The 114135-nt window shown below is 68.9% G+C and carries 104 protein-coding genes (1 of these 104 only partly in view); 58 read left to right on the forward strand and 46 right to left on the reverse strand.

The annotated features are described in order from the left end of the window. The first annotated feature begins 377 nt into the window (after positions 1 to 377). The gene (locus H5U26_RS06030; protein ID WP_290617651.1) at positions 378 to 890 is read left to right on the forward strand and encodes a hypothetical protein; all 513 of its coding nucleotides are present in this window, start codon (positions 378 to 380) and stop codon (positions 888 to 890) included. A 295-nt stretch (positions 891 to 1185) separates the two neighbouring features. Here the strand turns inward: H5U26_RS06030 and ybaL are convergent, their stop codons facing one another. The 5 genes from ybaL to H5U26_RS06055 all read right to left on the reverse strand — a co-directional run bounded on the left by ybaL (position 1186) and on the right by H5U26_RS06055 (position 9414). Further along, a complete protein-coding gene (ybaL, locus tag H5U26_RS06035; RefSeq protein ID WP_290617653.1) occupies positions 1186 to 3012 on the reverse strand; it encodes a YbaL family putative K(+) efflux transporter in 1827 nt (608 codons plus the stop codon). A gap of 190 nt (positions 3013 to 3202) precedes the next feature. Continuing rightward, entirely contained in the window at positions 3203 to 3616 is a 414-nt protein-coding gene (gene rnk / locus H5U26_RS06040; protein WP_290617655.1) for a nucleoside diphosphate kinase regulator, read from the reverse strand. Between the two features lie 415 nt (positions 3617 to 4031). Then, complete coding sequence (locus tag H5U26_RS06045) at positions 4032 to 7001, reverse strand: EAL domain-containing protein (protein WP_290617657.1); 2970 nt, start codon at positions 6999 to 7001, stop codon at positions 4032 to 4034. Further along, a complete protein-coding gene (locus tag H5U26_RS06050) occupies positions 6998 to 7966 on the reverse strand; it encodes an ABC transporter substrate-binding protein (RefSeq protein ID WP_290617659.1) in 969 nt (322 codons plus the stop codon). Before H5U26_RS06050 ends, H5U26_RS06045 begins: the two co-directional genes overlap by 4 nt. A 308-nt stretch (positions 7967 to 8274) precedes the next feature. Further along, positions 8275 to 9414: a hypothetical protein gene (locus tag H5U26_RS06055; protein WP_290617661.1), complete on the reverse strand. Its 1140-nt coding sequence runs from the start codon at positions 9412 to 9414 to the stop codon at positions 8275 to 8277. Between the two features lie 214 nt (positions 9415 to 9628). Between H5U26_RS06055 and H5U26_RS06060 the strand changes: the two genes are divergently transcribed. Further along, entirely contained in the window at positions 9629 to 12496 is a 2868-nt protein-coding gene (locus tag H5U26_RS06060; protein WP_290617663.1) for an esterase-like activity of phytase family protein, read from the forward strand. Positions 12497 to 12631: 135 nt separating this feature from the next. Here H5U26_RS06060 and H5U26_RS06065 read toward each other — a convergent pair whose 3' ends face one another. Further along, a complete protein-coding gene (locus H5U26_RS06065) occupies positions 12632 to 16711 on the reverse strand; it encodes a DEAD/DEAH box helicase (protein ID WP_290617665.1) in 4080 nt (1359 codons plus the stop codon). Between the two features lie 154 nt (positions 16712 to 16865). On the opposite strand from H5U26_RS06065, the gene ppk2 reads away from it, so the two are divergent. The 4 genes from ppk2 to recQ all read left to right on the forward strand — a co-directional run bounded on the left by ppk2 (position 16866) and on the right by recQ (position 21300). Beyond that, positions 16866 to 17633 (forward strand): polyphosphate kinase 2, encoded by a 768-nt coding sequence (gene ppk2 / locus H5U26_RS06070; RefSeq protein WP_290617667.1) that lies wholly within the window; start codon positions 16866 to 16868, stop codon positions 17631 to 17633. A 349-nt stretch (positions 17634 to 17982) separates the two neighbouring features. Next, complete coding sequence (locus H5U26_RS06075; protein WP_290617669.1) at positions 17983 to 18366, forward strand: type II toxin-antitoxin system RelE/ParE family toxin; 384 nt, start codon at positions 17983 to 17985, stop codon at positions 18364 to 18366. Next, complete coding sequence (locus H5U26_RS06080; protein WP_290617671.1) at positions 18350 to 18652, forward strand: DNA-binding transcriptional regulator; 303 nt, start codon at positions 18350 to 18352, stop codon at positions 18650 to 18652. Before H5U26_RS06075 ends, H5U26_RS06080 begins: the two co-directional genes overlap by 17 nt. A gap of 839 nt (positions 18653 to 19491) precedes the next feature. Beyond that, on the forward strand, positions 19492 to 21300 hold the full coding sequence (gene recQ / locus H5U26_RS06085) for a DNA helicase RecQ (RefSeq protein WP_290617673.1): 1809 nt from the start codon (positions 19492 to 19494) through the stop codon (positions 21298 to 21300). Between the two features lie 23 nt (positions 21301 to 21323). On the opposite strand, the gene moaA is transcribed toward recQ, so the two are convergent. Together moaA and tsaD are read right to left on the reverse strand one after the other, a co-directional pair. Further along, positions 21324 to 22325: a GTP 3',8-cyclase MoaA gene (gene moaA / locus H5U26_RS06090; RefSeq protein ID WP_290617675.1), complete on the reverse strand. Its 1002-nt coding sequence runs from the start codon at positions 22323 to 22325 to the stop codon at positions 21324 to 21326. A 7-nt stretch (positions 22326 to 22332) separates the two neighbouring features. Further along, positions 22333 to 23367, reverse strand: coding sequence for a tRNA (adenosine(37)-N6)-threonylcarbamoyltransferase complex transferase subunit TsaD (gene tsaD / locus H5U26_RS06095; RefSeq protein WP_290617677.1), 1035 nt, complete (start codon positions 23365 to 23367; stop codon positions 22333 to 22335). A gap of 134 nt (positions 23368 to 23501) precedes the next feature. Here tsaD and rpsU point away from each other — a divergent pair, with 134 nt between their 5' ends. Genes rpsU through H5U26_RS06110 form a run of 3 tightly spaced genes read left to right on the forward strand, consistent with a single transcriptional unit; the run spans position 23502 to position 24861 of the window. Further along, the gene (rpsU, locus tag H5U26_RS06100; protein ID WP_290617679.1) at positions 23502 to 23732 is read left to right on the forward strand and encodes a 30S ribosomal protein S21; all 231 of its coding nucleotides are present in this window, start codon (positions 23502 to 23504) and stop codon (positions 23730 to 23732) included. A 5-nt stretch (positions 23733 to 23737) separates the two neighbouring features. Continuing rightward, positions 23738 to 24184, forward strand: coding sequence for a GatB/YqeY domain-containing protein (locus tag H5U26_RS06105; RefSeq protein WP_290617681.1), 447 nt, complete (start codon positions 23738 to 23740; stop codon positions 24182 to 24184). Positions 24185 to 24204: 20 nt separating this feature from the next. Next, a complete protein-coding gene (locus tag H5U26_RS06110; protein ID WP_290617683.1) occupies positions 24205 to 24861 on the forward strand; it encodes a TIGR02281 family clan AA aspartic protease in 657 nt (218 codons plus the stop codon). Positions 24862 to 24868: 7 nt separating this feature from the next. Here H5U26_RS06110 and folE2 read toward each other — a convergent pair whose 3' ends face one another. Both folE2 and H5U26_RS06120 read right to left on the reverse strand, forming a co-directional pair. Then, positions 24869 to 25684, reverse strand: coding sequence for a GTP cyclohydrolase FolE2 (gene folE2 / locus H5U26_RS06115; protein WP_290617685.1), 816 nt, complete (start codon positions 25682 to 25684; stop codon positions 24869 to 24871). A gap of 137 nt (positions 25685 to 25821) precedes the next feature. Beyond that, a complete protein-coding gene (locus H5U26_RS06120) occupies positions 25822 to 26175 on the reverse strand; it encodes a VOC family protein (RefSeq protein ID WP_290617687.1) in 354 nt (117 codons plus the stop codon). Positions 26176 to 26281: 106 nt separating this feature from the next. On the opposite strand from H5U26_RS06120, the gene H5U26_RS06125 reads away from it, so the two are divergent. Then, complete coding sequence (locus tag H5U26_RS06125; protein WP_290617689.1) at positions 26282 to 27097, forward strand: ATP-binding protein; 816 nt, start codon at positions 26282 to 26284, stop codon at positions 27095 to 27097. A gap of 30 nt (positions 27098 to 27127) precedes the next feature. On the opposite strand, the gene H5U26_RS06130 is transcribed toward H5U26_RS06125, so the two are convergent. From H5U26_RS06130 to H5U26_RS06150, 5 genes are all read right to left on the reverse strand, one after another. Beyond that, positions 27128 to 28393 (reverse strand): Rieske 2Fe-2S domain-containing protein, encoded by a 1266-nt coding sequence (locus H5U26_RS06130; RefSeq protein ID WP_290617691.1) that lies wholly within the window; start codon positions 28391 to 28393, stop codon positions 27128 to 27130. A 133-nt stretch (positions 28394 to 28526) separates the two neighbouring features. Beyond that, positions 28527 to 29354 (reverse strand): symmetrical bis(5'-nucleosyl)-tetraphosphatase, encoded by an 828-nt coding sequence (locus tag H5U26_RS06135; RefSeq protein ID WP_290617693.1) that lies wholly within the window; start codon positions 29352 to 29354, stop codon positions 28527 to 28529. A 139-nt stretch (positions 29355 to 29493) separates the two neighbouring features. Beyond that, positions 29494 to 30501 (reverse strand): VOC family protein, encoded by a 1008-nt coding sequence (locus tag H5U26_RS06140; RefSeq protein ID WP_290617695.1) that lies wholly within the window; start codon positions 30499 to 30501, stop codon positions 29494 to 29496. A 10-nt stretch (positions 30502 to 30511) separates the two neighbouring features. After that, a complete protein-coding gene (locus H5U26_RS06145) occupies positions 30512 to 31438 on the reverse strand; it encodes a VOC family protein (protein ID WP_290617698.1) in 927 nt (308 codons plus the stop codon). Between the two features lie 298 nt (positions 31439 to 31736). Next, positions 31737 to 32702 (reverse strand): dihydrodipicolinate synthase family protein, encoded by a 966-nt coding sequence (locus H5U26_RS06150; RefSeq protein ID WP_290617700.1) that lies wholly within the window; start codon positions 32700 to 32702, stop codon positions 31737 to 31739. Positions 32703 to 32883: 181 nt separating this feature from the next. Between H5U26_RS06150 and H5U26_RS06155 the strand changes: the two genes are divergently transcribed. The 3 genes from H5U26_RS06155 to H5U26_RS06165 all read left to right on the forward strand — a co-directional run bounded on the left by H5U26_RS06155 (position 32884) and on the right by H5U26_RS06165 (position 34684). Next, the gene (locus H5U26_RS06155; protein ID WP_290617702.1) at positions 32884 to 33636 is read left to right on the forward strand and encodes a TerC family protein; all 753 of its coding nucleotides are present in this window, start codon (positions 32884 to 32886) and stop codon (positions 33634 to 33636) included. Beyond that, positions 33633 to 34058, forward strand: coding sequence for a universal stress protein (locus H5U26_RS06160; RefSeq protein WP_290617703.1), 426 nt, complete (start codon positions 33633 to 33635; stop codon positions 34056 to 34058). Before H5U26_RS06155 ends, H5U26_RS06160 begins: the two co-directional genes overlap by 4 nt. Positions 34059 to 34120: 62 nt before the next feature. Continuing rightward, positions 34121 to 34684, forward strand: coding sequence for a Uma2 family endonuclease (locus H5U26_RS06165; RefSeq protein WP_290617705.1), 564 nt, complete (start codon positions 34121 to 34123; stop codon positions 34682 to 34684). An 8-nt stretch (positions 34685 to 34692) separates the two neighbouring features. On the opposite strand, the gene H5U26_RS06170 is transcribed toward H5U26_RS06165, so the two are convergent. Further along, positions 34693 to 36093 carry an FAD-binding oxidoreductase gene (locus tag H5U26_RS06170; protein WP_290617707.1) on the reverse strand — a complete coding sequence of 467 codons (1401 nt, stop codon included), beginning with the start codon at positions 36091 to 36093 and terminating at the stop codon, positions 34693 to 34695. Then, positions 36090 to 37271: a (Fe-S)-binding protein gene (locus H5U26_RS06175; protein ID WP_290617712.1), complete on the reverse strand. Its 1182-nt coding sequence runs from the start codon at positions 37269 to 37271 to the stop codon at positions 36090 to 36092. The genes H5U26_RS06170 and H5U26_RS06175 overlap by 4 nt, the downstream gene beginning before the upstream one ends. A 131-nt stretch (positions 37272 to 37402) precedes the next feature. Here H5U26_RS06175 and H5U26_RS06180 point away from each other — a divergent pair, with 131 nt between their 5' ends. Next, positions 37403 to 38722 (forward strand): UDP-glucose/GDP-mannose dehydrogenase family protein, encoded by a 1320-nt coding sequence (locus tag H5U26_RS06180; RefSeq protein WP_290617714.1) that lies wholly within the window; start codon positions 37403 to 37405, stop codon positions 38720 to 38722. 105 nt (positions 38723 to 38827) lie between these two features. Here the strand turns inward: H5U26_RS06180 and argE are convergent, their stop codons facing one another. The 3 genes from argE to H5U26_RS06195 all read right to left on the reverse strand — a co-directional run bounded on the left by argE (position 38828) and on the right by H5U26_RS06195 (position 42646). Then, positions 38828 to 39976, reverse strand: coding sequence for an acetylornithine deacetylase (gene argE / locus H5U26_RS06185; protein WP_290617716.1), 1149 nt, complete (start codon positions 39974 to 39976; stop codon positions 38828 to 38830). 1 nt (position 39977) lies between these two features. Beyond that, positions 39978 to 41222: a CoA transferase gene (locus tag H5U26_RS06190; RefSeq protein ID WP_290617719.1), complete on the reverse strand. Its 1245-nt coding sequence runs from the start codon at positions 41220 to 41222 to the stop codon at positions 39978 to 39980. Positions 41223 to 41398: 176 nt separating this feature from the next. Next, positions 41399 to 42646, reverse strand: coding sequence for a DUF1329 domain-containing protein (locus H5U26_RS06195; protein ID WP_290617721.1), 1248 nt, complete (start codon positions 42644 to 42646; stop codon positions 41399 to 41401). A gap of 551 nt (positions 42647 to 43197) precedes the next feature. Between H5U26_RS06195 and H5U26_RS06200 the strand changes: the two genes are divergently transcribed. Next, the gene (locus H5U26_RS06200) at positions 43198 to 43767 is read left to right on the forward strand and encodes a hypothetical protein (RefSeq protein WP_290617723.1); all 570 of its coding nucleotides are present in this window, start codon (positions 43198 to 43200) and stop codon (positions 43765 to 43767) included. 66 nt (positions 43768 to 43833) lie between these two features. On the opposite strand, the gene H5U26_RS06205 is transcribed toward H5U26_RS06200, so the two are convergent. Genes H5U26_RS06205 through H5U26_RS06215 form a run of 3 tightly spaced genes read right to left on the reverse strand, consistent with a single transcriptional unit; the run spans position 43834 to position 46079 of the window. After that, positions 43834 to 44445: a nucleotidyltransferase family protein gene (locus H5U26_RS06205; RefSeq protein WP_290617725.1), complete on the reverse strand. Its 612-nt coding sequence runs from the start codon at positions 44443 to 44445 to the stop codon at positions 43834 to 43836. After that, on the reverse strand, positions 44442 to 45446 hold the full coding sequence (locus H5U26_RS06210) for an XdhC family protein (RefSeq protein WP_290617727.1): 1005 nt from the start codon (positions 45444 to 45446) through the stop codon (positions 44442 to 44444). The genes H5U26_RS06205 and H5U26_RS06210 overlap by 4 nt, the downstream gene beginning before the upstream one ends. 33 nt (positions 45447 to 45479) lie before the next feature. Further along, complete coding sequence (locus H5U26_RS06215; protein WP_290617730.1) at positions 45480 to 46079, reverse strand: class I SAM-dependent methyltransferase; 600 nt, start codon at positions 46077 to 46079, stop codon at positions 45480 to 45482. 140 nt (positions 46080 to 46219) lie between these two features. On the opposite strand from H5U26_RS06215, the gene H5U26_RS06220 reads away from it, so the two are divergent. After that, entirely contained in the window at positions 46220 to 48259 is a 2040-nt protein-coding gene (locus H5U26_RS06220; RefSeq protein ID WP_290617732.1) for a carbon starvation CstA family protein, read from the forward strand. Continuing rightward, positions 48256 to 48432 (forward strand): YbdD/YjiX family protein, encoded by a 177-nt coding sequence (locus H5U26_RS06225; protein ID WP_290617734.1) that lies wholly within the window; start codon positions 48256 to 48258, stop codon positions 48430 to 48432. The genes H5U26_RS06220 and H5U26_RS06225 overlap by 4 nt, the downstream gene beginning before the upstream one ends. 20 nt (positions 48433 to 48452) lie before the next feature. Here H5U26_RS06225 and H5U26_RS06230 read toward each other — a convergent pair whose 3' ends face one another. Next, on the reverse strand, positions 48453 to 49187 hold the full coding sequence (locus H5U26_RS06230; RefSeq protein ID WP_290617736.1) for a DnaJ domain-containing protein: 735 nt from the start codon (positions 49185 to 49187) through the stop codon (positions 48453 to 48455). 214 nt (positions 49188 to 49401) lie between these two features. Between H5U26_RS06230 and H5U26_RS06235 the strand changes: the two genes are divergently transcribed. After that, positions 49402 to 50652 (forward strand): DEAD/DEAH box helicase, encoded by a 1251-nt coding sequence (locus H5U26_RS06235; protein WP_290617738.1) that lies wholly within the window; start codon positions 49402 to 49404, stop codon positions 50650 to 50652. Between the two features lie 67 nt (positions 50653 to 50719). On the opposite strand, the gene H5U26_RS06240 is transcribed toward H5U26_RS06235, so the two are convergent. After that, complete coding sequence (locus tag H5U26_RS06240; protein ID WP_068806686.1) at positions 50720 to 51235, reverse strand: aromatic-ring-hydroxylating dioxygenase subunit beta; 516 nt, start codon at positions 51233 to 51235, stop codon at positions 50720 to 50722. An 11-nt stretch (positions 51236 to 51246) separates the two neighbouring features. Beyond that, positions 51247 to 52542 (reverse strand): aromatic ring-hydroxylating dioxygenase subunit alpha, encoded by a 1296-nt coding sequence (locus H5U26_RS06245; protein WP_290617741.1) that lies wholly within the window; start codon positions 52540 to 52542, stop codon positions 51247 to 51249. A gap of 206 nt (positions 52543 to 52748) precedes the next feature. On the opposite strand from H5U26_RS06245, the gene H5U26_RS06250 reads away from it, so the two are divergent. From H5U26_RS06250 to djlA, 12 genes are all read left to right on the forward strand, one after another. Further along, positions 52749 to 53516, forward strand: a complete 768-nt coding sequence (locus H5U26_RS06250; RefSeq protein ID WP_290617743.1) for an HpcH/HpaI aldolase/citrate lyase family protein — start codon at positions 52749 to 52751, stop codon at positions 53514 to 53516. Between the two features lie 35 nt (positions 53517 to 53551). Further along, complete coding sequence (locus H5U26_RS06255; RefSeq protein ID WP_290617745.1) at positions 53552 to 54754, forward strand: 3-oxoadipyl-CoA thiolase; 1203 nt, start codon at positions 53552 to 53554, stop codon at positions 54752 to 54754. Continuing rightward, on the forward strand, positions 54754 to 55977 hold the full coding sequence (locus H5U26_RS06260) for a CaiB/BaiF CoA-transferase family protein (protein WP_290617751.1): 1224 nt from the start codon (positions 54754 to 54756) through the stop codon (positions 55975 to 55977). Before H5U26_RS06255 ends, H5U26_RS06260 begins: the two co-directional genes overlap by 1 nt. Before the next feature lie 68 nt (positions 55978 to 56045). Then, a complete protein-coding gene (can, locus tag H5U26_RS06265; RefSeq protein WP_290617753.1) occupies positions 56046 to 56669 on the forward strand; it encodes a carbonate dehydratase in 624 nt (207 codons plus the stop codon). A 3-nt stretch (positions 56670 to 56672) separates the two neighbouring features. Next, the gene (locus H5U26_RS06270; protein ID WP_290617755.1) at positions 56673 to 57350 is read left to right on the forward strand and encodes a glycerophosphodiester phosphodiesterase family protein; all 678 of its coding nucleotides are present in this window, start codon (positions 56673 to 56675) and stop codon (positions 57348 to 57350) included. A 255-nt stretch (positions 57351 to 57605) separates the two neighbouring features. After that, complete coding sequence (locus H5U26_RS06275; protein WP_290617757.1) at positions 57606 to 58145, forward strand: DUF4142 domain-containing protein; 540 nt, start codon at positions 57606 to 57608, stop codon at positions 58143 to 58145. 44 nt (positions 58146 to 58189) lie between these two features. Beyond that, a complete protein-coding gene (locus H5U26_RS06280; protein WP_290617759.1) occupies positions 58190 to 59146 on the forward strand; it encodes a diacylglycerol kinase family protein in 957 nt (318 codons plus the stop codon). Further along, positions 59137 to 59967 (forward strand): metallophosphoesterase, encoded by an 831-nt coding sequence (locus H5U26_RS06285; RefSeq protein ID WP_290617761.1) that lies wholly within the window; start codon positions 59137 to 59139, stop codon positions 59965 to 59967. The genes H5U26_RS06280 and H5U26_RS06285 overlap by 10 nt, the downstream gene beginning before the upstream one ends. Before the next feature lie 121 nt (positions 59968 to 60088). Further along, the gene (locus H5U26_RS06290; protein ID WP_290617763.1) at positions 60089 to 60856 is read left to right on the forward strand and encodes a TerC family protein; all 768 of its coding nucleotides are present in this window, start codon (positions 60089 to 60091) and stop codon (positions 60854 to 60856) included. Then, positions 60783 to 62588 (forward strand): chorismate-binding protein, encoded by a 1806-nt coding sequence (locus H5U26_RS06295; RefSeq protein WP_290617765.1) that lies wholly within the window; start codon positions 60783 to 60785, stop codon positions 62586 to 62588. Before H5U26_RS06290 ends, H5U26_RS06295 begins: the two co-directional genes overlap by 74 nt. Beyond that, positions 62585 to 63418 (forward strand): ion transporter, encoded by an 834-nt coding sequence (locus tag H5U26_RS06300; RefSeq protein WP_290617767.1) that lies wholly within the window; start codon positions 62585 to 62587, stop codon positions 63416 to 63418. Before H5U26_RS06295 ends, H5U26_RS06300 begins: the two co-directional genes overlap by 4 nt. After that, on the forward strand, positions 63418 to 64167 hold the full coding sequence (gene djlA, locus H5U26_RS06305; RefSeq protein WP_290617769.1) for a co-chaperone DjlA: 750 nt from the start codon (positions 63418 to 63420) through the stop codon (positions 64165 to 64167). The genes H5U26_RS06300 and djlA overlap by 1 nt, the downstream gene beginning before the upstream one ends. Before the next feature lie 26 nt (positions 64168 to 64193). Here djlA and meaB read toward each other — a convergent pair whose 3' ends face one another. Both meaB and scpA read right to left on the reverse strand, forming a co-directional pair. Continuing rightward, positions 64194 to 65177: a methylmalonyl Co-A mutase-associated GTPase MeaB gene (gene meaB, locus H5U26_RS06310; RefSeq protein WP_290617771.1), complete on the reverse strand. Its 984-nt coding sequence runs from the start codon at positions 65175 to 65177 to the stop codon at positions 64194 to 64196. Further along, a complete protein-coding gene (gene scpA, locus H5U26_RS06315) occupies positions 65174 to 67339 on the reverse strand; it encodes a methylmalonyl-CoA mutase (protein WP_290617773.1) in 2166 nt (721 codons plus the stop codon). The genes meaB and scpA overlap by 4 nt, the downstream gene beginning before the upstream one ends. Positions 67340 to 67826: 487 nt before the next feature. On the opposite strand from scpA, the gene pdhA reads away from it, so the two are divergent. The 5 genes from pdhA (at position 67827) to H5U26_RS06340 (ending at position 71557) form a co-directional block, all read left to right on the forward strand. Further along, entirely contained in the window at positions 67827 to 68894 is a 1068-nt protein-coding gene (gene pdhA / locus H5U26_RS06320) for a pyruvate dehydrogenase (acetyl-transferring) E1 component subunit alpha (RefSeq protein WP_290617774.1), read from the forward strand. Beyond that, positions 68887 to 69864, forward strand: coding sequence for an alpha-ketoacid dehydrogenase subunit beta (locus H5U26_RS06325; RefSeq protein WP_290617775.1), 978 nt, complete (start codon positions 68887 to 68889; stop codon positions 69862 to 69864). Before pdhA ends, H5U26_RS06325 begins: the two co-directional genes overlap by 8 nt. 4 nt (positions 69865 to 69868) lie before the next feature. Continuing rightward, positions 69869 to 70981, forward strand: coding sequence for a dihydrolipoamide acetyltransferase family protein (locus H5U26_RS06330; RefSeq protein WP_290617776.1), 1113 nt, complete (start codon positions 69869 to 69871; stop codon positions 70979 to 70981). Positions 70982 to 71054: 73 nt separating this feature from the next. Next, the gene (locus H5U26_RS06335) at positions 71055 to 71297 is read left to right on the forward strand and encodes a type II toxin-antitoxin system Phd/YefM family antitoxin (protein WP_290617779.1); all 243 of its coding nucleotides are present in this window, start codon (positions 71055 to 71057) and stop codon (positions 71295 to 71297) included. Further along, complete coding sequence (locus H5U26_RS06340; RefSeq protein ID WP_290617781.1) at positions 71294 to 71557, forward strand: Txe/YoeB family addiction module toxin; 264 nt, start codon at positions 71294 to 71296, stop codon at positions 71555 to 71557. The genes H5U26_RS06335 and H5U26_RS06340 overlap by 4 nt, the downstream gene beginning before the upstream one ends. Before the next feature lie 22 nt (positions 71558 to 71579). Here H5U26_RS06340 and H5U26_RS06345 read toward each other — a convergent pair whose 3' ends face one another. The 6 genes from H5U26_RS06345 to map all read right to left on the reverse strand — a co-directional run bounded on the left by H5U26_RS06345 (position 71580) and on the right by map (position 78651). Beyond that, positions 71580 to 72608, reverse strand: a complete 1029-nt coding sequence (locus tag H5U26_RS06345; RefSeq protein ID WP_290617783.1) for an alcohol dehydrogenase catalytic domain-containing protein — start codon at positions 72606 to 72608, stop codon at positions 71580 to 71582. 15 nt (positions 72609 to 72623) lie between these two features. Continuing rightward, positions 72624 to 72884, reverse strand: a complete 261-nt coding sequence (locus H5U26_RS06350; RefSeq protein WP_290617785.1) for a hypothetical protein — start codon at positions 72882 to 72884, stop codon at positions 72624 to 72626. 239 nt (positions 72885 to 73123) lie between these two features. Further along, a complete protein-coding gene (gene dapD, locus H5U26_RS06355; protein WP_290617787.1) occupies positions 73124 to 73945 on the reverse strand; it encodes a 2,3,4,5-tetrahydropyridine-2,6-dicarboxylate N-succinyltransferase in 822 nt (273 codons plus the stop codon). A gap of 29 nt (positions 73946 to 73974) precedes the next feature. Further along, the gene (dapC, locus tag H5U26_RS06360; protein ID WP_290617790.1) at positions 73975 to 75165 is read right to left on the reverse strand and encodes a succinyldiaminopimelate transaminase; all 1191 of its coding nucleotides are present in this window, start codon (positions 75163 to 75165) and stop codon (positions 73975 to 73977) included. 19 nt (positions 75166 to 75184) lie between these two features. Next, positions 75185 to 77884, reverse strand: a complete 2700-nt coding sequence (glnD, locus tag H5U26_RS06365) for a [protein-PII] uridylyltransferase (protein WP_290617792.1) — start codon at positions 77882 to 77884, stop codon at positions 75185 to 75187. Further along, positions 77881 to 78651 carry a type I methionyl aminopeptidase gene (map, locus tag H5U26_RS06370; RefSeq protein ID WP_290617794.1) on the reverse strand — a complete coding sequence of 257 codons (771 nt, stop codon included), beginning with the start codon at positions 78649 to 78651 and terminating at the stop codon, positions 77881 to 77883. The genes glnD and map overlap by 4 nt, the downstream gene beginning before the upstream one ends. 202 nt (positions 78652 to 78853) lie before the next feature. Here map and rpsB point away from each other — a divergent pair, with 202 nt between their 5' ends. The 20 genes from rpsB (at position 78854) to H5U26_RS06470 (ending at position 100020) form a co-directional block, all read left to right on the forward strand. Beyond that, a complete protein-coding gene (rpsB, locus tag H5U26_RS06375; protein WP_290617796.1) occupies positions 78854 to 79585 on the forward strand; it encodes a 30S ribosomal protein S2 in 732 nt (243 codons plus the stop codon). 136 nt (positions 79586 to 79721) lie between these two features. Then, positions 79722 to 80597: a translation elongation factor Ts gene (gene tsf, locus H5U26_RS06380; protein ID WP_290617798.1), complete on the forward strand. Its 876-nt coding sequence runs from the start codon at positions 79722 to 79724 to the stop codon at positions 80595 to 80597. A 6-nt stretch (positions 80598 to 80603) separates the two neighbouring features. Continuing rightward, a complete protein-coding gene (gene pyrH, locus H5U26_RS06385) occupies positions 80604 to 81347 on the forward strand; it encodes a UMP kinase (protein WP_290617800.1) in 744 nt (247 codons plus the stop codon). After that, entirely contained in the window at positions 81344 to 81901 is a 558-nt protein-coding gene (frr, locus tag H5U26_RS06390) for a ribosome recycling factor (RefSeq protein WP_290617802.1), read from the forward strand. The genes pyrH and frr overlap by 4 nt, the downstream gene beginning before the upstream one ends. Positions 81902 to 81910: 9 nt before the next feature. After that, a complete protein-coding gene (gene uppS, locus H5U26_RS06395) occupies positions 81911 to 82657 on the forward strand; it encodes a polyprenyl diphosphate synthase (RefSeq protein ID WP_290617804.1) in 747 nt (248 codons plus the stop codon). Then, positions 82650 to 83456 (forward strand): phosphatidate cytidylyltransferase, encoded by an 807-nt coding sequence (locus H5U26_RS06400; protein ID WP_290617806.1) that lies wholly within the window; start codon positions 82650 to 82652, stop codon positions 83454 to 83456. The genes uppS and H5U26_RS06400 overlap by 8 nt, the downstream gene beginning before the upstream one ends. Before the next feature lie 3 nt (positions 83457 to 83459). After that, the gene (locus tag H5U26_RS06405) at positions 83460 to 84638 is read left to right on the forward strand and encodes a 1-deoxy-D-xylulose-5-phosphate reductoisomerase (protein WP_290617808.1); all 1179 of its coding nucleotides are present in this window, start codon (positions 83460 to 83462) and stop codon (positions 84636 to 84638) included. After that, positions 84635 to 86005 carry an RIP metalloprotease RseP gene (gene rseP / locus H5U26_RS06410; protein WP_366055907.1) on the forward strand — a complete coding sequence of 457 codons (1371 nt, stop codon included), beginning with the start codon at positions 84635 to 84637 and terminating at the stop codon, positions 86003 to 86005. The genes H5U26_RS06405 and rseP overlap by 4 nt, the downstream gene beginning before the upstream one ends. 29 nt (positions 86006 to 86034) lie before the next feature. After that, a complete protein-coding gene (gene bamA / locus H5U26_RS06415) occupies positions 86035 to 88350 on the forward strand; it encodes an outer membrane protein assembly factor BamA (protein ID WP_290617812.1) in 2316 nt (771 codons plus the stop codon). Positions 88351 to 88385: 35 nt separating this feature from the next. After that, on the forward strand, positions 88386 to 88898 hold the full coding sequence (locus tag H5U26_RS06420) for an OmpH family outer membrane protein (RefSeq protein WP_290617814.1): 513 nt from the start codon (positions 88386 to 88388) through the stop codon (positions 88896 to 88898). Positions 88899 to 88905: 7 nt separating this feature from the next. After that, positions 88906 to 89922 carry a UDP-3-O-(3-hydroxymyristoyl)glucosamine N-acyltransferase gene (gene lpxD, locus H5U26_RS06425; protein WP_290617816.1) on the forward strand — a complete coding sequence of 339 codons (1017 nt, stop codon included), beginning with the start codon at positions 88906 to 88908 and terminating at the stop codon, positions 89920 to 89922. After that, on the forward strand, positions 89919 to 90374 hold the full coding sequence (gene fabZ / locus H5U26_RS06430; protein ID WP_290617818.1) for a 3-hydroxyacyl-ACP dehydratase FabZ: 456 nt from the start codon (positions 89919 to 89921) through the stop codon (positions 90372 to 90374). The genes lpxD and fabZ overlap by 4 nt, the downstream gene beginning before the upstream one ends. Continuing rightward, positions 90371 to 91141: an acyl-ACP--UDP-N-acetylglucosamine O-acyltransferase gene (lpxA, locus tag H5U26_RS06435; RefSeq protein ID WP_290617820.1), complete on the forward strand. Its 771-nt coding sequence runs from the start codon at positions 90371 to 90373 to the stop codon at positions 91139 to 91141. The genes fabZ and lpxA overlap by 4 nt, the downstream gene beginning before the upstream one ends. Before the next feature lie 19 nt (positions 91142 to 91160). Further along, entirely contained in the window at positions 91161 to 92318 is a 1158-nt protein-coding gene (gene lpxB / locus H5U26_RS06440) for a lipid-A-disaccharide synthase (RefSeq protein WP_290617822.1), read from the forward strand. Beyond that, positions 92309 to 92896 (forward strand): ribonuclease HII, encoded by a 588-nt coding sequence (gene rnhB / locus H5U26_RS06445; RefSeq protein WP_290617824.1) that lies wholly within the window; start codon positions 92309 to 92311, stop codon positions 92894 to 92896. Before lpxB ends, rnhB begins: the two co-directional genes overlap by 10 nt. Positions 92897 to 92926: 30 nt before the next feature. Continuing rightward, positions 92927 to 96478: a DNA polymerase III subunit alpha gene (gene dnaE / locus H5U26_RS06450; RefSeq protein WP_290617826.1), complete on the forward strand. Its 3552-nt coding sequence runs from the start codon at positions 92927 to 92929 to the stop codon at positions 96476 to 96478. Positions 96479 to 96493: 15 nt separating this feature from the next. Further along, on the forward strand, positions 96494 to 97453 hold the full coding sequence (locus H5U26_RS06455; RefSeq protein ID WP_290617828.1) for an acetyl-CoA carboxylase carboxyltransferase subunit alpha: 960 nt from the start codon (positions 96494 to 96496) through the stop codon (positions 97451 to 97453). Continuing rightward, positions 97450 to 98778: a tRNA lysidine(34) synthetase TilS gene (gene tilS / locus H5U26_RS06460; RefSeq protein WP_290617830.1), complete on the forward strand. Its 1329-nt coding sequence runs from the start codon at positions 97450 to 97452 to the stop codon at positions 98776 to 98778. Before H5U26_RS06455 ends, tilS begins: the two co-directional genes overlap by 4 nt. Positions 98779 to 98888: 110 nt before the next feature. Further along, positions 98889 to 99509, forward strand: coding sequence for a methyltransferase domain-containing protein (locus H5U26_RS06465; protein WP_290617832.1), 621 nt, complete (start codon positions 98889 to 98891; stop codon positions 99507 to 99509). Positions 99510 to 99621: 112 nt separating this feature from the next. Further along, a complete protein-coding gene (locus H5U26_RS06470) occupies positions 99622 to 100020 on the forward strand; it encodes an MAPEG family protein (protein WP_290617833.1) in 399 nt (132 codons plus the stop codon). A 164-nt stretch (positions 100021 to 100184) separates the two neighbouring features. Here H5U26_RS06470 and H5U26_RS06475 read toward each other — a convergent pair whose 3' ends face one another. Then, on the reverse strand, positions 100185 to 101297 hold the full coding sequence (locus H5U26_RS06475; RefSeq protein ID WP_290617834.1) for a Glu/Leu/Phe/Val dehydrogenase: 1113 nt from the start codon (positions 101295 to 101297) through the stop codon (positions 100185 to 100187). A 480-nt stretch (positions 101298 to 101777) separates the two neighbouring features. Here H5U26_RS06475 and H5U26_RS06480 point away from each other — a divergent pair, with 480 nt between their 5' ends. Both H5U26_RS06480 and H5U26_RS06485 read left to right on the forward strand, forming a co-directional pair. Beyond that, on the forward strand, positions 101778 to 102590 hold the full coding sequence (locus H5U26_RS06480; protein WP_290617836.1) for an enoyl-CoA hydratase/isomerase family protein: 813 nt from the start codon (positions 101778 to 101780) through the stop codon (positions 102588 to 102590). 288 nt (positions 102591 to 102878) lie between these two features. Then, positions 102879 to 103337, forward strand: a complete 459-nt coding sequence (locus tag H5U26_RS06485; RefSeq protein WP_290617838.1) for a hypothetical protein — start codon at positions 102879 to 102881, stop codon at positions 103335 to 103337. 1160 nt (positions 103338 to 104497) lie between these two features. Here the strand turns inward: H5U26_RS06485 and H5U26_RS06490 are convergent. From H5U26_RS06490 to H5U26_RS06500, 3 genes are all read right to left on the reverse strand, one after another. Further along, on the reverse strand, positions 104498 to 104731 hold the full coding sequence (locus H5U26_RS06490) for an addiction module protein (RefSeq protein ID WP_290617840.1): 234 nt from the start codon (positions 104729 to 104731) through the stop codon (positions 104498 to 104500). A 143-nt stretch (positions 104732 to 104874) separates the two neighbouring features. Further along, on the reverse strand, positions 104875 to 106524 hold the full coding sequence (locus H5U26_RS06495; RefSeq protein ID WP_290617842.1) for an AMP-binding protein: 1650 nt from the start codon (positions 106522 to 106524) through the stop codon (positions 104875 to 104877). 124 nt (positions 106525 to 106648) lie between these two features. Continuing rightward, positions 106649 to 107635: a dihydrodipicolinate synthase family protein gene (locus H5U26_RS06500; RefSeq protein WP_290617844.1), complete on the reverse strand. Its 987-nt coding sequence runs from the start codon at positions 107633 to 107635 to the stop codon at positions 106649 to 106651. Positions 107636 to 107768: 133 nt separating this feature from the next. Between H5U26_RS06500 and H5U26_RS06505 the strand changes: the two genes are divergently transcribed. Continuing rightward, positions 107769 to 108158, forward strand: a complete 390-nt coding sequence (locus H5U26_RS06505) for a cupin domain-containing protein (protein WP_290617846.1) — start codon at positions 107769 to 107771, stop codon at positions 108156 to 108158. A gap of 62 nt (positions 108159 to 108220) precedes the next feature. Here H5U26_RS06505 and H5U26_RS06510 read toward each other — a convergent pair whose 3' ends face one another. The 8 genes in view from H5U26_RS06510 to H5U26_RS06545 are tightly spaced (at most 50 nt apart) and all read right to left on the reverse strand, a layout consistent with a single transcriptional unit that may run on beyond the window. After that, positions 108221 to 108958, reverse strand: coding sequence for a hypothetical protein (locus H5U26_RS06510; RefSeq protein WP_290617848.1), 738 nt, complete (start codon positions 108956 to 108958; stop codon positions 108221 to 108223). After that, positions 108955 to 109767, reverse strand: a complete 813-nt coding sequence (locus tag H5U26_RS06515; RefSeq protein ID WP_290617850.1) for an FTR1 family protein — start codon at positions 109765 to 109767, stop codon at positions 108955 to 108957. The genes H5U26_RS06510 and H5U26_RS06515 overlap by 4 nt, the downstream gene beginning before the upstream one ends. Then, complete coding sequence (locus tag H5U26_RS06520; protein ID WP_366055908.1) at positions 109764 to 110069, reverse strand: cupredoxin domain-containing protein; 306 nt, start codon at positions 110067 to 110069, stop codon at positions 109764 to 109766. The genes H5U26_RS06515 and H5U26_RS06520 overlap by 4 nt, the downstream gene beginning before the upstream one ends. Positions 110070 to 110119: 50 nt before the next feature. Beyond that, complete coding sequence (locus H5U26_RS06525; RefSeq protein ID WP_290617854.1) at positions 110120 to 111448, reverse strand: ATP-binding protein; 1329 nt, start codon at positions 111446 to 111448, stop codon at positions 110120 to 110122. After that, positions 111445 to 112104 carry a response regulator gene (locus H5U26_RS06530; protein ID WP_290617856.1) on the reverse strand — a complete coding sequence of 220 codons (660 nt, stop codon included), beginning with the start codon at positions 112102 to 112104 and terminating at the stop codon, positions 111445 to 111447. Before H5U26_RS06530 ends, H5U26_RS06525 begins: the two co-directional genes overlap by 4 nt. Before the next feature lie 33 nt (positions 112105 to 112137). Then, positions 112138 to 112782 (reverse strand): tetratricopeptide repeat protein, encoded by a 645-nt coding sequence (locus H5U26_RS06535; protein ID WP_290617858.1) that lies wholly within the window; start codon positions 112780 to 112782, stop codon positions 112138 to 112140. Positions 112783 to 112798: 16 nt separating this feature from the next. Continuing rightward, positions 112799 to 113587, reverse strand: a complete 789-nt coding sequence (locus H5U26_RS06540) for an SDR family oxidoreductase (protein WP_290617860.1) — start codon at positions 113585 to 113587, stop codon at positions 112799 to 112801. Then, on the reverse strand, positions 113578 to 114135 hold the 3' portion of the coding sequence (locus tag H5U26_RS06545) for an iron-containing redox enzyme family protein (protein WP_290617862.1). The gene runs 132 nt beyond the window's last position; the window shows 558 of its 690 coding nt (coding positions 133-690); the start codon falls outside the window, past its right edge — the gene reads right to left on this strand; it ends in the stop codon at positions 113578 to 113580. Before H5U26_RS06545 ends, H5U26_RS06540 begins: the two co-directional genes overlap by 10 nt.

The raw sequence follows: 114135 nt of genomic DNA on the forward strand, positions 1-114135 counted from the left end.
GCGTACTCGAGATCGGAAAAGCTCGTTTGCATGACGTCTGCTCACCCCCGCTGCGGACCAGACCGCATTGTCTCAGGACCAAGGTCTCACGCCACCAAGACGTGGGAATAAATCAGCGTTTCCCTGGGCCATCGGTTGGGTGGCGAGGTGGTGATCCGGAAACCGGGGAGAGTCCCGTCGCTGGCCCATGTGACGAATCCGCCGGGCTTGATTGCGCTGTATGTCTGAACTGCATAAGCAGAAAGGTCCACTTTGCTCGGTAAACTGGACAACAACATGTCATCCATATCGCGTTAGCACCCATGAGGCCATCCATGTCGAAGGCTCGCCCGTCAGCACCTTCACCGCCGGCTCAGCCCACTCGAGTCGATCGCTTCTTGCGTAGGGCGAAGGACAATCGCGTCGTATCTGTCTTGGTCGTGTTGGGGATCGTCGTCGGGGCGATCGGGTCATTCGCCGATTCCGCTAGAAAACTCGCCTCTTCCGTAGCAGAGATGGTGGGCATCGTGCAAGGCCCATCGAGAACCGAATTGGCAGCTCAGGCGGAAGCGCGCCAAGCGGCTCAGGTCGTGGGGCGCTACTACTCAAGGGCTATAGGTCAGCAGGTTCTCGACTACCGATCTCCAACACGAGAGGAGCTTCGGGCCATCGAATCCGCCCTGCAGCGGATGCTCATCGCGCTTCACGCACAGAAGCAACCCGAAAAGGTCAAGCTGGCGGAGCTGGCTGTCCAAGTCGTTACCAAACTGCGGCGCGATCCCTCACGGGTGGACTATTGGCAAGTCGCCGAACTGCAGTCTCAGCGCGACGAGTTGGCAAGCATCTTTCAAGCACTTGGCGTGCCCCTTGAAGCGGTAGGAGCCCCTGCATCCGACGCAAGCACGCGATGAGGGCTAACTCCTACATCGAGCGGACATCCAAACGTCGCTTCGTGCCTTTTGGTCCACCGCTCATGTCGAATGTTGGACGGAACAAAATAAATGAGTACCCATGAACGCAGGTGAGTCCGAGCAATAAGCCCAGCGCATTGCGCCGTATCGTGTTTGAGCGACGCGGATAGGGCGAAGATTCCGGTCGCGATCCGGCGGGTTACGGCTTGGCCCAAGCCGCCCCTGCGCCAAGTGGTTTGACACTGCCGGCGTCGAGCGTAATTCCCCGACCCGCTCGCGCCTGCAAATCGCTCCGTCACTCGGCTGAGGGCTCTTCCACGCGGTGCTGACGCAGTTCCGGCGCGCGGCGCGAGGGTTCGCCCGGCCGGCGGTCGTAGACGCCGCCCTCGCCCGACACCCGCATCTCCTGCACCACCAGCTGTGTTTCGCGATCCGGAACACCCAGGCTGCGCAGGGCGTAATCCACCAGTCCGAAGGCCAGTTCGCGCTCGCCCATGATGGCCACGCCAACGCCCTGTCGCATCAGCTGGGCGACCTCGGCCTCGGTGTGGGTACGCACTGCGGTGTCGATGTCCGGGTTCAGGTTGCGCACCAGCTCGATGACACGTCGCGTCTGGTAGCCGACGGGCGTGGCGATCACGATCAGGCGCGCCTTGGCTGCGCCTGCTGCTTCCAGCACGCCGGGTAGGGTGGCGTTGCCGTGAACCGCCTGCGCGCCGCGCTCGCGTAGCGCCTCGATGCGCCGGCGATCCTGGTCGATCACCACAATCGGGATGCCCTGGCCTTGCAGCCCCCGTTCAACCACCCGGCCTACGCGGCCATAGCCAACAATGATCACGTGATCGGACGGACCTTCTTCGCCATCCGTGGGCAGCGTGGACAGCCGCTCTGCGCCGCGCCGTTCCAGACGCGCCAGCAGGCCGCCGCGCGTGCGGGTCCAGACGGAAATCCGGTGAAGCCCCCTGAACACCAGCGGATTGAGCGTAATCGACAGCAGCGCGCCGGCGAGGATCAAGTCCCGACCCTGCGGCGGCAAAAGGCCGAGTGCCACGCCCAGCCCGGCCAGGATGAACGAGAACTCGCCGATCTGCGCCAGGCTTGCCGAAACGGTAAATGCCGTCGAGCCGGGATAGCCCAGCGCCATCACAATCCCGAACGCTGCCAGCGACTTGCCAAGAACAATGACCAGCACGACGGCCAGCACGGCCAGCGGCTCGCGCAGCACAATGGTCGGGTCGAACAACATGCCCACCGACACGAAAAACAGCACGGCGAAGGCATCCTGCAGCGGCAGCGAGTCGGCCGCGGCCTGATGGCTGAAGTCGCTTTCGCTGAGCACCACGCCGGCAAAAAACGCCCCCAGCGCAAACGACACGCCGAACAGCACAGCCGAACCATAGGCAATGCCCAGCGCAGTTGCGAGCACCGACAGCGTGAACAGCTCGCGCGAGCCGGTACGCGCCACGTGCGCCAGAAGCCAGGGGATCGCCCGCGTGCCAACGACCAGCACCAGCGCCAGAAACAGCCCAAGCTTGCCCAGCGTCAGCGCCAGGACCACCCAGAGAGGATCGCCGGCGGTTGCACCGGGAACACCGCCCAACCGGCCCGCCAGTGCCGGCAGCAGCACCAGCGCCAGCACCATCGCCAAGTCTTCAACGATCAACCAGCCGACGGCGATGCGTCCGTTCGGCGAGTCGAGCACACCGTGCTCCTCCAGCGCGCGCAGCAGTACCACCGTGCTGGCGACGGACAACGCCAGGCCGAACACCAGGCCGGCACCGAAGGTCCAGCCCCACAGATGCGCCATGCCAACACCCAGCGCCGTGGCTATCGCGATCTGCCCGATCGCTCCGGGAATGGCCACCCGGCGGACGGCCAGCAGATCCTTGATCGAGAAATGCAGCCCGACCCCGAACATCAACAGGATGATGCCGATTTCTGCAAGCTCGGCAGCGAGCTTTGCGTCGGCAACGAACCCTGGCGTAAACGGCCCGACCGCGACGCCGGCCAGCAGGTAGCCGACCAGCGGCGGCAGCTTGACCTTGCTGGCAAGAAATCCACCGACAAACGCGAGCAGCAACCCCATGACGATGGTGGGGATGAGTGTGGTTTCGTGAGGCATCAATCTCCTGCTGCAATGCTGGGCGCGAGGTCCGATGATCGGGTGCGCAGCCGCTCCTTGCAGCATCGTATCTTCACTGGCACGCATGGGCCGCTGCGCCAGCACGGTGGATCGACCTTGACCACCGTGCAAGCGGCGATCGGCACCAACGCGCACAGCCACCGCCCCCCACGGCGGCAGCAGGCTGGGCTCAGCGGTGGTACTCGCCCGCCCGCTCCGGCTGGTAGACCACCTCCTCGATGCGCACCTTCAGCATGCCGCCGCCCGGGCTCGGCCACTCGATCTCGTCGCCCTGGGCAAGCCCCAGCAGCGCGCTGCCCACCGGAGCGAGGATGGAGATCTTCTCCCCGCTGGCGTCCACACCCTTCGGGTAGACCAGCGTAAGGCGGAACTCCTCGTTGGAGGAGGACACCCGGAAGCGGACCGTGGAGTTCATGGTGACCACGTCCGGCGGCAGGTCCTTCGGGTCCACGATCTGCGCGCGGTCGAGCTCGGCCTGCAGGGCCGCCTTGCCGGGGAAATCATCCGCCGGCAGGGACTCGAGCAGCCGGTCCAGGCGCTCGTAGTCCTGTTCCGTGACGATGATCTTGGGTTTGCTGTTCATGTCATTACTCCTAAATCAGGCCCGTCGGACCATCCGGCGGGCGAAGCGACAGGCCCGTCCGGCCGCACGGGTGTACAGCTGTTCGCGGCGCAGCTCGCGGTGGCGAAAGCAGGTGTTGAGGTGGTCGTTCACCAGGCCTACGAACTCCCGGTAGGCCTGGCAGATGGTGGAACCCGCGAAATTGCAGCGGGGCTTCCCCGAGGTCGTGGGCCAGCCTGCGCCGGGCGCAATAGGCGCTGCGCATTGCCCCGTATTGTGTTCGATTCGAGCGGCGTGGGTCACATGGCGACGGTTCCGATCGCGGTCCGGGGGTTATGGTTTTGCCCAACCCCGCCCTGTGCGAAATGAACAATCTGGCCGATCTGTTCGACGGCCCGCCGCAGCGGCGCTGCTGGAGCTGTTCGAGGGCTGAGGGTCAGTGGCGCGTTTGACGCAGCCGGGTGCCAGACATCTGCGGGCGGTGGACTGCGGACGCGTTCGGGTCGGCGTCGCCGTCGTGCAGGCTCATCACCAGGCCGCCGAACTGGCCGCACATGCGCTCGTGCAGCGCGTACAGTTCGGCGATGCGGCCCAGGGCCTCCTGCGAGTGGCCCTGGGTGTGCAGCCGCATGAGCTCATCGGCCAGGTCGTGCATTTGCTGGTGCAGGTCCTGGATGGCGCGAAAGGCCGGCGAGCGGTCGTACAGCTCGCGGCCCTCGCCGCCGAGCCAGGTGCCGAAGCGACCGGCGTGGGCGCTGACCGTCGGCGGCGCGGACCGCGTGCCGCGCAGCCAGGCCTCGATCGCCCGGATCCAGGCGCGGTGTTCCAGGTCGCCCATCAGCAGCGGCTGGTGGTCGCGGGCGACGCGGGTTGCCGTCTGCCAGGCCTCGGGCGGGCGCCAGCCGGCGATCCAGTCGGGTAGCTCGGCCGCCGGCATGGGCCGGGCGATGCCATAGCCTTGCCCAAACTCGCAGCCCAGCTGCAGCAGCACGGCGCCTTGGGCGACGGTTTCCACGCCTTCGGCGACGGCGGTGCGGCCGAAACCGCGCGCCAGGGTCAGCACGCACTCCAGGATCGGCAAGTTGTCGGCGTCGTCGAGCAGGTGGCGCACGAAGCTCTGGTCGATCTTGAGCGTTTCGGCCGGCAGGTGTTTCAGGTACAGCAGCGACGAGTAGCCGGTGCCGAAGTCGTCCAGCGCAAAGTTCACGCCGATGTCGGCGCACTCGCGCATCAGCCCGGCCACGTGCTCGAGGTCCGCCAGGGCGATGGTTTCCAGCACTTCGATTTCCAGCGCCCCGCGGCCGAGCGTCGGGTGGGCCTGCAGCGCCGCGCGCAGCCGGGCCAGGAAATCGGGCTGCTGCAGATGATCGGCGCTGACGTTGACGCTGATCGGCAGCTCGAGCCCGCTGTGGCGCCACAGCGCCGCCTGGCGCAGGGCGGCGTCGATGACCCATTCGCCGAGTTCGACCGCCAAGGGGTGGTTTTCGATCACCGGCAGGAACAGCTCCGGCGCCAGCAGGCCGCGCTGCGGGTGTTGCCAGCGAATCAGCGCTTCGACGCCGATCACCTGCCCGGTGCGCAGGTTGACCTTGGGCTGGTAGTGCAGCACGAACTGGCCGGCGGCCAGCGCCCGGCGGATTTCTTCCAGGTTCTCGTGCCGGCTGCGGGCCGCCTGGTCGTGGCTGGCGTCGTAGATGTGGCAGCGGTTCTTGCCGGCCAGCTTGGCCTGATACAGCGCCTGGTCGGCCTGCCGCACCAGTTGATCGGCGTCGATCGGCTGGTCCTGCGGGTAGAACGTGACGCCCAGGCTGGCGGACACGCGCAGCTCCCCGCCGGTGCTGGGCACCGGTTCGCTGGCGGCCGCCAGCAGGCGCTCGAGCAGTGGCGAGCAGTCCTGGCCGCTGCGCAGATCGGTCAGCACGGCGACGAATTCGTCGCCGCCGATGCGCGCCAGGGTATCGCCCTGGCGCAGCACGTCGCGCATGCGGTGGGCGACGGCGATCAGCAGGGCATCCCCCCGGTTGTGGCCGTGGCGGTCGTTGATCGCCTTGAAGCCGTCCAGATCGATATAGACCACCGCCACGCGTTCGTCGCGCCGCGTCGCCGCGGTCATGGCCTGCTGCAGCCGGTCGGCCAGCAGTGCGCGGTTCGGCAGGCCGGTCAGGGCATCGTGATAGGCGATGTGCTCGAGCTGGCGCTGCTGGGTTTTCAACTGCGTGATGTCGGTCAGGATGGCGACGTGGTGCGTGACCTCGCCGGCCTCGTTGCGCGCCACGTTCACGTTCAGCGTGGCCGCATAGCGCTCGCCGCAGGCGCGCTGGCCGCGCAGCTCGCCCAGCCAGGTGCCGTGCTGCAGCAGGCTTTTGCGCACGTCCTCGACGGTTTCGCCGCCCAGGTAGTCGAAGTGCAGCTGGTGCGTGTAGCGCCCGACCAGCTCGGTATCGTCGGGGTAGCCGAGGATGCGCGCGAAAGCCCGGTTGGCGGCCAAAATGCGGCTGTCCGGGCCGGTGATCAGCACGCCCTCGCCGGCGTGCGTGAACACGCTGGCGGCGATGTCCATCCAGCGCCGGGATTCGCGCTCGGCGGTGATGTGGCGCACCAGCACGGCGAAGCGCTGCGGGCCGGCGCTGGTGCCGATCAGGCCCGCCGACAGCGCGAACCAGCGCTCGCCCTGCGGCGTGGGCAGCGAAAATTCGGCGTTGTGCACCTGCCCGTGCTGGGCGGCTTCGCGCAGCGCCTGCAGTATCGTTTGCGCGGCTGCCTTGGGCAGCGCCTCGGGTATCCGTTTGCCGACCAGTTGTTCAGGCGCGATCGCGGTGGTGCGCACAGTGGGCGCCCAGCTGTCCAGGACGAGTCCGTCGGCGTCGACCTCGAAAATCGGATAGGGGGTTGCCGACAATAGAGCCCGCTGGCGGGCCAGCGCCTGCTGGAGCGCTGCTTCGCCGGCAGCCAGGCGGCGGTTGCGGGTCGCCAGCAAGGCCAGCAGGGCCGCGATGGCCATTGCGGCCACGCCGGTGATGCTCAGCATGACCCGGTGCCGGGCCGACCATTCCCGCCAGCTCAGGGTCGATGCCAGGTCGCGGGGCGGCGTGTGCAAGGTGCGGGCCAGGCTCGACACCGGCAGGTAATCGACCGGCGGGGCAAGGGTGGCTGCCAGCGCCTGCCAGTTCAGGGCGTGCAACCGGGACCACTCCAGCCCGCCCGCGCGGGCCAGAATTTCCATCAGCCGCGCCGGTGTGCGGCGAAGCGGCGCCGACAGGTACGCTGCGAGCGGGCGATGACGGGCCGCGACGACTTCGGTAGGGCGCTCGGCCCCGACGCCAACCGTGAGGCCCGGCGCCGCACGGCTGGCCCCGGTGCACAGCAGCAAGGCGATGGCGAGACGCCTAGCCGCGTGCGCGGTCACGGTCCGCGAGCCTCCTGCAGGGGCAGGTAGTCGGCACTGAACAGGCCCTCCAGCGGGTCCGGCCGGGTCAGCATGCGGCGTTCGATCATCAGCGCGTGCAGCTGTTGCACGGCAGCGTCGAAACGCGATCCGGGCGTCAGCGCATAGCGGTTGCCGGCCAGCCAGGGTTGGACGATGCCGCCCAAGGCGCGCAGCACCTCGTCGCTGGAGATGCCGTGGTAGGAGGCGATGCGGTGCGCCGCGTCCTGATGGTTCTGCCGGATGTATTCCAGCGCCCGAAAATGCGCTGCCAGCAGTTCGCGCAGCACCGTCTTGCGTCCCGCCAGCCGGTCGCTGCGAACCGCTAGCACGTCGAAGATGGTTTCTGGCATCTGCCGGCTGTCGAACAGCTGCACAGCCCCTTCGCGCAGCAACTGCGCTGCGGTCGGCTCGTAAGTCACCACGGCATCGACCTGGGCGCTGCGCCAGGCCGCCAGTTGCGCGGGTGGACTCAGTTCCACCAGCGTGACCGACTCGGCGGTCAGCCCGGCCCTTTGCAGCACTTCGCGCAAGACCAGACTGCCTACGGCGGTCGGTTCATAGGCGACGCGCCGGCCGGCCAGGTCGGCCAGGCGGCTTATCGGCGGGCGCGCCAGCAGCACATCCGCCCCGGCCGAGCTGTCGAACACCAGCACCACCGTCAGTGGCACTCCCTGGGCACGGACCTGCAGAACCTCATCCAGAGTCAAGGCTGCCGCATCGATGGTGCCGGCCCGCAGGGCGGACAGGGAATTGCCGGCGCTGGTCTGCTCGCTCAGGCTGACGGCAGGCGGCAGCCAGCCGAAATCGCGCGCCAGGCGCAACGACTCGTAGCCGACCCAGGAGTGCGTGCCGACGCGCAGCGGCTGTCCAGGGTTACAGGCGGCCAGGCACAGCGACAGGCCGAGCAGGGCGAGGGCGCGCGTGAACAGGGGGAGTATTCGCATCGAGGTCTGTGTTCTTGATCCGGACCTTTGTCGGCGTGTTGGCGCACGACTTGAGCCGGGTTCGGTGGGCTGTCCCGAAGCGTTGACGCACCGGCGGGGGCAAACATACCCGGCCGGCGCGCAGCCCGCGGGCGCAATAAGCGCAGCGCATTGCGCCGTTATTGTGCGTGAGCGGCACGGACATGCCGAAGGTTCCAATCGCGATCCGGCGGGTTATGGCTTCGCCCGCCCCGCCCTATGCGATCTGTCGAGCAGCCGCGCCGCCGTGTGCTGCCGGTGTGCACACGGCGGGGCCAGGTCGCGCTTCGTTACGCCTCGCGGATCACCATCTGCTCCATCAGCGCGCGGATTTCGTCTGGAATGCGCACCTCGGTCAGGTCGAGCTTGCCGTGGATCAGATCGGCGTGGAAGCACTTGCTGACCGGCGGCAGCCCGCTGGCGATCTGGCGCCATTGCGTACCCTCGTCCTCGGTCAGCCAGACCTCGCCGTCGGTGTTGCCGATGAACACCCGGCAGGCGTCGCCGACCGCTTCGAGGCACATGGCCTCGACCGAGGGCTTGAACTCGTCCGGCAGGCCGCCGCGCGCGTATTGCCAGCTGTCGCCGCCGTCGCTGGAGCGGGCGATGCTGACGTTGGCGCTGCCCTTGACCCAGGTGTCCGGCGTGGCGAAGGCGCCGCTGACGAACATCGTCTCCGGCCGCCGCGGGTGGTAGACCAGCGGGTCCGCGTAGCCGATTTTCTTCGTCTGCTCCTTCATCTCGAACCAGGTCTTGCCGCCGTCGTCACTGCGGTTGAAGAAAAAGCCGTTGGCCAGGAACAGCCGCCCCGGCCGGGTCGGGTGCAGCAGCACACGGTGGGCGTCGTTGGGCATGCCGGCGGTGTGTTCGGTCCAGGTCTTGCCGGCATCCGGGCTGCTGTACAGGCCGCCCTGTTCCACGCACACGTAGATCAGGTCCGCGTCCTGCGGATGGATGGCGATCTGCTTGATGTGTGCGATGAACGGCGGCGCCGGGAACATCCAGCCCTCGCGGCCGGTGGTGTGGTCAAGCCCGGTCAGGCGCTGCCAGGACTGGCCGAAGTCCCGGCTCTCGAACAGTGCCGCCGGTTCCGTGCCGGCATACAGACGTACCGAGCCATCCGGGCGGCGCACGCTGGCCATGCTGAACACGTTGCTGTGTTCCAGGCCCTGGCTGGCGGGTTGCCAGTGGCGCCCGTCGGGGCTCACGAACACGCCGGCGTCGTGGGTGCCGGCGTAGTAATTGCCGCTGACCGGCTCGCCGATCAGGGCGCACACGTGGTGGTCGGCAAGACCCCGGCCGGCCTCGCGCCAGACGGCGGCGGTTTCTTCGAGCTCGACAACGCCGCCCTGGGTGCCGACCAGCAGGCGTCCGGCGGCGGTGGGCGAGTCGTAAACGGCGCTGCCGCCGGGGGAAAGGCATGGGTACATGGTGTCGCTCCTCTTGGTCGTGGTCTGTGCTGCATCGATCCGTCGTTCGGTGCCGGCTAGCTTAATCCAGTGTCGGCGTGGGCAACCGCCACGTTGCACTGTGCGCCGGAGGCGCTGCGCCCGGCCGGTGTCACGTGGGTGAAATATTCCCTTTTTAGGGTGCGCAGCCCCTGCGCGATGGTGCGTGCGGCTGAGCCCTGCCGGAGTGATGAGCGTGAAAATTCGAAAGCGGTCCGTTTTTGGCATCTGCATGCCCTTGTTGGTCGCCGCCGCGGGGGCGCAGGCGCTGTCGCTGGAGCCGCTCGGTCGCTATGACACTGGCCTGATTCAGGCCGGCCAGGGCACTGCCGGTGAGACCGCTGCGCTGCGCGGCGATCGACTGTACGTGACCAACGCCGATGACGTGTCGCTGGACATCGTGGACGTGTCGAACCCGACCCAGCCGCAGCTGCAGCGTCGGGTGTCACTGGCCGCGTACGGCGGCAGCGTCACCAGCGTCGCCGTGTCGTCCAGGAACCTGATCGCCGTGGCAGTCACGGCGGCCAAGAAAACCGATCCGGGCAGCGTGGTGTTCCTGACCCCGGCCGGGCAGGTGATCCGCACCGCTACCGTCGGCGCACTGCCGGACATGGTGACGTTCACGCCGGACGGCGACCGGTTGCTGGTGGCCAACGAAGGCGAGCCGGACTGCTACGGCGCCGGCTGCACCGACCCCGAGGGCACGGTGAGCATCGTCCGCGTGGTGCCGATGCTGCCGCGGCTGCCGGTGCAAACGGTGGGCTTCAGCGGCGTTGCCATGCCCGACGGCGTGCGCATTTTCGGCCCCGGCGCGACGCCGGCGCAGGATGTTGAGCCCGAATACATCACCGTTGATCCGACCGGCGCCAGGGCCTTCGTGACCCTGCAGGAGAACAACGCCATTGCCGAGATCGACATCCGCACCGCCCAGGTCACGCGCGTTCGTGCGCTGGGCTACAAGGACCTTGACGGGGCCCCGGTAACGTCGACCTTCGAGGTGACCGGCCTGCCGGGCATCGGCGCGACCGCTGCCGGCCAGGCACTGACGCTGGGCGGCTTCTCGGGCTTGTTCTACGAGGGCCAGACCGACGACGGCAAGCTCAAGTTCGTCACCCACACCGACCGTGGCCCCAACGGCGAGCCGACCGGCTCCCTGCGCCCGTTCCTGCTGCCCGATTTCAGCCCGCGCATCGTGCGCCTGGAGCTGGACCGGACTACCGGGCAGGTGGCGCTCACCGGGCAGGTGGCGCTGCGCCTGCCGGACGGTAGCGCGCTCACCGGCCTGCCCAACACGGCCATTGCCGGCGCCAATGCCAATTCGCCCTACAACGACGAAGTGCCGGTCGACCTGCGCGGCAACGTGCTGCCGAGGCAGGCGCTGGGCGCCGATCTGGAAGGCATCGCGGTTGATGCCAATGGCCACTTCTGGATGGCCGACGAGTACCGCCCGGCGATCTACCACTTCGATCCGACGGGTCTGCTGATCGAACGCCTGGTGCCGATCGGCACCGCCGCGGCGGCCGGCGCGCCGGCCGGCAGCTTCGGCACCGAGGTGCTGCCCGCAGTGCTCGCCCAGCGGCGCCAGAACCGCGGCTTCGAAGCCATTGCCCTGCAGGACGGCAAGGTCTACGCCTTCGTGCAGAGCCCGCTGCGCAATCCGACCACGCTTGCCAACAGCGCGCTTAATGCCATGCGCAACATCCGCGTGGTGGAGTTTGATCCGGCCACGCAGGCGACGCGCCAGTTCCTGTATGTCATGGACAACCCGGCGCCGTTGAACGCCGACGACAGCATCGCCGACAAGATTGGCGATGCTGCGGCCATGCCCGGCGGCGGCTTCCTGGTGGTGGAACGCGACGATGATGCGGCGCCGGCCGACCAGGTGGCGCAGATCACCAAGAAGATCTACGCCTTCAACCTGACCGGCGCCACCGACATCACCGCCAAGGACGTGCTCTACGGCGGCAAGTCCCTGGACCAGATGAGCAGCAGCGAGCTGGCCGCAGTGGGCGTGACGCCGCTGGCCAAGGTGCTGCACGTGGATCTGGCCAGCGCCGGCTACGACAAGGTGCAGAAGGTCGAAGGGCTGGCGTACATCGACGCCAACACCCTGGCGGTCATCAACGACAACGATTTCGGCGTGGCCGGTATCAACATCGACAACGCGACCGGCACCTTTACGTTGTTGCCCGGTTACCAGCCGGAGCCGGTGCTGCTGGGCATCGTCAGCACCTCCGGTCTGGACGCGTCCGACCGCGACAATGTGGTCAACATCCGCAACTGGCCGGTGTACGGCATGTACCAGCCGGATGCCGTCGCCAGTTTCATGGCCGGCCGCCGGACTTACCTGATCACCGCCAACGAGGGCGATGCCCGCGACTACGACGGCTTCGCCGAAGAAGAGCGCGCCCGCAGCGTGCGCAGCAGCTATCCGGCGGCCATCCAGCCGGTGCTGAACGACAACCTGCAGCTTGGGCGGCTGACGGTCACCAGCGCGCCGCCGGGTGGCGACTATTCGCGGCCCTACGTGTTCGGCACGCGTTCGTTTTCCATCTGGGATGCCGCCACCGGGGATCAGGTGTGGGATTCCGGCGCCGAGATCGAAGCGCGCACCGCGGCCGCTTTCCCCGGCAACTTCAACAGCAACAACGACGCGAACACCTTCGACGATCGCTCCGACAACAAGGGGCCGGAGCCGGAAGGCGTGGCGGTGGGCACCGTGGCCGGCCGCAGCTATGCCTTCGTGGGCCTGGAGCGCATCGGCGGCGTGATGGTCTACGACGTTACCGACCCGGCGGCGCCGGACTTCGTGGATTACGTGAACCCGCGCAGCTTCGAGGGCGACGCGGTCGGCCCGGACAGCGGGCCGGAAGTGGTGCGCTTCATCGAGGCCAAGGACAGCCCCAACCACCGGCCGATGCTGGTCGTTGCCAACGAGATCACTGGTAGCGTGAGTCTGTGGCGGGTGACGCCAGCGGCCCGCAGCCCATGCAACCGTATCGGCGGCGGACCGGTGGTCCGGGCCTGGTGCCGGGCGGCGGCGCTGTGGGGCGATCGGCAGTAAGCGGTCGCCGGCCTATGACGCAGAAATCGCAGAAATCGTAGCCTGGATGCAGCGCAGCGGAATCCGGGACCCTCATCACTCCCCGAAGGAAATCCCGGATTCCGCTGCGCTCCATCCGGGCTACACGCTGCCTGCTCAGGCTGGCAGCGCTTCGGCCTCCGTGCCACCGGCGGGTGTGCTGATCCGCGCGCTGCGCAGCATGGCCAGTGCTTCCGGCGCCGCGTACTGCTCGCCGGCAAAGCGCTCCACGAAGCGGCCGCCGCGCAGCTCGCCGCGCGCCTCCAGCCGGCGGTAAACGTACAGCAGTTCGCGCCACGGTGGCGCGCAGTTCTCGGCCTCCAGCGCGGCGCGAAACACGATGCCGTGGCGTGCCAGCAGGGTGTGCGCGACGTGCTCGATGGCCGCGTCGCGGGTCCTGGGGTCGGCATCGGCGAGCGTCGGCAGCAGCGACCAGCGCCCGGCGGCGCCCACGCCGGCCACGCGCGCCCGCGGGCTGCGATAGCGGCGCGGTGCGAAGCTCGGCCGCTGGCTGGCCGGGGCGATCAGCGTGCGCAGGCCCGAGAAACTGTCCGACGTGACCATGCCGAGCGCCACCAGTTCGGCCAGAGCCGATTCCACCTGCGTGCGCAGCAGGCCGGTGGCGGCGACCAGTTCGGCAAAAAACGAGGCGCCCAATTCCGTCAGGGCGTCGCGCACCCGGCCGGCCGGCGAGGACAGTTCGGCCGCCACCGGCGGCGTCGGTGCCAGCACGCGCCAGAACGCCAGGTGCTCGCGCGGTACCAGCACGATCGGCGTGCTGCGCACCGGCGTCACGGCGCGCGGCCGGTCGCGGGACAGGCGTGGCGGCAGCAGACGCAGCCAGGCCACGCGGCCCTCGGCGCACAGCTGATCCAGCCAGAACGGCAGATAACCGGCCATGCGCGCCGGCAGGATCTGGCCCTCCCAGGCCGCCGCCGGATGCGACAGACCCTCCAGCTGCTCGATGACGGCGTACAGCGCCTCCGGGCCCTCGACCGGTTCGTCGAGGCCCTGCCAGCGGCGCAGGAAGCGCGCGTAATCGGCTTCGCTGACGGGCGCGATCTCGCGTCGGCGGCGATCCAGGCTGTAGCGGTGGATGCGCGCCAGAAGACCCCGCTCGCACCATTCCTCGTCGCGAGTGCCCGGCGTGTAGCGGCCGCGCAGGACGAAGCCTTCGCCTTCCAGCGCCAGCAGCGCCGCTTCGATGCACGTCAGCGGCAGGCCGAGCGGCGCCGCAAGCTGCGGCGAGGTCACCGGCCCCAGGCCCTCGAGCCGGCCGCGCAGCAGCTCGCGCAGGGCATCTTCGGCAGCTGGCGGCGGGCCGTCGGCAATGGCGGCGACAGGCGGATTGGCCACGGCATCGGGCAATACAGCGCGCACTTCCCCCAGGCGTTCGGCGGCCACCCACAGGGCGCCATCCAGGCAGGTGGCCCGCCCGTCCAGAGCCAGCGCGGCCAGTCCATCCGCCCAGCCGATCTCGCGCGCCGCCTCGGCAGTGGTCACGAAGCCCAGCAACAGCAGCGCATCGTGCAGCTCATCGGCATCGCGCGCCTGCGGCCAGGCTTCGGCGCGTACCCGGTCGATGGCCTCCTGCCGCAGCACGCCCAGCGAGGCGGCGCTCGCCAGGTCGGTCGGCGCCGGACGCACGGCCAGCGTGCGGCGCTCCTCGGCCGGCACATCGTCCAGAAACGCGTACGGTCGGGCGTTGAGGATTTCTTCGGCCAGCGGCGAGGGGGCGGTCAGGTCGCGCGTCAGGATCCGGATGGCGCCGCTTTCGATGCCGGCCAGCACGGCCAGGAAGCCGTTCACGTCCATGGACTCGGTCAGGCAGTCGGCGATCGCCTGGCGCACCAGCGGGTGGTCCGGCACGCTGCGCTCGGCGTGCAGGTTCTCGGCGCAGGCGATCTGGTCCGGGAACACCGCCGCGACCAGATCCTGGGCGTCGCTCCGCTGCCACTGCGGCGGCGTGCGCCGGCCGGCGCGCTGGCGCAGGATGGCCAGCGCGGCAGTCGCCACCCAGCGCCAGCGGGCCTCGAACAGCGGCGCCGCGATCACGGCCTGGATCAGCACCTCGCGGGCGCTGGCGCTGTGCAGGTAGCCGGCCGGCTCGTGCAGCGGAAAGCTGTGTACGGACCCGAGCGAGATGACGATGCTGTCCTCCAACGCCGCCGCCTGCAGCTCGAAGTTGAAACGCCGGCAAAACCGCTTGCGCAGCGCCAGACCCCAGGCCTTGTTGACGCGCGATCCGAACGGGGCGTGGATGACCAGATGCTGGTCGCCGGTCTCGTCGAAGAAGCGCTCGAAGATCACCATCTCCTGCGTCGGCAGCGCGCCCAGCGCCGCTCGGGCGGCGGCCAGATACTCGATCAACTGGCGCGCCGCGGTGGGCGGCACCGGCAGCTGCGCTTCGAGCCGGGCCTGCGCCAGCGGCATGCCGCCTTCGTCCAGCCAGGCCGAGATGTCCGCCCGCAGGCGCGACACGGCGCTCGACAGCTCCAGCGTGCGGCCGGGCGCCTCGCCGAACCAGAACGGGATGTTCGGCGGCTGGCCGTGGGCGTCCTCGACGAACAGGCGCCCGGTCTCGACCTTCAGGATGCGGTAGGAGGTGTTGCCGAGCTGGAAGATGTCGCCGGGCAGGCTCTCGAAGGCGAAGTCCTCGTTCACGCTGCCGATGCGAAGCGCCTCGGGCGTCAGCAGCACGTCGCAGTCGAACTGGTCCGGAATCACGCCGCCGGAGGTCACCGCCGCCAGCGCGGCGCCGCGCCGGGCGCGCAACCGGCCGTGCACGCCATCGCGATGCAGCCAGGCGCCGCGCCGGCCGCGGCGGGTGGTGTAGCCCTCGGCCAGCATTTTCACGACGGCGGTGAAATCGGCCCGATCGAGCTGCCGGTAGGGCGCGGCGGCGCGAAACGCATCGAACAGCGCCTGCTCGTCCCACTCGCGGGCCGACACCTCGGCCACGATCTGCTGCGCCAGCACGTCGAGCGGCGCCTGCGGCATGACGATGGCGTCGAGCTCACCGCGCCGCACCGCATCCAGCAGCGCCGCGCATTCCACAAGATCGTCCCGCGAGAGCGGAAACAGCCGCCCCTTGGGCAGGCCGCCGACGGCGTGGCCGGAGCGCCCCACGCGCTGCAAAAAGGTGGCGATGGACTTCGGCGAGCCGAGCTGGCAGACCAGATCCACGTCGCCGATGTCGATGCCCAGCTCCAGCGAGGCGGTGCACACCAGCGCCTTGAGCTGGCCGGCCTTCAGGCGCTGCTCGGCATCCAGCCGGTGGCGGCGGGCCAGGCTGCCGTGGTGGGCGGTGACGAACTCCTCGCCCAGGCGCTCGGCCAAGTGCCGCGCCGCCCGCTCGGCCAGGCGGCGGGTGTTGACGAACACCAGCGTGGTGCGGTGTTCGGCCACCAGGGCCGCCAGGCGGTCGTAGACCTCGGTCCAGACTTCATTCGCCATCACTGCGGTGAGTGGCGAGTCCGTGACCTCGATGGCCATATCCCGCTCGCGACCGTGGCCGGTGTCGATCACGGTACAGGCGCCGCCGTCGCCGACCAGGTAATCCGCAATCCGCCCGATCGGCTTTTGCGTGGCGGACAGGCCGACGCGCTGCGGCGGTTGATCCGTCAGCGCCGACAGGCGTTCGAGCGACAGCATCAGGTGCGCGCCGCGCTTGTTCGCCGCCAGCGCGTGAATCTCGTCCACGATCACCGTGCGCACGCCGCCCAGCATGGCGCGGCCGGATTTGGACGTCAGCAGGATGTACAGCGACTCGGGCGTGGTGACCAGGATGTGCGGCACCTGCCGGCGCTGGCGCACCCGCTCGGCCTGCGGCGTGTCGCCCGTGCGCACGCCCGTGCGGATGGGCACATCCGACAGGCCGTGCAGCAAAAGCTGGTCACGAATGCCGGCTAGCGGCGCTTCCAGATTGCGCTGGATGTCCGCCGACAGCGCTCGCAGCGGCGAGACATAGAGCACCTGCACCGCGTCCGGCAGCGGCCCGGCAAGGCCTGCGCGGACCAGATCGTCGATGGCGGTCAGAAACGCCGCCAGCGTCTTGCCGCTGCCGGTGGGCGCCGCCAGCAGCGTGTGTTGTCCGCTGCGGATGGCCGGCCAGGCGCCAAGCTGCGCCGCTGTGGGCGCGGAAAACGCCTGGCCGAACCAGGCGGCGACGGCAGGATGAAAATCGGCCAGGGGCATGCTGCGCACTATGCCGCAGGGATGCCGGCAGGGACAGGGCGGCCGGCGTCGGCCACAGTCGCAATGCACGGCGCCAGTGGCGGGCGAATGGGGCGTGGTACGTTCTGGCCGACCGCCCCTGAGGGCGCCTTCTCGGGACCAGGAGCCACGCCGCATGAAGCGCGATGCCTACGAACGCCACCTCGAACCGATGCTGCTGGAGCTGAACAACCTGGCCCGCTGGCTGGCAACCACCGGCAAGCGCATCGTGGTGCTGCTCGAAGGTCGCGACACCGCCGGCAAGGGCGGCACCATCGCCGCCATCACCGGCAAGCTGAACCCGCGCCAGGTGCGCGTGGTGGCGTTGCCCAAGCCGGACCCGCGCGAGCGCACGCAGTGGTATTTCCAGCGCTACATCGCGCACCTGCCGGCGGCCGGCGAACTGGTGCTGTTCGATCGCAGTTGGTACAACCGGGCCGGGGTGGAGAAGGTGATGGGCTTCTGCTCGCCCGAGGAATACGAAACCTTCCTGCGCGAGACGCCCTATTTCGAGCGCTCACTGGTCGACAGCGGCATCCTGCTGCTGAAGTACTGGCTGGCCGTGGACCAGGCCGAGCAGGAAACCCGCTTCGCGGAACGCGCCAACGACCCGCTCAAACGCTGGAAGCTGTCGCCGATCGACCTGGTGGCACGAGAAAAATACCGCGACTACGGCAAGGCGCGGGACGCCATGTTCGAGGCCACGCACCGGCCCTTCGCGCCATGGGTGGTGGTCGACTACAACGACCAGCGCACCGGCCGGCTGACGCTGATCCGCCACCTGCTCGACCACGTGCCCGACTACCGGCTGCCCGACGAGCCGATGCAGCTGCCGCCGCTGAAAGAAAAGCCGGCAAAAGAGCGCTTTCGCGGGCCGGTCAAGCCGATCAAGCCTGCGTTCTGAGTGAGCCGGCCGGTTGGCCGGTGGCGCGTCACGGTTTCCAACGGGAGCGCTGAATAAATCCATCCTGGATTTCTCAGCGCCCGCCTCCCTGCGCTGCGGGAAACGCTGAATACTTCAGCGTTTCCCAAGGCACAAGCGCTCGCCGCCGCGGTAACGCTGGGCTTGGATACAGCTTGCTGTAGCAGGTTTTCCGTAGAGCCAATACTTTCGATCATATGCCGGTGCGCGACGCAAACCGCCCCGGTCATCCCAGCCTTTGGAACCAAATCGGCACGGCGAGCTTGCCCGCCCGTGCATCGCGCGGGGCCTGGAAAAGTGTGCCCGTTTCGGGTATGGTTTGGAGGTCAAGATGACGCGCATCCTCAAGCGAAAGGATTTTGCGCGGTGGCAGGCGGGCGAAAGACTGTCCGATGCCGCCTTGTGCAAAGCGGTTCAGGAGATGGAAAGCGGTCTGATTGACGCGGACTTGGGCGGCTTTCTCTGCAAGAAGCGGGTTGCCCGACCCGGTGGCGGCAAGAGCGGCGGCTACCGCACGCTGCTGTCGGCCCGGATCGGTAGCCGCTACGTGTTCCTGCACGGGTTCCCCAAGAGCGACAAGGCGAACATCACGCAGGACGAGAAGAAGGCGCTGCAATTCGCCGGCAAGGTGTTCCTGGAACTGTCCGCCGAGGCTTTGGCGAAGGCGTTGCAGTCGGGCGTGTTATTGGAGGTGCATTGTGAGCAAGATCATTGAATCCCTGCGTGGCGACCTGGCTGCGCTCCACGAAGCGGGAGCGATCAGCAAGGTGACGATGCGCGAGTTCGACGCCATCTGCCCGCCGCCGGTGCGGGAGTTCAGCGCTGCCGACATCAAACGCCTGCGCGAACGGTTGAATTTCAGCCAGCCAGTGTTCGCACTCCATCTGCACACTACCGCTTCGACCGTGCGAAAGTGGGAGCAAGGCGAAACCCATCCCACCGGGCCTGCGCTCAAGCTGCTCAACGTCATCGCCGACAAGGGGTTGCAGGCAATTATTTGATCACGGCAAACAGTTCAGCGATTCCTCCCATTGCGCGCTTCACTTGCGTGGGATCTGCGCCAACGCAGCGGCCGTTGCCTGTCCAGCCGTCTCTCCCTGACTTCATCACCTTGTCCGCGATTGTAGCCCGCGGCCGTGTGCCATCGGGGCACGCCGGGCCGTGTCCTCGCTGCGCTGCGGGCCGCAGCACCCGGCGCTTTCCTCCTTGACGGCTTCCGTCCGCGCTCCTGACCGGTGCGGGCGATGAACTCAGGAAAGACGCTGCCAACGAGGCCGGCCCAGGTCTCCGCGCCAACCCCACCGGAAAGCCGAAAGGCGGCGGCTCGAATTTTGTCCATGTTCTTCGCTTGACGAACATGAATAGGCCGCTCCTGCGTGAACAGGGGCGGCTCCGGATTGGTGCCCGAGGCCGGAATCGAACCGGCATGACCGTGAGGTCGAGGGATTTTCTTACCACTTCGACTTTCGCCGCCAGCGCAGGCGCTGTTCGTGGTCTGGAGCACGCCTTCACCATGGCCTAGCGGCCGCAGGTGCCCGCCGTCTGCTCTCTACACCTTCCCAGCCGGACGGCTCGGGCTTGGCTCGGCGTTGGCTCGGATGCCGGAGCATCCAGGGCGTTCGCCGACTTTGACGGGCTTCACCTCTGGGGTTTCCCCCGGAGGGCTCAAATTGTTCAAGTCCCTTGTGTCTACCGATTTCACCACTCGGGCGGCCGGTGCTGGCGCGGGCATGGTAACGCGGCGGCGCGCATCGGGGTCGCCTTTCAGGGCCGCGGCTGGGTACCTGGCGCGCTTGGTGTTCGCCGATCTGCGCCGGGTCGCCGCATAATTGCTGGCACCATGTCCACCGCTCTCGAAATCCTCGGCACGGTCTTCGGCTATCACGCCTTCCGTGGTCAGCAGGCGGCCATCATCGACCGCGTGGTGGCCGGGGGCGATGCGCTGGTCATCATGCCGACCGGCGGCGGCAAGTCGCTGTGCTATCAGGTACCGGCGCTGGTGCGGCCCGGTGTCGGCGTGGTGGTGTCGCCGCTGATCGCGCTGATGGACGATCAGGTGGCGGCGCTGCGCGAGCTGGGCGTGGCCGCGGCGGCGCTGCACTCGGGGCTGCCGCCGGGCGAGGCGGCGCAGGCGGAGCGGGATCTGGCCGCCGGTCGACTGGACCTGGTCTACATGGCGCCCGAGAGGCTGCTCGGCGAGCGCACGCTGGAGCTGCTGCAGGCCGCTCGTCCGGCGCTGATTGCGATTGATGAGGCGCACTGCGTGTCGCAGTGGGGGCACGATTTCCGGCCCGAATACCTCGGCCTTGGCGCGCTGGGTGCGCGCTTTCCCGGCGTGCCGCGGTTGGCGCTGACGGCCACCGCCGACGGCCCGACGCAGCGCGACATCGTCCAGCGGCTCGGATTGCAGGATGCGGCGGTATTCACCGCCAGTTTCGACCGGCCGAACATCCGATATCACATCCAGCACGGCGAGCAGATGCGGGACCGGCTGCTGGATTTCCTGGACAGCCGCCACCGCACCGATACCGGCATCGTCTACTGCCCGACCCGGCGCCGGGTGGAGGAAACCGCCGCCTGGCTGCAGAAACACGGGCGCCAGGCGCTGGCCTATCACGCCGGCATGCCGGCCGAGCAGCGGGCCGCCAACCAGCGTCGTTTTCTGCGCGAGGACGGGTTGGTGATGGTGGCCACGGTGGCCTTCGGCATGGGTATCGACAAGCCGGACGTGCGCTTCGTGGCGCATTTGGGGTTGCCGAAAAACATCGAAAGCTATTACCAGGAAACCGGCCGCGCCGGCCGCGACGGATTGCCGGCCAACGCCTGGATGGGCTATGGCCTGTCGGACGTGGTGGGCATCCGCCAGCTGCTGGCCGGCGCCGATGTGCCCGACGAGCGTCGCCGCGTCGAACTGGCCAAGTTCGAGGCCCTGCTGGGCTTGGCCGAGATTACCGACTGCCGGCGCCAGGCGCTGCTGGCCTATTTCGGCGAACGGATGGCCGAGCCCTGCGGCAACTGCGACAACTGCCTGGCCCCGCCGGCGACCTTCGATGCCACGGTGGCGGCGCAGCTGGCCCTGTCGTGCATCTACCGCACCGGGCAGCGGTTCGGGGTTGGGTATCTGATCGACGTGCTGCGCGGCGGGGACGATCCGCGCATTGCCAGCCTGGGCCACGACCGGCTGGCGGTGTACGGGCGCGGCAAGGAGCGACCGGCGACGCAGTGGCGGGCCATTTATCGGCAACTGGTGGCGCGCGGTTACGCGAGCGTGGACATCGACGGTCACGGCGGTCTGCGTCTGACCGAGCAGGCGCGCCCGCTGCTGCGGGGCGAGCAGGCGCTGCGTCTGCGCGAGGAGGCGACCGCCGCCGAGCGACGCCGCCAGAAGCGCGCCGGCGGCGGCCAGTCGGCGGTGCCGGCGGCCGATCAGGCGCTGTTCGAGGCGCTGCGGGCCGAGCGGCGGCGCCTGGCGGCCGAGCACGGCGTGCCGGCCTACGTGATCTTTCACGATGCGACGCTGGCGCAGATGGCGGCCGAGCGGCCGCAGACGCTCGGCGAACTGGCGCAGATCGGCGGCGTCGGCGCGGCCAAGCTGGAGCGTTACGGAGCGGACTTTCTGGCCGTGCTGCGCACGGCCGGGGAGGTTTAGCGGTCGGTCGGAAACCTGACCGCTCAGCCGCCGGTCATCGACATGAAGCGGATGACTTTTTCCGGCTTCTCGCGGAATTCGTGCCGCTCGGGCTTGAGACCAATGGCGGCGCGGATGGCTGTTTCCAGCTCCGCGTCGCTGGCACCGGCGCGCAGCATGGGCCGCAGTTCGTAGCGGTTGTCCTGGCCCAGGCACAGGTAAAGCGTGCCGTCGGCGGCCAGGCGCACGCGGTTGCAGGTTTCGCAAAAGTGCTGGGAGATGGGCGTGATGAAGCCGATGGTGGTTTTCGAGCCGGCCACGCGGTAGTAACGCGCCGGGCCGCCGCCGGGCAGGATGTCCGGGATCAGATCGAAACGCTCGGCGAGTCGCTCGCGCACGGATTGCAGGCTCAGGTACTGGCCGCCGGCGTTGCGACCGGTGTCGCCCATGGGCATGGTTTCGATCAGGCGCAGGGTGAAATCGCGCTCGGCACAGAACGCGACCATGTCCTCGATTTCGTCGTCGTTGACGCCGCCCATGGCGACCATGTTGATCTTGACCGGAGCCAGCCCCGCGGCGTGGGCGGCGTCCAGGCCGCGCAGCACCTTGTGCAGCTTGCCGCCGCCGGTGATCTCGGCGAACCGCTCGGGACGCAGCGAATCCAGGCTGACGTTGACGCGCCGCACGCCGGCCGTCTTGAGCGCGACCGCGTATTTGTCCAGCCGCACGGCGTTGGTGGACAGCGACAGATCGGCCAGGCCGGGCAGGGCGGACAGGCGCGCGGCCAGGTTCGGCAAATCGCGGCGCACCAGCGGCTCGCCGCCGGTCAGGCGAATGCGCTGCACGCCAAGGCGCACGAAGGCCGCCACCACGCGCTCGATTTCGCCAAAGGTGAGCCAGTCGTCCGGCTCGTGAAAGCCGTCGAAGCCCTTGGGCATGCAGTAGCTGCAGCGCAGGTCACAGCGGTCGGTGACCGACACGCGCACGTACTCGATGCGCCGCTGGAAAGGATCGGTCAGGGTGGGCGTGGGGGGGTGGCTGATCATCGCCGGACTATAGCAAGGCGGGCGCTTGGCTGGCCGCCGTCAGCTCCGCCAGCGGCCAACGGGCACGGGCGCCGCAGTCCGGTCCGGCCTGTTCGCCGGCCTGCAGGCGCAGGCAGCCGGCAAAGGCCACCATGGCGCCGTTGTCGGTGCACAGCTCGGGCGGCGGGTAGTGAACGGCAAAGCCGTCGCTGGCTGCGGCGCTGTCCAGAGCCGTGCGCAGGTGGCGATTGGCACTGACGCCACCGGCCACCACCAGCGCGCGCAGGCCGGTCTGCGTCAGCGCGCGCCGGCACTTGATCAGCAGCGTGTCGACCACGGCGTCCTCGAAGGCGCGGGCGATGTCGGCGCGGTGCTGCGGCTGCGGGTGCGCCTCGATCAGCAGGCGCACCTGGGTTTTCAGGCCGCTGAAGCTGAAATCGAGGCCGGGTTTGGCGGTCATCGGTCGCGGCAGGGTGAAGCGGTCGCTTCGACCATCCTGCGCCAGCGCGGCCAGCGCCGGCCCGCCGGGGTAGGGCAGACCGAGCAGCTTGGCGGTCTTGTCGAAAGCCTCGCCGGCGGCATCGTCTACCGACTCGCCCAGAATCGTGTATGCGCCCAGGCCGTCCACCTGTGCCAGCAGCGTATGGCCGCCCGACACCAGCAGCGCCAGGAACGGAAAGCGCGGCCGGCTGGCGGGATCCAGCAGCGGCGAGAGCAGGTGCGCTTCCATGTGATGTACGCCGACCGCCGGTATGCCGAGCGCGAAGGCCAGGCTGCGGCCGATGCTGCTGCCGACCAGCAGCGCGCCGATCAGGCCAGGGCCGGCGGTGTAGGCGATGCCGTCCAGCTGCGACAGGTCGGTGCCGGTCTCGGTCAGCAGCTGGCGCAGCAGCGGCACGGTGCGGCGCAGGTGATCGCGCGAGGCCAGCTCCGGCACCACGCCGCCGTGCGGTGCGTGCAGGCCGACTTGGCTGTGCAGCGTGTGGCCGAGCAGGCCGCGGTCGCTGTGGTACAGGCCAAGGCCGGTTTCGTCGCAGGAAGTTTCGAGGCCAAGGACCAGCATGGAAGGCGCAATCAGGATCGGCGGGCGGGGCGACTTTCGCCACAGGTGCAAGTGCAGCTAGAATCTAGCACTTTTCTTCATCCCGGCTTTGTGGGTTTTGTCCCGCGCCGGCTCCAGGTTTCAGAGGTCTTTGCATGCCGGTCGTTCAACTGCGCGAAAACGAACCCTTCGACGTTGCCCTGCGCCGCTTCAAGCGCACCTGCGAGAAAGCGGGGGTTTTGTCCGAATCGCGACGGCGCGAGTTCTACGAAAAGCCAACCCAGGAACGCAAGCGCAAGGCCGCCGCAGCGGTCAAGCGGCACCAGAAGAAAGTCTCCCGCGGCGGTCGCAGCGTGCGCCGCGTGCGCGGTGCGCGCCTGTCCTGAGCGCCGTGTCGCTCAAGCAGCGCCTTGACGAAGCCGTCAAGGCGGCCATGCGGGCCCGTGACCGGGACCGCCTCGGCACGCTGCGACTGATCACCGCCGCCATCAAGCAGCGCGAAGTCGACGAGCGCATCGTGCTCGACGACGCGCAGGTGCTGGCGGTGCTCGACAAGATGGTCAAGCAGCGGCGCGAGTCGATCGCACAGTTCGATGCCGCCGGGCGGACCGATCTTTCAGACAAGGAACGATTCGAGCTGGGCATCCTGCAGGAGTTCCTGCCGGCCGCGCTGACACCCGCCGAAATCGACCACTTGATTGCCGATGCCATCACCGCCAGCGGCGCGCAAGGCGCCCGCGACATGGGTGCCGTGATGGCGCTGCTGCGCCCGCAGGTGCAGGGCCGTGCCGACATGGCGGACGTCAGCCGGCGCGTGAAGGCGCGCCTCGGCGGCTGATTCGGCGCCAATTACCGGTCATGAAGCGTTTCATGCGCCGGATTTTTGCTCCCCTGGTAATCCTTGGCGCGGCCCTGTGCGGTAGCGCCGCGGCTGCGCCGCTGATCGAACTGCAGGCCGTGCTTGGACAAACTGCGGTGTTGCAGGTGGACGGCGCGCGGCGCACGTTGCGGGTCGGACAGACCAGTCCCGAAGGTGTGCGCCTGCTGGCGCTCGGCGCTGCCAGCGCGCGGCTGCAGGTGGACGGTCAAACGCACGAAGTCCCGCTCGGTGGGCGCGCCGGTGGGGCCTTGCCGACCGCGCAGACCGCAGCGGTGCGCATAGCCCGCGGTGACGGCGGCATGTTCCTCACCACGGGCACCATCAACGGCCAGTCGGTCGACTTCCTGGTCGATACCGGCGCGACGACCGTGGCCATGAACGATGCCACGGCGCGTGGTCTCGGTATCGACTACCGGGCCGGCAGCCGGGGATTGGTGGAAACGGCCAGCGGCATCACCGAAGCCTACGCGGTCACGCTGCGCGAGGTGGGTGTCGGCGCCATCCGGCTGCCGAATGTGCAGGCGGTGGTGATCCGCGGCGCCCAGCCGAGCCGTGCGCTGCTGGGCATGTCGTTCCTGTCGCGCACGCAGATCGAGCACGCGCAGGACGCGCTGGTGCTGCGCCGCAAGTATTGATCGAGGCTCAGCCCGCGCGGGCCGGCTTTTCGATCAGCGCGTAGGCCGAGTGGTTGTGGATGGACTCGAAGTTCTCCGCCTCCACCACGTAGCCGGCCAGGCGCTCGTCGTTGTTGAGCGCACCGGCGATGTCGCGCACCAGATCCTCGACGAACTTCGGGTTGTCGTAGGCATGTTCGGTGACGTACTTCTCGTCCGGGCGCTTTAGCAGTCCGTACAGTTCGCTGGACGCCTGCGCCTCCACCAACTCGATCAGTTCTTCGATCCACACCGGCGTGCGCAGGTGGGCAGTCAGCGTCACGTGCGTGCGCTGGTTGTGGGCGCCGTAGTCGGAAATCTTCTTCGAGCACGGGCACAGGCTGGTGACCGGGATCACCAACCTGGCGGTCAGGCGCTCGGCCTGGCCGTGCACGATTTCGCCGATGTAGCTGACCTGGTAGTCCATCAAGCTGGTCACGCCGGTGACCGGCGCCGCCTTGTTGACGAAAAACGGAAAGCTCATCTCGATGTGGCCGGCGCGGGCCTCCAGGCGCTCGCACATTTCGCGCAGCATCTGGCGGAATGTGCCGAGCGAGATTTCCTGCTCGTGGCCGTTCAGGATCTCGATGAAACGGGACATGTGCGTGCCTTTGAAGTTGTGCGGCAGGTGCACGTACATGTTGAAGTTGGCCACCGTGTGCTGTTCGGTGCCGCTGCGGGCGAGGATGCGCACCGGGTGGCGGATGCCCTTGATGCCGACGCGGTCGATGTCCAGCCGGCGCGTGTCGGGCGATCCCTGGACGTCGGCGATCTGCGGCACGGCCGGTTCGGATGGCGTGTTCATGCGATGGTTCCTGGCGCCCTGGCACGGCGGGCGGTGGGGGAGGGGCAGGGCCGGTGAGCGTCGGCGGCGACGCTGCGCGAGCCGGTCGCCGATTGTACCGAGCGGCGGCGACGGCGCCAGTCGGGCGGGTCTCGCGGTCAGTTTCGGGCGAAGAACTGCACCACGTTGCCGGCCGGATCGCGGCAGGTAAAGAAGCTGCCGTGGCCGCCCATGCCGATGGTCTCGCTCACCGCGATGCCTTGTGCGGCAAGCTGCGTGCGCGTGGCGGTCAGGTCATCGACCTGCAGCACCACCGTGGCGTTGTGGCCCGGGTCCACCTGGCCCGGCGCCGGGGTGGCCAGCGCCAGCTGCGTGCCGCCGACCTCGAACTGCGTCCACTTGTCGCCGTCCTGGAATTTGATCGCCAGGCCCAGGGTGTCGCGATAAAAGGCCAGCGCGGCGTCCATGTCGGGCACCACGTAATAGACGTTGGTCACTTTGCTGATGGCCATGGCGCGTCTCCTGATTTGGCTGTTGGCGTGGGCGGAATTGTCCCACGCAGGCCGCCGCCGGGCGCTGTGGGACAATCGCGGCCCGCCATCAGCTCCCGACGTCGCCATGAATCCTGCCCTCAAACCCTCGCGCAGTCTGCTTGCCGCCGCCGCCGATGCGATCCGCGAGTTCGACCTGATCCGCGACGGCGACCGCATCCTGGTCGGCGTGTCCGGTGGCAAGGACAGCCTGTCCCTGCTGCACGTGCTGCTGTACCTGCAGCAGCGCGCGCCGGTGCGCTTCACGATCGGCGCCGCCAACATCGACCCGCAGATGCCCGGTTACGACCCGAGCCCGCTGGCCGGCTACGCGGAAAGTCTTGGCGTGTCCTACCACCAGGCCAGTTACAGCCTGGCGCGGGCGGCCAAGGGCTCGTTCGAGGGCCGCACGCTGTGCGCGTTCTGCTCGCGCATGCGTCGGGGCAAGCTGTACGGCCTGGCGCGCGAGCACGGCTACAACACGCTGGCGCTGGCGCACCACCTGGACGACGTGGCCGAGACCTTCCTGATGAATGCCTTTTTCGGCGGCAAGCTGCGCGCCATGCCGGCCGTGTACACCAACGATGACGGCGACCTGCGGGTGATCCGCCCGCTGGTCTATGCCCGCGAGCGGCAAACGGCCGCCTTCGCCGACAGCGCCCCGCTGCCGGTGATCCCGGACAACTGCCCGACCTGCGATTCCGCGACCCGCCAGCGCCAGCAGATGAAGGCGCTGCTCGGCGAGCTGGAAGCGCAGCATCCGCGGCTGTATTCGGTGCTGCGCACCACGCTCGCGCCCTTGCTGCGCGCAGATGCGACCGGCGGCCTGCCAGTGCCGGATGCGGTGCAGGTGCTCGCGGACCTGCGGCTGCGAGAACCGGTCGAGGTGCTGGCGACCGACTGAGCTCGCGGCCGGCCGGCGCCAACCCCGGCGTCACATATCCATCAACCGCCGATAGCCGTTCCAGAAGCCGCGCACCGGGTCTTCGCTGGCCATGAAGGTGGTGTCCGGCGCCACCGTCTTGCCGCCCATCTCGATGATGGCTTCGGCGCCGCCGTCCCTGGCGATGCCCTGCTGCACGATCTCGATGGCCAGGCCGTCCTCCATCGACACCAGTCCGGCCGGGCCGATCAGGTTGATCTGCTTAAGGCGCATGTCGGTCAGCTCCTGGTCTTCGTCGGCATAGCCGAAGAAGGTGTAGTGCACGGTCACGCCGTCCGGCCCGTGCGGCTCGAACTGGCGGATGTTCAGGACGTTGGCGATCTGCTGCAGCATCATGATCGGGAACACGTCGATGATGACCAGGTTGATGCCATCGTCCCATTCCATCCGGCCCTTGAGCAGGTTGCCGTCTTCCAGCTTGTAGGTGCCTTCCTGGTAGGTGTGGGCGGCCTCCTGCATGCCCTGCCGGCGGGCCGCCTCGTCTTCCTTGCCGACGTAGGTGTAGAAGCAGGTCTGCAGGCCGTCTTCGGTGACGTGCAGCTGGCCCTTCTGGCTGGCCCGGAACAGGCCGAAGGTGGCGAAGAACAGGTGCAGCAGGCTGGCGTGGTAGCCGTCGCGCGGGTTCTCGGCGTACAGCTTCCAGTTGCCGCGCATGTGCTGGTGCTGGTGGCCCAGGATCTTGATCGGTCGGTGGAAGATGCGGCGCATGAACCTGGCGACGTGCGGACCCAGGTAGTCCTCGATCGGCGGTGTGTCGTCGCTGAAGCTCACGAACAGCACGCCGCAGAAGTTCGCCACCCGCAGCTTTTTGGGCCGGATGGCGTCCATGTCGAAATCGGCCGGCATGCCGCCCTGGCCGCCGATGCCACGGGCGAACGGCACGGCGGTCAGGCGGCCGGTCAGATCGTAGGCCCACTGGTGGTAGACGCAGTAGAAGCTGTCGGTGTTGCCCTGCTTGTCGAGGCAAATCTTGGCGTTGCGGTGCGCGCAGCGGTTCAGCCAGGCGTGGATGCTGCCGTCGGTGTCGCGGCTGACGATGACCGGCGTGTCGGCGATCTGCACCGTCTTGTAGTCGCCGGGCTTGGGGAGCTCCGCCTCCAGGCCGACGAAGTTCCACACCGGCCCGCGGAAGATGCGTTCCTGCTCGAGGGCGTAGATGTCCGGGTCCACGAACACCCGGCCGGGTACGCGGGTGACGCTGTCCTGTTGGCCGGGCCAGGCGATGGCGGCGACGGGTGGGCGCTGGATGGCGTTCATGATGGTTCTCCTCCTTGGCGGTCATTTGGCTGCGCGGGCGCATTCGGCCCGGGGGCGGGCCTCCCACACTCTATGAGATTGATTCTATGTGGAAGCGGCGCCCGCGCCGCGAACGGTGGCTCGTGTCGCCATGTTAATCGCCGCCCGCCGGGCCGCGGGCGCTGCAATCCACGCTCACCCAGCGCCGTTCTTCCAGGCACAGGGCGCTCAGTTGGCGGCCCCAGACGCAGCCGGTGTCGAGCGCGTACACGTCGTGGCCATCGACCATGCCGATGCTGGACCAGTGCCCGAACACGATCGGTGTGCCGGCGCTGGCCCGGCCGGGCAGGGCGAACCACGGCAGGTAGCCATCCGGCTGCGTGCCGGGCGGACCCTTGGCGCGCATGTCGTAGGTGCCGTCGGGTCGGCAAAAGCGCACCCGGGTCAGGTAATCGGTGATCACCCGCAGGCGCCGCCAGCCGCGCAGGGCGTCGTCCCAGCGGTGCGGCGTGTCGCCGTACATGTGCGCGAAATAGCCGTCGGCGTCACCCGCCAGCGCGGCCTGCACCTCGGCGGCGCGCGCCTTGGCGGTGGCCAGATCCCAGCTCGGCGCCAGCGCCGCGTGGACCATCGCCATGTTCAGCGCCGGGTCGTGGTGAAACAGCGGCCGGCCGTGCAACCAGTCGAGCAAGGCCTGCCGATCCGGCGCCGCCAGCACCGCATCCAGCGTGTCGCCGCGCTTGGTGCGCCCATGCCCGGCGGCGACCGCCAGCAAGTGCAGATCGTGATTGCCCAGCAGCGTGATCGCGCCGTCGCCGAGCGAGCGCACGAAGCGCAAGGTGTCGAGCGACTTCGGGCCGCGGTTGACCAGATCGCCGACCAGCCACAACCGGTCGCGGTCGGGTCGAAAGTCGATGGCGCGCAGCAGCGCCGTGAGTTCATCGAAGCAGCCCTGAAGGTCGCCGATTGCCCAGGTGGCCATGACGCGTCGCGGTTGAGGAATGGCGGCTAGGAAAATAACCGCTTTGCCGCGTTTCGTGCACTGCTTGGGGGTGCGGCGCCGCCTGGCGCCGGCGCATGGGCCTTGTCGAGCGTCAGCGAGCGGCCGCTGACGGGGCGGATCAGCGCGGTGCGGGTTGTCCCACGCAATCGGCCGACGCGCGGCCGGTGCCAGCCAGCGACGGGGCCAGAAAATCCTCCTGCACGTCCCGGTCGTACCAGGACAGGGCCTTGCCGAGCTCGGCCTCGTCCCAGATCACCGGCTGAAACTGGCTGTGCACTTCGGTGACGCGGCCGCCGGCGCACAGCTCCAGGCGCACGCCGAACGGATCGCGGCAGTGCAGGGAAAAGGTCTTGCCGTAGGACTGGCGCGTCGGGCCGTAGCGGTCGATGTCCACGCCGCCTTCGCGCAGGTACATGCCGGTCACCAGGATGTCGTTGGGGTCTTCCTTGGTGAAGGCGATGTGATGCAGCGCGCCGGCCGGGCCCGGAAACAGCGCCAGTTCCTGGCCGCCGACTTCCTTGGACATCCGAAACAGCAGCGCCGACAGCAGGCGGCCGTCGGCGGCGTCGATGCGTTCCGACACCACGAAACCGAGCACACGGGTCAGAAAGTCCACCGCCGCCTGTGGGTCGGGCGCCGTGAAGCCGACGTGGTTCAGAAAAAACGGCGCCGGTGTGCCGCGCAGCGGCCGTGGCGTGACCCAGTCCGGCGAGTCGTAGCCGGTGACGTAGCCCGGCTGCGCCATGTCGGCATACAGGCGCAGTCGCGGTCCGCCGGGGATGGCAAAGGCGATGCTGGCGCCCAGGCTCTCGAGTTCGGCTGCGGCGGCGCTGCGCTGCACGGCAACGCCGGCCTGCTCGACCAGGCCTGCCAGGCGCGTGAGATCGGCATCGTCCCGCACCTGAAAGCCGATTTCGAGCAGCCGGTTGTCGGCGCTTTCCTCCAGCACCAGCGAGTAGGCGAACGGCTCGTGCCAGCAGCGCAGGTACAGCCGTCCCGGCCCGCGGCGCGATTCGAGCAGGCCGAACTGCTCGCAATAGAACTCGCGTGCGCGCAGCAGGCGCGGGTCGGCCAGCGCCAGGCGCACGTAGCCGAGACGGTGAATGCCTTGGTGTTTCAGGGCCATGGCGCGTGCCTCAGGTCACTTCCGCGAAAAAGCTCTCCGGCACCACGCTTTCGTAATAGAAGGCGCCGCGCGGAAACTCCTGCGCCTGCCAGACGATGGGCGGGATCAGGCCCGGCACGCCTCCGGCCTGGTAGGCGCCGTTGTAGACCTCGTTGCGGTTGCCGGCCGGGTCGAAGAAATAGATGGTCGTCACGCCGGATACGCCGTGGCGGGTGGGGCCGTATTCCATCAACGTGGTGCCGGCCTCCTTCATGATGTCGACGGCGTCGATGACGTCGCTGCGGCTTTCCAGGCCGAAGGCGATGTGGTGCAGGTGGCCGTTCGGGCCGGGGGCGATGGCCAGGTCGTGCATGGTGTGGCCGCAGGTCGTGAAGGCCGCGATCACGCTGCCGTCCGGGGCCACCACCTGCTCGGACAGGTTGAAATCGAGCACCTCGATCAGGAACTGCGCCGTGGCGGCCGGCCGCTCACCGGCCAGCAGCAGGTGATCCAGATGCGTCACCCGCGCGCCCGGCTTGCCGTGTGGCGGCACCGGGTTGGGATTGCGCATGCCGGTGGCGTAGCCGATCTTGTCCAGGTGATGCAGCAGGCGCATTTCCTGGCCCGAGGGCAACGTGAAGGCGATCGCCGCGCCGGCTCCCAGCACCTCACCGGCCGGCACATCGCGCACCGCAATGCCGCGCGCCCGCACGGCCGCCTGCGCCTCGGCGAGGTCTTCCACCTCGCCCACCTTGAAGGCCACATGATCGATGCCGGCGTGCAGCGCCTCGGTCAGGATCAGGCAGTGGTGATCCTGGTTGTCGGCCGCCTGAAGATAAACACGGCCATGCGCATCGCGACCGGTCTCGCGCAGGCCGACCACCTCGACGTAATGGCGTCGGGCCGCATCCAGATCCGTCACGTACAGGCTGATATAGCCGATGCGGCTGACCGCCATGGGGATTCTCCTGCCGGGCTGATTTTTCGGTGACCGCCCGGTGGGCAGTCAAAGAAGCACGGCAGGCATAGTGCAGGGGCAGCGCGGCGCAGGCTTGCCGCGGGTCAAGATCGCGTCACGTGGCCGGCTGGCACGGTCCGCGGGTGAGAATGGCGCAAGTGCGCTGGCGGATGGCCAATTGCCGATTCGCCAGGGCGTGGGACCGAAACGCCGACCGGATTCCAGCCATGCGGACGATCCGCAGCCGGGCCAGGAACGACGAAGGCGCCGGGGTCAAGGCCCCGGCGCCGTGCCGATTTCAGACCAAGCCCAGCGCCTCGATGCGTCCGACCAGCCGTTCCCGATCGGCCGGCGGCAGGTGCTGCACCGGCGGTTTCATCGGGCCAGCCTTCAGGCCCAGCGTCTCACACCAGATCTTGATCACCGACATCAGCGAGGCATACGACGCGGTGCGGATCAGCGGGTTCATGAACTCGTCCTCGTACAGATGCCAGATCGGGCGCAGGCTTTTCCACTCCGTGTAGGCGCCCTCCCAGTCGCCGGCGCGCGCCTTGTCCACGTACGAGCGCAGCACCGAGCGCTTGCGGCCGTAGATGATGTAAGAGAACTCGGCAAACAGCACCTGGCCACCCTCGCGCAGGTCGTCGAGGTAAAAGTGCTCGGTCGGATCCGAAACGATGAAATCGTCGCGCAGCTCGCGCCGCAGCAGTAGCGATTCGGCCCGGTTCAGGTTGCCCTGCTTGGTGCAGACCACGGTGTCGATGTCGACCAGACGCTTTAGCAGTTCGAGGCCCATCACCTTGCCCGACACCGGCGTGCGGTACAGGCAGATGGCCAGATCGCTGCGGTCGGTGACGTACTTGAAGAAGTTGTAGATCTCGTCGTCGCCGCGTAGCTGGGTCATCGGGTTCATCAGCTCGGCGCCCGAGAAGCCGAGCTTCTCGACGTGCCTGAGCTTGTCCACGCAGACCTCGGCGCAGGGGTCGAGGATGATGGTCCACAGGTCCGTGCGGCCCTTGACCGCGTCGGCGGTGATCTCGTGCAGGCGATACCACCACTCCGGGCGCATGTTCCAGGTTTCGTTGGCAAAGCCGCCGACGACCAGGCCGTTGACGCCCCAGTCGATGTAGGCCTCGATGTTCTCGCGGATGCCGGCTTCGTCGAGCTGGAAATCCTGGGTCAGCGGGGTGATCGGCGCGGCATAGAAGTCGCGCACGCGGGCCTTGGCCCAGGATTTCGCTTCGCGGCGGGTAAATTCGGGCATGTCGGTCTCCTCCTGGTTTTTGGAAGCTTTGCAGCGGGCCGGTCCACAGGGCTCGGGCCTCCGGACGCGGCGACCTGCTCAGGCGTGGCTCTGTGCGAGCCCCACGGCTTGAGCGGGAAGTCCCACGATACTCCGCTGGTGCGCCGGTTAGAATGCGCGGCCTTCCCCAACGGCCCTGCCCATGCACGACCTACCCTCCGGTGCCGCGTTCTGGATCGCCCTGCTGCAGATCATCGGTATCGATATCGTGCTGTCGGGCGACAACGCGGTGGTGATCGCGCTGGCTTCGCGCGGCCTGCCGCCGGCGCAGCGCCGTCGGGCGGTGCTGCTGGGCACGGGCGCCGCCATCGCCATGCGCGTCGTGTTGGCACTGGTGGCCGCGGCCTTGATGAGCTACCCGGGCCTGAAGCTGGCCGGCGGGGCCTTGCTGCTGTGGATCGGCATCAGCCTGCTGCGCCCACAGGGTGGCGAGGGCGGCCACGACGGTCCCACCAGCACGACGCTGGCCGGCGCCGTACGCACCATTCTGGTCGCCGACGTTGCCATGAGCCTCGACAATGTCGTCGGCATTGCCGCCGCCGCCAAGGGCAGCGCCGTGCTGCTGATCCTGGGCCTGGCGATCAGCATCCCGCTGATCGTCTTCAGCAGTGCCGTGCTGCTGCGGCTGATGGACCGTTTCCCGGTCATCATCGTCATCGGCGCTGCCCTGCTTGGCTATGTGGCGGCCGAGATGATGGTCACCGACAGCCTGATACGCGACTGGCTGACGGCCACCGTGCCGTATGTGCACCGGGTGGCGCCGGTGCTGGGCGCCTTGCTGGTGGTGATCGTTGGCAAATGGCTGGCGGCGCGCCTGCCGGCGCCCGCGCACGAGGTACCACTCGCCGAGCCGGCCGGTGAACCGGTCGCCACACACAAGGAGCGCGAGCAATGAAAATCCTGCTGCCCGTCGATGGCTCCGAACACGCCCTGCGAGCCGCCCGCCACGTGGCGGCCATGGGCGAATATCTGGCCGGGCCGCCGACCGTGCTGCTGCTGAACGTGCAGCCGCCGGTGGCGTCCGGGCTGGTGCGGCGTTTTCTGAGTCAGGAAGCGCTGGACGGCTACTACCGCGACGAAGCCCGTAACGCGCTGGAGCCGGTCGAGGCGGTTCTGGCGGCAAGCGGCGTGAGGGCCGAATCGCACGTGGTGGTGGGCGACATTGCTGCCACCATCGCCGAGTTCGCCGCCAGCCACGGCTGCGATCAGATCGTGATGGGCACGCGCGGCCTGGGCGGGGTCAAGGGTGCCCTGTTGGGCTCGGTGGCCAGTGAGGTACTGCACCTCGCCGACCGGCCGGTGTTGCTGGTCAAGTAGCAGATTGACCCGGCACCGCTGGTCTGCCTACGCTTGCGGCGCAGTCTTCGGGTAGCCGCGCCATGCCTGTTTCCTTGCCGCCAGTTCGCCACCGTCACAGCGTCAGCGAGTTCCTGCGCATGGCGCAGGCCGGCGTATTGGCCGAAGACGATCGGGTCGAGTTGATCGACGGAGACCTGATCGATATGAGGCCCATCGGTAGCCGCCATGCTGGCGCGGTTTCTCGTCTGACGAGCTTGTTTGGCGCAGGGGTGGGTGCGGAGGCGATCGTTTCCGTGCAAAACCCGGTTCAGCTCGACCGCTACTCGCAGCCCCAGCCGGACCTTGCCCTGCTGCGACCGCGTGCGGATTTCTATGCGGAAAGTCACCCGCAGCCGGCCGACGTGTTGCTGATCGTGGAGGTGGCCGAGGCCAGCCTCGACTACGACCGCGACGTCAAGGTGCCGCTCTATGCTCGCCACGGCGTTGCCGAGGTGTGGCTGCTTGACGTGGCGGGGCGCTGCCTGACGGTGTATCGCTCACCGGGGCCGGACGGCTACGGCCAGCAGCGGTGCGTCCAGAATGCGGAGTCGATCTCGCCGGTCCTGCTGCCGACGGTGGTGGTTGATCTCGCCGGGCTGTTGTAGGCGCGACCCTATCGGCCGCCCAGCCCCAGATTGCCGGGGGCCAGCACGCCGGCCGGGTCGAGCGCGGCCTTGATGCGCGTGAGCGTGCGGTGGTATTCGGTCAGCTTGCTGACCTGATCGGCCCACAGCTTGCCGCTCTTGTAAGGCACGCAGCCGACCGCCATCAGGTCACCGGTGCAGCCGGCCACCACCTGCCGCACGTCCGGCCACTGGCGCTGCTCGTCGTAAAAGGTCAGCACTGCGCCATGCAGGCCGCGCCGGCACAGCACGGTGGCGCTGGCCCAGGTGAACTGCGGGTGTTGCTCGCGCCAGGCCTGCGCCTGATCCAGGAAGGCCGGCAGGGTTTCCGTCGCGAACGATGCCATGACCATCGCGCAGCGCGACGTGGCGAAGTAGCCGGCGTAGGAGTACCAGTACAGCTCGTCCCGGCGCAGATCGCGAAAGTACACCTCGTCGAAGCGCGGTTGCGGCCGGCCGCCGTAGTGGCTGGCCAGCGTTTCGATGCGTGCGCGGTCGCGCCGGACGGCGTCGGCATCACCGCCGTAGTCCAGGCCCAGCACGAAACGCGGCAATGAGGCCGGATCGAGTGCCGGATCGGCGCCCAACAAGCGTCCACGCACCGCTGCCGCATCGTAGCCGGCGCCGTACCAGACGTTATCCAGCAGCGCCTTGCGCTGCAGTTCGCCCACGAAAGCGGCCGCGCTCGGGTAGTCGGCAAAGCCCAGACACGCCGTTTCGCGGTGCGCCGGCAGCGGGTGCAGCCACAGGGCGATCTTGGTGATGACGCCCAGCGTGCCGTCGGCGCCAATGAAAAGACCCGTCAAATCGGGTCCGATGGCATAGCGCTGAAAAAACCCGGCGCCGTGCGCGGCGGCGCTGCCGGTGCGCATGAAGCTGCCATCGGCGAGCGCCACCTCGAGGCCCGCTACCTGATCGCCCATGCTCTGGAAGCGCGGCGAGCCGGTGCCCAGCGCATGCGCGCTGACCGCGCCGCCGACGGTGGCGGCGGCGCCGGTGGACGGCACGATGCCGATGGTCTGGCCGAACGGTTCCAGCGCCGCCAGCAGCGCGCCGAAGGTGACGCCCGGTTCCAACACCACCACACCCTTGACGGTGTCGATGTCCAGAATCCGCCCCAGGCCGGACAGGTCCAGCACCAGCCCGCCGGCGTGCGGGTTGACGCCGCCGGCGTACATGGAGCCGGCGCCGCGGCTGTACACCGGCACGCCCAGGCGGCTGGCGGCCGCCAGCACGCGTCCGACGGTGGGCGCATCCGGCGGTCGCACCACCAAATCCGGCCGGCCGGGGATGACGATGGAGCTGTCGCGGCTATAGGCCAGCGTGTCGACTGGCTCCTGCCACGCCAGGCCTGGCGGCAGCAGGGCAGTGATCTGGTCCTGCCAGCTCATGCGTCGGGCCCGGCGACGGCGAAGTGGGCGGCGATGAACTCGCAGATGCCGTACACCGGCAGCCGCGCGCCGGCACTGCCGGCCAGGTGTCCGGCGCACAAGGGATTGGCGCTGATGAGTGCTTCGGCGCCCAAGTGGTCGGCGCTGGCGATGCATGCGCCGGCCATGCGCTGGGCCGACGCCGGCTGTAGTTGCGCCATACCACCGGCGGCGCCGCAGCAGATGGCAAACCAGGGCGCCGCGGCCGGCTGCGTGATCTGGCAGCCGAGCACGGCCAACACCTCCCGCAGCAGGCGCGGGGCGTCCACATCGCCCAGGCCGTGGTGGGGTTTGGACAGGTGGCAGCTGTCCTGAACCGCGACCACGACGGGTGGCGGTGCGTCAGCGCGTGGCGCGACTGCCAGGCGGCCATCGTGCAGGGCCGCGTGCAGCAGTTGCAGCACGGACTCGGCCGGGCGGTCACGGGCGCGCAGCTGCGCGAGGCATTCGCCGCCCAGCATGGCCAGCACCGGCCCAGCCGGCACGCCGGCGGCCAGTGCTTCGCCCTGGTGATCCGCCTCGTGCACAAAGCCGAGCGCCGCCAGTGGCGCGCCACAGCAGGTTTCCCGTTGCGGCCAGCCGACGTCGAAGCCGATCACCGACAGCAGCTGCGCCGCCGCGCGCGCCTCGGCCGGATGGCGATGACTGGCCGCGCAGCCGGGCAACAGCCACAGCGTCGGCTGCGGATGTGGTGCAAGGCCAAGGCACCAGTCGGCGCCCTGGGCGGCCGGTGCGCCCCAGGGGTTTTGCCGCGCCAGCACGTCATCGCGCAGCTGCTGCGCGGCAGGCGGGGCAAGGCCGCGCTCGGCCAATTCCGCCCGCAATGCCTTGACCACCGCCGTCGGTGGCATGTCGATCGGGCACACGGCCTCGCAGTTGCCGCAGGTGGTGCAGGCGTAGGCGCGTTCGGCAACTGCGTGCAAGTCCAGCGCTTCGCCTTCCAGCAGCGCGCGGGCGGTGGCCAGATAGCCCTTGCCGGAATAGGACGCGGCTGGCGAGTGGCTGCGCAGGGTGGCGCATACGCCGTCGATGTCACGCTGCGGCCACACGGCCGATACACAGTAATTGCAGGTGGCGCAGTGATACAGCGCCCGCTCGTAGCGCCGCAGGCGAGCGAATGCGGTATCGGCGGTGGTCATGGCGGCTCCTGCCTGCGGGAGCGCTAATTTACCGCGGCCCGATGCCCCGGCGGTTGACTCCGCGGCGTACAGCGCGCATGCGATCATGCGCCCCGGCCCAGTGGCGGCCTGGCAAGGGAGATCTGGAACGCATGAATGTAGTGATGATTGGAACCGGCTACGTGGGCCTCGTATCGGGCGCGTGTTTTGCGGACTTCGGCGCCGACGTGGTGTGTGTCGATATCGATCCGGGCAAGATCGAGCGCCTGCGGCGGGGCGAGATTCCGATCTACGAACCGGGCCTGGACGAGCTGGTGGCCCGCAACGCCGACGCCGGGCGGCTGAGCTTCACCACCGACCTGGCGTCCGCGGTGCGCGAGGCCGATCTGGTGTTCATCGCCGTCGGGACGCCGAGCCGCCACGGCGACGGCCACGCGGACCTCAGCTACGTCTACGCCGCCGCACGCCAGGTGGCCGAGCATTTGACCGGCTACACGGTGATCGTGGACAAGTCCACGGTGCCGGTGGGCACTGCCCGTCAGGTCGGGCGCATCGTGCGCGAGGTCAACCCGCAGGCCGACTTCGACGTCGCCTCGAACCCGGAATTCCTGCGCGAGGGCGCCGCCATCGGCGACTTCATGCGCCCGGATCGGGTCGTGCTGGGCGTGGAGAGCCCGCGCGCCGAGGCGCTGCTGCGCGAGCTGTACCGGCCGCTGAACCTGATCGAGACGCCGATCGTGGTGACCGGTCTTGAGACTGCCGAACTGATCAAGTACGCCGCCAATGCGTTCCTGGCCACCAAGATCAGCTTCATCAACGAGCTGGCGCAGCTGTGCGAGCACTCCGGCGCGGACGTGCACGACGTGGCGCGCGGCATTGGCCTGGACGGTCGCATCGGGCGCAAGTTCCTGCATCCGGGGCCGGGGTATGGCGGCTCGTGCTTTCCCAAGGACACGCTGGCGCTGATCCGCATTGCGCAGGAAGCCGGCGCGCCGCTGCGCATCGTCGAGGCGGTGGTCGAGGTCAACGCCGCCCAGAAGGCGCGCATGGTGCTCAAGATTCGCCAGGCGCTGGGTGGCAGCGAGGCCGGCAAGACCATCGCCGTGCTCGGCCTGACCTTCAAGCCGAACACCGACGACATGCGCGAGGCGCCGGCGCTGGCCATCCTGCCGCCGTTGCTGGATCGCGGTGCCCACATCCGCGCCCACGATCCGAAGGGCATGGCCGAAGCGCGCAGCCTGCTGCCGGCGGCGGTCGAGTACTGCGATGATCCCTACAGCACCCTGGACGGTGCCGACGCGCTGGTGCTGCTGACCGAGTGGAACGAATACCGCGGCCTGGACCTGGACGAGGTCCAGGCGCGCATGACCGGGCGCGTGGTGGTGGATTTGCGCAATGTCTACGATCCGGCCCACATGACGGCGCGTGGCTTCGACTACCACTGCATCGGGCGGGTCGATCACGCCGCCTGAGGGACCGCTGTGGTATGCGGCGGCTCGCGCAGCGCAGGGGCGCGGGCGCTGAGAAATCCTGGAGGGATTTGACCAGTGCTTCTCATCAGGCGCGGCGGCGACCGTTCAAGTGCACAGGCGGGCGATTGCCCGCCGCAGCATGCGGACCGTCGGAGCCAGCCGGTCCAGCGCCAGGTATTCGTCCGGCTGGTGCGCCTGGGCGATGTCGCCGGGACCCAGGATGACCGTCTCGCTACCGAGCGCGTCGTAGTACGGGCCTTCGGTGCCGAAGGCCGCGGCGCCGGCAACGGCACCGCTCAGTTGCTCCGCAAGGCGCACGATGTGCGCGTCGGCCGCCGTGGCCAGCGGCGGCAGGCCGTCGAAGATGGCCTCGAATTCCACTGCAAGCCCGCGCGACTCGGCCACGGCCTGCACCCGCGCCCGCAGTTCAGCGCGCAGGTCGGGGATGGTCATGCCCGGCAGCGGGCGAAAATCCAGCGTCAGCTCGCACTCGCCGCAGATGCGATTCGGGTTGTCGCCGCCGTGGATGTGGCCGAGGTTCAGGGTGGGCACCGGCACGCTGAAGGCCGGATCGTGATGGCGGGCTTGCAGTTCGTCGCGCCAGGCGAGCAGGGTGCCGATCACCGCGTGCATGCCTTCGAGTGCGCTGTTGCCCAGCGCCGGATCGCTGCTGTGGCCGGCGCGGCCGACCAGGCGGATGCGCTCGTCGAAGATGCCCTTGTGCTGGCGAATGGGTTTAAGACCCGTCGGTTCGCCGATGATGCAGTGCAGACCCAGGCGCCGCCCGGCGGCGGCGAGGCTGCGCGCGCCCAGCATGCCGCTCTCTTCGTCGGCGGTGGCCAGCAGCACCAGGGGACGCTTGAGATCGCCGGCGCGCAGATCGCGCACGGCTTCGATGGCAAGTGCCAGAAACGCCTTCATGTCGGCGGTGCCGAGGCCGTACAGGCGCTCGTCGGCTTCGCGCAGGGTGAAGGGGTCGCGCTGCCACAGCGCCGGATCGCAGGGCACGGTGTCGGTGTGCCCGGCCAGGATCAGGCCGTCGTCGCCCTGGCCCAGCGTCGCGATCAGGTTGGCCTTGGCCGGGTCGGTGTGCAGGTCCTGGATTTCGATGTGAAAGCCGAGATCCTCGAGCCAGCCGGCGAGCAGGTCGATGACCGCCCGGTTGCCGTGGTTCAGGTCGGCCTCGAAGCTGCTGACCGATGGCGTGGCCACCAGCTGGGCGATCAGGTCCAGCAGCTTCGGCGGCATGGGCATGTCAGATGATCTTGTTGGCCTTCAGCTGGGCCAATTCCGCCTCGGTCAGGCCCAGTTCGACACCGAGTACTTCGCCGTTGTGCTCGCCCAGCAGCGGCGCTGCCCGACGCACGCCGCCGGGCGTGCGCGAGTGCTTGGTGGCGACGCCGTAGTGGGTGATGGGGCCGTGCACGGCGTGCTCGGCTTTCACGATCATGTCGCGGGCGTGGTAGTGGGGGAACTCGACGATGTCGCCGAAGTCCATGACCCGCGCGGCGACCAGATCGGCGGCCTCCAGCGTGGCCTCGGCCTGGTCGGCGGTCTGCGTGGCCACCCAGGCGGCGACTTCAAGATCGATGAACTCGGCATTGGCGACGCGGGCGTTCCAGTCCGCGCAGCGCGGGTCGCTGGCCAGTTCCGGCTGGCCCATGACGCCGCACAGCGCCTGCCATTGCTTGTCGAACGGCGCGAACAGACACAGCCAGTGGCCGTCCGAGGTCTTGTACGTGTTCATGGGCGCGCCACCGCCGATGGCGTTGCCCGAGCGCTGCCAGATGGTGTCGCATTCGGCCGCCGCCATGATGCCGTAGGAGGTGGCATACAGCTGCGAGTCGGTCAGGCAGGCGTCGACCCACTGGCCCTCGCCGGTGCGCTCGCGATGATGCAGCGCTGCCAGCGTGCCGATGGCCGCCTGCCAGCCGGCCATGTCGTCGGCGATCACGGTGCCGGCGCGCAACGGCCGGCCGTCGGGCTCGCCGGTCACGCTCATCAGGCCGCCCATGGCCTGCCCGACCGGGTCGAAGCCGCGCTTGTGCGACAGCGGGCCGTACTGGCCAAAGCCGGAGATCGAGGTGTAGATGATGTCCGGCTTCACGGCGCGGATGGCCTGGTAGCCCAGCCCCCAGGCGTCCATGGTGCCGGGCGAGAAGTTCTCGATCAGGATGTCGGCCCGGGCCGCCAGGCGGCGGAACAGTTCCTGGCCTTCGGGTTTTCGAAAATCCAGCGTCACGCAGCGCTTGCCGCGGTTCAGGCTGTTGTAGACCACGGACGATTCGCCGTCGCGCTGGCCCTTGATGAAGGGCGGCACGAAGCGGTTCGGATCACCGCTGCCGGGTAGTTCGCACTTGATGGATTCGGCACCGAGGTCCGACAGGATCATGCCGCACACCGGACCGGAGGCGTAGTTGGTGGCCTCGAGCACCCGCAGGCCGGTCAGCGGGCCCTGGGTGTCGGGGCGGGCGTTGGCGAAGAACTCGGCCTTGTCCACTCGCTCTCCTCATTGTTGATGTGGTGAGCGCGAACCTTAGCACTGGCGACGGGCGGCCGGCAGTCGCCGCCGTCGGGCATAAAAAAACGCCCACAGGCTGGTCGGCCTGTGGGCGCTCGCAAGAACCTTATGGGTCCGCTGCGTTCGAGGGTGCGCTGGCCGCGCCAGCGCTGCGATCAGTTGATCAGGCGCGGAATGGCGTCCGGCGTGAAGTCCGCCGACTTGGCGTCTTCGAAGTTGTGCCGGCCCTTTGGGTCGGCAAACACGATCGTGGCGTGCAGGCGCTGCAGGTCATAGACCGGCACGTACGACACGGTTTGCGCCATGGAGCCGTCATCGCGCTTGGTCGGCCGGTAGTTGCAGTTCTCGATGCGCCACAGCTCGTTCTTCTTGTCGTAGAACTCCTGCCAGTGCAGCATCGGCGCGTGCAGTTCGGCATCGTAGTACTGCACCTTGCGACTGAGCAGGTGGCCCGGGCCAGGCTTGCCTTCGACCATGTAGACCTCACGCGGCTCCCAGTCGTCCAGGATGTTCCAGTACGGGGCCTTGGTGGCGTCGATCATCGGGAAGCGCTGGTCGCCAGCGGCGGGCACCTCTATCTTGGAATGGGCCGAGCCCAGGATCCAGCGCTTGCCCAGCAGCTTCCATTCCTGGTACCAGGACGGGTCCAGGCTCATGCCGAAGGACTCGTCGTTCAGCAGGTCGGTGGAGGACAGCGGATCGGACCAGGCATTGCTGGACAGACGCCGCACGCGGCGCACGCTGCGCACGTAGGCGTACACGTCCGGCAGGCGGGCGTCGGTGTACTGAATGGTCAGCACGCCCAGGCCGCGCGAGTCGTTGGGGTATTTGTTGAGCACCACCTCGTACTTGGCGATCTCACCCTTGGGATCCTTCAGCGCCGGGTTCAGGGCGCCGTCGGCCAGGTAGCGGGCGAAACGCCAGTGCTGTTCGCGCTCGAAGCCCTTCTGCCCGTTGATCAGCGCGAAGTACATGGGGTTGTAGTCCACCACGTCGGCGTACCAGGGGCCGCGCATGAAGTTGTAGGCCAGCTTGATGCCGTCGGCCGGGTTGTTGGCGTCGATGGTGGCAAACGGCATGCCGGTGACGAAGTTCTGCAGGCGCTTCTTGTCGTCCAGGCTGGCCTTGCCGGCGTTTTCCTTGGTGGCGGCGACCAGACGGGGATCGACCTGTATCTGCTGGCTCGACTGCAGGCGCATCTGCAGGCCAAGCTCGCGGATCATCTTTTCCTGCGTCGGCAGGATCAGGTCGGCCAGGGGCTTTCCTTCGAAGGTCTGCGCCTTGAGCTGGTCGATGTTGGCGGCGTTGAGCACGGTGCCTGGGGCAATGTCCTGCGCCTGCGCGCCGGATACCAGCCCGAGCAGCGCCAGAGCGCCCAAGGTTTGAGTGGGTTTCGTGAACATGGTCTTCCTTGTCCTGTGGAGTGATGCCGACGGGTGCTGCCGGCGGTAGACGGAACGAACGGACGGGGTGACGGATGTGATGGCAGACCTCCAGTTGCGTTTGCCCAAGGGCACAGGCACAGCGCGCGCCACCGGACCGTGGGGCTGCGTTGGGCATGACACCTGGATCAAGATGGGGTGAGGCAGGCACGCGGCTGACCGAACGGTCACCTGCGAGCCATTAGGATACCGCGGACCGGCGGCCCGCCCAAGCGCTTGCGTTCGGACCTGCAATCCCTTCGCACGGCGGAGTTACCCGCCTGACAGCCCGGTGCAAGCCGGTGCAAGACTGCAAGTCATGCCCTGTGGCGGGGCATGGGGTGAGGCGCGGACAAGGGCTGACGGCATTCTGGCGGCCCGGTGCCACTGTAATTAGGCTGTCGTAAACGGCGTAGATAGTGCAATTTCTTTGATATGGGCCGCTCGCGCCAATGGCAATCAGGAAGTTGGCACAAAAAGTGTTTGGTACTACGTAAGCGCTACTGCAACAAGGTGCTTGGGTGGATCGTTCCATGACCGTCACGGATGGCGGTTTCGACGGGTTTTATGAGGATATGCGCATGAACATCAAGTCACTTGCTCTTGGAGCAGCCCTGGGGCTTGGCGCGGCAGGGGCCGCCCATGCCGCAACTTTCACGGCTTTTGACTTGCAGCCGACATCTACCGTTAGTTTGTTTTCGCCCGAGACTTTCAGCCTTGAATACGACACGACCGGGTGGGCATCGATAGACAGCGCCACGTTGTACCTGACGCTCGGCGATGATCGCGATCGTTTGCCGGAAGCGGCAGTCAGCTACGTCTCTGGAAACGGGTCGGCTTCGGTTTTCCTGACCACGCCTATTTCTACGTTCACCGGGTACAGCCTGGGTTCGGTGTTGGACTTGGTCGCCTTGGGTGGGACCAGCCTGACAGGTACTGTGTTCGGCGTAGGCGATTTCCTCTATGGCGGCGCGACGTTGGTTCTTGAATACACGCCGGAATTCACGCCGATCCCGGAAGCCTCCGAGCTGTGGATGCTGGCCGCCGGTCTGCTGGCGGTCGGCGGCATCGCCGTCAAGCGCAGGTCCCTCGGGCAAGTTTGAGCGGTGACCGCCGATCCCCGCTCTGAGGCGCGTCAGGGCGGAGGGTCGTGTCCGCATTCCGTGGCGTCAGGGTGTTTGCGACGGTCCGCCATGTTGCTTTCCTGGCTGGCGCTGTGACATCTGTTCAAGGTCTGTGACCGTGTCAACGTCGGTGACCACGCCGGCATCGTCGATGGGAATTTCCAGCACGGCATTGACGCTGCTGCGCAGAATGTCGCGCGCGCCGCGGTCCTGAGTCAGTTCCCGAAGCCGCGGCACGAAGCGGGCGGCAAAGCCCACCGGGTGGCCGCGCCGACCCTGATGGCAGGGCACGGCGATGGCGGCACCGTCAGCGAGCGCGGCGATGATGCGCTCGATCGTGTGCGGGGCGACGGCCGGCATGTCGCCCAGCGCTACCAATACATCGCAATCCAGAGGCACCTGCCGGGCGCCGCAGGCCAGGCTGTGGCCCATGCCGGCCGTAGCCTGATCGCAGACCACCACGTGAGCTCCGGCCTGCGCGAGCACGACGGCAAGGTCCTCGTCGCCAGGGCGCACCACCGCAATGATTTCGGTCACGGCCGGGCGCAGGGCTGACACGGCGTGCAGGACCAGCGGCCTGCCGTGCAGTGGCGCCAGCAGCTTGTTGCCACCGAAGCGCGAGCCGGCACCCGCGGCCAGCAGGATGCCTATCGTCACGCGGCGCCGACGGCCTTGCGGCTGGCGCGGTCGACCAGTCGGGCCTGCGCGCCGGCCAGCGCGCCGTTGCGGGCGCCGATCAGCTCGGCCGCGATGGCGACTGCGATCTCCATCGGCGCGTGCGAGCCGATCGGCAGGCCGATGGGCGCGTGCAGGCGGGCAATGGCCGCCTCCGGCAGGTCCAGTTGCCGCAGGCGTTCGAGGCGTTTTTCCGTGGTCCGCTGCGAGCCGAGCGCGCCGACGTAGAAGGCCGGCGATTCGAGCGCCTGCATCAGCGCCAGGTCGTCCACGCGCGGGTCGTGCGTGAGGGTGATGACGGCCGAGCGTTCGTCGGTGACGCGGGTGCGGATTACCTCGTCCGGCATGCCGCTGAGCAGTTCCGTGCCCGGCACGTCCCAGGCGGCGGCGTAGTCCGAGCGCGGATCGCAGACCACGACGTGGTAGTCGAGCGCCTGTGCGAGCTGGGCGATGCAGCGCGACAGTTCGGCGGCGCCGATGATGATCAGCTGCCACTGCGGCCCGAACACCTTGCGCAGCAGGTCGTCCCGCAGGGTGCAGGCGGCGGTGTGCGGGCCGGCCGGCAACAGGCGGCTGGCGCCGTTGGCAAGATTCAGTTCGCGGGTGATGGCGCGGCGCTGTTCGAGCGCCGCAAGGACCTCGGCCAGATCGCCGGCCTGCGTTATCGGCTCGCATACCAGCTCCAGCGTGCCGCCACAGGGCAGGCCGAAGCGCTCGCCTTCCTCGCGACTGAGGCCGTAGATCAGCCGTTCGGGACCGCTGCGGGCAACCTGTCCGCCGCGCAGCTTGGCGACCAGGTCGTCCTCCACGCAGCCGCCGGACACCGAGCCCATCAGCTGGCCGGCGGCGCCGACTGCCAGCAGCGAGCCCACCGGCCGTGGCGACGAACCCCAGGTGTGCGTGACGGTGACCAGATGCGTCCGCGCGCCGGCGCGGACCCAGTCCAGCAGGGCGCGGATGACGTTCAGATCGCTGCTGTCCATGCCTGTTGGTTGCGGTTCAGGGGTGCCGGGTGGTCATTTTACGTCGCTGCCGGCCGGTAGCCTTCGCGCCACGGCACGGGCCAGAGCGAAGCGGCTATCGGCTTGCGCGCCGGGAAACAGGCCTTCCTGGTAATGCACGATGTCGAGTTGCCACAGCAGGTGCCGCAGCTCGCCGGGGCGCAGGCGAAAGTGTGGCGAGGCTGGCCCGGCCACCGGCTGCGGCCAGCGCAGGTGCTGCTCGAACAGCAGCCAGCCGCTGGGTTTCAGGGCGTCCGTGAACTGCGCGACCAGATCCCGGTTCACGAAGTGGATGTTCACGATCAGGTCGTAATGGGCCTCGGGCAGGCGCCAGTCGGCCAGGTCGGCGCAGCGCCAGTCGACCGTTACGCCGCGTCGCCGTGCTTCCTCGCCGGCGCGGGCGAGCGCGGTGGGTGCAATGTCGATCGCCTCGACGTCGAAACCGGCCTCGGCCAGCGCGATGGCCGTGGCGCCCAGGCCGCAGGCGACGTCGAGTGCCCGCCCGCGCGGCAGGCGCGCCAGCCAGTCCATCACAAACGACGACGGCGTGGATGCGTAGGCGGCGTCGCCAGTCCGGTAACGGGCTTCCCAGCGGTCGGTATCGGACTGGCTCATGGCAGGCATCCGGGCGGCGTGTGCCAAGCATAGTGCACGCGGTCCGAGTGCCGTCGCCGCGGCGTTTTCTGGCGTCCAGCAGTTAGCATTGGCGTTCGGACGCCTCTCGGCGAACCGCTACTGATGCGAGGGGGATGTGCATGAAATCGTTGGCCAGGGCTGCGTTCTGGATTGCCGCAATCGCCCTGGGCGCAGCGGCGTTCGGTGGTATCGCGACGGCCCGCGGCGAACCGATTAATGCCTGGTGGCTGATCGCTGCCGCGGTGTGCGTGTATGCCATTGGCTATCGTGTCTACGGCGCCTGGGTGGCGACGCGGGTGCTGCTGGTGGATGGCCGGCCGACGCCGGCGGTGCGCATCGATGACGGCCGCGACTTCGTACCCACCAACCGCTGGGTGGTGTTTGGGCATCACTTCGCCGCCATCGCCGGTCCCGGCCCGCTGGTCGGGCCGACGCTGGCGGCGCAGTTCGGTTACCTGCCGGGCACGCTGTGGATATTGATCGGCGCCGTGCTCGGCGGCTGCATCCAGGACATGGTGATCCTGTTCTGCTCGACCCGCCGCGATGGGCGCAGCCTCGGCCAGATGGCGCGCGACGAGCTGGGCCCGGTCGGCGGCGGCGCGGCGCTGGTCGGCACGCTGATGATCCTGGTGATCCTGATCTCGGTGCTCGGCCTGGTGATCGTGAACGCCATGAAGCACAGCCCCTGGGCCACGGCGACGGTGGCGGCCACCATTCCGATCGCGGTGCTGGTCGGCGTCTACATGCGCAGCATCCGCCCCGGCCGGGTGCTGGAGGGCAGCGCCATCGGCGTCGCGCTATTGCTGCTGGCGGTGTGGGGCGGCGGCTGGGTGGATCACCACCCGCTGCTGCGGACCTGGTTCGATCACGGGCCGCTGCCGATCGCCTACGCCATCATGGTCTACGGCTTCCTGGCGGCGGTGCTGCCGGTGTGGCTGTTGCTGGCGCCGCGCGATTACCTGTCGACCTTCATGAAGCTGGGCACGGTGGCGCTGCTGGCGGTGGCCATCATCTGGCTCAATCCGGTGCTGCACATGCCGGCGCTGACGCAGTTCGTGGACGGCAGCGGGCCGATCTTTGCCGGCAAGGTGTTCCCGTTCGTGTTCATCACCATCGCCTGCGGGGCGATTTCCGGCTTCCACGCCCTGGTCAGCTCCGGCACCACGCCCAAGCTGCTCACCGACGAGCGCGACATCCACATGATCGGCTACGGCAGCATGCTGCTGGAGTCCTTCGTGGCGCTGATGGCGCTGATCGCTGCCTGTGTGCTGGAGCCGGGGGTGTTCTTTGCCATCAACACCGCGCCCGGCGTGGTGGGGGAGGGGGCGCAGGCGGTGGCCACCATCTCGTCCTGGGGTTTTCCGGTGGCACTCGACCAGATGCAGGCCCTGGCCCGCGAGATGGGCGAGGCGACGCTGTTTGGCCGCACCGGCGGCGCGCCGTCGCTGGCGGTGGGCATGGCCAGCATTTTCGGCAGCGCCTTCGGGCAGGGGCTGCTGGCGGTCTGGTACCACTTCGCCATCATGTTCGAGGCGATCTTCATCCTGACCACGCTCGACGCCGGCACGCGCGTCGGGCGCTTCATGTTGCAGGACTTTCTGGGCAACTTCGTGCCGGCCCTGGGGCGTACCAGCTGGTATCCGTCGGTGCTGCTGTGCAGCGCCCTGGTGGTCGGCGCCTGGGGGTATTTTCTGTACATCGGCGTCATAGATCCGGCCGGCGGGGTCAACATTCTGTGGCCGCTGTTTGGCATTTCGAACCAGATCCTGGCCGCCATCGCCCTGTGCGTGGGCACCGCCATCCTGGTCAAGACCGGGCGCGAGCGCTATTTCTGGGTCACCGGCCTGCCGCTGGCCTGGCTGACGGCGGTCACCAGCACCGCCGCCTGGCACAAGGTGATGAGCGACGACCCGCGGCTGGGCTTTTTTGCCGGTGCGAACGACCTTGCCATGAAGCTCGCCGGCGGCCTGCTGCCGCCCGAGAAGGCTGCCGTGGCGCCGCAGCTGATCTTCAACCAGCGCCTGGACGGCTGGCTGACCGTGCTGTTCGTGGCCCTGCTGTGGCTGATCCTGGCCGATACGGGCCGGGTGTGCCTGCGCCATCTGCGCCGGTCGCGACAGGCGGCGTCGGCGGCAATGCCGGCACGGGGACAGGCATGAAGGCGCTGCGTGCTTTTTGGGCCTGGTTGCGGGCGGTGTCAGGCGACGATGCCTATGAGCGTTACCTGGCCCATCACGCGGCGGCGCATCCGGACCGCACGCCGCTTGGGCGGCGGGAGTTTTTCAGTCAGCGGCAGGCTGCGGCCTGGGCCAAGGTCAAGCGCTGCTGTTAGGAAGCCCGGTCGAGTTGAGTTCAGGCGCGGGTGGAGATCAGGCTGCCGACCGGCGCCGTCAGGGCCAGCGTCAGGAATTCCAGCCGCAGCAACCAGCCGCCGCGTGCCGCGGCCGGCTCGCTGCCCACAACGCGCGCCAGGGCGTCGAACAGGGGGGTCTTGAGTGCCAGTACGGTGTCGGAGGGCAGAGTTTCGCCGGTCGTCAGCTGCGCGCCGGCGGGCGAGAAATCCCGCAGTTGCGCCGGCCGTGGCGCGGTGGCGCCATGCAGGAAGTATTCGACCTGGGCCGCTACCGGCAGCCGCTCGAAGGCACGCCGCGTCGCGCTGAGTCGTCGCGCCGTGGGCGGCGGTGACAGCGGGCTGGCGCAGGCGCCGCAGCGTGGGGCGGGGCTGTTTGTCGCCGTGGCCGGATTTCGGGCGGCACAGAAGGGGCAGATGCCGGCGTTTTGATGGCGCCGGTCCGGTGCTGCGGGGCGCTCGGCCGGGACCGCGGGTGCCAGTCCTGACGGTTCCGGGCGCGTCGCGCGCCCATGACCGCGACCGAGCTGCGCGTCGTACTCGGCGCGCCGCGCCGGGTCCGATAGAACGGCATAGGCCCGGTTGATCAGCGCCGCCATGGCACCGTCGCCGCCCAGGTCCGGATGCAGGCGCAGTTTTTGCATTAGCGTGCGGTAGGCGGTGCGGATGACGGCCTCGTGCGCGTCCGGTTGCACCTGCAGGATGCGGTAATAGTTGCGTCGGTTGCTTCGCTGCATCGCAGGCGGCTTCGCGGTCTGATCGGGCGTTGCTAGGGTCCGGGCGTGCGGGTGTCCGAAGCATACAGCCTCCGATGCAGTACACTGCGCGCCATCGCTTGGCGCACTTCGGTCCGCGCCCTGTCTGCTGAAGCCCACTTTCGGGCCCGTCAATCCCCGCTTTGCCTGGACCGTCCGCAGGCTCGCCCTGCGCAGGCCCACATCAGGAATCCGTATGCCTTTTTCGACTCTCGGCCTGCGCGCCGAGCTGTGCCGTGCCGTGTCCGCGCAGGGCTATGACGCCCCGACACCCATTCAACAGCAAGCCATCCCGGTCATTCTGGCCGGCAAGGACGTGCTGGCCGCCGCCCAGACCGGCACCGGCAAGACCGCCGGTTTTTCGCTGCCGATGTTGCAGCGCCTGGCCGCCAGCGAGCAGCCGGCGCGGCCCAAATCGGTCCGTGCGCTGGTACTGACACCGACCCGTGAGCTGGCGGCCCAGGTTGGGCAGAACGTCAAGGATTACGGCAGCGGGCTGCGCCTGCGCAGCGCCGTGATTTTCGGCGGCGTTGGCATCAACCCGCAGACCAATGCCCTGGCGCGCGGTCTTGACGTGCTGGTGGCCACGCCCGGTCGCCTGCTGGATCACCTGCAGCAGGGCAACTGCGTTCTGGACCGGGTCGAAATCCTGGTACTGGACGAGGCCGACCGCATGCTGGACATGGGCTTCATCCGCGACATTCGGCGGATTCTTGCCCTGCTGCCGAAGCAGCGGCAGACGCTGTTGTTCTCGGCCACGTTCTCGAGCGACATCCGTTCGCTGGCGTCGCAGTTCCTGCACCAGCCGGTGGAAATCGACGTCTCGCCGCGCAACTCGACCGTCAGCCAGATCACGCAGGTGGCCTACGCCGTCGACAAGGGCCGCAAGCGCGAGCTGCTGTCCTGGCTTGTCGGCAGCAACAACTGGCAGCAGGTGCTGGTGTTTGCCCGCACCAAGCACGGCGCCAACCGCCTGGCCGAGCAGCTCGATTCGGACGGCCTTAAAAGCGCCGCCATTCACGGCAACAAGAGCCAGGGTGCCCGCACGCGGGCGCTGGAAGGCTTCAAGAACGGCGATGTGCGCGTGCTGGTGGCAACCGACATCGCCGCCCGCGGCATCGACATCGACCAGCTGCCGCTGGTGGTGAACCACGACCTGCCGGACGTGCCGCACGATTACGTGCACCGCATCGGCCGTACCGGCCGGGCCGGGCGCGATGGCCAGGCTATCTCGCTGGTGGCGCCGGACGAAATCGGCCTGTTGCGCAGCATCGAGCGGCTGGTCAATCAGCGCATCTCGCCGCAGGTGCTGCCCGGCTACGAGCCCTCGCCGCACGCGGCGCGGGCCGAGCCCGACGCCCGGCCTCCGCAGCGCGGTCGGCCGCCGCAAGGCGCCGGGCGCCGTCCGGGCCCTTCGCGCAGCGCCCCGCGCGGCGGGCGCGGCTGAGCGGTATTCAACCGGGACTGACATGGGCGGTCGTCACGCGACCGCCCATGTCAGCAACCGTCCCTTTCTACAGATACACGTTCAAATTCTTCGACAGCAGTACGCTCTGGTCGAGCAGGATGGTGCGCCGGGCAATCCGCAGTTCACCCTCGATCGTGCGCAGCAGGTCCTCGCGCTGGCCGACCAGCCAGGCTTCCTCACGCTCCAGGCGGTGCCGGTAGACGATGAAGTTCGACAGCGCGCGGATTTCGTTGCCGCTGGCGGGGAAGACTTCGACGTTGGTGATCAGGTGCCGGTAGCGGGTGCGCGGGTTCTCGGACCAGGCGGTACCGGTGTCCAGGCGCGAGGCACGCATGCGCAGGGACTCCAGCGTCTCCTTGTAAAAGTTCATGCGCTGCGGGTCGGGCGCCGTCTCGTCGCGGCGAAAGCGCGTCTCGCGGGTCGGCATCCAGTAGTGCAGGTCCTCGGTCAGCAGGCCGAACCAGCGTTCGTAGTCTTCCTGGTCCAGGTAGCGCGCCTCGGCGGCGTACAGGCGGTTCACGGCGAACCACAGGGCCTGGTCGTTGGAACTGTCGATGCTCATGGCGGGCCTCCTCAGCGCACGCGCGGGATGTCCCGCCACGATTGACCGGTCATGAAATCCAGCCAGCGCTGGTAGAAGGCGAGCTGGTTCACGTCGCTGTACATCGGGCGGCTGATGTTGCCCGGCAGGTCCGGGTCATCGCGGCGGCTGGTGCCCACGCGCAGGCCGTAGTGCAGGCGCTGGCGGCGGGTGACCACGCCCTCGTTGGCGCGGGTGGCGTTCTCCCAGTTCTCGCCGTCGTCCATCTCGAATACGCCGCTGGGCGAGAAGGTTTCCATGCAGGCGTCGCGCATGGCATTGCGGACCTCGTCCGGCATGTCGCGGTTGACGATGGTCCAGGCGCGCAGCTCGATGCGGCGCGGGCCCTTGGGGTGCCACACGCGCATGGTGCCGATGCCCGGCAGGTAGGAGAAATTCGGGAACACCGAGGCCGACACCACCGAGCCGAACAGGCGCGTGGCGCGCAGCTCGCCCAGGCGGCGCGCCATCTGGGCACGCTTTTGCTGGTAGTAGGCCATGATCACCGGCCGGCGCAGGCTCATGATGCCCAGCGTGCCCAGGCCGTCGGTGCCGCCTTCCCAGCCGTGGCCGTTGGCGTTGGCGTGAAACGAGTCCTGCTCCACCGGCATGAACTCCGGCACCGGTTTGCCGTAGGTCATGGCCTTGGCGCCGGAGTCGTGCGTCCAGGAGGCGTGCAGGGAATCGCCGATGAAGTTCTCGACGCCGAATTTCCAGTTGGCCTGAAAGTCGTTGCGCACGCAGCCGCCGATGAACTCGGTGCCCTCGTCGGTCTGGTCGAGCACGATGTCCAGGTACCAGCGGTAGTCGCCCAGGTAGTCCTCCAGCGACGGCGCGTCGGCGTCGAAGCAGGCGAACACCAGGCCCTTGTAGGTTTCCACGCGAGCGTTTTGCAGGCCCCACTGGGACTTGTCGATCCAGCCGGCGTAGTGGGCTTCCTCGTGCTGGCCCAGCAACGCGCCGTCGGTGCCGAACGACCAGCCGTGGTAGTTGCAGGTGAACTGGCGCGCGTTGCCGCCGTCGGCAAAGCAGATGCGGTTGCCGCGGTGGGTGCAGGAGTTGGTGAACACGCGGATGCGCCCGTCCGTGTGGCGGGCCACGATGACGCTGTCCTGGCCCATGTAGGTGGTCAGGAAATCGCCCGGCCGGGGCAGCTCGCTTTCGTGAGCCACAAACAGCCAGGCGCGGGCGAACACGCGCTCCAGTTCCTGCTCGTAGATGGCCTGGTCCCAGAAAATCCGCCGGTCGACCCAGCCCTCGCGGGTGTTGATCAGGCCAGTCACGTCCATGTGCCGCTCCTCGTGTGCGCTGCGTGTCGGGCGCTAGCCTAGGCGGAGCGCGGGTAGAGGTCAAACGATCGTTAGGGAAGGTGTGGCGGGCACGGCCGCCATTCGTTTGTGACAATGCACTTCTGGAGTCACTGCACGAGAGCGTCGCCCATGTCATCCCGTCCGCCCGAGGCTGTTAGTCCGTCAGCAACCGCCCGCGCCTGGCCATGAACGTCTCCGAAAATACCTTCAAGCGGGCGCTCGCCGCCGGCCGCCGCCAGCTTGGCGCCTTCCTGGCGCTGGGTGATGCGCACGCCGCGGAGTTGATGGCCAGCGCCGGTTTCGACTGGCTGCTGATCGACTGCGAGCACGGACCAAACGACCTGCCCTCGGTGCTGGCGCAGCTGCAGGCGCTGGCCGGTTATGCGGTGCAGGCGGTGCTGCGCCCGGCCGACCACGACGCGGCGCGCATCAAGCAGTACCTGGACCTTGGCGTGCAGAGCCTGCTGGCGCCGATGGTGGACAGCGCCGCGCAGGCGCAGGCGCTGGTGGCGGCCATGCGCTACCCGCCGCGCGGCATCCGCGGCGTGGGCGCCGGCATGGCGCGGGCGGCGCGCTGGGGTGGCGTCGCCGGCTATTACGCGCAGGCGGAAGCCGAGCTGTGCCTGGCGGTGCAGGTCGAGACCCTGGCCGGGCTCGACAATCTGGATGCCATTGCGGCAGTCGAGGGCGTGGACGGCGTATTCCTGGGGCCGGCGGATCTGGCCGCGGCGCTGGGGCATCTGGGCGAGCCGATGCACGCCGACGTGCGCGCGGTCGTCCAGCAGGCCCTGCCGCGCATCCGCGCCGCCGGCAAGGCGGCCGGCGTGTACTGCGCCGATCCGGACGTCGCGGCCGGCTATGCCGCGCTGGGCGCGAGCTTCTTCCTGGTCGCCGCGGACGCGATTTTGTTGCGCACGGCCGCGGCGGCGGCGCTGGGGCGGTTCGCGTCCTGAAATCGTTTTGCCTTTCATCTGACACGGGTTCGGTCATGCTCGACGCTTATATCTACGGCGGCCTGCGCTCGCCCTTTGGCCGCCACGGCGGCGCGCTGGCCAGGCTGCGGCCGGATGATCTGGCGGCGCAGGTGACGCGCGCGGTGGTGGACCGTTATGGACTGGCCGGTTCGCAGGTCGAGGATGTGCTGCTCGGCTGCACCTGCCAGGCCGGCGAGGATGCTCGCAATGTGGCCCGGCACGTGGTGCTGTTGTCCGGGCTGGGCGAAGCTGTGCCGGGGCAGACGGTCAATCGCCTGTGCGCGTCCGGCCTGGCGGCGGTGTTGGACGCAGCCCGCGCCATCAGCTGCGGCGAGGGCGAGCTGTATCTGGCCGGTGGCGTGGAGAGCATGAGCCGGGCGCCGTTCGTGGTCGGCAAGGCCGAGCAGGCCTTCAGCCGCGACTTCAGGGTGTTCGATTCGGCCATCGGCGCGCGCTTTCCCAATCCCCTGATCGGTGCCCAGTTCGGCGAGGACACGATGGCGCAGACGGCCGACAACGTGGCCCGCGAGTACGGCATCGGCCGCGAGGACAGCGACGCCTACGCGGCGCGCTCGCAGGCCCGTTACGCGCGGGCATTGGCCGAAGGCTTCTTTGCTGGCGAGATCACGCCGGTCGAAGTCTCCGGCGCCGGCAAGGCGCTGGCGAGCGTCGTGAGTGCAGACGAGCACCCGCGCCCGCAAAGCACCGCCGAGTCGCTGGCCAAGCTGCGGCCGCTCGAGGCCGGCGGCGTCACCACCGCCGGTAACGCGTCCGGCATCAACGACGGCGCGGCGGTGCTGCTGGTCGGCAGCCGGGCGCTGGGCGAGCGGCTGGGCATCGCGCCGCTGGCGCGCATCCTGGCCGGCGCCGCGGTGGGCGTGGCGCCGCGCCTGATGGGCATCGGCCCGGCGCTGGCCATCCCCAAGGCGGCGGCGCGGGCCGGCGTGCGGCTGGCCGACCTCGATGTCATCGAGATCAACGAGGCCTTCGCGGCGCAGGTGCTCGGCTGCCTGAAGCTGCTCGACCTGCCGTTCGACGAGGCGCGCGTGAATCCCAACGGCGGCGCCATCGCCATCGGCCACCCGCTGGGCGCCTCCGGCGCGCGGCTGGCGCTGACCGCGGCGCGCCAGCTGGTCGCCGGCGGCGGACGCTACGCGGCAGTGAGCCTGTGCATCGGCGTCGGGCAGGGCCTGGCCGTGATCCTGGAGCGCGCCTGATGGCCGGTCCGTTAAAAGGCCTGCGCGTGCTTGACCTGTCGCGGGTGCTGGCCGGGCCGTGGTGCAGCCAGATGCTGGCCGACATGGGCGCCGAGGTGATCAAGATCGAGCGTCCCGGCCGCGGCGACGACACCCGCTCCTGGGGACCGCCGTACGTGAAGGATCGCGACGGCCGGGACACGCCCGACGCGGCCTATTTCTTTGCCACCAACCGCGGCAAGAAATCGGTGACGGTGGACTTCACCCGGCCCGAGGGGCAGGCGCTGATCCGCGAACTGGCCGCCGTCAGCGACGTGCTGCTGGAGAACCTGAAGGTGGGCGACCTGGCCCGCTACGGTCTGGCTTATGAGGACCTATCCGCGGTCAACCCGCGCCTGGTGTACTGCTCGATCACCGGCTTCGGGCAGACCGGCCCGCTGGCCAGCCGTCCGGGCTACGACTTCATCATCCAGGCCATGGGCGGGCTGATGAGCGTCACCGGCGAGCGCGACGATCGCCCCGGCGGCGGGCCGCAAAAGCTCGGCATCGCCTACGCCGACCTGGCCACCGGCATGCACGCGGCCATCGCCGTGCTGGCGGCGCTGGTGCAGCGCGGCGTCAGCGGCCGCGGCCAGTATATCGACCTGGCGCTGCTGGATGTGCAGGTGGCCAGCATGGCCGTGATGGCCATGAATTACTTCATCGGCGGCCAGGTGCCGGGCCGCCATGGCAACGCCCACGCCAACATCGTGCCCTATGAGGTATTCCAGGCCGCCGACGGACCGCTGGTGCTGGCGGTCGGTAATGACGCGCAGTTCCGGCGCCTGTGCGAAGTGGCCGGCGTGCCGCAGCTGGGCGACGATGCGCGCTTCGCGAGCAACGCCGGCCGGGTGCGCAATCGGGTGGAACTGATCGCCCTGCTGCAGGAAATCATCGCCACTCGCCCGGCGCTGGCCTGGGAAGAAGCCCTGTGCGCCGTGGATGTGCCGGCCGGGCGCATCAACGACATGGCGCAGGTGTTCGAGCTGCCGCAGGTCAGGGCACGCGGCCTGCGCATCGAGCTGCCGCACCCGCTGGCCGGCCAGGTGCCGCTGGTCGGCAGTCCGTTTCATTTCTCGGACACGCCGGTGAGCTATCACCTGCCGCCGCCGCGCCTTGGCGAACACACCGACGAGGTGCTCGCCGGCCTGCTCGGCCGCAGCGCGGACGACATCGCGGCGCTGCGCGCCGCAGGGGTGCTGTGACACCGGCATAATCCTTGCCCGTCCGGGTCTTGCCCGGACGGCCCGATCACCCTCCATGCGACTCCCCCATGTCCGACCTGAACAAACTCATCGAGTCCAACCGCGCCTGGGCGGCGCGGGTCAAGGCCAGCGATCCCGACTTCTTCACCCGCCTGCTGGGCCAGCAGCGCCCGCATTACCTGTGGATCGGCTGCTCGGACAGCCGCGTGCCGGCCAACCAGATCGTCGGCCTGCTGCCGGGCGAGATCTTCGTGCACCGCAACGTCGGCAACCTGGTGCACCAGACCGACCTGAACTTCCTAGCCGTGCTGCAGTACGCCGTCGAGGTGCTGCGCGTCGATCACGTGATCGTGTGCGGGCATTACGGCTGCGGCGCCGTGCAGTCGGTGCTGGACGGCCAGCCGCTGGGCCTGATCGACAACTGGTTGCGCAACATCGAAACCGTCTACCGGCAACACCGGGACATCGACGCCCTGCCGGCCGACCAGCGTCTGAATGCGCTGTGCGAGCACAACGTGCGCGCCCAGGTACGGGCGGTGTGCGACAGCACCGTGATGCGCGGCGCCTGGGCGGCTGGCCAGGAAGTGACCGTGCATGGCTGGATTTACGGCATCGCCGACGGCCTGGTGAATGACCTTGGCGTCAGCTGCGCCTCGCCGGCCGACCGCGCCCGCCTGGATACGACCGACTGAAAGGTGCTGCGCATCGCCCATCGCGGCGCCAGTAGCGAGGCGCCGGAGAACACCCTGGCCGCCATCCGCCGCGCCATCGAACTCGGTGCGCCGTGGGTGGAGGTGGACGTGCAGGCCTGCGCCGACGGCCTGGTGGTGATCCACGACGAAACCCTGGAGCGCACCACCAACGGTCACGGGCCGGTGGCCGATCAGCCGCTGGCCGCGCTGCGGGCGCTCGATGCCGGCCACGGCGAGCGCATCCCGCTGCCACGCGAAGTGCTGGACCTGTGCCGCGGGCGCTGCGGCGTGAATCTGGAATTGAAAGGGCCGGGCGTGGCGCCGCTGCTGCTACCGCTGCTGCGCGAGGCGCTGGCCGGCGGCTGGTCGAGCCGCGACCTGCTGGCCTCTTCGTTCGACTGGACCCAGCTGGCGACACTGCGCACCACTTTGCCGCAGCTGCCGCTCGGCGTCCTTACCGAGCAGGTGAATGAGCAAGCCTGCTCGGTGGCGCGCGCCGTGCAGGCCAGTGTCATCGGCTGCGCGCTGGAATACGCCGACGCGGCGGCGGTGGCCGCGGCGCACGATGCCGGCTGCGCGCTGTGGGTCTACACCGTCAACCACCCGCAGGATCTGGCCCGCCTTGCAGCACTCGGCGTCGATGCCGTGTTTTCAGACTCTCCCGCCGCTGCGCAGCTGTAGCGACACGATGGATTGATCGGCACTTGCCCAGACAAAAGCGGCGCCAGTCCATTTTGGGCCGGCGCAGTCCCCGGCTGGGCGCGATCCGTCGAGGCGCCAATCGCTGCGCGCAGGCCCTTCCGCCGCGTTCAGTCATTCGCCAGCCCACCCGGCCGATGCCGGCTCCGCCATTCGGCCATCATTCAGCCGCAGCGCGAACTCCCCCCGCGGCGCTGGGGTCGAACAGGCCAGCACGGCAAGCAAAAGGAGAATAGCATGCGAGTCCTTACCCCCCTGTGTCTGGCCGCCGGCATGGCTCTTTTCAGCCCCGGTGCAGCGGTGTTGGCCGCCGAGGACGCCGCCACGCAGCCGCACGCCGCGGCGGCCCAATTGGTCGACGCGGATTTCGCGGCCGATACGGCCGCCGGCGGCGTTGCGGAAATCGAAATGGCCAGGCTGGCCAAGGAAAAGTCGACCAACGAGGCGGTGACGGCCTTCGCGGATCAGATGATCGCCGACCACGGCGCCGCGAATGCGCAGCTCAAGCAGGTGGCCGCAAAACTCGGCTGGGCCCTGCCGACGGACATGGGTCCGCAGCACCGCGAAACCTACGCCAACCTCAAAAAACTGTCCGGTGATCGGTTCGAGGCCGCCTACCGCTTGGCGATGGTCAGCGATCACAGCAAGACGGTGGCCGCCTTTGAGCAGCAGGCCGAGTACGGCAAGACGCCCGAACTGAAAGCCTTCGCGGAAACGTTGCTGCCGAAGCTCCAGCACCACCTCGAAATGGCGCAGGCACTGCCGGGCGGCGATTGAGCAGCGCGGCCCCGGCCCCGCCCGCCACGCGGACGGCGCCCGGCGTGACCGAGCAGATGATTCCGGGCGGCGGCTTCTATTTCGTCGTCAATGCCGGCTCGGGATCGCAGCAGAGCGACGACACGCAACGGGTCATCCGCGAGGTGCTCGAATCGGCCGGGCACCGCTGCAAGTTCTTCGAGGCCGGCAGCGGTGCCGATTTGCCGGGGCTGGCGGCGCGCGCGCTGCACGAGGCGCAGCAGAACGACGGCATCATCGCCGCGGCCGGTGGCGACGGCACGCTGAACGCCGTCGTGCAGGTGGCGCTTGGCGGCGGTCGACCGTTCGCCATGGTGCCGCGGGGCACATTCAACTACTTCGGCCGCACGCACGGCATTCCGCAGGACCTGCGGGCGGCCGCCGAGGCGCTGCTCGACGCCCGTGTGACGCCGGTGCAGGTCGGGCTGGTCAATGATCGGGTGTTCCTGGTCAACGCCAGCCTTGGCCTGTATCCGCGTTTGCTGGAAGACCGCGAAGCGTTCAAGCAGCGCTTTGGCCGCAGCCGTTTCGTCGCCTTCTGTTCGGCGCTGGCGAGTCTGCGGCGGCACTGGCAGCCGATGCCGATCGAGGTCGAGATCAACGGCGAGCGGCAGGTCCTGTCCACGCAGTCGCTGTTCGTCGGCAACAATGCCTTGCAGTTGCAGCAGGTGGGTGTCCCGGAGGCGGACGCCATCGGCCATGCGCTGGCGGTGCTGATGTTGCGCCCGGTCAGCACGGCGGGGCTGCTCGGCCTGCTGGTGCGGGGCGCGTTCTCGCGGCTGGGCGACGCGGACAGCGTGATCAATTTTTCGACCCGCGAGCTGACCGTGCGACCGCTGGTCGCCGGCAGGCGCTTCAAGGTGGCGGTGGATGGCGAGATCACGTATTTGACCGCGCCGCTCGTGTTTCGGGTGGCGCCGCAACCGCTGGCGCTGCTGGTGCCGCGCGACCGCGCTTCGCCGGCGGGTGCGGCGTGCGACTGATCCTGCACCTTTCGGACACCCATTTTGGTACCGAGCGCCCGGCGGTGGTGGCGGCGCTGACGCGCCTCGCTCAGCGCGAACGACCGGACATCGCCGTGCTGTCGGGGGATGTCACCCAGCGTGCGCGGCGGACGCAGTTCGCTGCCGCGCGGCGGTTCGTGCAATCGCTTGAGGTGCCGGTGGTGATCACGCTGCCGGGCAATCACGACATTCCGCTCGACAACGTGTTCGCGCGCCTGGGGAGGCCGTACGCCCGCTATCTGGAGGCCTTCGACGGCCCCCTCAGCCGCGTCCATTGCGGACCGGGCGAGTTCATCGTGGCGCTCAACAGCACGCGCTGGTACCGACACATCCACGGCACCGTGTCACGCCGCCAGCTGCAATGGAGCTGCGATGAACTGCGCGCCGCGCCGCCCGGGCTGCTGAAGCTGGTGGTGACGCATCACCCGGTGTACGTGCCGCGCCCCAGCGAGGAGCACAACCTGCTGCGTGGCCATCGCGAGGCGCTGGCCCAGTGGGCGGCGGCCGGCGCGGACCTGATTCTGGGCGGGCATATTCATCTGCCATCGATTACGCCGCTGGCGGAGGCGCGCGCGCTGAGCCGGTCGGTTTGGTCGGTGCAGGCCGGCACGGCGGTGTCCTCCCGCGTGCGCTGGGAGGCGCCCAACTCCGTCAACCTGCTGCGCTACGACCCGCTGGTCGCGCCCGGTGAATGCTGCGCCGAACGGTGGAACTTCAGCGCGGCGAGCGACGAATTCGAGCTGGCCGAAGCGGTGCACATGCTGCTCGCCGGGCGCGCAGCGTCGGCCACCGCGCGGTGACCGGCCGATGCCGCGTGGCCAGCGCCCGCGAGCAGCGATAATGCGCCCAACGGCTCCATCCGCAGCCGGCTGAGGCGGCAACGCTCGGATCGCTTCGTTCACACCTCTTCAAGGAGACCCCATGGCGTTCTTCGACTGGATGGCCAACCCCGAGGCCTGGCTGGCGCTCGGCGCCCTGACCGCAATCGAGATCGTGCTGGGCATCGACAACGTGATTTTCCTGTCCATCCTGGTGGCCAAGCTGCCGAAGGCGCAGCAGGCCAAGGCGCGCCAGATCGGCCTTGGCCTGGCCATGGGCATGCGCATCCTGCTGCTGCTGTCGCTGTCCTGGCTGCTGGGCTTCACCCAGCCGCTGTTCGCGCTGCTTGGCTATGAGATTTCCGGGCGCGACCTGATCCTGATCGCCGGCGGCCTGTTCCTGCTCGCCAAGAGCACGCTGGAAATCCACTCCGGTCTGGAAGGCGAGGAAGGCGGTGCCTCGGCACGCGCAGTGGCCTCGTTTGCGGCCGTGATCGTGCAGGTGGTGTTGCTGGACATCGTGTTCTCGATCGACTCGGTGCTGACCGCGGTCGGCATGGCCAACGACATTCCGGTGATGGTGCTGGCGATCGTGATCTCGGTCGGCATCATGCTGGTGGCCGCCAGCGCCATCCATGAGTTCATCGAACGCCACCCGACCATCAAGATGCTGGCGCTGAGCTTCCTGGTGCTGGTCGGCGTGGCGCTGATCGGCGAGGGCCTGGACATGCATATCCCACGTGGCTACATCTACTTCGCGATGGCCTTCTCGGTCGGCGTGGAAATGCTGAACATCCGTGTGCGCCGCCGCGCCGCGGCGCCGGTGCAGCTGCGCCGGGCCTACGTGGAGGACCAGCCGCCTGACCGTTGAGGCGCCGTCCGGGCCGCTGCTGCGGGGTGTCGACGGCCGCTGGCTGCGCTTCTGCGAGCCGGCCGGCGAGGTCACGGCGGGGACACTCGGCGAGGTATTGCCGGCGCTGGCGCGGGTCGAGGGCGCGCTCGCCGCGGGCCTGTACGCGGTCGGCATGCTCGCCTACGAGGCGGCGCCGGCCTTCGATCCGGCACTGGTGGTGCGTGCGGACGGGGAATTTCCGCTGCTGTGGTTCGGCTTCTACCGCGCCGTGCGGGACTTCGACTGGCCGCTCATCGTCCCACCGCCGGCCGCGCGCTGGCGGGCCGAACTGGCGCAGCCGGATTATCTGGACGCGGTGGCGGACATCCGCCGCGCGCTGGGCAAGGGCGACTGCTATCAGGTGAACTTCACCCAGCGTCTGCGGGCCGCCTGGCATGGCGACCCGTGGGCCTGGTTCGCGAACGCGGCGCGCTGGGCCACGCACGGGGCCTACCTGGATCTGGGGCGCTACGTGGTGGCCAGTGCCTCGCCGGAGCTGCTGTTCGCCCGCACCGGTGAGCTGATCGAATGCCGGCCGATGAAGGGCACCGCCCGGCGCGGCCGCACGCTGGCCGAGGACCGGCGCTTGGCCCGCGCCCTGCGCCACTCGCCCAAGGAGCGGGCCGAGAACCTGATGATCACCGACATGGCGCGCAACGACCTTGGCCGCATTGCTCTGCCCGGCAGCGTCGACGTGCCGCGGCTGTTCGAGGTGCAGCGCCACCCCGGTGTGTGGCAGATGATCAGCCGCGTGCAGGCACGAAGCCGGGCCAGCCTCAGCGACACGCTGCGCGCGTTGTTCCCGGCCGCGTCGGTGACCGGCGCGCCCAAGGTGCAGGCCATGCGCCAGATCGCCGCCCGCGAGTGTTCGCCGCGTGGCATTTATTGCGGCAGCATCGGTTACGCGGCGCCGGACGGCACGGCCAGCTTCAACGTCGCCATCCGCACGCTGCTGGTCGATCGCCACACCGGCCAGGCCCGGTTCGGCACCGGCAGCGGCATCGTGTGGGATTCCGATCCCGTGGCCGAGGCGCGCGAGTGTCGCCTCAAGGCACGCGCCCTGCGCCGGCCGCCGCTGGCTTTCGGATTGATCGAAACACTGCGCTGGACGCCGGCCGAGGGCTATTTTCTGCTGGAAGAGCACCTGCGCCGGCTGCATGACTCCGCCGTCTGGGCCGGCATCTGGCTGCCGTCCGGCGCGGCGCAGGCGGCGCTGCAAACGGCGGCGGCGGGGTTCCCGCAGACACCGCAACGGGTGCGGCTGGAGCTGGGCGCCGACGGCGAGCTGTGCGTCGAGGCCACGCCGCTGGCCTGGCCCGGTCGCCGGCTGTGGACGCTGGCGCTGGCGGCAGCGCCGGTCGATGCGGCCGATCCGCTGCTGTTCCACAAGACCACCCGGCGTGAAATTTACGACCAGGCACGCGCGCAGCAGCCGGCGGCCGACGATGTACTGCTGTGGAACCGGCGCGGCGAACTGACCGAGACCACCATCGCCAACATTGCGTTTCTGCGCGGCGGCGTCTGGTACACGCCGCCGCTGCGCTGCGGCCTGCTGCCCGGCACCCTGCGCGCTGCGCTGCTGCGTCAGGGCAGAATCCGCGAGGGCGTGCTGCGGCGGGACGAGCTGGCGGCGACGCCGGCGCTGGCCGTGTTCAACTCGGTGCGTGGCTGGCTCGCCGCGCGGCTGATGGATGCCACGGAGGCGGCGTGACACGGACTCTGAGCGACTGGCGCGCCGCCGCCTACCGCGTCGTCTTCGAGGCCGACACCCCGGCCGGCAAGCGCTTCGACGTGCTGCTGCTGTGGACCATCCTGGTCAGCGTGGCGCTGGTGATGCTCGACAGCGTGGCGTCCATCCACGCCCGTTACGGCGCCTGGCTGTACCGTGCGGAGTGGATTCTGACCGCGCTGTTCAGCGCCGAATACCTGGCGCGGCTGGCCAGCGCGCCGCGGCCGTGGCGGTACGCGCGCAGCTTTTTCGGCGTGGTCGATCTGCTGGCCATCGTGCCGACCTACCTGAGCCTGTTCTTCGCCGGCAGCCAGATGCTGCTGGTGATACGGGCGCTGCGCATGCTGCGCGTGTTCCGGGTGCTCAAGCTGGGCCGCTACGTGCGCGAGGCGGCGGTGTTGCAGCAGGCGCTGCGCGCCAGTCGGCCCAAGATTGCGGTGTTCCTATACACGGTGCTCACGCTGGTAATGCTCATCGGTACGCTGATGTACGTCATCGAGGGGCCCGAGCGCGGCTTCACCAGCATCCCGACCAGCATCTACTGGGCCATCGTCACCCTGACCACGGTCGGCTACGGCGACATCTCGCCGGTCACGCCGGCTGGACGGCTGCTAGCCAGTATGGCGATGATCCTCGGCTACGGCATCATTGCCGTACCGACCGGCATCGTCACCGTGGAGATGGCCCGCGCCCGCGACAGTGGTTCGGTCTCCACCCGCACTTGCCGCGACTGCACCCGCGAAGGACACGACCTGGACGCCATGCACTGCAAGTTTTGCGGCGCCGCACTGCCGCCGCTGGAGCCGTTCTGATGGCTTTCTGGGGCAAGCTGATCGGCGGCGTGGCCGGGCTGGCGGTGGGCGGCCCGCTGGGCGCCATGCTGGGCGTCGCCGCCGGGCACACGATGGACCAGGCCCGTGCCCGCGAGCTGCCGCAAGCGCGCCGGCGCCTGCGCCTGGATGCGCTGATCGACAGCGGCTTCGCGCTGATGGGCCACATCGCCAAGGCCGACGGCCGCGTCAGCGAGGCCGAGATCGCCGCCGCCGAGGCCTGGATGCAGCGCCTGGGCCTGAATGCCACGCAGCGCCAGCGGGCCATGGCGCGTTTCGAGGCCGGCAAACGGGCGGATTTTTCGGTCGCCCGCGGTATTGGCGAGTTTCGCGCCCAGGCGGGCGCCGATACCCGCCTGTTGCGCACCTTGCTGCAGATGCAGGTGTCGGTCGCCACGGCCGATGGGCGCCTGTCGGCCGCCTCGCGCCAGGCGCTGGCGGGCGTGCTGTCGCGTCTGGGCCTGCCGGCAGCGCTGCTGGATGCCATGCTCGGCCCGTCCGGCGCGGCCGGCGGCGGACGGCGGGCGGCGCCGTCCGCGCCGCGCATCGAACAGGACTATGCGGTGCTCGGCGTGCCGGCGAGTGCCGACCAGGCGGCCATCAAGAGCGCCTATCGGCGCCTGATGAGCCGCCATCACCCGGACCGGGCCGGCGACGATCCGGGCGCCACCGCCCGCGCCCAGGCCATCAATGACGCCTACCGGCGCATTCGCGAGGCGCGCGGCTTCTGAAGCCCCGCGCCCCGGGTCAACCCGGGTCAATCGGCCGGACGATAAAGGCGCATCAGCTGCCGGCAGGCGGCGGCGGGCGTCAGGCGGCCGGCGATGACGGCCTGCGTCACCTCGTCCATGGCCGCCGCCACGGCCGGATGGCCGCGAAAGCCCTGCTGCAGCGCATCGCCGATCAGGGTCCACAGCCAGCTGAGCGCCTGATGGGCGCGCTTGTCGGCCAGCTCGCCGCTGCCCGACAGCGCGGCGTGAAAGCGCATCACGGTTTCCCAGACCTGGGCAATGCCTTCCTGGCGCAGCGCGCTGCACGCGAGCACCGGCACCGACCAGTTGGGCGAGGCCGGCCGCAGCAGGTGCAGCGCCACTTCGAACTGGCTCTTGGCCAGCGCCGCCGCCTGCGGGTTGATGTCGGCCTTGTTGATGACGACCAGGTCGGCCAGCTCGACCACGCCTTTCTTGAGCGCCTGCAGCTCGTCGCCGGCATTGGGCAGTTGCAGCAGCAGGAAACAATCCACCATGCCGGCGACGGCGGTTTCCGACTGGCCGACGCCGACGGTCTCCACGACCACCACGTCGTAGCCGGCCGCCTCGCACAGCAGCAGGCTCTCGCGGGTGCGGCTGGCGACGCCGCCCAGGTTCCCGCCGGCAGGGGAGGGGCGGATGAAGGCGGCCGGCTCGCGCGACAGCAGCTCCATGCGCGTCTTGTCGCCCAGAATCGAGCCGCCCGTGCGCTGGCTGGACGGGTCCACCGCCAGCACGGCGAGGCGATGGCCGCGGCCGGTCAGGTGCAGGCCGAGCGCCTCGATGAAGGTCGATTTGCCGACGCCCGGCACGCCGCTGATGCCAAGGCGCACCGCCTTGCCGGTGTGTGGCGCGAGCGTCGTCAGCAGGGTCTCGGCGACCGGGCGGTCCTGCGCACGGGTCGATTCGACCAGCGTGATGGCCTGCGCCAGGGCGCGCCGCTCGCCGGCCAGCAGCGCTTGCGCCAGCGCGGCCGGGTCGAGGCGGCTCAAGAGCCGGCGTGCGCCGGGCGGGCGGCGCGGATGGCGCTCAGCACCTCGCGCGCGGCCTGCGGGATCACCGTGCCGGGGCCAAAGATGCCGGCCACGCCAGCGGCGCGCAGGAAGTCGTAATCCTGCGGCGGGATGACGCCGCCGACCACCACCAGGATGTCGTCGGCGCCCTCGGCCTTGAGCGCCTGGATGATCTGCGGCACCAGCGTCTTGTGGCCGGCGGCCAGGCTCGATATGCCGACCACGTGCACGTCGTTTTCCACCGCCTGGCGCGCGGCTTCTTCCGGGGTCTGGAACAGCGGGCCGATGTCGACGTCGAAGCCCAGGTCCGCGAACGCGGTGGCGATGACCTTGGCACCACGGTCGTGGCCGTCCTGGCCGAGCTTGGCGATCAGGATGCGTGGCCGGCGGCCGTAGTCGCGCTCGAAGGCCTCGATGTCGGCGCGCAGCTCGTCCCAGTCGCTGTCGCCGGCATAGGCGGCGCCGTACACGCCGGACACCGACTGCGACTGCGCGCGATGGCGGCCGTAGATCTTTTCGAGCGCGTCGCTGATCTCGCCCACCGTGGCGCGGGCGCGCGTGGCGGTGACGGCCAGCTCGAGCAGGTTGCCGCTGCCGCTGCGGGCGGCTTCGGTCAGCGCCGCCAGCGCCTGGCGCACGGCGTTCTCGTCGCGCGCGGCGCGCAGCGCTTTCAGGCGGGCGATCTGCCCCTCGCGGACCTTGGCGTTGTCCACTTCCAGCGTGTCGACGGCGTCCTGCGTGCTCAGGCGGTACTTGTTGACGCCGACGATGGTGTCCGCGCCGCGGTCGATGCGCGCCTGCTTGGCAGCCGAGCATTCCTCGATGCGCAGCTTGGGCATGCCGGTTTCGATGGCCTTGGTCATGCCGCCGAGCGCCTCGACTTCCTCGATGATCCTCCAGGCTTCGTCGGCCATGTCCTGGGTGAGCTTTTCCATCAGGTAGGAGCCGCCCCAGGGGTCGATCACGCGGGTGATGTGGGTTTCTTCCTGGATCACCAGCTGCGTGTTGCGGGCGATGCGTGCCGAGAACTCGGTCGGCAGGGCGATGGCTTCGTCCAGCGCGTTGGTGTGCAGGCTCTGCGTGCCGCCGAACACTGCAGCCATCGCCTCGATGGTGGTGCGGATGACGTTGTTGTACGGATCCTGCTCGGTCAGCGACCAGCCGGAGGTCTGGCAGTGCGTGCGCAGCATCAGCGAGCGCGGGTCCGTGGCGCCGAACTCCTTCATGATCCGCCACCACAGCAGGCGCGCCGCGCGCAGCTTGGCGATCTCCAGATAGAAGTTCATGCCGATGGCAAAGAAGAACGACAGCCGCGGCGCGAAGGCATCGATATCCAACCCGCTGGCCTGGGCGGCGCGCACGTACTCCATGCCGTCGGCCAGCGTGAAGGCGAGCTCCAGCGCCTGCGTGGCCCCGGCTTCCTGGATGTGATAGCCGGAGATGGAGATGGAGTTGAACTTCGGCATGTGCCGGGCGGTGTAGGCGATGATGTCGCCGACGATGCGCATCGACGGTTCCGGCGGGTAGATGTAGGTATTGCGGACCATGAACTCCTTGAGGATGTCGTTCTGGATGGTCCCGGACAGCTGGTCCTGGCTGACGCCCTGTTCCTCGGCTGCCACGATGTAGCCGGCCAGCACTGGCAGCACCGCGCCGTTCATGGTCATCGACACGCTGACCTGGTCCAGCGGGATGCCGTCGAAGAGGATTTTCATGTCCTCGACCGAGTCGATCGCCACCCCGGCCTTGCCGACGTCGCCGACCACCCGCGGGTGGTCGGAGTCGTAGCCGCGGTGGGTGGCCAGGTCGAAGGCCACCGACACGCCCTGGGCGCCGGCCGCCAGCGCCTTGCGGTAGAAGGCGTTCGATTCCTCGGCGGTCGAGAATCCGGCGTACTGGCGGATGGTCCACGGCCGCCCGGCGTACATGGTCGGCTGCGGGCCGCGCACGAACGGCTCGAAGCCCGGCAGCGTGTCGGCAAATTCCAGCCCCGCCAGGTCCGCCGCCGTGTACAGCGGCTTGACCGCCAGGCCGTCCGGCGTGTGCCAGGTGAGGGACTCCAGCGGCTTGCCGCGCAGGCTCTTTTCGGCGGCTGCCTGCCACTGCTGCAGGCTCACGGGCGGGAACTTCGGGTAGGGCATGGCGATCCTTGGATTGACCGACAACGGCGCGGGATGGTCATTCTAACGGCTGGCCCTGCGGCGCACGGCCACCGGCCGCGACCCTCGACAGCGGTTGTTCGTCGACCGGGCCGGCCCACGGCGCGTTCAAGGTCCAAAGTTGGTGCGACGGGGTGCCGGCTGTCCTCATTCCGGTGCGTGCCGGCCCTGGTTCTTGTCGGGCCACTGGGTCGCGGGCCAGTGGAATGGCGCTTTTCAGCTGTTGGCACGCCGCCTGCTATACCTAACCTGGCGGGGGCCGGGAACTCTTCCCCTCCTCCTCCTGATGGTGACTGGCACACACCATCCCGGCCCCCGCCCTTTTTCTGCCTGCCTCCCTCCCCACGTCACGTGCGCGGCATCGCTCCCAGTAAAGCAACGCGCGTTCTTCGCGTATTGCGACACGCCCCCTGCCTTGCCGCCGACACGCGCAGGCATTACAACTCCGGGACCGTCACCGGAGGCAAGCGTGAAAACCACCGTCGCCCGATTCAGCGTCGCCTACCACCAACTCATCGACGAACACGGCCAGGCAGTCGGCCGGCCGCCACGCATCAGCCCCACGACGCTGCGCCGGCTGTACGGCCAGATGGTGCGTACGCGCCGTTTCGACGAGCGCGCGGTGCGCCTGCAGCGCACCGGCCAGCTGGGCACCTATGCCTCCAGCCTGGGGCACGAGGCACTGCACGTCGGGCTGGCGGACGCCATGCGGGCCGAGGATGTGCTGCTGCCGACCTACCGTGAGGCCGGCGCGCTGCTGGTGCGCGGCGTGCCGATGGAGCAACTGCTGCGCTACTGGGGCGGCGACGAGCGCGGCAGCGACTTTGCCGGGCCGCGGCGGGACTTTCCCTACTGCGTGCCGATCGCCACCCAGTGCACGCACGCCGCCGGGGTCGCCAGCGCCATGCGTCTGCGCCGGGAAAAACGCGTCGCCGTGTGCTGTCTGGGCGATGGCGCCAGTTCCAAGGGCGATTTCTACGAGGCGCTGAACCTGGCCGGCGTGTGGCGTCTGCCGCTGGTATTCGTGGTCAGCAACAACCAGTGGGCCATATCGGTGCCCCTGTCCAAACAGACCGCCTGCGCCACGCTGGCGCAAAAGTCCATCGCCGGCGGCGTGCCGGGCGTGCAGGTGGACGGCAATGATTTGCTGGCGGTGCGTCAGGTGATGAGCCGGGCACTGAGCCGGGCGCGGCGCGGCGAGGGGCCGACCCTGATCGAGGCCCTGACCTACCGCCTGGGCGATCACACCACCTCCGATGATGCCCGCCGCTACCGCCCCGAAGCCGAGGTCAGCGCGGCCTGGAAGCGCGATCCGCTGCCGCGGCTGCGCCAGTACATGGCAGGGCAGGGCCTGTGGAGCACGGCTGACGAGGAAGCCTTGCTCGCCGACTGCGACGCGCAGGTCGAGCGCGCCGTAGCGGCCTATCTGGCAACCCCGCTGCCCACGCCGACCGACATGTTCGATCATCTCTACGCGCAGCTGCCGCCCAGTCTGGCCGGGCAGCGTGCCGAAGTGGCCGGGGCCGCCCATGGCTGAGCAATCCACCCTGGTCGAGGCGGTCAATCTGGCGTTGGCGCGGGCCCTGGCCGACGACCCGACGGTGGTGGTTCTGGGCGAGGACGTGGGTGTCAACGGCGGCGTGTTTCGCGCCACCGTGGGCCTGCAGGAGCGCTTTGGCGAGCGTGTCATGGACACGCCGCTGGCCGAGAACCTGATCGCCGGCGTGGCTGTGGGCATGGCCGCCGAGGGCCTGCGCCCGGTGGCGGAAATCCAGTTCTCGGGCTTCATCTACCCGGCCATCGACCAGCTGGTGAGCCACGCCAGCCGCCTGCGCAACCGCACCCGTGGCCGGCTGACCTGCCCCATGGTGCTGCGCGCGCCGTGCGGCGGCGGCATCCACGCGCCGGAGCATCATTCCGAGAGCAACGAGGCCATGCTGGCGCAGGTGCCGGGTCTGCGGGTGGTGATCCCATCGTCGCCGGCGCGCGCCTACGGCCTGCTGCTGGCCGCCATCCGCGACCCCGATCCGGTGGTGTTCCTGGAGCCGGCGCGCATTTACCGCGCGATCAAGGAAACCGTGGTCGATCATGGCGAGGCGCTGCCGCTGGATGTCTGCTTCGTGCTGCGCGAAGGCACCGACCTGAGCCTGGTCAGCTGGGGCGCCAGCGTGCTCGATTGCCTGGCGGTGGCCGATACCCTGGCCGCGGAGGGCGTCAGCGCCGAGGTCATCGACGTCGCCACCCTGAACCGGCTCGATGCCGACACGCTGCTGGCGTCTGTGGCCAGGACCGGACGCTGCGTGATCGTGCACGAGGCGCCGTTCAGCGGCGGCTTTGGCGCGGAAATCGCGGCGCTGCTGGCCGGGCCGGGACTGATGTCGCTGCTGGCGCCGGTCGAGCGCGTCACCGGCTACGACACGGTGATGCCGCTGGCGCGCCTGGAACACGCCTACATTCCCGGGCCGGCGCGCATCCTGGCGGCCGCCCATCGCGTGCTGGAGCACTGAACCGATGAACGAACCGGCCAAGATATTCACCCTGCCGGATCTGGGCGAAGGCCTGGCCGAGGCGGAACTGCTGTCCTGGCACGTCGGCCTGGGCGATCACGTGGTCGAGGGCCAGCCGCTGGCCTCGGTCGAGACCGACAAGGCGGTGGTCGAGGTGCCCTCGCCGCGGGCCGGCGAGATCGCCCGCCTGTGCGCGCAGGTCGGCGAGCGGGTCAAGGTGGGCGCGCCGCTGGTCGAGTTCGTGGGCGGGGCGAGCACCGACAGCGGCACGGTGGTGGGCGAGGTGGCCGTCGGCAGCGCCGTGCTGCACGAGGCGCCGCAGTCAGTCGGCCGATCCGGTGCCGGCCTGCGCGCCACCCCCGCCGTTCGGGCCATCGCCAAGCGCCTGGGCGTGGACCTGGGCTCGGTCACGCCAAGCGGCCCCAACGACACCATCACCAAGGCCGATGTCGAGCGCGTGGCGCGTATCTACGCCGAAACCGGGCCGCTGGAAGCGCTCAGCGGCACACGCCGGGCGATGGCCGTCAACATGGCCAAGACGCAGGCGGAAGTCGCCACCGCGGCGCTGTTCGACGATGCCGACATCCACGCCTGGCCGGCCGGCAGCGATCCCATGACGCGCCTGCTGCGGGCGCTGGCCGCCGGCTGCCGGGCCGAGCCGGCGCTGAACGCCTGGTTCGACAGCGAGGACATGGGCCGGCGCCTGCTGAAGAAAATCGACGTCGGCATCGCCGTCGACAGTCCGGAGGGTCTGTTCGTGCCGGTACTGCGCGACGTGGGCGGCCAGTCGGCCGGGGAACTGCGCGCCGGGGTCGATGCCCTCATGGCTGCCGTGCGCACGCGCAGCCTGAAACCGGAGCAACTGCGCGGCGCCAGCATCATGCTCAGCAACTTCGGCCCGCTCGGCGGCCGCTACGCGGTGCCGCTGCTGGTGCCGCCGGTGGTGGCCATCCTGGGCGCCGGCCGGGCGTGCGACCAGGTGCTGGCGGTGGACGGCCAACCGGCCGTGCGCCGGGTGCTGCCGCTGTCGCTCAGTTTCGACCACCGGGTGGTCACCGGCGGCGAGGCGGCGCGGTTTCTGATGGCTGTCAAGGCGGACCTGGAACGGGCGGATTAGTCTTGCCGCAGCCTTGCCATAACGTACGAATATGCGTACGCTTTGGTTCTTTAATGACCTCAGGTGCATTGCAATGTCCACTCTCACCGCAAGCGAAGCACGCGCCGGTCTTTACCGGCTCATCGATCAGGCCGCGGAGTCGCACCAACCGGTTGTCATCGCCGGCAAGCGCAACAGCGCGGTCCTGGTTGCGGCCGAGGATTGGGAGGCTATTCAGGAAACGCTGTATCTGCTGTCCGTGCCGGGCATGCGCGAGTCCATCAAGGAAGGCATGGCCGAGCCCGTCGACGCCTGCGCCAAGGAGCTGGATTGGTGACATGGCGGCTGGTCTATACCCGGCAAGCCCAGAAAGATGCCCGCAAGCTGGCCGCGTCCGGTCTCAGGGAAAAAGCGCAGGCACTGCTCAACGTCATCCAGAAAGATCCCTTCCAGAACCCGCCGCCCTACGAGAAACCGGTCGGTGATCTTGCGGGGACTTATTCGCGTCGCATCAATATCCAGCATCGCCTTGTATACCAGGTGCTCGAATCCGAGCAGGTCGTGAAGGTGCTGCGCTTATGGACGCACTACGAATAACCGGCCCGCCTGCGTTGTAAAACTACCCGGCCACCTGCAGCACCTTGGCCCCGGCGTGGCGGCCGAACTTGATATCCGCCAGCGCCCGGTTGGCGTCTGCCAGCGCATAGACCCGCAGCCTGGGCCGGATGCCGGCCTGCGCGGCCAGTGCCAGGCACTCGCGCACGTCGGCGCGGGTGACGTTGGCCACCGACTGCACGGATTTTTCCAGCCACAGCTCGCCGGCGTAGTCGATGCCGGCCATGACCGCGGCGTCGGTGCCTTCCTTGCGAATGGCATTCACCACCAGCCGCCCGCCCGGGCGCAGGTTGCGCAGCGCCGCCCGCAGCGGCGCCCAGGCCGGCGTGGTATCGATGATGGCGTGCAGCAACGTTGGCGATTGCGCATCGGCCGCACCGGCCCAGGTGGCGCCAAGGTCCAGCGCCAGCGCCCGTTGCGCCGCATTGTGGGTGAACACATGGATCGGCGAGCGCGCAAAGCGCGCCCGCGCCATCTGCAGCACCAGATGCCCGCTGGCACCGAAGCCGGTCAGGCCCAGCGCCTGGCCGTCTTCGAGCCGGCACAACGACAGGGCGCGATACCCGACCGCCCCGGCGCACAGCAGTGGGGCGGCCTCGAGGTCGCCGAGCGCATCCGGCAGCGGATGCACGAAACCGGCCGGCGCGGTCATGAACTGCGCATAGCCGCCGTGGGCGTCGCGCCCGGTGGCAACGAACTGCGCGCACAGGTTCTCGCGCCCTTCGCGGCAGTGCTCGCAGCGGCCGCAGGCGCTGAAAATCCACGCCACGCCGACCCGCTCACCCACGCGCAAATCGCTGCCGGCGGGCGCGCTGATCACCCGCCCGACCACCTGATGGCCCGGCACGATGGGCAGGCGCGGCGGCGGCGTGCGGCCCTCGATTTCGTCCAGCTCCGTGTGGCACACGCCGCAACAGGACACCTCGATCAGCGCCTCGCCGGCGGCCGGCTCGGGCAGCGGCAGCTCGCGCGCCTCCAGGGCCGCGCCGTCGTCGGCCACTTCGCCGAGCCGACTCAGCAGCATGGCCTGCATGGTGCCGGTGCCGACTTACAGCGTCTTGCGCAGGCGCTCGTAGCCGCGGGCGATTTCCTCGCCGACGAGCTTGGCCGCCGCGAGCACTTCGCGGCCGCTGTCGCCGGTGATGACGGCGGCCTCGGCGGCCTTTTCGCGCACCTGCTCAAGTTTTTTTTCGAGCTGGGCCCACTCGTCCTGCGCCTCCAGCCGGGCGAGGTGCGCCTTGACGATCAGTTCGTCGCGCTGCGTGGCCAGCTGGTCCAGCAGTTTCTTGAGTTCCTCGTTCGCAGTCATGATGACCTCCGCCCCGGATCGTCGGGGCACTGTGCAGTGGCAGGGCAGGGTCCATTAGGCGGTCGTGCGCAGTCGGCTGCCCTGATCGGCCTCAAGCAGGGGACTCGCGCCGCGCCACCGGCCGCGCGGGTCGCAGGCCTGAGCGCAGCCAGGGCGGAACTGGGAACACGCTGCCCAAATCCCTGTGGGAGGGGCGCCGCGCCGCGAATCCGCCCGAAGTGCGCCGGGCGGGCCCGTTCTCACACGCCGCGCAGCAACTCGTTGATGCCGACCTTGGCGCGGGTTTGCAGGTCCACCTGCTTGACGATGACGGCGCAGTACAGGCTGTGGCTACCGTCGGCGGCCGGCAGGTTGCCGGGCACTACCACCGCCCCGGCCGGCACGCGGCCGTAGGTGATCTGGCCGGTTTCGCGGTTGTAGATCTTGGTGCTCTGACCGATGAACACGCCCATCGACAGCACCGCGCCGCGCTCCACCACCACGCCTTCGACCACTTCCGAACGGGCGCCGATGAAGCAGTCGTCCTCGATGATGGTCGGCGCCGCCTGCAGCGGTTCGAGCACGCCGCCGATGCCCACGCCACCGGAAAGGTGCACGTTCCTGCCGATCTGCGCGCAGGAGCCGACCGTGGCCCAGGTGTCGACCATGCTGCCGCTGTCCACGTAGGCGCCGATGTTGACGTAGCTTGGCATCAGCACCACGCCGGGGGCGATGTAGGCGCCGCGGCGCACGGTGGCCGGCGGCACCACGCGGGCGCCCTGGGCGGCGAAGTCGGTGGCCCCGAAATCCGCGAACTTGGTCGGCACCTTGTCGAAAAAGCGCCCGTAGCCGCCGTCCATGACGGCGTTGTCGGCAATCCGGAACGACAGCAGCACGGCCTTTTTCAGCCACTCGTTGACGCGCCAGCCGCCGGCGGTCGGCTCGGCCACGCGCGCCGTGCCGGCATCCAGCAGCGCCAGGGCCTGCTCCACCGCGTCGCGCACGGTGGCGGTGACGTTGGCCGGGGTGATTTCGGCGCGCGCCTCGAAGGCGGCTTCGAGGGTGTCGATCAGGTCCTGCATGGGGTTTCCGTTGCGTCGGGTTGGGGGAGTCAGTCGTTCAGCGCGGCCGCCAGACGCGTTATGGCCTGCGCACAGGCGGCCTCGTCGGCCACCAGCGCCAGGCGCACGTGTCCGGCACCGGGATTCATGCCGCCGTCGGCGCGGGCCAGATAGCTGCCCGGCAGCACGCGCAGGTGATGGTCCGCATACAGGCGGCGGGTGAAGGCCGGATCGTCACCGCCCGGCACCGGCAGCCACAGGCAGAAGCCGCCCTGCGGCAACGTGACCCGGCCACCGAGCATCGGCACCGCGGCGGCCAGCTTGCGCCGGTAGATGGCGCGACTGGCCGCCACGTGCGCCTCGTCGCGCCAGGCGGCGGCACTGGCCGCCTGCACATGTTCCGGCAGCGCGCAGCCGTGGTAGGTGCGGTACAGCAGGAAGCGCTCGATCAGCCGTGCGTCGCCGGCCACGAAACCGGAGCGCAGCCCCGGTACGCTGGAGCGCTTGGACAGGCTCTGGAACACCAGGCAGCGTTCGAAGCCGTCCAGGCCCAGCGCCCGGCAGGCGGCCAGGATGCCCGCCGGCGGGGCTGCGTCGTCGGGATAGATTTCCGAATAGCACTCGTCGGACGCGATGACGAAGTCATGCCGCTGCGCCAGCTCGACCAGGGCTTTGAGCTGATCCAGCGTCAGCACGCGCCCGGTCGGGTTGTGCGGCGAACAGATGTACAGCAGCTGCACGTCGCGCCAGACAGCCGCCGGCACGGCGCCGAAATCCGGCTGATAGTCGGCCGCGGCGGCGCAGGGGATATACAGCGGCCGGGCGCCGGCAAGCAGCGCCGCGCCCTCGTATATCTGATAGAACGGATTGGGCATCGCCACCCGCGCGCCGGGTGCGCGGTCGATCAGGCACTGGGCGATGGCAAACAGCGCCTCGCGCGTGCCGCTCGCCGGCAGCACCTGACGGGCCGGATCGACGGCGCCTTCGGGCAGGCCGTGACGGCGCACCAGCCAGTCGGCGATGGCGGCACGCAGCTCGTCCGAGCCGGCCGTCTTCGGGTACCGGCCCAGGCCATCCAGGTTGTCGATCAGCGCGTTTCGCACCAGCGCCGGCGGCGCGTGGCGTGGCTCGCCGATGGACAGGTCGATCAGCGGCAGGCCACCGCCGTGCCGGACATCGGCCAGCAGGCCGCGCAGGCGTTCGAACGGGTACGGCTGCAGGTCGGCGAAACCGGGGTTCATGGCGGCACCCGAAGCCCGTTCAGGCCGGCGTGGCCGGTTCGCCGTCCAGGCGTCGCGCCAGTTGCTCGCGCAGCTGATCCAGGCGCGCCGCGTCGGTGACGGCATGCCCCGTGGCGTCGGTGACGAAAAAGGCGTCCTCGGCGCGCTCGCCGTAGGTGTTGACACGGGCGTTCTGCAGCACCAGTTCGCACTCGGCAAAGGCTTGCGCCACCTGTGACAGCAGGCCGGGGCGGTCCTTGGTGATCAGCTCGACGACCGTGCGGTCGCGCCCAAGGTCGGTGGCAAACGACACCTCGGTGGCCACCCGGAACGCCTTGTGCTGGCGGCTGACGCGCCGGCCGCCCGAACGCAGCGACAGTGGGTCTTCGAGCAGGGCCTCGCGCAGGGCGGCCCGGATGTCGCGGCGCCGGGACGGGTCGGACACCGGCTCGCCGTTCAGATCCGACACCAGGAAGGTGTCCAGCGCGTAGCCGTCACGGCTGGTGTAGATGCGCGCATCGACGATGTCCAGCCCGAGCCGGTCCAGGGTCGATGTGATGGCCGCGAACAGGAACTTGCGATCGCGCGTGTAGACCATCACGCCGGTGCTGCCGCGGTCCGGGAAGTCGCGCGTGGCCACCGCCGTCGGTTGCTCGCCGCGGCCGCGCAGGATGTGCTTGGCATGCCAGGCGATCTCCTCGGCCGTGAAGCGCAGGAAGTAGTCGTCGTCCAGGCGATCCCAGAAGCGCTCGCACTGTTGCGGGTCCACCTGCTCGGCCGGCAGCAGCGCCGCGGCCTGAGCGCGGACTTCTGCCGCCTGCTCGTGGGCGTCGATGGGGCTGCCGAAGCCCCGCCGCAGGGCGCGCCGGGTGGCCAGGTACAGCGTCGACAGCAGCGAGCCTTTCCAGGAATTCCATACCGTCGGTCCGGTGCCGCGCATGTCGGCCACCGTCAGCAGGTACAGGTAGTCCAGGTGCACCTGGTCGCCGACGGTGGCGGCGAAGGCACGGATCACCTCCGGGTCGCCGATGTCCTGCCGCTGCGAGACCTTGCTCATCAGCAGATGGTGGCGGACCAGCCAGGTCACCAGGCGGCTGTCAAGTTCGGACAGCCGGTGCAGGCGGCAGAACGCGTAGGCCTCGTGACCGCCCAGCTCCGAATGATCCCCGCCGCGACCCTTGGCGATGTCGTGAAACAGGGCTGCCAGGTACAGCAGCTCCGGTTTCGGGATGTTCTGGAATACCTCGTAACCGAGCTCCAGGGCACCGATTTTCTCGTCCGGGAAGGCATAGCTGCGCGTGTTGCGCAGCACGAACAGGCTGTGTTCGTCGACCGTGTAGACGTGAAACAGGTCATGCTGCATCTGCCCCACCACGCGCCCGAAGGCCGGGATGTAGCGGGCCAGCACGCCGTAGCGGTGCATGCGCTGCAGCTCGTGGCCGATGCCGTGCGGCTGGCGGATGATTTCCATGAACAGGCTGGTGCAGCGGATGTCGGCCCGAAACGCATCGTCGATCAGGTACAGGTGCCTGCGGATCAGGCGCACGGTGCCGGCGCGCACGCCGCGCACGTGTTTGCGGTGCTGCTGCAGCAGCAGGAAGATCTCCAGCAGCGCGAACGGGTAGCGTCGAAACACCCGCTCGTCCCGCGCCTCGATGAAGTCCTTGCGAATCTGGAAACGGCTGCTGAGCGGCACCGCGCGGTCGCTGCGCCGGGAGAGCAGGATTTCCTCCTCGAAGTGCGCCAGCAGCATTTCGTTCAGCCGCGACAGGCCCTTGACCGTGCGGTAGTAGCGCTTCATGAACTGCTCGACGGCCAGGGTCTCATCGCCGTCCTGGTAGCCGAAACGCTGCGCCAGCTCGCGCTGCTGGTCGAACAGCAGGTGATCGTGCTTGCGGCCGGCCAGCAGGTGCAGGCCGTTTCGGACCTGCGACAGGAACTCCTGGCCCTCGACCAGCAATTGGTACTCGTCCGGCTCCAGAAAGCCGTGATCGACCAGCTCGTGCAGGGTGCGGGCGCCGAAGTGGCGCTTGGCCACCCAGCCGATGGTGTGGATGTCGCGCAGGCCGCCGGGGCTTTCCTTGACGTTCGGTTCGAGCTTGTAGGCGGTGGCGTCGAACTTGTCGTAACGGGCCTGCTGCTCGGCCAGCTTGGCGGCGAAGAACTTGCGCGTCGGCCACATCTGGCCGGGACCGGTGCGCCGGCCAAGCTGCTCGAACAGGGCCGCGTCGCCGGCCAGCAGGCGCGCCTCGATCAGGGTGGTGGCGATGGTCACGTCGCGCCGGCCCTCGTCCACGCACTGACGGACGCTGCGCACGCTGGCGCCGATGTCCAGGCCCGTGTCGTACAGGAAGGTGACGAAGCGGGCAATGGCGTCCGACGCGCGGCTGATGTCGCCGGCCCGCCCTGCCAGGACCAGGATGTCGACGTCGGAGCAGGCGTGCAGCTCGCCGCGGCCGTAGCCGCCTACCGCCACCAGCGCCAGGCGCTGGGCGCCCGGCACATCGGCCATCTGCGCCGCCCAGATGCGCCGCAGCAGCAGGTCCACGAAGGCGGTGCGCGCCTGCACGATGGGCGTGCCGGCCGGCTGCCGGTCGTAGTGGGCGCGCAGGCGGTCGGTGAACTGCTGGCGCAGCTGCCGGCAGGTGGCGGCGGTGACGCCCAGCTCGTCAAGTGCGCGCCCGATTTCTTCCGCATCGAACAGCGGCGCCGGGGTCGATGCGGACGGCGGCGCGTTCACGGCGGCGTCTCGCCCTCGCGCAGGGTCAGCACCTCGACGCCGGTGTCGGTCACCAGCACCATGTGTTCCCACTGCGCCGACAGGCTGTGGTCCTTGGTCACCACCGTCCAGCCGTCGGCCAGCAGCTTCACGTGCCGCTTGCCGGCGTTCAGCATCGGCTCGATGGTGAACACCATGCCCGGTTCCAGCACCAGGCCGGTGCCCGGAATGCCGTAGTGCAGCACCTGCGGCTCCTCGTGGAACTGGCGCCCGATGCCGTGCCCGCAGTACTCGCGCACGATCGAGTAATTGCGCGCCTCGGCGTGGCTCTGGATGGCGTGGCCCAGGTCGCCCAGGCGCATGCCCGGCCGGACCATGCCGATGCCGACCCACAGCGCCTCATAGCTGGTCTCGCACAGGCGGCGCGCCTGGATGGTCGGCTCGCCGACGTAGAACATGGCGCTGGTGTCGCCGTGGTAGTCGTCCTTGATCACGGTGACGTCGATGTTGACGATGTCGCCGCGCTTGAGCGGCTTGTCGTTCGGAATGCCGTGACACACGACGTGGTTGACCGAGGTGCAGATCGACTTCGGGAAGCCGTGGTAACCCAGCGGCGCCGAGCGGCCGCCCAGCACCTGCGTCGTGTATTGCTCGCAGATGTCGTTCAGCGTATCGGTGCTGACGCCGGGGCGCACGTGCTCGCCGATCATGCCGAGCAGCTGCGCGGCCAGGCGGCCGGCCACGCGCAGGGCTTCGATTTCTTGAGGAGTTTTGATGGAAACGGTCATGGGCATCGGCGAGCGTCGCCGGCAGGGGCGGCGGCGGGGTAAAGGTTTTGAAATGTAGCAGCCGGCGCGCACGCCGGTAAACCGGCCGATTGTGGCCTGCGGCGATCGGTGCTATAAATCGCGCCCCTGACTTCGGGCACCCGCCCGACGATTGCCCGTTGTATCGCGGCCCTCACCCAAGACTTGCGGAGCGTTTTTGCTTATGGCTGGAGTTTCCATGCGCGACCTACTGGACGCGGGCGTCCATTTCGGTCATCAGACCCGCTACTGGTCGCCGGCCATGGCTCCTTATATCTATGGTGCCCGCCAGAACATCCACATCATCAACCTGGAGCGCAGCCTGCCCATGCTGCGCGATGCGATGAACGTGCTGGGCAAGATCGCCGCCCGCGGCGGCACGGTGCTGTTCGTGGGCACCAAGCGCCAGGCCCGCAAGCTGGTCGAACAGCATGCCACCGCCTGCGGCATGCCGTATATCAGCTACCGCTGGCTGGGCGGCATGCTGACCAACTACCGCACCGTGCGCAAGTCGGTGGACCGCCTGATCGATCTGGAAACCCGCCTCGAGCTGGGCAAGACCGGCGACCTGAGCAAGCGCGAAATCCAGTTGCTGCACCGCGAGCGCGAGAAGCTGGTGCGCAGCGTCGGCGGCATCCGCACCCTGAAGGGCATGCCCGACGCGCTGTTCGTGATCGACACCGGCTACGAGCACATCGCCGTCGAGGAAGCCAACCGCCTGGGCATCCCGGTGATTGCGGTGGTCGACACCAACAACCGCCCGGAAAAGATCGACTACGTCATTCCCGGCAACGACGACTCGATCCGCGCCATCGACCTGTATCTGGGCCAGGCCGCGGAAGCGATTCGCAACGGTCGCGCCGCCCTGGCGGCGGGCGGCAGCGACGAGTTCATCGAAGTCGTCGAGGTCGGCTAGGCGGGCGTGGCTGCGCGGCGCCGCCGCCGACCACGCACGTGTTTTTTCATTCACAAAGAGGGGTTCGACCCCTCTTTTTTTGCTCGGGCACCCCGTTGGTCAAGACCGGTGGCGCCCTGACCTGGAGGCATCTCAAATGAACATATCGGCAGCACTGGTCAAGGAAATGCGCGAGCGCACCGGCCTTGGCATGATGGAATGCAAGAAGGCGCTGACCGAGGCCGGGGGCGACATCGAGGTCGCCATCGACCTGATGCGCAAGGCCGGCGCCGCGCGTGCCGACAAGAAGGCTGGGCGCATCGCAGCCGATGGCGCCATCATCCTGTCGGCCAGCGCCGACGGGCGCAGCGTGGCCCTCACCGAGGTCAACTCGGAAACCGACTTCGTGGCCAAGGACGCCGGCTTCCTGGCCTTTGCGCAGGCAGTTGGCGATCTAGTGCTGAGCCAGGCGCCAGCCGACGTGGAACAGCTGTCGGCTCTGACGCTGGGCGACGGCACGGTCGAGGAAGCCCGCCAGCAGCTGGTGGCCAAGATCGGCGAGAACATTCGCGTGCGCCGTTTCGTGCGCCGCCAGACGACCTCCGGCGTGATCGGCAGCTACCTGCACGGCTCGCGCATTGGCGTGTTGGTCGAACTCGAGGGCGGCGATCTGGCCCTGGCGCGGGACATCGCGATGCACGTCGCCGCCAGCCGGCCGCTGTGCGTGTCCAGCGAACAGATTCCGGCGGATGTGATCGCCCGCGAGAAGGAAATCTACGACGCCCAGGCGGCCGAATCCGGCAAGCCGGAAGACATCCGCGCCAGGATGGTCGAGGGCCGGCTGCGCAAGTACGCGGCCGAGGTCACTCTGCTCGGCCAGCCCTTCGTCAAGGACCCGGACACCACCGTCGAGCAATTGCTGAAAAAGGCGAACGCGCGGGTGATCGGCTTCGACCGGCTGGAAGTCGGCGAGGGCATCGAGAAGCAGGCCGACGACTTCGTCGCCGAAGTGATGAAGCAAGCCCGCGGCTGAAGCTCCATGGCCGGTTCGCCGCCCAAGTACAAACGCATCCTGCTGAAGCTCAGCGGCGAGGCGCTGGCCGGCGGCAAGCCGCACGGCTTCGATCGGCCGGCCATGCAGGCGGTGGCCGACGAACTGGCGCCGGTGCTGGCGGCCGGCGTGCAGGTCGGTCTGGTGGTCGGCGGCGGCAACCTGTTTCGCGGGCTGCCGGCGGCAGCCGACGGGGGTGACCGGGCCACCGCCGATTACATCGGCATGCTGGCCACGGTGATGAATGCGCTGGCGCTGCACGAGGTACTGGAACGCGCTGGCCTGGCGGCCCGCGTCATGTCCGCGCTGCCGGTTACCGGCGTCGCCGAGCCGTTCGTGCGGGTCAAGGCACTGGCGCATCTGAAGGCCGGCAAGGTGGTGCTGTTCGGCGGCGGTATAGGCAATCCGTATTTCACCACCGACACGGCCGCCTGCCTGCGCGCCATCGACATCGGCGCCCAGCTGTTGCTCAAGGCCACCAAGGTCGACGGCGTCTACGACGTCGATCCGCTGCGCAACGCCACCGCACGACGTTACGAGCAGCTTGACTATGATGAAGTGCTGGCGCGGCACCTGGGCGTTATGGACGCGACCGCGGTGGCATTGGCGCGCGAGCACGCCCTGCCGGTGCGGGTGTTCGACATGAACAGTCGCGGCGCGCTGCTGCGTATCGTGCACGGAGAGCCGGTCGGCACCCTCATGGCGCCGGCCGCGGACGGGAGACAGACATGATCGATGACGTGCTCAAGGACGCCGAACAGCGCATGGCCAAGAGCGTCCACGGGCTGCATGAGGAACTGAAGAAAATCCGCGCCGGCCGCGCCCACCCGGGCCTGCTGGACCAGGTGCATGTCAATTACTACGGTGTGGACACGCCGCTGCGCCAGCTGGCCAACGTCAGCGCCGAGGACGCACGCACGCTGCTGGTGGCGCCGTTCGACAAGGCCGCCGTGGCGGCCATCGACAAGGCCATTCGCGAATCCGACCTGGGGCTCAATCCGGCCACTGCCGGCATGGTCATTCGCGTGCCGCTGCCGGCGCTGACCGAGCAGCGGCGCAAGGATCTGATCCGCGTGGTGCGCGGCGAGGGCGAAGCCTGCCGGGTGGCCATTCGCAACGTGCGCCGCGACGCCAACGGCTCGCTCAAGGAGCTGGAGAAGGAAAAGCTGATCTCGGTCGACGACGAAGCCCGTGGCCAGGCCGAGATACAGAAGCTCACCGACCGTTTCGTGGCCGAGGTCGAAGCCCTTCTGGCGGCCAAGGAAGCCGACCTGCTGGACGTCTGACCGGGCGCCATGACGACGCCCGAGGCCAGCTACCCGCGGCACCTTGCCATCATCATGGATGGCAACGGCCGCTGGGCGCGTCAGCGTCACCTGCCGCGGGTGGCCGGCCACCGGGTCGGCGCCCGCGTGGTGCGGCGCATCGTCGAGGAGTGCGCCCGGCGCAACATCGGCTACCTGACCGTGTTCGCTTTCAGCAGTGAGAACTGGCGGCGTCCGCCGGATGAGGTATCGCTGCTGATGGAGCTGTTCCTGCGCGCCCTGCGCGACGAGAAAATGCGGCTGCTGGAAAACGACATCCGGCTGTCGGTAATCGGCGATCGCAGCGCCCTGCCGGCACGCCTGCAGACGGCGATCGCGCAGGTCGAGGCCGCCACGGCCCACTGCCAGGGCCTGCACCTGACCGTGGCCACCAATTACGGTGGGCGCTGGGACATCGTGCAGGCGGCGCGATCGGTGGCGGCCGCAGCGGTCGCGGGCGAACTGGACCCCGCCGACCTGGATGAAGACAGCTTCGCGGCCCGACTGGCCCTGGGCAGCGCGCCACCGGTCGACCTGCTGATCCGCACCGGCGGCGAGCTGCGCATCAGCAATTTCCTGCTCTGGCAGCTGGCCTATGCGGAGCTGTATTTCACCGACACCCTGTGGCCAGATTTCGACGCCGCCGCGCTGGACCAGGCGCTGGCCTGGTTTGCCGGCCGCGAGCGGCGTTTCGGGCGCACCGGCGAGCAACTGCGCCTCGGCGGTGCCGGTGCCTAAAACGCGTATCCTGACGGCCATCGTCCTGCTGGGTCTGGCGCTGCTGCTGCTGTGGCGCGGCACGCTGCCGTGGGTGCTGGGGGTGTTCGCGGCGATCGCCCTGCGCGCCGCCTGGGAATGGGCGGGCCTGTGTTCGGGCCTGAGCGGTGCGCGGCGCTGGCTGCTGCTGGCGACGCTCGGCGCCTGCCTGGCTGGGTCGTACGCGCTGCCGGCTTCGTGGACCGCCGTGGCGCTCGCCGCCGCACTCGCGTGGTGGGCGTTGGGGCTGCGGCTGGTGCTGTGCTACCCGGTCCTGCCGGACTGGATTGACCGGCCGCTGGCGCAGGCCGCCATCATCCTGCTGGCGCTGGCGCCCGCCTGGCTGGCGCTGGCCCGTCTGGCGGATGGGCAGCGCCCCTTGCTGCTGCTGTGCCTGGCGCTGGTGTGGGCAGCCGACAGCGGCGCTTATCTGGTCGGTCGCCGCTTCGGCAAGCGCAAGCTGTGTCCGCAGGTCAGCCCGGGCAAGACCGTGGAGGGACTGCTCGGCGGCCTGGTCGGCGCGGTACTGGTCGGGCTGGTCGCGGGACTTGCCTTGGGGCTGGACGGCCTGCGCCTGGCGGCACTGGTCGGGCTCGTCACCGCCTGCGCGGCCGTATCGGTGGTGGGCGATCTTGCGGAAAGCCTGTTCAAGCGCCGCGCCGGGGTCAAGGACAGCAGTCATCTGCTGCCCGGTCACGGCGGCGTGCTGGACCGCATCGACGCCCTGATCGCCGCGGCGCCCCTGTTTGCGCTGACCGCGCCGCTGCTGGTGCGGGGCTAGGCGATGCGCGGCGTTGCCCTGCTCGGGGCCACCGGCTCGATCGGCGACAGTACGCTGTCGGTGCTCGCGCTGCACCCGGACCGGTACCGCCTGCAGGTGGTCGCGGCGCGGCGCAACGTGCCGCGCATGCTCGAAATCTGTCGGCAGTTCAGGCCCCCGCTGGCGGTGCTGACCGAGCCTGCCGCGGCGGCGGAACTTCGCGCAGCCTTGGGTGCCGGGCAGGCCACTCAGGTGCTGGCCGGCCACGAGGTGCTGGAGCAGGTAGTGCGCGCACCGGAAGTCGATGTCGTCGTCGCCGGTATCGTCGGCGCGGCGGGCCTTGCATCGTCCTTGGCCGCTGCGCAGGCTGGCAAGACGCTGCTGCTTGCGAACAAGGAGGCGCTGGTCATGGCCGGCGCGCTGTTCATGGATGCGGTGCGCCAAGGCGGCGCCACGCTGATTCCCATCGACAGCGAAACCAACGCCATGTTCCAGTGCCTGCCGGCGTATCGCTGTGGCGAACCGGCGGCCGAGCGCGGCGTGCGCCGCCTGCTGCTGACCGCCTCCGGCGGGCCGTTTCTGCGTACCGCGGCGGCCGACATGGCGCGTGCCACGCCCGACCAGGCCTGCGCCCACCCGCGCTGGGTGATGGGGCGCAAGATTTCGGTCGACTCCGCCACGCTCATGAACAAGGGGCTCGAGGTGATCGAAAGCGCCTGGCTGTTCGGCCTGCCTGGCAACGCCATCGAGGTGGTGGTGCATCCGCAAAGCGTGGTGCATTCGCTGGTCGAGTACTGCGACGGGTCGCTGCTGGCGCAGCTGGCAAGCCCCGACATGCGGGTACCGATCGCCCACGCGCTGGCCTGGCCGCAGCGTCAGGCCTCCGGCGCCGCGGCGCTGAACCTGTTCGATGTGGCGCGGCTGGATTTCGAGCTGCCGGACCGGGCGCGTTTTCCCTGCCTCGATCTGGCGTATCGGGCGCTGCGCGACGGTGGCACTGCGGGAGCCATTCTGAACGCTGCCAACGAGATTGCGGTCCAAGCGTTCCTTGACGGCCGGCTGGCCTTTGGCAGCATTGCCGAGGTCGTGGGCGCCAGCCTGGATGCGGTGCCCGCCGTCCCGGCCGAGAGTCTGGAAACCGTTCTGGCCGCCGACGCCGCGGCACGGCGGATTGCCATGTCACAGGTGCAATCGCGATGCTGAATCTGCTGTGGTCGGTGGGTGCGTTTCTGGTCGCCATCGGCGTGCTGGTCAGCGTGCACGAATACGGGCATTTCTGGGCCGCGCGCCGGGTCGGCGTCAGGGTGCTGCGGTTCTCGATCGGCTTCGGGCGCCCGCTGTGGCGGCGCACGGACCGTCACGGCACGGAATTCGTGATCGCCGCCCTGCCGCTGGGCGGCTACGTCAAGATGCTGGATGAAACCGAGGCGCCGGTGCAGCCCGCGCAGCTCGACCAGGCCTTCAACCGCAAGCCGGTGCTGGCCCGCATGGCGGTGGTGGCGGCCGGGCCGCTGGCCAACCTGCTGCTGGCATGGCTGCTGTACTGGGCCATGTTCATGGTCGGCACCTACGGCCAGCGACCGGTGGTGGGGCAGGTCTTGCCGGGCACGCCGGCTGCCGGCGCCGGCTTTCAGGCGGGCGATGAACTGCGCGCCGTCGATGGCCGGTCGGTGCGCACCTGGGAAGACGCGGTGCTGGCCTTGCTGCCGGCGGCTATCGACGGCCGGCAGGTGACCGTGCAGGTGCGGCCTGCCGACGCACCCGGCAGCGATCAGGCGCGGGTGCTGGATTTGTCGGGCCTCGATTACCGGGCCGAGAACCCGGACGTCATGCGCCACCTGGGCCTCGCCTGGCGCGGGCCACGGGTCGACGCTCGGGTCGGCGAGGTGATCGCCGGCGGTGTCGCGGCGCAGGCCGGCATCCGGGTCGGCGATGTCTTGCTGGCAGTCAACGGCAAGCCGCTTGCCGACTGGGACGACTGGGTACAGACGGTGCGCGCCAGCCCGCAGCAGCCCCTGCGCCTGCGCCTGCAGCGCGAGGGCACCGAACTCGAGCTGACCCTGACGCCACAGGCCATCGACGAGGCGGGCACGCGTATCGGGCGCGTGGGCCTTGCGCCACAGCCGGTGAGCGCGCAGTTCGACGACTACTACCTGCGCCAGCGCTATGGGCCGCTGGCCAGCGCCGGTGAGGCGCTCGGCAAGCTGCGCGACATGACGGTGCTGACCGGCGAGGTCATCGGGCGCATGCTCACGGGCAGCGCGTCGAGCCGCAACATCAGCGGACCGCTGTCGATCGCCGAGTTTGCCGGCCAAAGCGCACGCCTGGGTGTGGCCCAGTTCCTGTCCTTCCTGGGCCTGGTCAGCCTGTCGCTGGGACTGCTGAATCTGCTGCCGGTGCCGGTTCTGGACGGGGGGCACTTGCTGTACTATTCCGCCGAATTGGTGCGTGGGCGGCCATTGCCGGAGCGGGTCCGGGCGGCCGGCCAGCAGATCGGCCTGGTGGCCCTGCTGGCGCTCACCGTGCTGGCCTTCTATAACGACATCACGCGGCTCCTGTTTCGATCCTGACTGCGGGCTGCGGCCTGCCCGGTGACGCCTTGTTTTCCGATTCCCTGCGCATCCTTTCCCGCAGCCTGCTGGCCATCATGCTGTGCCTGCAGGTGCTCCAGACATCGGCGCAGGCAGCAGCGGAAGATGCGTTTACCGTTCGCGACATCCGGCTGAACGGCCTGCAGCGCATCTCGCCCGGCGCGGTGCTGATCGCGCTGCCGCTGCGCGTCGGTGACCGTTTCGACCCGCAGCGCTCCAGCGCCATCATCCGGGCGTTGTTCCAGACCGAGTTCTTCAGCGACGTCAAGCTCGACCGCGACGGCGACGTGCTGGTCATCGACGTGGTGGAGCGGCCGTCGATCGCCGAGCTGAACATCACCGGCAACAAGGACATCAAGACCGAGGATCTGCAAAAGGGCCTGCGCGAGGCTGGCCTGGCCACCGGGCGGGTGTTCGTGCCCTCGGCGCTGGACCAGTTGCGTCAGGAACTGCAGCGCCAGTACTACGCCAACGGCAAGTACGGCATGAAGGTGGATACCAAAGTCACCGATCTGCCGCGCAACCGGGTGCGCATCGACATCACCATCGCCGAGGGCGATGTGGCGCGCATTCGTCAGATCAACATCGTCGGCAACCGGGTGTTCGACGACGAAACCCTGCGCGGCGCGTTCAAGCTGTCGACGCCCAACCTGCTCAGCTTCATCACCGGCAACGACAAGTACTCGCGTCAGAAACTGGCCGGCGACCTGGAAAGCCTGCACGCCTGGTATCTGGATCGTGGTTATCTGGATTTCGACATCAAATCGACGCAGGTCGCCATCACTCCCGACAAGCGCGAGATCTACATCACCATCAACGTGAGCGAAGGCCAGCAGTACAGCGTCGACGAGGTCAAGCTGTCCGGCAACCTGGTGGTCGAGCCCGAAGAGCTGGTCAAGCTGGTCAAGCTGCGCCCGGGCGACACCTTCTCGCGCAAGAAAATGACCGAGACCAGCGACGCCATCTCCGAGCGCCTGGGCGAGGCCGGCTACGCGTTTGCCAACGTCAATGCCGCGCCGGAAATCGACAAGCAAAAGGCCACCGCCAAGCTGACCTTCTTCGTCGACCCGGGCAAGCGTGCCTACGTGCGGCGCATCAGCTTCTCCGGCAACGAGAAGACCGCCGACGAGGTGATGCGCAGGGAAATGCGCCAGCTGGAAGCCGCCACCTTCTCCTCGGCGGCCGTGGAACGCTCGCGGGTGCGCCTGGAGCGGCTCGGCTTTTTCGAGGACGTGACGGTCGAGACGCCGGCCGTGCCGGGTAGCCCGGACCAGGTGGACGTCAACTTCACGGTCAAGGAGCGCCCGTCCGGCAGCATCTCGGCGGGTGTCGGCTTTGGCCAGGGCAGCGGCCTGCTGCTGAACGCCGCGGTGACGCAGAACAACTTCCTGGGCACCGGCGACAGCGTCAGCGTCAATTTCAGCAACAGCGACTATTCCCGCGTCTACAGCGTTTCCCACACCAATCCGTATGCCACGGTGGACGGCGTCAGCCGCACGGTCAGCGCCTTCGTGCGCTCCACCGATGCCGCCGACGCCAATCTGTCCGAGTACGACACCAGCTCCGTCGGCGGCAACTGGGGCTACAACGTGCCCCTGTCGGAATTCGATTCCTTCGGCTTCGGCGTGGGGGCCGAGCAGACCAGCATCGACCCGGGCTTCTACACGCCCCGGGAAATCCTCGACTTCATCAACGACAACGGCGACAGCTACAACATCTTCAGGGTCAACCTGAGCCTGGCCCACGACACCCGCAACCGCGCCATCTTTCCGGACCGTGGCGCGCTGCGCCGGCTGTCGGGCGAGGTGGCGGTGCCGGTCGGCGACCTGCAGTTCTACAAGCTCAACTTCACCGAGCAGCACTATTTCCCGTTCAGCGACACGGTCAGCCTGCTGCTCAGCGGTACGCTGGGCTACGGGGACGGCTACGGGGACACGAGCGAGCTGCCGTTTTTCGAGAACTTTTACGCCGGTGGCTTTCGCACCCTGCGCGGCTTCAAGGACAACACGCTCGGCCCGCGTGACGAGTACGACGACCCGCTCGGCGGCGACCGCTTGATCCTGGGTCGCAGCGAGCTGTTCTTCCCGGTGCCGTTCATGGACCAGCAGAGCAAGAATTTCCGCATGTCGGTGTTCGGCGATGCCGGCAATGTGTTCGCGCCAGGCGATCCGCTCAAGGTGGGCGAGCTGCGCTACTCGGCCGGCGTCGCGGCGGTGTGGATCTCACCCTTCGGAGCCATCTCGGTGGCCATCGCCCAGCCTTTCAACGATGGTCCGGACGACGAGACGCAACGCTTCCAGTTCAGCCTGGGCGCCGGATTCTAGATTTTTTGTTCACGCTCACACGGAGAAGTCTGACGATGACACGGATGCAGGGATGGATGCTGGGGCTGCTGGGCAGCCTGCTGTTGACGCCGGCGCTGGCGGCGGACCTGAAAGTCGGTTACGTCAATGCGTCGGCCCTGTTGCAGGCCTCGCCGCAGGCCGAGGTGGTGCAGAAGAAACTGCGTGACGAATTCACGCCGCGCCGCCAGCAGCTCGAATCGCGCGCCAAGCGTCTGGAACAGCAGGAGCAGGACCTGTCCAAGAACGGTCTGATGCTCAGCGAGGACCAGCGCAAGGCCAAGGAGCGGGAGATCATCGACGGCCGGCGCGAGCTCAAGCATGCCCAGGACGAGTTCCAGGACGACCTGCGCATCCGCCAGTCGGAGGAAGTCGGCAAGCTGCGCGAGCAACTGCTCGGTGCGGTCGAGAAGTTCGCCAAGGCCAACAGCTACGACCTCATCCTGTACGAAGGCGTGATCTACGCCAGTGACGCGCTGAACGTCACCGACCAGGTGCTGGCGCTGCTCAAGAACCCGGCCAAGCCCTGATCGACGGATGCGCCTGAGCGAGCTGGCGCAGCGGGTCGGTGGCAGCGTAGAGGGCGATGGTGATCGCGAGCTGGACGGCGTCGCCACGCTGGCCAGGGCCGGCGCGGCGCAGCTGAGTTTTTTCGTCAACCGCCGCTATCGCAGGCAACTGACAGACACCCGCGCCGGCGCCGTGGTGCTGGCGCCGGCCGACCGGGAGTTGTTCGCCGGCCCGCGGCTGATCGCCGACAACCCGTATCTGGCCTTTGCCCGGGCGGCGGCCTTGCTGCACCCGGCGCCGTTGCCGGCACCCGGAGTCGATCCCACGGCCCGGATTCACCCGCAGGCCCGGCTCGGCCAGGGCGTCGCGGTGCAGGCCCATGCGGTCATCGAGGCTGGCGTGCAGCTGGGCGATGGCGTGCAAATCGGCGCCGGCTGCTACCTCGGTGAGGGCGTGGTGGTCGGTGCCGGTACCTGCCTGGCGCCGCGGGTCACGCTGCTGGCCGGCACGCAGCTCGGCGCCCGCTGCCTGATTCATCCGGGCGCCGTGCTGGGCGCCGACGGCTTTGGTCTGGCCAACGACCGCGGCGTGTGGGTCAAGGTGCCGCAACTGGGCCGGGTGGTGGTCGGCGACGACGTGGAGATCGGCGCCAACACCACCATCGACCGCGGCGCGCTGGACGACACGCTGATCGGCAACGGCGTGAAGCTCGACAACCTGATCCAGGTGGCGCACGGCGTGCGGATCGGCGATCACACGGCGATCGCCGCCTGTGTCGGCATCTCCGGCAGCACCGTCATCGGCCGCCACTGCGTGATCGGCGGCGGGGTCGGCTTCGTCGGGCACCTTGAAATCTGCGACCGTGTGACCGTGACCGGCATGTCCATGGTTGCGCAATCGATCAGCCGTCCGGGCGTGTACTCGGGCATCCCGGCCGAGGAGGCCCGCCGCTGGCGGCGCAATATCGGCCGTTTTCATCAACTCGACGAGCTGGCGCGGCGGCTACTGCGCCTGGAACGCACGTCCAAGGATCCACACGAATGAGCGAGCCGGAAACCCTGAACGCCACCGAAATCATGCGCCTGCTGCCGCACCGCTACCCCTTCCTGCTGCTGGACCGGGTGCTGGAACTGGAGCTCGGCACGCGCCTGGTCGCGCTCAAGAACGTCACCCTGAACGAGCCGTTCTTCCCCGGCCATTTCCCGAACTACCCGGTCATGCCCGGGGTGCTGATCGTGGAGGCCATGGCGCAGGCCAGCGCCGTGCTGGGCTTTCGTTCCACCGGCACCAGCGCGCAGGACGACAACGTGTACCTGTTCGTGGGCATCGACAAGGCGCGCTTTCGCCAGGCCGTGCAACCGGGCGATCAGCTGCGTATCGAGGTGCAGCTGAAGCGCGCCGTGCGCGGCATCTGGATGTTCACCTGCAGCGCCAGCGTGGACGGGACCGAGGTCGCCTCGGCCGAGATCATGTGCACGCTCAAGGCCATCACATGATCGATCCGACCGCCCGCATCCATCCTGACGCCCGCCTGGCGCCGGACGTCGAGGTCGGTCCCTACGCCGTGATCGGCCCGCAGGTGCAAATCGGCGAGGCTTGTGTCATCGGCCCGCACACGGTCATCACCGGCAACACCCGCATCGGGCGTCACAACCGCATCTTCCAGTTCGCGTCCATCGGCGAGATTCCGCAGGACAAGAAGTACCACGCCGGCGATGACAGTCGGCTCGAAATCGGCGACGGCAACACCATCCGCGAGTTCTGCACCATCAACACCGGCACCGCCGGCGGCGGCGGGGTAACGCGCATCGGCGACGACAATTGGCTGATGGCCTACGTGCACATCGCCCATGACTGCCTGATCGGCAACCACACCATCTTCGCCAATTCGTCCTCGCTGGCCGGCCACGTGCTGGTCGAGGACCACGTGATCCTGGGCGGCTTCGCGCTGGTGCACCAGTTCTGCGCCCTGGGCGCGCACAGCTTCCTGGCCGCCAGTTCGGTGGCGCTGAAGGACGTGCCGCCGTTCGTCATGGCCGAGGGCAACTCGGCCCGGCCGCGCGGCATCAACACCGAGGGCCTGCGCCGGCGCGGTTTCAGCGCCCAAGACCTGACCGCCATCCGGGGCGCCTACAAGACTCTCTACCGCAGCGGCCTGCGCCTGCAGGATGCGCTGGCGGTGCTGGATGGCGAGAGCGACTGCCCGCATCTGGCGACCCTCGCCGCCTTCGTGCGCCGCTCGCAGCGCGGCATCATTCGGTGACCGGGGCGGTGAACACCCGATGAACTCCGGCCGGCTGCGGGTCGGCCTGATTGCCGGCGAACCCTCCGGCGACGCCCTGGGCGCGGCACTGATCAATGCCCTGCGACGCCGCGTGCCGGACATCGAATGTATCGGCGTGGCCGGCCCGGCCATGCGCGCGGCCGGCTGCCGGGCGCTGTATCCGGCCGAGGCGCTGGCGGTGATGGGCATCGTCGAGGTGCTGGCCCATCTGCCGCGCCTGCTGCGCATCCGCCGCGGCCTGCTGCGCCAGCTTCGCGCCGACCCGCCGCAGGTGCTGGTCGGCATCGACGCGCCGGATTTCAACCTGCCGGTCGAGGCGCGTCTGCGCCGGGCCGGCATCCGCACCGTGCATTACGTCAGCCCGTCGGTGTGGGCCTGGCGCGAGGGGCGGGTCAGGCAGATCGCCGGCGCGGTCGATCGCATGCTGACCCTGTTCCCCTTCGAGGCGCGCTTCTACGAGCGCCACGGCGTGCCGGTAACGCAGGTCGGACACCCGCTGCAGGCCACGCTGCGGCCCATCGACCCGGCCGTCGCCCGGGCCGCGCTGGGCCTGCCGCCGCCCGGACCGGATTCGCTGCCGGTGCTGGCACTGCTGCCCGGCAGCCGGGCCGGCGAGTACCGCCGCCTGACGCCGCTGTTCCTGGCCACCGCGCAGTGGCTGCGCGAGCAGGGACGGTCCTGTCATCTGCTGCTGCCGCTGGTGAACCAGGCCGCCCGCACGGCGGTCGAGGCTGCGCTGCGCCGCAGCGGCGCGGGCCTGTCCTGCACGCTGGTCGATGGCCGCGCGCAGGAGGTGATGGCCGCCGCCGATGCGGTCCTGCTGGCCTCGGGCACGGCCACGCTGGAGGCCATGCTGCTGCAGCGGCCCATGGTGGTGGCTTATCGCCTGGCGCCGTTGACCTACGCCATCGCCCGCCGCCTGGTGCGCACGCCGCACGTGGCGATTCCGAACCTGCTGGCCGGGCGCGCCGTGGTGCCGGAGTTCATCCAGCACGCGGCAACGCCGGCCGCGCTCGGTGGGGCCATTGCCTACCTTCTGGAACCGGCCGCCGGGGCCGCCATGCGCGCCGAGCTTGCCGCACTGCGGCCCCCGCAGACCGAAGACCCGGCCGAGCTGGCTGCGCGGGCCGTGCTGGAAGTGGCCGGATGGACCTGAGCGGCCTCCTGGCGGGCGTCGACGAGGTCGGTCGCGGCCCGCTGGCCGGGCCGGTGATCGCCGCCGCGGTGATCCTGCACCCCGGCCGGCCGATCCTGGGTCTGGCCGATTCCAAGACGCTCGGCGCCGCCCGGCGCGAGGCGCTGGCGGCACAAATCCATGCCTGTGCTTTCGCGGTCGGTATCGGCCGCGCCGAGGTGGCAGAAATCGATCGCCTGAACATCCTGCACGCCAGCCTGCTGGCCATGGAACGGGCCGTGGCGGCGCTCGGCTGCCTGCCGGGGCGCGTTCAGGTGGATGGCAATCGCCGCCCGCCCGGCCTGCCGCAGGCTGAAACCATCATCGGCGGCGATGCGTTGATTCCGGCCATCAGCGCCGCGTCCATCGTCGCCAAGGTGGCGCGCGACGCCGAGCTGACAGCCCTCGATGCGCAGTATCCGGGCTACGGCCTGGCTCGCCACAAGGGCTATCCGACCGCCGAGCACCTGGCCGCACTGGCGCGCCTGGGCGCCAGTGCCTGCCACCGGCGCAGCTTCGGCCCGGTGCGCCGGCAGCTTGTTCCTGCCGGGCTAGAATAGCCCGCCCGTTTGCCTCCCAGTTGGCCGTCAATGTCGTCCGCGGGCTTCGTACATCTCAGTCTGCACAGCGAGTACTCGCTCACCGACAGCGTGCTGCGGGTGGACGAGCTGGTCGATGCCGTGCGCGCTGCCGGCATGCCGGCGGTGGCCGTCACCGACGCCGGCAACCTGTTCGCGCTGGTCAAGTTCTACCAGGCCGCGCAGGCGGCCGGCATCAAGCCGATTGCCGGCGCCGACATCACCCTGTGGGAGCAGGCCGACGGCAGCGCCGCCAGCCGCCTGGTGCTGCTGTGCCAGGACCGCGGCGGCTATCTGAACCTGTGTCGTTTGCTCAGCCGCGCCTACGTCGAGGGTCAGCGCGCCGGCCGGCCGGGTGTGCTGCGCGACTGGCTGGTCGGCCACAGCGAGGGCCTGATCGCGCTGTCCGGAGGACTGGCCGGTGACGTGGGCCAGGCGCTGGCCGCCGGCAGTCACGACAAGGCGGCCCAGCTGCTGGCCGACTGGCAGGCGCTGTTCCCGGGCCGCTATTACCTGGAACTGACGCGCACCGGCCGTCCCGGCGAGGAAGCCCACGTCGCCGCCGCCGTGGAGCTGGCCATCGCCACCGGCACGCCGGTGGTCGCCAGCAACGACGTGCGCTTTCTGGCCGCGACCGACTTCGACGCGCACGAGGCGCGCGTGTGCATCGCCGAAGGCCGGGTGCTCAACGACCCGCGCCGGCCGCGTCACTACAGCGAGCAGCAATACCTGCGCACGCCGCAGGAAATGGCGGTGCTGTTCGCCGACCTGCCGGAAGCGCTGCAGAACACGCTGGCCATCGCCCAGCGCTGCAACCTCGAGATGACGCTTGGCGAGCCGATGCTGCCGGCCTTCCCGGCCCCCGGCGGCATCAGCGCCGAGCAGCACCTGATCAACCAGGCCGGCGCCGGGCTGGACGCGCTGCTGCATCGCGCCGTCGCCGACGGGCTGGCACTGGACGCCGACACCTACCGCCAGCGCCTGGCGCTGGAGCTGGACGTCATCAACGGCATGGGCTTTGCCGGCTACTTCCTGATCGTGGCCGACTTCATCGCCTGGGCGCGCGCCAACGGCGTGCCGGTCGGACCGGGCCGCGGCTCCGGCGCCGGCTCGTTGGTGGCGTACGTACTCGACATCACGCGCATCGATCCGATCGCCAACGACCTGCTGTTCGAGCGCTTCCTGAATCCGGAACGAAAGTCCCTGCCGGATTTCGACGTCGACTTCTGCATGGACGGCCGCGACCGGGTCATCGACTACGTGGCCAGCCGCTACGGCCGCGAGCGGGTGTCGCAGATCATCACCTACGGCTCGATGGCGGCCAAGGCGGTGGTGCGCGACGTCGGGCGGGTGCTCGGCCTGCCGTACGGCTTCGTGGACTCGATCGCCAAGCTGATCCCGTTCGAGCTCGGCATCACGCTCGACAAGGCGCTGGCGCAGGAGGCCGCGCTGCGCGGGCGCTACGAGGCCGAGGACGACGTGCGCACGCTGATCGACCTGGCCAAATCGCTCGAAGGCCTGGCGCGCAATGCCGGCAAGCACGCCGGCGGCGTGGTCATCGCGCCCGGCCCGCTGACCGACTTCGTGCCGCTGTTCTGCGAAGCCGGCGGCGGCAGCCCGGTGACGCAGTTCGACAAGGACGACGTCGAGGCCATCGGCCTGGTGAAGTTCGACTTCCTGGGCCTGCGCACGCTGACCATCATCGACTGGGCGCTCAAGACCCTGGCCCGGCGCGACCCGGCGTTTGCCGATTTCGACATCGACCGCCTGCCGCTGGACGACGCCGAGGCCTACGCCCTGCTGCGCCGCTGCGAGACCACGGCGGTGTTCCAGCTCGAATCGCGCGGCATGCGCGACCTGATCCGCCGCCTGCAGCCGGACTGCTTCGACGACGTGGTGGCGCTGGTGGCGCTGTACCGGCCGGGGCCGCTGCAGTCCGGCATGGTGGATGACTTCATCGACCGCAAGCACGGCCGCGCCCGGCCGGATTACCTGGAGCCGCGCCTGGAGCCGGTGCTGCGGCCCACCTACGGCGTGATCCTGTACCAGGAACAGGTGATGCAGATCGCCCAGGTGCTGGCCGGCTACAGCCTCGGCCAGGCCGATTTGCTGCGCCGCGCCATGGGCAAGAAAAAGCCCGAAGAGATGGCCAAGCAGCGCTCCGGCTTCGTCGATGGCGCGGTGGCCAACGGCGTCGGCGCGCAGCGCGCCGGCGAGATCTTCGACCTGATGGAGAAGTTCGCCGGCTACGGCTTCAACAAGTCGCACTCGGCCGCCTACGCGCTGCTGTCCTACCAGACCGCGTGGCTGAAGGCGCACCACCCGGCGGCCTTCATGGCGGCCGTGCTGTCGGCCGACATGGATCACACCGACAAGGTGGTGACGCTGATCGACGAGTGCCGGCGCATGGGCCTGAGCCTGCTGCCGCCGGACATCAACCGCGGTCTGCATGCCTTCACCGTCACCGACGAGGGCGCCATCCTGTACGGCCTGGGCGCGGTCAAGGGCGTCGGCGAGGCGGCCATCGAGGCCATCGTCGAGACGCGCACCGCCGGCGGGCCGTTCAGCAACCTGTTCGATTTTTGCCGTCGCATCGACCCGCGCCGGGTCAACAAGCGCGCCGCCGAGGCGCTGATCCGCGTCGGTGCCTTCGATCAACTCGACGGCCACCGCGCCGCCCTGCTGGCCACGCTCAATCAGGCCTACACCCTGGCCGAGCAGGAAAGCCGCGCCGCCGATGCCGGCCAGAACGACATGTTCGGCGCCGTGAGCGCCGACACCGGCCCGGCACCTGCGCCGCAGCTGGTCGATTGCCCGCGCTGGAGCACCGCCGAGCGTTTGACCGCCGAGCGCGAGTCGCTCGGCCTGTGGCTGTCCGGCCACCCGATCGAGGCCTACGAGACGGAGCTGGGGCGCCTGGTCGACTGCCGCCTGGCCGATGTGCAGCGCTTCGAGGGTCGCAACGTGCGCATCGCCGGCCTGGTGGTGGGCAGCCGCACGCTGAGCAAGGGCCGGCGCATGACCTTCGTCACCCTGGACGACCGCACGGCGCGCCTGGACGTGACCCTGTTCGACGAGCAGCTGGCCGGCGCCCCGGACCTGCTGGCGCGCGACCGCCTGCTGGTGGTCGAGGGCGCGGTGTCGGTGGACGACTTCAACGGCGGCTTTCGCATCCGCGCCGAAAAGGCCCTGCCGCTGCCGGCTGCCCGCGCCGGGCGCGGCGCCAGCCTGTGGTGTGAACTCGCCACCGCGCAGGCACCGGCCGACCTGCCGACCCGCCTGGTCGAGGTGCTGGGCGCCTTTCGCGGACCGTGCCCGGTGCTGGTCGACTGCCGTACGCACGCTGCAAGCGGCCTGCTGCGCCTGGGACCGGCTTTCCAGGTGCGCGCCGAGGACGCGCTGATCGAGCGCCTGCGCGCCCTGCCCGGGGTTGCAGCGGCCGAATTCCGTTACGATCCGCCGCCCCGGATGCCGGCCGTGCGGCCTGCCGCTGCACCCTCACCGGCGGCTGCGCCGAGCTTTGCCAACACCCTCGCGGACGCCCTCGCCGATACCGCCGACTGAACCGGACCCTACCGCATGGCATTCCAGTTTCTAGAATTCGAAAAGCCGATCGCCGAACTCGAGGCGCGCATCGACGAGCTGCGCCAGACCGCCGGCGGCGGCACGGTCAGCCTGGAGGACGAGGTCACGCGCCTGCAGCGCAAGGCCGACAGCCTCACCGACAGCATCTTCGGCAAGCTGACGCCGGTGCAGATCGCACAACTGGCCCGTCACCCGGAGCGGCCCTACACGCTGGACTACATCCGGCGCATGTTCACCGACTTCGAGGAACTGCACGGCGATCGCATGTTCCGCGACGATGCCGCCATCGTCGGCGGCCTGGCGCGCCTGGGCGAGCGCCCGGTGCTGGTCATCGGCCACCAGAAAGGCCGCGACGTGCAGGAAAAAGTCCGCCGCAACTTCGGCATGCCCAAGCCCGAGGGCTACCGCAAGGCGCAGCGCCTGATGCGCACCGCGGCCCGCTTCAGGCTGCCGATCATCACCTTCATCGACACGCCCGGCGCCTACCCCGGCGTGGATGCCGAGGAACGCGGCCAGAGCCAGGCCATCGCCGAGAGCCTGTATCTGATGGCGCGGCTGCCAGTGCCGATCGTCAGCGTGGTGATCGGGGAGGGCGGCTCCGGCGGCGCGCTGGCCATCGGCGTCGGCGACCGCCTGCTGATGCTGCAGTACGGCACCTACGCCGTGATCTCGCCCGAGGGCTGCGCCGCCATCCTGTGGAAGGACTCCGGCAAGGCGGAGCTGGCCGCCGATGCCATGGGCATCACCGCCCCGCGCCTGCACGAGCTGGGGCTGGTCGACGAGATCATCGCCGAGCCACGCGGCGGCGCCCACCGCGACTTCGACACCGCCGCCGCCGCCGTGCGCACCGCGCTCGTGCGCCACCTGGACGAGCTGGACGCCATGCCGGCCGACGGCCTGCTGCAGCGGCGCCTGGAGCGCCTGCGCGGCTACGGTGTTTACAAGGAAGGGTGAGCGCCGACGCGGGTTTCGATCCGGCCCTTGATCCGGGCCTCGATCGGATCAAGGCCGCGCTGCCGACAAACGGCCCACCGGTCACGCTGCGCATCGCCTACAGCGGCGGGCGCGATTCCCACGTTCTGCTGCACTGGCTGGCCGGCCAGCGGGCCGCGCTGGCGCCGCACCGCCTGCGCGCGGTGCACGTCGAGCACGGCCTGCATCCGGACAGCGGCCGCTGGGCCGATCACTGCGCCCAGGTGTGCGCGGCGCTGCAGGTGCCGCTGGACGTGCGGCGCGTGGATGCCCGCCCGGCGCGCGGCGAAAGCGCCGAGGCCGCCGCCCGCACGGCGCGCTACGCCGCCCTGGCGGCCGACATGCAAGCCGGTGACCTGCTGCTGACCGCTCACCATCAGGACGATCAGGCGGAAACCGTGCTGCTGGCGCTGCTGCGCGGGGCCGGCCTGGCCGGCGCTGCCGCCATGCCGGGCCTGCGACGCTTCGGCCCCGGCTGGTTGCTGCGCCCGCTGCTGGACTGGCCGGCCAGTCGTCTGGCCCGCTACGCATACACGCACGCCCTGCAATGGGTGGAGGATCCGAGCAACGGCGACGCCCGCTTCGATCGCAACTTCCTGCGCGGCCAGGTCCTGCCGTTGCTGGGCAGACGCTGGCCGGCCGCCAGCGCGGGTCTCGCGCGCCACGCCACGCACGCCGCCGAGGCGCAGGCGCTGCTGGATGAACTCGCCACCGCCGACGGCGCCACGGCGGACACGCTCGCCGTGACGCAGCTGGCCGCCCTGTCGGCGCCGCGCCAGCGCAACCTGCTGCGCGGCTGGCTGCGTGCGAACGGCGTGCCGGCGCCCTCGCAGGCTCGCCTGGAAGCGTTGCGACATCAGACACTGACGGCCGGGGCCGATCGCCTGCCGTACCTGCCGCTTGGCAAACACGCCGTACGCATCTGGCAAGGGCGGCTGCATCTGACGCCAGAGCCGCTGCCGGCAGTGCCCGCCGGGCCCGTGCAGTGGCGACTGGACGCCCCGCTCGATGTGCCGGGCAGCGGCCGACTGCAGGCGCAAGTCAGCCTCGGCACCGGCATTGCGGCGGCGCTGCTGGGCGAGCCGGCGATGGTCGAGGTGCGCTTCCGGTCCGACATCAGCGGCGGCAAGGCGCTCAAGAAACGCCTGCAGGCAATGGCCGTGCCGCCCTGGGAGCGCGGGCGGGTGCCGCTGCTGTTTCGCGGCGCGCAATTGTTGCAAGTGGCTGGCCAGGCGCCCCGGACGCACGCACGCGCCGTGGACGGACAGCCGGGTTACTGCATTGCCTGGCAACCGGCGAAGGACTGACCACCGGGCGTAGTCCGCAGCGGCAGCCGTTCGCACATCGACCCGGACCAGGCGCTGCGGACCGGCATCCGCCCTAGACTGAACGCTGATGCCGGTCCTTCGAGCCTGCCATGCCCAACGCCGCCGTACCTCCCGAACTGCTCACGCGACTGGACGACACGCCGGACGCTACGTTCTATGCTGTGCCCCGCCTGGTCACGCATCTGGATGCGCCCAGCCTGATGGCGCTCATGGCCTTCTATGCCGAGCAGCTGCCTGCCGGCGCCGACGTGCTGGACCTGATGTCGTCGTGGGTGTCGCACCTGCCGCCCGGGCTGCGGCTGGGCCACGTCGCCGGACTGGGCATGAACGGAACGGAACTTGCCGCCAACCCGCGCCTGACCGAGCCGGTGGTGCAGGACCTCAATGCCGATCCGCGCCTGCCGTGGCCGGACGCTCGCTTCGATGCGGTGCTCAACGCCCTGTCGATCCAGTACCTGACCCGTCCGCTGGAGGTGTACGCCGAAGTCGCCCGTGTGCTGCGTCCGGGCGGCGTGGCCATCATCGCGCACTCGCACCGCTGTTTTCCGACCAAGGCGGTGCGGGCGTTTCGCGACTACGCGCCAGTCGACCGCCTGCGGCTGTGTCGCCACTACCTGGACCAGACCGGCGCCTTTGGCCCGGCGCAGCTGGTCGACCGCTCCCCGCCGGATGCCGATCCGCTATGGATCGTGCTTGCGCGTCGCCGCTAGGCGGCACCGCGGCAATGGCCCTGCCGTATGGCCGGAAACGGGTGCGGCGTATCATCCGGCGCGCCGGCCTGCATCCGCGCCGGTGCCTGAACAACTACCGCATGAGGGGACCATGAGCGCACAAATCACCTGGCTTTGTTTCGGCCTGCTCGGGCTGCTGCCGTTCGCACTCGGCTTCTGGGTGTCCATCAACCGTGGCCGGGCCGGAGTCAGTTTCGGTTATCCGGACGACCCCACGCACCCGCTGCACAAGGCCGTGCGCGCGCACGCCAATGCCATCGAGTACGTGCCGACGCTGATGGCGCTCACCATCGCGCTGGACCGCATGCTGCCGGGGATGGTCACGATGTGGCTGGTCGTGCTGGCCACGCTGGGTCGCTACCTGCACGCCGCCGGCATGGTGACCTGCCGGTCACTGAACGACCGCCACCCGCTGCGCGTGGCGGGCGCAGTCCTGACCTACTTCCCGGGCCTGATCATGGCCATTCTGGTGATCCTGAAAGTGCTCTGACCGCACTATGGGGTGCGGGTGCATCGATGCACCCGCGTCCGCTTGAACCCACGGACGGTTTTGCGCTCAATCAACTCGTGGCGCGCCCGAACAGCCGCAAGCAGGGTGCCGACAGTGGAACGCGACCGACAGGTTCTGCCGGTGGCAGCTTCACGATGCGGCCCTCAATACAGGCCCCAGCGGCGCGTCTGCATGGCGCCGCGCACGCGTTCCAGGGCCAGCGCCTCGGCGGCCTGCCGCGGCGTGTTGCCGCTGGCCTGGGCGCGGTCCAGCACGGCCACGGTGTTGGCGCGGATACGCTCCTCGACCGCCGCCAGGGCAGCGCCTTCGGTTGCACCGTGCAGTTCGAAGGCCGCGCAGATCACCCCGCCGGCGTTGGCGATGAAGTCCGGCACCACCCACACGCCGCGGGCGTGCAGGCTGCGTTCGGCGTCGGCGGTGACCGGAATGTTGGCGCCCTGCACCACCAGCGCGGCGCGCAGGCGATCGACGTTGCCGGTGTGGATGACGTCCGGCCGCGCCGCCGGTATCCACACCTCGCAGTCCACACCGATCAGCCGGTCGGCGTCGATGCGTTCGGCGTCCGGATAGCCGGCGACACTGCCGCCACTGGCCTTCAGGGCCAGCAGACGGTTCAGGTCGAGCCCAGCCGGCTGGTGGATGGCGCCGGCCGAGTCGGCGACTGCCACCAGTCGCGCGCCCCGGGCAACGAGAAAGCGCGCCACGTGCCGACCCACGGCACCGAAGCCCTGCACCACCACCCGGGCGCCTTCGAGCGACCGGCCAAGCCGGGCGAGCGCGACCTCGGTGGCATGGCACAGCCCCCAGCCGGTGGCGCCGATCTGGTCCAGTGGAATGCCGCCCAGTGCGCGCGGCAGACCGACAGCGCGACCGATCTCGTCCTTGACCCAGGCCATGCAGGTCTCGTCGGTGCCCATGTCCGGACCGACGATGTAACCGTGTTCATGACGCAACCCGGCAGCAAAGGCGCGGATCAGGCGCTCCTTGTCCGCCACCGGCAGGCGCGGGTCGGCGCGCAACACCGACTTGCCGCCGCCATGCGGCAGACCGGCAGCGGCGTTCTTGAGCGTCATGGCGCGCGCCAGACGGGCGCATTCGGCGGTGGTGACGTCGAGGGCCATGCGCAGGCCGCCGATGGCCGGCCCGCAGGCGAGGTTGTCCAGCACCACCGTGGCGGCCAGGCCCAGCGCCGGCTGGTGCAGGTGAATGACGCGGGCGGGGCCAAGGTCATCGGCAAAGGGCAGATCGGGGTGCATGGTGGCCACTTCGGTGTCGGGGGGGTAGGTGCCAGAACAGTATCTGTGCTGCCAAGATCAGTGGCTACAAGGTAAGCCCGCAAAAAAGCTGTGGGAGCCCGGCTTCGCCGGGCGATGATCGCGCGGCGAAGCTGCCCTTCCGGAGACGGGCGAAGCCGTAAACAGCCGCATCGCGATCGGAACCTTCGCCGTGTCCATGTCGCTCGGGTCACACACAATACGGCACAGTGCGCTGCGCTTATTGCGCGGGCGGGAGGCGGCCATCCTGCGCCGCATGGAGCGCGGCCGGTAGGAATTTCCGGCCGCGCTCGACCGCCGCCGGTGGTGTTCGCGCAAAAGGGGCTTGAGGCTTCGCCTGCTCGCCCGATTCAAATGTCGGGCGCTCGCCCGTGGTGCCTCATGACGGGACTCGCGACCCGGCAATCGGGCGCGGCGTGCGTGCCCCCTTGTTGGGTGCTGCAGAATGTCGACCCCGACCCGATGTCCGGAACACGGCCGCAGGTGGACACCATGGAAGAGGAACTGCTGACCTACGAGCTGCGGGCCGACCACGTGGCGATTCTGACCATGAACCGGCCGCACAAGATGAACGCCCTGAACGCCGGCCTGTGCGGAGCCATCGTCGAAGGTCTGCGCCGGTTTCAGGCCGACCCGGACGCCTGGGTCGGCATTCTGACCGGCGCCGGCAAGGCCTTTTGCGCCGGCGGCGATCTGGAAAACATGCGCCTTGGCAGCGCCGACGGCGGCGACTGGGTCGGCGCCATCGACCACCTGAAGCCGCTGTTCGACGCCCTGGAAGGGGAACGCAAGCCGCTGATCGCCGCCGTCAACGGTTTCTGCATGGGCGGCGGCCTGGCGCTGGCCCACGCCTGCTCGCTCATCGTCGCGGCAGAGTCCGCCCGATTCGGCATGCCCGAAGCCGCCGTCGGCGTGCCCAATTTCTCCTACTTCGACCTGTGGAAAACCGTCGGCTACCGCCGCGCGCTGGAACTGAGCCTGACGGCCGACCCGTACCCGGCCAGCCACATGCTCAACATCGGTTTTCTGAATCAGGTGGTGCCGGACGCGCAGCTGATGCCGGCAGCCCTGGCGCTGGCCGCCCGGGTGGCCAAGAACGCGCCGCTGGCCACTACCGGCGCGGAACAGGGCATGAAATTCACCCTCCACAACCCGCGTGAGGCCTGGGCCGCGGCGGCGCCGGACATCTGGAAAAAGGTGCTGGCGAGCGATGACCTGCGCGAGGGGCTGGCAGCCTTCGCGGAACGGCGCAAGCCTGGCTGGCGCAACACGTGATCCGGGCGCCGCGAACCGAGTCAGGCGGTGCACACGGAAGGTGGAATACGCTGCGCTATTCCGCCCTACGCGGGCTGCGGTTTAACCGTCGGATGCCGGCCCGCACATCATCCATGAGCATCTGCTTGGACATCCTTATTGGGGCGAACTATCACGTTTGACGCCATGGCCAACCGCGCAGTAGCCTAGCTTGGCACAATATGTTTTCCAACATCGAAACCCAAACCGCCGGCTTCGCTGTCTGCTTGGCCTCCCGTGACCTTCGACGTCATAACACAAGGAGAGAATATGGGCTGGGTATCCTTTCTGGAGGATGCGATTGAGCGATTCGAAGATAGTTTCCACAGATTGCAGGCGGATATGCCCAGCAATCAGGAATCTGTATCCGTCGAGCAATGGCGTTCGATAGCCAGTTTGCTTTCGCGTGGCGAGAAAGTACTTTCCGAGGCTGCTGCCCATCTGGATTTGGCAACTGATCCAACGATAGATCTCGCGCATGAGCTTATGTGTTCTGTAGAAGAGGCTCGCGAACTAAAAAACAAAGTTAATGAGTTCCAAAAAACTTGCTTGTCGTTGATGACTGTTTTGCGGAGGCAAGAGGGTGAACTAAAAGAGCTTCGAGAAGAGGCAAAGTACTTGCGTATCGAAAAAAATAAATTGGAAAAGAAGCTCGAAGCGGCCCTACGAGAAAATCCAGCGGCAGTCTATGAACAATACATGAAAGGCTCAGGTGCGAAAAGAAAGTGAAACCTTGTCTAGCAAATGCGTTCTAACACGACGCTCAAGTCCACCGTACAATGTGTGAAGCACCGCAGCCGTAACCCGTCTCCGGTGCTAAGGGGAGTCAGTGCCTGCTGGAGATTGGTTGGTGATGCCGCGCTGTCCACATTCGACGTTCTATTGGCGCGTTACGTTCGAGTCCATGGGTGGCAATGCCTATATTGTCAATTATGAGGACTGCCCTCTAATTGCCCTGCGTAATTCTTCCTATCCCGGTGCATTCGTCCTAGTGTGATTCACTGTCTTACCGCCCAGCCCCTTCACCCGCTCCCGCAATTCGAATTTCTGAATCTTGCCGCTAGCAGTGCGCGGCATGTCGGGCACGATTTCTAGGCGCTCCCGCCAGAAGGGGTGAGATATGCCGGCTTCTGATAACCAGGCGGTCAGCGCATAGGTGCAATAAGGCGAAGCCGCATTGCTCCGGATGGAGCCTTGGTATCGCGCAATGGCCTGCGGTTATTGCCCCCTACGGCGCTACAGCGGGCTTCACGAACAACCATAGGTTGTCCGGATTCTGACTGGATCGCCATTCCCCACCCGTGCGCGCAAAGCCAAGCTTCGCGAGAGTGGTGTGCATTGGCTTGTTGCCGGCGCGAGAAGTCGCGAATATGCCGTTGCCCTGCGCGGCTGCAATGAGTGGTGCGCACAAGGCGTATGACTTGCCGCCACGCGCACTTGGAAGAACGAACACCCACCCAAGCTCCAGCGGGAAAGCAGTTGGGGTTAGTCTGATGCCGGAGCCGCTTGAGACCTCGTTTTTGTGATTCTCGGAGGGAAATTTGAGGCCGGCTACCCCAATCAAGCAACCGTTCGATCGCAAGAACGCCAACGAATGAGCATCCCTTACCCGCTTCGACAGTCCCCTAGGCGAGACCTCTCCGCCCGCGAGCACAAAGGCGACAAAGTCGTCTAGCTCGGACGCCGCGCACGTCGTCGGGACTTTAACGGTGCTGGGCGGGATGTTCATGCTGCTTAACGCCGCGGTTCATACGCGGGCCGAGCGCGTAGGGGGCAATAAGGCGGAAGCCGCATTGAACAGGATGGAGCCTTCATACGCCGCACTTCCGATTCGTAGCGCGAAGCAGCTTCGTACAGTTCCAGCTCCGCTTCCGGGTGGAATTCGTATCTCATCCGCCCAGGCGTTTTCGAAGCCGGTCGAAAACCAGGGGGCCTGGCACGCCCTTGACCTTGCCTTCGACGAGCTCTCGATAGCGTCGCTGTGACGTTTCCAGCCAGGCACGCTCGACATTTGGGTCGGCGGGGGCGTCGAGGTCGGCTATGAGCGTACGGATCAGCTCAACTTTATCTTCAGAGCTGAGCTCGCGGATTTCCCGCTCGATCTCCTTTACTGCTCTGGCCATGGATGTCACCGTGTCTTGGTCAATGAGCGAAGTGTAACTGTGGCGGCTCTCGTCCCGCCAAGGTGAAATATACGCCCCAGGGTCTGCGGTATGCCGTGGGCCGCGTGGCGGTCGTTGCTGCACAAAAGGTGTGATTGACGGCCTTACCCGGCCAAGCTCTTCGCCCGCTCCCGCAGTTCGAATTTCTGGATCTTGCCGCTGGCGGTGCGCGGCATGTCGGGGACGATTTCCAGACGTTCGGGCCAGTAGGTGCGGGACATGCCGGCCTGCGCGAGCCAGGCGGTCAGGGCGTCGAAGTCGAATGACTGGCCGGCCTTCACGCTGACGAAGGCGCAGGCCCGCTCGCCGAGGCGTGCGTCGGGCATGGCGACGACGGCGGCGTCCTGCACGGCCGGGTGGCGGTAGAGCAGGTCTTCGACTTCCGCCACCGGGATGTTCTCGCCGCCGCGGATGATGATGTCCTTGGCGCGGCCGGTGATGCGGATGTAGCCGGCCGCGTCCATGCGGGCCAGATCGCCGGTGTCGAACCAGCCTTCGGCGTCGACCGCGTAGGCTTCCGGGCGTTTGAGGTAGCCGACGAACAGGCAACTGCCCTGCGTCTTGAGCCGGCCTTCGGTGTCGGGTGCCACGGGCTGGTCGGCGGTGTCCACCACGCGCACGGCCATGCCGTCCAGCGCCCGGCCGTCGCTGCCGAACACGGCGTCCGGCGGATCATCCGGGCGGGTCATGGTGACCACGCCGCATTCGCTCATGCCCCAGGCGGCGATGACGCCAAGACCGAGTTTTTCGGCGGCGGTCTGCACCAGCACGCGCGGGATGGGCGCTCCGGCGCAGACGAACTTGCGCAGGCGGCAGTCGGCCGGGGCCGGGGCGTTGGGCGCGCTGACCAGATCGGCCAGAAACGGCGTGGCGCCCATGGAGAAGCTGACGCGCTCGGCCTGGATGGTGTCCCAGGCGCGCGTGGCGTCCCACAGGTCCTGCAGGATGACGCGCGTGCCCAGCACCAGCGGCATCATCAGGCCGTACATGAAGCCGGTCTGGTGGGCCAGCGGCGAGGCCATGAAGCACACGTCATCGCCGCTCAGGGCGATGCCGTCGCCGTAGGCCCGCACGCCGGCCATCAGCGTGTTGGACGTGTGCATGGCGCCCTTGGGCTGGCCGGTGGTACCGGAGGTGTAGAGCAGCTGGATGACGGCATTGGGGTCGGGCCGGCGGCGGGCGAATTCGGCCTCGGCGTCGAACTGGTCTTCCCAGCGGGTTTCGAGCAGCACGCGGTCGAAGCCGTCCGGCCCGTCGTCGCCGACCGCCAGCACGCGCTGCAGATGCGGCAGCTTGCCGCGCAGGCCGGCCAGCATGGCCGGGTAGTCGAAGCCGCGGAACCGGTGTGGCACCACCAGCAGCTTGGCCTGCGCGAACTCCAGCATGAACCACAGCTCGCGCTCGCGAAAAATCGGCATCAGCGGATTGCTGACCGCGCCGATGCGCAGGCACGCCAGGTGCAGCGCGATGAACTGCCACCAGTTGGGCAGCTGGAAGGCCACCACGTCACCCGGCTCAATGCCCAGGCCGATCAGGCCGAGCGCCATGCGGTCGGCGCGGTGCTTCAGTTGCAGGTACGACAGGCGCGTGGCAAGGCCGGTGACGCTGTTGTGGTCGACCACGGCCAGGCGGTCGGGGTGGCGGTCCGCGACCTCGTCGAGCACGTCGGTCAGCAGGCGATTGCGCCACAGGCCGGCGTCGGTCATGGCGGCGATGCGGGCGGGTGAGAGGATGGGGTCGCAGACGTTTGGCATGGACGGCCCTTGCGGTCGGCAGGTTGGGTCAGGCGCGGCCATCACCCAACAACCTACGGATGAACGGTGGCATTTGTTGGGCGATGCCGCGTTGCGGCCAACCTAACCCATGAAAGCCGGCGCGTCAGGCGGCGGCCTGCGCGGCGTCGATGACGCCGGTCTTGATCAGCGTGTCGCGGATCAGGGTCTTCGTGGCAGCGTCGGCGTAGGGTTCCAGCGGCGGCCGGCACGGCCCCATGGGCATGCCCAGCAGTTCGAACCAGTACTTGATCGGCGCCAGCGAGTACTGGTTCTTGCGCACGATGTTCCACACGAACACTTCGTTCAGCAGGTCGCGGATCGGCTCCAGCTCGCGGTACAGCGGCAGGGCCTCATCGAATTTGCCGGCGTTGGCCAGCTCCATGCACTTGACCAGCGTGCCGCGCTTGTTGCCGAACATCACGTACTCGCAGGTGCCGAACAGGCACTGGCCGCCGTGCACGATGGCATCCCACAGGTAAAAGCTCTCCATCGGTTCGGTGACCACCATGCGGTCGCCGGTCAGCTTGCGCAGCGCGATGGTGTCGGCCGGGTTCAGCAGGCCGTTCTTGATCCCGACCACCATTTCCAGGTCCGCCAGGCGGTTCAGCAGGCCGTGGTTCAGGGTGATGCCGGCGGTCGGCGTGTTGTAGAGCACGATGCCCAGCGGGCTGTGATCGGACAGGTATTTGTAGAAACCGTACAGGTCGGCGTCCGAGCGCAGCTGGATGACCGGGTTGATGACCTCGATCAGGTGGTAGCCGAGCTGCGCCAGGCGGTGGGCCTTTTCCAGCACCGTGAACGGCGAGGGGTCCAGGATGACCGCGGTCAGCATCATGCGCCCGCGGTTGGCCTGGGCCACGGTTTCGCTGTACTGCCACCACTCGGCGGGGGTCATGTTCCAGGCCTCGGCGGTGTTGCCGCCGGTCATCAGGCCGTACAGCCCGTCGCTGGCCCAGCGGTCGACGTGGCTGGCGAGCATCGGCAGGTCCAGGCTGAAATCGGCCTTGAACGGCGTCGGCACGGCGTTGGTCGACTGGACCATGTGCGTGCGGGCCCATTGTTTGGCTTCGCTGCGGGTGTAGGGAATCATCGGATTGGCCTCCTCGGTGACATTATTTTTGGGCTCGGTCGCGCTGCTGAAGATACCACCGCGCCCTTTACCGGGAGGCGGTTGGCGGGTGATAAACGGCCGTTCGGTACCTTAGCCACGGAGAGACCCTGCGATGACCCACAAAGCCCGCGTCCTGCGCCACGACGATCCGCGCCTGCAAACGGTGATTCCCGGCCAGTTCGAGTTCAAGCACCTGCACGGGCAGGGCTGTTCGGTGGCGCTGTACAAGATGCGCTCGGCGGCCGACCTGCCGACGCAGCTGAACTGCCACGAGGAGGAGGTCACCATCATGCTGTCGGGCGAGTGCAAGCTGCACATCGACGGCGAGGACATCGTCCTGCGGGCCGGCGACACCATCCTGATCCCGTCCTTCAAGGAACACCTGGGCGAGTTCCTGACCGACGAGGTGGTGCTGGTCAGCGTATTCGTGCCGCGGCGCGAGGAATTCGGACCGGAGGGCGATCAGGCGCCGCGGCTGTCGTTTCTGGGCGACGGGGCCTGAGCGTTGCTCGAAGCCGGCATCAGGACACCGTAGGAGCCCGGCTCCGCCGGGCGATCACCGCGCTAGAACTCGTACTCGAGCTTGCCGCGCAGAGACACGTCGGGGCTGGCGGCGTCCAGGCCGAAGGCCAGGCCGGCTTCCCAGTGCAGCTTGCGCCCGATGCCGAGCCGCTCGGTGCCCAGCAGTGCCGGACCCAGGGCCCGCAGATCCTGACCGGCGTGGAATTCCAGCGCCGGCTGCAGGCGCGGCGAGTAGCGGTAGGCGCCCTGCAGGGCCAGGCCGGTTTCCACTTCGTCATGTACGCCGTCCCCCCATTCGTAGCCGAGCGAGGCGTTCACGGTGCCCACGAAGCGTCCCCATTGTCGTTCGCCCAGCAGGGTGGCGGCGAAATCCTGGGCGTCCCGGTCGCGCGCGTGCTCGAACTCGCCCATCAGGCCCCAGTCGGCTGCGTACTGGCCCTGTTCGGTCAGCTGCCAGCGCGCCTCCAGTTCGTAGGCCCTCACCTGCAGGTCCTCGCCGGCCGGTCGATCGGCAATGAGGTACAGCTCGGCAAAGCCGCGCGGGGAAAAACTCTGGCCGTAGCCCAGGCGCCAGGTCTGCCCGTCACCGCGCGTGCGGCCGTTCTGCTCGGACACCAGGCGCAGTTCGAGATCCCGCTCCAGGGGCTGCACGTAGGGGTGATAGACGGTGTCGACCTGGGCGCCGTCGGCGCGCGCCGACGGCGACGCGATCAGGCCGAGCGCTGCCGCCGCGAGGCCGGCCAGCCGCCGCCGGCAAGGTATGTCGTAGGGTGCGTTCATCGGTGCGCTCTCCCGCGCGAATGGCTCGCCATGCTGCCGCCCCGAGCGGCCGCGGTAGCGACGCCCAGCGCCAGCAGAAAACTGGCGCCGTAAAGGCCCACCTGCCAGGGGCCGGGTGTGGCCTCGTAGCCGATCAGGGCGTACAGCAGTTGGCCGAGCAGGCTGTCTTCCGGCAGCCAGGCGGAGCTGTTCCACAGCGGCTGCGATGCCGGCAGCCAGTCGGCCTGCACCAGCAGCATGGTGGCCTGCGACCACATGCCGGCGCCGATCAGGGCCAGCAGCCCGACGGTCAGCGCAAAGGTGACGGCACGCCGGAACGCCAGCAGCAGGTAGTAGAGCAGGGCGCCGATGCTGGCACCGACGCCGATGCCCAGCACCGAACCGATCAGCAGATCCGGCACGGCCCGCGGCCGGCCCATGAAGGCGGAGAAATACAGAAATATCTCCGAGCCCTCGCGGGTGACGGCCAGCGCCACCGCGCCGGCCATGACCCACGGCAGCGCCCGCGCCGGTTCGCGGTAACGGCTCCGCAGCCACAGGCCGATCACGGCCAAGATGAGTGCATACACCAGAATCTGCAGGCCGGCGTTGACCACCTCGTAGCCGACGCCATCGAACCAGGTCGACACCACCCGCAGGCGCGCCCCGTACAGGCCGGCCCCGGCCACGCCGGCCAGCAGGGCCGGCACCAGCCAGCGGGCGCGCAGCGCGGCGCAGCGGCCCGCCACCAGCAGGACACCGACCAGCAGCGAGAACTCCAGCACCTCGCGCAGCACCACCACGACGCTGTCGAGCAACGGCGAGTTCATCGCACCACCAGCCGGCCCTGGGCGGTCTTGGGGTTGAACTCGCCAAAGAACGGGTACTCGCCCGGCGGCAGCGGGCCGACGAAGATGGTCGCCGTCTGGCCGCCCAGGATCACCTTCTCGCGATTCAGCTCCCAGCTCTCGAATTCCTCCGGCGTCGGGTCCAGGTTGTGCACCGCCAGGCGCACCTTGGTGTTGGCCGGAATGGTCAGTTCCGCCGGCTCGAACAGGTGATTGCGGATGCTGATGTCGTAGGTCGGCGGCTGCGCCGCCAGCGGCGCGGCGCCCAGCAGGCAGGCCACCATCGCCAGCACGCGCACGATGCCAGCGGGCCGGCGGCGTGGTGCTTGCCGGCTCACACGTTCCTCCGGGCCGGGAATTCGACGCTCACCGTCAGGCCGGTTTCGAATGGCGAGTCAGCGAAGCGGATCGTCGCGCCGTGCAGGTCGGCCACCAGCCGGGCGATGGACAGCCCAAGGCCGCTGCCGGCAGGGTCGTTGTGGCGCGCGCCAACCCGGCGGTAGAAGCGGTCGAACACGCGCTCGTGCTCCGCCGCCGGCAGGCCGGGACCGGAATCGCTGACCTGCAGCAGCGCCCCGCCGCCGGGCAGCGGGCCGCAGCTGACCCGGATGTGCCCGCCGACCGGCGTGTAGCGGTTGGCGTTCACCAGCAGGTTCTGCAGCAGCGTGGCCAGCGCGAAGCGATCGCCGACCAGGATCTGGCGTTCCCCCTGCAGCCGGACGTCCTGCTGTTTGTGCTCGAACTGCGGGTAGTGCGCGGCGATTTGTTCACGGGCCAGTTCGGTCAGGTCCAGCGGTTCCATGCGCGCCTGGTACTGATCGGGTGCCATGCGGTACAGCAGCAGGATCTGCGCGATCAGGTGTTCCAGGCGGGCGGTGTCGGCATGCAGGCGCAGCAGCACCGGGTCGTCGGCCGGCAGGCGCCCGGCCAGATTGTGCAGGTGGACTTTCAGGGCGGCGATTGGCGTGCGCAGCTCGTGCGCGGCATCGGCGGTCAGGCGCCGCTCGCGGCCGAGCGACTGCTCCAGCCGCTGCAGGAGGCCGTTGACGGCCGACACGATGACCGCCAGTTCCGTCGGCGGCTCGGCAAGCTGCAGCGGCGCCAGGTCGTCGGCGGCCTTGCTGCGCAGCGCGCCGGCCAGGCGCTCCAGCCGCCGCAGGCCGTGGCCGACGATCAGCCAGATCAGCACCGCGCTGACCGGCAGCGCCGCCAGCTGCGCCAGCAGCGACTCGCGCACGACGCTGTCGGCGAGCAGGTAGCGGGCGTCGGCGCGCTGCGCCACCATCACCCAATGCCCGGCCGCCGGCTCGCGGCGGACCAGGATCTGCCAGCGATGGCCGCCGAAATTGTCGGCCCGCAGGCCCGGCTCGAAGGGCGCCATCGGCGTTTGCGGGGCGTTGGCCGAGCGCAGCAGCAAGCGCCCGGCGTCGTCCCAGACCTGGAAACTGACCTCGCTCGACGGCAGCGCCGGTACCGGGTCGCTGGCCTGCGTTTCGGCGGGCAGCAGGGTCGAAATCAGGATGGCGGCGTTGGTCAGCTCGGCATCGAACAGCGCATCGGCGGCCGCCACGCCGGCCCGGTAGCCGTACAGCGCGGCCACGAAGCTGGTCAACGTGATCGCCGACAGCACGGCGATCAGCAGGTAGGAGCGGATCGAGCTCACGGCAGACGCAGGCAGTAGCCGACGCCGCGCACGGTCCTGATCAGGTCCTGGCCGAGCTTGCGGCGCAGATGGTGGATGTGCACCTCCAGCGTGTTGCTGGCCACCTCCTCGTCCCAGCCGTAGAGCTTGCCTTCCAGGGTCTCGCGGGTCAGCACCTTGCCGCTGTTCTCCAGCAGCGCCTTGAGCAGTGCGTACTCGCGGCGCGACAGATCCACCGGCACGCCGGCCTTGTGCACCTGCATGGAGGCGGTGTCCAGTTGCAGGTCGCCGAGCGAGATCAGGCTGCTGCCGGCGCTTCCCAGCCGCCGCCCCAGAGCTCGCACGCGGGCTTCGAGCTCCTGCATCTCGAACGGCTTGGCCAGGTAGTCGTCGGCGCCCAGATCGAGCCCGGTCACCTTGTCGCCGAGCGTGTCGCGGGCGGTCAGCACCAGAATCGGCAGGCGCTGGCCACCGGCGCGCAGGGCGCGCAGCACCTCCAGGCCCTCCATGTCCGGCAGGCCGAGGTCCAGCACGATCAGATCCGGCGGGTCGGTCGCCACCGCGTGCAGGGCATGATCGCCGCGCGTCACGTGATTGACCGCAAAGCCCTTGTTGCGCAGCGCCAGGCTCAGGCCGGCTGCCAGCGAGGCGTCATCTTCCACCAGCAGCAGCCGCACCCGAATGTCCCGTAACTCAGCCCCGACGCGCGCTCATTTTGCGCGCACCTTGGCCAGCAGCTCGGCAATCTCCTTCTGGCGCCCGCGGTCGGCCAGCTCCCGGCCGGGGCGCGGTGCTGCCTTGGCGGCGCGCTGCAGGTAGGTTTCCGCCTCGGCGCGGCGGTCGTGCTCATACAGGAACTGGCCGTAGAAATAGTTGGCGTCGATGCCGTCCGGGTTGATCCGCAGCGCCTCTTGCAGCAGCGACTGCGCCTTCTTTTCGTTGCCGAAACCGACCGGCCAGCCGGGCACCTTGGCGTACAGCGTGCCAAGGCTGGTGTAGGCGGAGCCGTCGAGCGCCGCCGGGTCGAGCTCGATCGCCCGCTCCAGGTCGCGCTTGGCGGCCTTGGCGATACCCAGCGCGCCCAGTCCGCCCTTGGCGCCGGCCAGCGTGGAACGAATGATGCCGGACCAGATCCAGCCCTCGGCACGCTGCGGGTAGCGGACGGTCACCGCCTCGGCGTCCTGCGCCAGCAGCTCCAGGGCGGCCACGCGTGGCTTGTCGCGCAGCTCGTAGTTGGCGACCGCCCAGCGCTGTTGCAGGTCGGCGAGTTCCTCCAGCAGGGCATCGGCGGCCCGCGCCGCGCCGCCGATCAGCAGCAGCCAGGCGGTCAGCGTCCAGGCAATGGGTCGGGACATGGGTTTTCTCCAGGGTTCAGGGGGCAAGAATGCGGCGGATGACCGGCAGCTGACGTGCCAGCGCGCGGTCGAGCAGGCCCGGCAGCAGGCCGTTCAGGAACGCAAACAGCCGCTCCGGGCCGCCGATGCTGGCCCGCGGCCGCTCGCTGCGCAGCTGCCGCAGCAGGGCCTCGGCCACCACGGCGGGGCTGTCGATGCGGTTGCCGAGCGCCGCGTTCAGGGCGTTCACCCGGGCGTCGTTGATGGCCGTGGCGGTGGCCCGCGGCGCCAGGTGCAGCACGCCGACTGTAGTGCCGGTAAGCTCGCGCCGCAGCGCCTCGCTGAAGCCGCGCAGGCCGAACTTGCTCGCGCTGTAGCCGACGAAGCCCGGATAGCCGATGGCGCCGAAAGCCGAGCCGACGTTGACGATCAGGCCGCGCGGCGCCTCCCGCAGCAGCGGCAGCAGCTGCCCGGTGAGCAGCATCGGCGCCAGCAGGTTGGTGGTGACCAGTTCGCTCAGCAGCGCCGGGGCCTGTGCGTCGAACAGCCCGAAGGCGCTGATGCCGGCGTTGTTGATGAGGATGTCGATGCCGTCCGGCAGCGCCGCGCAGCATTGCTGCACGCGCTGGCGGCCCTCGTCGGTGGCAAGGTCCGCGGTGACGGTCAGGTGCTGGTCGCCGAGCCGGGCGGCCAGCACCTGCAGCGCCTGCGCATTGCGACCGACCAGCACCAGGCGCACGCCGGCGCCGGCCAGTGCCTCGGCCATCGCGCTGCCGATGCCACCGGCGGCGCCGGTCAGCACGGCCGTTTTGCCGTTCAGCTCCACGACGCCACCTGCGCCGGTTCGGTTGCCGTGGCCGGTGCCCCCAGGCTGCGGAAGATATCGCCATACAGGCGGTAGAACATGCCGGCGGCGTGGATGATCAGTGCCTGCTCCGCCGGCGCCTCGATGCGGTTCATGAGGCCCTCGAACAGCGCCACGTGGTCCTGGTCCAGGGCGCCGTGGGAGCGCAGGTAGCTGAAGGCGGCGTCCGGCAGGTCGAGTGCCTGCTGCATCGCGCTGGCCGCGTTATGGGCGATGGCGACGCTGGTGCCCTCCAGCACCTGCACCATGCCGAAGAAGCCGAGCGGATTGACGCGCTGCACCATGTCGTAGGCGTAGGCCACCATCAGCTCGGTGGCCGGGCTGGGCGTCGAGCGGCGCACCGCATCGCGGTCGACGCCGCAGGCGACCAGATCGTCCAGCACCCATTCCTCGTGGCCGAATTCCTCGCTGATGTACTCGACCACCGCCGCGCGCAGCCAGGCCTTGTCGTCCGGCAGGCGCGCGCCGACCGCCATCAGCAGCGGCACGGTATGCCGGACGTGGTGGTA

It is taken from the genome of Immundisolibacter sp., assembly GCF_014359565.1.
GTDB lineage: Bacteria > Pseudomonadota > Gammaproteobacteria > Immundisolibacterales > Immundisolibacteraceae > Immundisolibacter.

Coding starts and splice junctions, on each gene's coding strand:
- dapC (WP_290617790.1), bottom strand. CDS start 75,165: ATGAACCCCGGTTTCGCCGACCTGCAGCCGTACCCGTTCGAACGCCTG.
- rpsB (WP_290617796.1), top strand. CDS start 78,854: ATGGCTGGAGTTTCCATGCGCGACCTACTGGACGCGGGCGTCCATTTC.
- H5U26_RS06405 (WP_290617808.1), top strand. CDS start 83,460: ATGCGCGGCGTTGCCCTGCTCGGGGCCACCGGCTCGATCGGCGACAGT.
- H5U26_RS06275 (WP_290617757.1), top strand. CDS start 57,606: ATGCGAGTCCTTACCCCCCTGTGTCTGGCCGCCGGCATGGCTCTTTTC.
- H5U26_RS06160 (WP_290617703.1), top strand. CDS start 33,633: ATGAAAATCCTGCTGCCCGTCGATGGCTCCGAACACGCCCTGCGAGCC.
- can (WP_290617753.1), top strand. CDS start 56,046: ATGTCCGACCTGAACAAACTCATCGAGTCCAACCGCGCCTGGGCGGCG.
- H5U26_RS06215 (WP_290617730.1), bottom strand. CDS start 46,079: ATGAGCCAGTCCGATACCGACCGCTGGGAAGCCCGTTACCGGACTGGC.
- H5U26_RS06485 (WP_290617838.1), top strand. CDS start 102,879: ATGGGCTGGGTATCCTTTCTGGAGGATGCGATTGAGCGATTCGAAGAT.
- lpxD (WP_290617816.1), top strand. CDS start 88,906: ATGCGCCTGAGCGAGCTGGCGCAGCGGGTCGGTGGCAGCGTAGAGGGC.
- H5U26_RS06065 (WP_290617665.1), bottom strand. CDS start 16,711: ATGCCCCTGGCCGATTTTCATCCTGCCGTCGCCGCCTGGTTCGGCCAG.
- H5U26_RS06150 (WP_290617700.1), bottom strand. CDS start 32,702: ATGCCCGAATTTACCCGCCGCGAAGCGAAATCCTGGGCCAAGGCCCGC.
- djlA (WP_290617769.1), top strand. CDS start 63,418: ATGGCTTTCTGGGGCAAGCTGATCGGCGGCGTGGCCGGGCTGGCGGTG.
- H5U26_RS06110 (WP_290617683.1), top strand. CDS start 24,205: ATGAAGCGTTTCATGCGCCGGATTTTTGCTCCCCTGGTAATCCTTGGC.
- tsf (WP_290617798.1), top strand. CDS start 79,722: ATGAACATATCGGCAGCACTGGTCAAGGAAATGCGCGAGCGCACCGGC.
- H5U26_RS06330 (WP_290617776.1), top strand. CDS start 69,869: ATGAACGAACCGGCCAAGATATTCACCCTGCCGGATCTGGGCGAAGGC.
- H5U26_RS06075 (WP_290617669.1), top strand. CDS start 17,983: ATGACGCGCATCCTCAAGCGAAAGGATTTTGCGCGGTGGCAGGCGGGC.
- H5U26_RS06175 (WP_290617712.1), bottom strand. CDS start 37,271: ATGACCACCGCCGATACCGCATTCGCTCGCCTGCGGCGCTACGAGCGG.
- uppS (WP_290617804.1), top strand. CDS start 81,911: ATGACGACGCCCGAGGCCAGCTACCCGCGGCACCTTGCCATCATCATG.
- H5U26_RS06235 (WP_290617738.1), top strand. CDS start 49,402: ATGCCTTTTTCGACTCTCGGCCTGCGCGCCGAGCTGTGCCGTGCCGTG.
- rnk (WP_290617655.1), bottom strand. CDS start 3,616: ATGAACAGCAAACCCAAGATCATCGTCACGGAACAGGACTACGAGCGC.
- H5U26_RS06165 (WP_290617705.1), top strand. CDS start 34,121: ATGCCTGTTTCCTTGCCGCCAGTTCGCCACCGTCACAGCGTCAGCGAG.
- H5U26_RS06050 (WP_290617659.1), bottom strand. CDS start 7,966: ATGCGAATACTCCCCCTGTTCACGCGCGCCCTCGCCCTGCTCGGCCTG.
- H5U26_RS06120 (WP_290617687.1), bottom strand. CDS start 26,175: ATGGCCATCAGCAAAGTGACCAACGTCTATTACGTGGTGCCCGACATG.
- H5U26_RS06470 (WP_290617833.1), top strand. CDS start 99,622: ATGAGCGCACAAATCACCTGGCTTTGTTTCGGCCTGCTCGGGCTGCTG.
- rpsU (WP_290617679.1), top strand. CDS start 23,502: ATGCCGGTCGTTCAACTGCGCGAAAACGAACCCTTCGACGTTGCCCTG.
- H5U26_RS06135 (WP_290617693.1), bottom strand. CDS start 29,354: ATGGCCACCTGGGCAATCGGCGACCTTCAGGGCTGCTTCGATGAACTC.
- H5U26_RS06155 (WP_290617702.1), top strand. CDS start 32,884: ATGCACGACCTACCCTCCGGTGCCGCGTTCTGGATCGCCCTGCTGCAG.
- H5U26_RS06345 (WP_290617783.1), bottom strand. CDS start 72,608: ATGCAGGCCATGCTGCTGAGTCGGCTCGGCGAAGTGGCCGACGACGGC.
- moaA (WP_290617675.1), bottom strand. CDS start 22,325: ATGATCAGCCACCCCCCCACGCCCACCCTGACCGATCCTTTCCAGCGG.
- H5U26_RS06230 (WP_290617736.1), bottom strand. CDS start 49,187: ATGCAGCGAAGCAACCGACGCAACTATTACCGCATCCTGCAGGTGCAA.
- H5U26_RS06335 (WP_290617779.1), top strand. CDS start 71,055: ATGTCCACTCTCACCGCAAGCGAAGCACGCGCCGGTCTTTACCGGCTC.
- H5U26_RS06490 (WP_290617840.1), bottom strand. CDS start 104,731: ATGGCCAGAGCAGTAAAGGAGATCGAGCGGGAAATCCGCGAGCTCAGC.
- H5U26_RS06255 (WP_290617745.1), top strand. CDS start 53,552: ATGCTCGACGCTTATATCTACGGCGGCCTGCGCTCGCCCTTTGGCCGC.
- H5U26_RS06210 (WP_290617727.1), bottom strand. CDS start 45,446: ATGGACAGCAGCGATCTGAACGTCATCCGCGCCCTGCTGGACTGGGTC.
- rnhB (WP_290617824.1), top strand. CDS start 92,309: ATGGACCTGAGCGGCCTCCTGGCGGGCGTCGACGAGGTCGGTCGCGGC.
- map (WP_290617794.1), bottom strand. CDS start 78,651: ATGACCGTTTCCATCAAAACTCCTCAAGAAATCGAAGCCCTGCGCGTG.
- H5U26_RS06465 (WP_290617832.1), top strand. CDS start 98,889: ATGCCCAACGCCGCCGTACCTCCCGAACTGCTCACGCGACTGGACGAC.
- H5U26_RS06495 (WP_290617842.1), bottom strand. CDS start 106,524: ATGCCAAACGTCTGCGACCCCATCCTCTCACCCGCCCGCATCGCCGCC.
- H5U26_RS06125 (WP_290617689.1), top strand. CDS start 26,282: ATGAATCCTGCCCTCAAACCCTCGCGCAGTCTGCTTGCCGCCGCCGCC.
- dnaE (WP_290617826.1), top strand. CDS start 92,927: ATGTCGTCCGCGGGCTTCGTACATCTCAGTCTGCACAGCGAGTACTCG.
- H5U26_RS06505 (WP_290617846.1), top strand. CDS start 107,769: ATGACCCACAAAGCCCGCGTCCTGCGCCACGACGATCCGCGCCTGCAA.
- H5U26_RS06145 (WP_290617698.1), bottom strand. CDS start 31,438: ATGGCGGTCAGCCGCATCGGCTATATCAGCCTGTACGTGACGGATCTG.
- recQ (WP_290617673.1), top strand. CDS start 19,492: ATGTCCACCGCTCTCGAAATCCTCGGCACGGTCTTCGGCTATCACGCC.
- H5U26_RS06180 (WP_290617714.1), top strand. CDS start 37,403: ATGAATGTAGTGATGATTGGAACCGGCTACGTGGGCCTCGTATCGGGC.
- H5U26_RS06170 (WP_290617707.1), bottom strand. CDS start 36,093: ATGAGCTGGCAGGACCAGATCACTGCCCTGCTGCCGCCAGGCCTGGCG.
- H5U26_RS06225 (WP_290617734.1), top strand. CDS start 48,256: ATGAAGGCGCTGCGTGCTTTTTGGGCCTGGTTGCGGGCGGTGTCAGGC.
- H5U26_RS06290 (WP_290617763.1), top strand. CDS start 60,089: ATGGCGTTCTTCGACTGGATGGCCAACCCCGAGGCCTGGCTGGCGCTC.
- frr (WP_290617802.1), top strand. CDS start 81,344: ATGATCGATGACGTGCTCAAGGACGCCGAACAGCGCATGGCCAAGAGC.
- H5U26_RS06475 (WP_290617834.1), bottom strand. CDS start 101,297: ATGCACCCCGATCTGCCCTTTGCCGATGACCTTGGCCCCGCCCGCGTC.
- pyrH (WP_290617800.1), top strand. CDS start 80,604: ATGGCCGGTTCGCCGCCCAAGTACAAACGCATCCTGCTGAAGCTCAGC.
- tsaD (WP_290617677.1), bottom strand. CDS start 23,367: ATGCTGGTCCTTGGCCTCGAAACTTCCTGCGACGAAACCGGCCTTGGC.
- H5U26_RS06420 (WP_290617814.1), top strand. CDS start 88,386: ATGACACGGATGCAGGGATGGATGCTGGGGCTGCTGGGCAGCCTGCTG.
- dapD (WP_290617787.1), bottom strand. CDS start 73,945: ATGCAGGACCTGATCGACACCCTCGAAGCCGCCTTCGAGGCGCGCGCC.
- H5U26_RS06245 (WP_290617741.1), bottom strand. CDS start 52,542: ATGGACGTGACTGGCCTGATCAACACCCGCGAGGGCTGGGTCGACCGG.
- argE (WP_290617716.1), bottom strand. CDS start 39,976: ATGCCCATGCCGCCGAAGCTGCTGGACCTGATCGCCCAGCTGGTGGCC.
- H5U26_RS06140 (WP_290617695.1), bottom strand. CDS start 30,501: ATGGCCCTGAAACACCAAGGCATTCACCGTCTCGGCTACGTGCGCCTG.
- H5U26_RS06350 (WP_290617785.1), bottom strand. CDS start 72,884: ATGACTGCGAACGAGGAACTCAAGAAACTGCTGGACCAGCTGGCCACG.
- H5U26_RS06240 (WP_068806686.1), bottom strand. CDS start 51,235: ATGAGCATCGACAGTTCCAACGACCAGGCCCTGTGGTTCGCCGTGAAC.
- H5U26_RS06195 (WP_290617721.1), bottom strand. CDS start 42,646: ATGTTCACGAAACCCACTCAAACCTTGGGCGCTCTGGCGCTGCTCGGG.
- ppk2 (WP_290617667.1), top strand. CDS start 16,866: ATGAAGCGCGATGCCTACGAACGCCACCTCGAACCGATGCTGCTGGAG.
- H5U26_RS06250 (WP_290617743.1), top strand. CDS start 52,749: ATGAACGTCTCCGAAAATACCTTCAAGCGGGCGCTCGCCGCCGGCCGC.
- H5U26_RS06055 (WP_290617661.1), bottom strand. CDS start 9,414: ATGTACCCATGCCTTTCCCCCGGCGGCAGCGCCGTTTACGACTCGCCC.
- H5U26_RS06520 (WP_366055908.1), bottom strand. CDS start 110,069: ATGGTGGCCTGCCTGCTGGGCGCCGCGCCGCTGGCGGCGCAGCCGCCG.
- ybaL (WP_290617653.1), bottom strand. CDS start 3,012: ATGCCTCACGAAACCACACTCATCCCCACCATCGTCATGGGGTTGCTG.
- scpA (WP_290617773.1), bottom strand. CDS start 67,339: ATGCCCTACCCGAAGTTCCCGCCCGTGAGCCTGCAGCAGTGGCAGGCA.
- lpxB (WP_290617822.1), top strand. CDS start 91,161: ATGAACTCCGGCCGGCTGCGGGTCGGCCTGATTGCCGGCGAACCCTCC.
- H5U26_RS06480 (WP_290617836.1), top strand. CDS start 101,778: ATGTCCGGAACACGGCCGCAGGTGGACACCATGGAAGAGGAACTGCTG.
- H5U26_RS06200 (WP_290617723.1), top strand. CDS start 43,198: ATGACCGTCACGGATGGCGGTTTCGACGGGTTTTATGAGGATATGCGC.
- lpxA (WP_290617820.1), top strand. CDS start 90,371: ATGATCGATCCGACCGCCCGCATCCATCCTGACGCCCGCCTGGCGCCG.
- H5U26_RS06455 (WP_290617828.1), top strand. CDS start 96,494: ATGGCATTCCAGTTTCTAGAATTCGAAAAGCCGATCGCCGAACTCGAG.
- fabZ (WP_290617818.1), top strand. CDS start 89,919: ATGAGCGAGCCGGAAACCCTGAACGCCACCGAAATCATGCGCCTGCTG.
- H5U26_RS06500 (WP_290617844.1), bottom strand. CDS start 107,635: ATGATTCCCTACACCCGCAGCGAAGCCAAACAATGGGCCCGCACGCAC.
- H5U26_RS06220 (WP_290617732.1), top strand. CDS start 46,220: ATGAAATCGTTGGCCAGGGCTGCGTTCTGGATTGCCGCAATCGCCCTG.
- H5U26_RS06130 (WP_290617691.1), bottom strand. CDS start 28,393: ATGAACGCCATCCAGCGCCCACCCGTCGCCGCCATCGCCTGGCCCGGC.
- H5U26_RS06515 (WP_290617850.1), bottom strand. CDS start 109,767: ATGAACTCGCCGTTGCTCGACAGCGTCGTGGTGGTGCTGCGCGAGGTG.
- H5U26_RS06535 (WP_290617858.1), bottom strand. CDS start 112,782: ATGTCCCGACCCATTGCCTGGACGCTGACCGCCTGGCTGCTGCTGATC.
- folE2 (WP_290617685.1), bottom strand. CDS start 25,684: ATGAACACGCCATCCGAACCGGCCGTGCCGCAGATCGCCGACGTCCAG.
- H5U26_RS06325 (WP_290617775.1), top strand. CDS start 68,887: ATGGCTGAGCAATCCACCCTGGTCGAGGCGGTCAATCTGGCGTTGGCG.
- H5U26_RS06260 (WP_290617751.1), top strand. CDS start 54,754: ATGGCCGGTCCGTTAAAAGGCCTGCGCGTGCTTGACCTGTCGCGGGTG.
- H5U26_RS06510 (WP_290617848.1), bottom strand. CDS start 108,958: ATGAACGCACCCTACGACATACCTTGCCGGCGGCGGCTGGCCGGCCTC.